General features: G+C 74.7%; 119 protein-coding genes and 3 riboswitches (2 of these 122 only partly in view). Of the genes, 54 read left to right on the forward strand and 65 right to left on the reverse strand.

Features of this window, described 5'->3' with window-relative positions:
• The 7 genes from F1C76_08770 to mftA form a co-directional block, all read right to left on the reverse strand.
• A protein-coding gene (locus tag F1C76_08770) for a mycofactocin-coupled SDR family oxidoreductase (protein ID QNG36672.1) crosses the window boundary here: on the reverse strand, positions 1-189 show its start. It extends 648 nt beyond the left edge of the window; 189 of the gene's 837 nt are visible here — the first part of the coding sequence; it begins with the start codon at positions 187-189; its stop codon lies beyond the left edge, outside the window.
• 40 nt (positions 190-229) lie between these two features.
• Entirely contained in the window at positions 230-1,069 is an 840-nt protein-coding gene (locus F1C76_08775) for a mycofactocin-coupled SDR family oxidoreductase (protein QNG36673.1), read from the reverse strand.
• Positions 1,066-1,887, reverse strand: coding sequence for a mycofactocin-coupled SDR family oxidoreductase (locus F1C76_08780; GenBank protein ID QNG36674.1), 822 nt, complete (start codon positions 1,885-1,887; stop codon positions 1,066-1,068). The genes F1C76_08775 and F1C76_08780 overlap by 4 nt, the downstream gene beginning before the upstream one ends.
• 186 nt (positions 1,888-2,073) lie before the next feature.
• Complete coding sequence (locus F1C76_08785) at positions 2,074-3,933, reverse strand: mycofactocin system FadH/OYE family oxidoreductase 1 (protein ID QNG36675.1); 1,860 nt, start codon at positions 3,931-3,933, stop codon at positions 2,074-2,076.
• Positions 3,934-3,946: 13 nt separating this feature from the next.
• Positions 3,947-5,179 carry a mycofactocin radical SAM maturase gene (gene mftC, locus F1C76_08790; GenBank protein ID QNG36676.1) on the reverse strand — a complete coding sequence of 411 codons (1,233 nt, stop codon included), beginning with the start codon at positions 5,177-5,179 and terminating at the stop codon, positions 3,947-3,949.
• A complete protein-coding gene (gene mftB, locus F1C76_08795; GenBank protein QNG39115.1) occupies positions 5,176-5,469 on the reverse strand; it encodes a mycofactocin biosynthesis chaperone MftB in 294 nt (97 codons plus the stop codon). Before mftB ends, mftC begins: the two co-directional genes overlap by 4 nt.
• A gap of 56 nt (positions 5,470-5,525) precedes the next feature.
• Positions 5,526-5,645: a mycofactocin precursor gene (gene mftA / locus F1C76_08800; protein ID QNG36677.1), complete on the reverse strand. Its 120-nt coding sequence runs from the start codon at positions 5,643-5,645 to the stop codon at positions 5,526-5,528.
• A gap of 106 nt (positions 5,646-5,751) precedes the next feature.
• Between mftA and mftR the strand changes: the two genes are divergently transcribed.
• Entirely contained in the window at positions 5,752-6,336 is a 585-nt protein-coding gene (mftR, locus tag F1C76_08805; protein QNG36678.1) for a mycofactocin system transcriptional regulator, read from the forward strand.
• Positions 6,337-6,341: 5 nt separating this feature from the next.
• On the opposite strand, the gene F1C76_08810 is transcribed toward mftR, so the two are convergent.
• The 18 genes from F1C76_08810 to F1C76_08895 form a co-directional block, all read right to left on the reverse strand.
• Positions 6,342-6,971, reverse strand: a complete 630-nt coding sequence (locus F1C76_08810) for a TetR/AcrR family transcriptional regulator (protein QNG36679.1) — start codon at positions 6,969-6,971, stop codon at positions 6,342-6,344.
• Between the two features lie 107 nt (positions 6,972-7,078).
• The gene (locus F1C76_08815; GenBank protein QNG39116.1) at positions 7,079-8,284 is read right to left on the reverse strand and encodes a cysteine desulfurase-like protein; all 1,206 of its coding nucleotides are present in this window, start codon (positions 8,282-8,284) and stop codon (positions 7,079-7,081) included.
• A gap of 8 nt (positions 8,285-8,292) precedes the next feature.
• Positions 8,293-9,723, reverse strand: a complete 1,431-nt coding sequence (locus F1C76_08820; protein QNG36680.1) for an FAD-dependent oxidoreductase — start codon at positions 9,721-9,723, stop codon at positions 8,293-8,295.
• Entirely contained in the window at positions 9,720-11,528 is a 1,809-nt protein-coding gene (locus tag F1C76_08825) for a SpoIIE family protein phosphatase (protein QNG36681.1), read from the reverse strand. The genes F1C76_08820 and F1C76_08825 overlap by 4 nt, the downstream gene beginning before the upstream one ends.
• A gap of 118 nt (positions 11,529-11,646) precedes the next feature.
• On the reverse strand, positions 11,647-12,249 hold the full coding sequence (gene amaP, locus F1C76_08830) for an alkaline shock response membrane anchor protein AmaP (protein ID QNG36682.1): 603 nt from the start codon (positions 12,247-12,249) through the stop codon (positions 11,647-11,649).
• Positions 12,246-12,776, reverse strand: coding sequence for a hypothetical protein (locus F1C76_08835; protein QNG36683.1), 531 nt, complete (start codon positions 12,774-12,776; stop codon positions 12,246-12,248). Before F1C76_08835 ends, amaP begins: the two co-directional genes overlap by 4 nt.
• A complete protein-coding gene (locus tag F1C76_08840; protein QNG36684.1) occupies positions 12,776-13,186 on the reverse strand; it encodes an Asp23/Gls24 family envelope stress response protein in 411 nt (136 codons plus the stop codon). Before F1C76_08840 ends, F1C76_08835 begins: the two co-directional genes overlap by 1 nt.
• Positions 13,183-13,377 (reverse strand): hypothetical protein, encoded by a 195-nt coding sequence (locus tag F1C76_08845; protein QNG36685.1) that lies wholly within the window; start codon positions 13,375-13,377, stop codon positions 13,183-13,185. The genes F1C76_08840 and F1C76_08845 overlap by 4 nt, the downstream gene beginning before the upstream one ends.
• Positions 13,378-13,439: 62 nt before the next feature.
• A complete protein-coding gene (locus F1C76_08850) occupies positions 13,440-13,718 on the reverse strand; it encodes a hypothetical protein (protein QNG36686.1) in 279 nt (92 codons plus the stop codon).
• Positions 13,715-14,074 carry an Asp23/Gls24 family envelope stress response protein gene (locus F1C76_08855; protein QNG36687.1) on the reverse strand — a complete coding sequence of 120 codons (360 nt, stop codon included), beginning with the start codon at positions 14,072-14,074 and terminating at the stop codon, positions 13,715-13,717. The genes F1C76_08850 and F1C76_08855 overlap by 4 nt, the downstream gene beginning before the upstream one ends.
• Positions 14,071-14,538 (reverse strand): Asp23/Gls24 family envelope stress response protein, encoded by a 468-nt coding sequence (locus F1C76_08860; protein QNG36688.1) that lies wholly within the window; start codon positions 14,536-14,538, stop codon positions 14,071-14,073. The genes F1C76_08855 and F1C76_08860 overlap by 4 nt, the downstream gene beginning before the upstream one ends.
• An 80-nt stretch (positions 14,539-14,618) precedes the next feature.
• Positions 14,619-15,275, reverse strand: a complete 657-nt coding sequence (locus tag F1C76_08865; protein ID QNG36689.1) for an Asp23/Gls24 family envelope stress response protein — start codon at positions 15,273-15,275, stop codon at positions 14,619-14,621.
• On the reverse strand, positions 15,272-16,033 hold the full coding sequence (locus F1C76_08870; GenBank protein QNG36690.1) for a sigma-70 family RNA polymerase sigma factor: 762 nt from the start codon (positions 16,031-16,033) through the stop codon (positions 15,272-15,274). Before F1C76_08870 ends, F1C76_08865 begins: the two co-directional genes overlap by 4 nt.
• Entirely contained in the window at positions 15,916-18,135 is a 2,220-nt protein-coding gene (locus F1C76_08875) for an EAL domain-containing protein (GenBank protein QNG36691.1), read from the reverse strand. The genes F1C76_08870 and F1C76_08875 overlap by 118 nt, the downstream gene beginning before the upstream one ends.
• A 109-nt stretch (positions 18,136-18,244) precedes the next feature.
• On the reverse strand, positions 18,245-18,901 hold the full coding sequence (locus F1C76_08880) for a response regulator transcription factor (GenBank protein ID QNG36692.1): 657 nt from the start codon (positions 18,899-18,901) through the stop codon (positions 18,245-18,247).
• Positions 18,898-20,049 carry a sensor histidine kinase gene (locus F1C76_08885; protein ID QNG36693.1) on the reverse strand — a complete coding sequence of 384 codons (1,152 nt, stop codon included), beginning with the start codon at positions 20,047-20,049 and terminating at the stop codon, positions 18,898-18,900. Before F1C76_08885 ends, F1C76_08880 begins: the two co-directional genes overlap by 4 nt.
• Positions 20,050-20,087: 38 nt before the next feature.
• The gene (locus F1C76_08890) at positions 20,088-20,894 is read right to left on the reverse strand and encodes an ABC transporter permease subunit (protein ID QNG36694.1); all 807 of its coding nucleotides are present in this window, start codon (positions 20,892-20,894) and stop codon (positions 20,088-20,090) included.
• Entirely contained in the window at positions 20,891-21,805 is a 915-nt protein-coding gene (locus F1C76_08895) for an ATP-binding cassette domain-containing protein (GenBank protein QNG36695.1), read from the reverse strand. The genes F1C76_08890 and F1C76_08895 overlap by 4 nt, the downstream gene beginning before the upstream one ends.
• Before the next feature lie 185 nt (positions 21,806-21,990).
• Between F1C76_08895 and F1C76_08900 the strand changes: the two genes are divergently transcribed.
• The 7 genes from F1C76_08900 (at position 21,991) to F1C76_08930 (ending at position 26,963) form a co-directional block, all read left to right on the forward strand.
• Positions 21,991-23,604 carry an HNH endonuclease gene (locus F1C76_08900; protein QNG36696.1) on the forward strand — a complete coding sequence of 538 codons (1,614 nt, stop codon included), beginning with the start codon at positions 21,991-21,993 and terminating at the stop codon, positions 23,602-23,604.
• 138 nt (positions 23,605-23,742) lie between these two features.
• Positions 23,743-24,003, forward strand: a complete 261-nt coding sequence (locus F1C76_08905; protein ID QNG39117.1) for a GlsB/YeaQ/YmgE family stress response membrane protein — start codon at positions 23,743-23,745, stop codon at positions 24,001-24,003.
• A gap of 116 nt (positions 24,004-24,119) precedes the next feature.
• On the forward strand, positions 24,120-24,713 hold the full coding sequence (locus F1C76_08910) for a hypothetical protein (protein ID QNG36697.1): 594 nt from the start codon (positions 24,120-24,122) through the stop codon (positions 24,711-24,713).
• A complete protein-coding gene (locus tag F1C76_08915) occupies positions 24,710-25,342 on the forward strand; it encodes a hypothetical protein (protein ID QNG36698.1) in 633 nt (210 codons plus the stop codon). Before F1C76_08910 ends, F1C76_08915 begins: the two co-directional genes overlap by 4 nt.
• Positions 25,339-25,581: a helix-turn-helix transcriptional regulator gene (locus F1C76_08920; GenBank protein QNG36699.1), complete on the forward strand. Its 243-nt coding sequence runs from the start codon at positions 25,339-25,341 to the stop codon at positions 25,579-25,581. The genes F1C76_08915 and F1C76_08920 overlap by 4 nt, the downstream gene beginning before the upstream one ends.
• 59 nt (positions 25,582-25,640) lie before the next feature.
• Positions 25,641-26,183 carry a hypothetical protein gene (locus F1C76_08925; GenBank protein ID QNG36700.1) on the forward strand — a complete coding sequence of 181 codons (543 nt, stop codon included), beginning with the start codon at positions 25,641-25,643 and terminating at the stop codon, positions 26,181-26,183.
• Between the two features lie 102 nt (positions 26,184-26,285).
• The gene (locus tag F1C76_08930) at positions 26,286-26,963 is read left to right on the forward strand and encodes a DUF4232 domain-containing protein (GenBank protein ID QNG36701.1); all 678 of its coding nucleotides are present in this window, start codon (positions 26,286-26,288) and stop codon (positions 26,961-26,963) included.
• Here F1C76_08930 and F1C76_08935 read toward each other — a convergent pair.
• Both F1C76_08935 and F1C76_08940 read right to left on the reverse strand, forming a co-directional pair.
• Positions 26,948-27,802: a HAMP domain-containing histidine kinase gene (locus F1C76_08935; protein QNG36702.1), complete on the reverse strand. Its 855-nt coding sequence runs from the start codon at positions 27,800-27,802 to the stop codon at positions 26,948-26,950. The two genes, F1C76_08930 and F1C76_08935, sit on opposite strands and share 16 nt — an antisense overlap.
• A complete protein-coding gene (locus F1C76_08940; protein ID QNG36703.1) occupies positions 27,802-28,506 on the reverse strand; it encodes a response regulator transcription factor in 705 nt (234 codons plus the stop codon). The genes F1C76_08935 and F1C76_08940 overlap by 1 nt, the downstream gene beginning before the upstream one ends.
• Positions 28,507-28,679: 173 nt before the next feature.
• Here F1C76_08940 and F1C76_08945 point away from each other — a divergent pair, with 173 nt between their 5' ends.
• Both F1C76_08945 and F1C76_08950 read left to right on the forward strand, forming a co-directional pair.
• The gene (locus F1C76_08945) at positions 28,680-29,570 is read left to right on the forward strand and encodes a response regulator transcription factor (protein QNG36704.1); all 891 of its coding nucleotides are present in this window, start codon (positions 28,680-28,682) and stop codon (positions 29,568-29,570) included.
• A 23-nt stretch (positions 29,571-29,593) separates the two neighbouring features.
• Positions 29,594-30,562: an SDR family NAD(P)-dependent oxidoreductase gene (locus tag F1C76_08950; protein QNG36705.1), complete on the forward strand. Its 969-nt coding sequence runs from the start codon at positions 29,594-29,596 to the stop codon at positions 30,560-30,562.
• Here F1C76_08950 and F1C76_08955 read toward each other — a convergent pair.
• The 7 genes from F1C76_08955 to F1C76_08985 all read right to left on the reverse strand — a co-directional run bounded on the left by F1C76_08955 (position 30,559) and on the right by F1C76_08985 (position 37,145).
• Entirely contained in the window at positions 30,559-32,457 is a 1,899-nt protein-coding gene (locus tag F1C76_08955; protein ID QNG36706.1) for a MoxR family ATPase, read from the reverse strand. The two genes, F1C76_08950 and F1C76_08955, sit on opposite strands and share 4 nt — an antisense overlap.
• A gap of 78 nt (positions 32,458-32,535) precedes the next feature.
• Positions 32,536-32,943, reverse strand: a complete 408-nt coding sequence (locus F1C76_08960; GenBank protein QNG36707.1) for a hypothetical protein — start codon at positions 32,941-32,943, stop codon at positions 32,536-32,538.
• Between the two features lie 144 nt (positions 32,944-33,087).
• On the reverse strand, positions 33,088-33,567 hold the full coding sequence (locus F1C76_08965; protein ID QNG39118.1) for a molybdenum cofactor biosysynthesis protein: 480 nt from the start codon (positions 33,565-33,567) through the stop codon (positions 33,088-33,090).
• A gap of 41 nt (positions 33,568-33,608) precedes the next feature.
• The gene (locus F1C76_08970; protein ID QNG36708.1) at positions 33,609-34,730 is read right to left on the reverse strand and encodes an XdhC family protein; all 1,122 of its coding nucleotides are present in this window, start codon (positions 34,728-34,730) and stop codon (positions 33,609-33,611) included.
• Between the two features lie 77 nt (positions 34,731-34,807).
• Positions 34,808-35,932 carry a VWA domain-containing protein gene (locus F1C76_08975; GenBank protein QNG36709.1) on the reverse strand — a complete coding sequence of 375 codons (1,125 nt, stop codon included), beginning with the start codon at positions 35,930-35,932 and terminating at the stop codon, positions 34,808-34,810.
• Entirely contained in the window at positions 35,922-36,890 is a 969-nt protein-coding gene (locus F1C76_08980) for a MoxR family ATPase (protein ID QNG36710.1), read from the reverse strand. Before F1C76_08980 ends, F1C76_08975 begins: the two co-directional genes overlap by 11 nt.
• A gap of 18 nt (positions 36,891-36,908) precedes the next feature.
• A complete protein-coding gene (locus tag F1C76_08985) occupies positions 36,909-37,145 on the reverse strand; it encodes a hypothetical protein (protein ID QNG36711.1) in 237 nt (78 codons plus the stop codon).
• Between the two features lie 160 nt (positions 37,146-37,305).
• Here F1C76_08985 and F1C76_08990 point away from each other — a divergent pair, with 160 nt between their 5' ends.
• Entirely contained in the window at positions 37,306-37,596 is a 291-nt protein-coding gene (locus tag F1C76_08990; GenBank protein QNG36712.1) for a hypothetical protein, read from the forward strand.
• Positions 37,597-37,599: 3 nt separating this feature from the next.
• On the opposite strand, the gene F1C76_08995 is transcribed toward F1C76_08990, so the two are convergent.
• A complete protein-coding gene (locus F1C76_08995) occupies positions 37,600-39,459 on the reverse strand; it encodes an FAD/NAD(P)-binding protein (protein ID QNG36713.1) in 1,860 nt (619 codons plus the stop codon).
• Positions 39,460-39,641: 182 nt separating this feature from the next.
• Positions 39,642-39,753: riboswitch (SAM riboswitch) on the forward strand.
• Positions 39,754-39,995: 242 nt separating this feature from the next.
• Here F1C76_08995 and F1C76_09000 point away from each other — a divergent pair.
• The 3 genes from F1C76_09000 (at position 39,996) to F1C76_09010 (ending at position 42,805) form a co-directional block, all read left to right on the forward strand.
• Positions 39,996-40,976, forward strand: a complete 981-nt coding sequence (locus F1C76_09000; protein ID QNG36714.1) for an amino acid ABC transporter permease — start codon at positions 39,996-39,998, stop codon at positions 40,974-40,976.
• Complete coding sequence (locus F1C76_09005; protein ID QNG36715.1) at positions 40,973-41,752, forward strand: amino acid ABC transporter ATP-binding protein; 780 nt, start codon at positions 40,973-40,975, stop codon at positions 41,750-41,752. Before F1C76_09000 ends, F1C76_09005 begins: the two co-directional genes overlap by 4 nt.
• Before the next feature lie 81 nt (positions 41,753-41,833).
• Positions 41,834-42,805, forward strand: a complete 972-nt coding sequence (locus F1C76_09010; protein ID QNG36716.1) for an ABC transporter substrate-binding protein — start codon at positions 41,834-41,836, stop codon at positions 42,803-42,805.
• Positions 42,806-42,863: 58 nt separating this feature from the next.
• On the opposite strand, the gene F1C76_09015 is transcribed toward F1C76_09010, so the two are convergent.
• Positions 42,864-43,337, reverse strand: coding sequence for an OsmC family protein (locus F1C76_09015; protein QNG36717.1), 474 nt, complete (start codon positions 43,335-43,337; stop codon positions 42,864-42,866).
• Between the two features lie 64 nt (positions 43,338-43,401).
• A complete protein-coding gene (locus F1C76_09020; GenBank protein QNG36718.1) occupies positions 43,402-44,766 on the reverse strand; it encodes an aminotransferase class V-fold PLP-dependent enzyme in 1,365 nt (454 codons plus the stop codon).
• 38 nt (positions 44,767-44,804) lie between these two features.
• A riboswitch (SAM riboswitch) is annotated at positions 44,805-44,917 on the reverse strand.
• Positions 44,918-45,012: 95 nt separating this feature from the next.
• Positions 45,013-45,122: riboswitch (SAM riboswitch) on the forward strand.
• Between the two features lie 101 nt (positions 45,123-45,223).
• On the opposite strand from F1C76_09020, the gene F1C76_09025 reads away from it, so the two are divergent.
• From F1C76_09025 to F1C76_09055, 7 genes are read left to right on the forward strand one after another with little or no spacing between them, the layout of a single operon-like run.
• Positions 45,224-46,414, forward strand: coding sequence for an LLM class flavin-dependent oxidoreductase (locus tag F1C76_09025; GenBank protein QNG36719.1), 1,191 nt, complete (start codon positions 45,224-45,226; stop codon positions 46,412-46,414).
• Between the two features lie 10 nt (positions 46,415-46,424).
• On the forward strand, positions 46,425-47,801 hold the full coding sequence (locus tag F1C76_09030; GenBank protein ID QNG36720.1) for an NtaA/DmoA family FMN-dependent monooxygenase: 1,377 nt from the start codon (positions 46,425-46,427) through the stop codon (positions 47,799-47,801).
• The gene (locus tag F1C76_09035; protein ID QNG39119.1) at positions 47,798-48,496 is read left to right on the forward strand and encodes a GNAT family N-acetyltransferase; all 699 of its coding nucleotides are present in this window, start codon (positions 47,798-47,800) and stop codon (positions 48,494-48,496) included. Before F1C76_09030 ends, F1C76_09035 begins: the two co-directional genes overlap by 4 nt.
• Positions 48,497-48,498: 2 nt before the next feature.
• Positions 48,499-49,596, forward strand: coding sequence for an LLM class flavin-dependent oxidoreductase (locus tag F1C76_09040; GenBank protein QNG36721.1), 1,098 nt, complete (start codon positions 48,499-48,501; stop codon positions 49,594-49,596).
• Complete coding sequence (locus F1C76_09045) at positions 49,593-50,567, forward strand: sulfotransferase domain-containing protein (GenBank protein ID QNG36722.1); 975 nt, start codon at positions 49,593-49,595, stop codon at positions 50,565-50,567. The genes F1C76_09040 and F1C76_09045 overlap by 4 nt, the downstream gene beginning before the upstream one ends.
• Before the next feature lie 44 nt (positions 50,568-50,611).
• On the forward strand, positions 50,612-51,490 hold the full coding sequence (locus F1C76_09050) for a hypothetical protein (GenBank protein QNG39120.1): 879 nt from the start codon (positions 50,612-50,614) through the stop codon (positions 51,488-51,490).
• Between the two features lie 21 nt (positions 51,491-51,511).
• Entirely contained in the window at positions 51,512-52,063 is a 552-nt protein-coding gene (locus F1C76_09055) for a hypothetical protein (protein ID QNG36723.1), read from the forward strand.
• Between the two features lie 6 nt (positions 52,064-52,069).
• Here the strand turns inward: F1C76_09055 and mftD are convergent, their stop codons facing one another.
• Positions 52,070-53,266 (reverse strand): mycofactocin biosynthesis FMN-dependent deaminase MftD, encoded by a 1,197-nt coding sequence (mftD, locus tag F1C76_09060; protein ID QNG36724.1) that lies wholly within the window; start codon positions 53,264-53,266, stop codon positions 52,070-52,072.
• A gap of 127 nt (positions 53,267-53,393) precedes the next feature.
• On the opposite strand from mftD, the gene F1C76_09065 reads away from it, so the two are divergent.
• Positions 53,394-54,038, forward strand: a complete 645-nt coding sequence (locus tag F1C76_09065) for an FMN-dependent NADH-azoreductase (GenBank protein QNG36725.1) — start codon at positions 53,394-53,396, stop codon at positions 54,036-54,038.
• Positions 54,039-54,347: 309 nt separating this feature from the next.
• On the opposite strand, the gene F1C76_09070 is transcribed toward F1C76_09065, so the two are convergent.
• Positions 54,348-55,292 (reverse strand): DUF2382 domain-containing protein, encoded by a 945-nt coding sequence (locus tag F1C76_09070; GenBank protein QNG36726.1) that lies wholly within the window; start codon positions 55,290-55,292, stop codon positions 54,348-54,350.
• Between the two features lie 165 nt (positions 55,293-55,457).
• Between F1C76_09070 and F1C76_09075 the strand changes: the two genes are divergently transcribed.
• On the forward strand, positions 55,458-56,267 hold the full coding sequence (locus tag F1C76_09075) for a DUF3097 domain-containing protein (protein QNG36727.1): 810 nt from the start codon (positions 55,458-55,460) through the stop codon (positions 56,265-56,267).
• A 75-nt stretch (positions 56,268-56,342) separates the two neighbouring features.
• Here F1C76_09075 and F1C76_09080 read toward each other — a convergent pair whose 3' ends face one another.
• The 3 genes from F1C76_09080 to F1C76_09090 all read right to left on the reverse strand — a co-directional run bounded on the left by F1C76_09080 (position 56,343) and on the right by F1C76_09090 (position 59,603).
• Positions 56,343-57,179, reverse strand: a complete 837-nt coding sequence (locus F1C76_09080) for an aldo/keto reductase (protein ID QNG36728.1) — start codon at positions 57,177-57,179, stop codon at positions 56,343-56,345.
• Between the two features lie 98 nt (positions 57,180-57,277).
• Positions 57,278-58,462: a GNAT family N-acetyltransferase gene (locus F1C76_09085; protein QNG36729.1), complete on the reverse strand. Its 1,185-nt coding sequence runs from the start codon at positions 58,460-58,462 to the stop codon at positions 57,278-57,280.
• A 13-nt stretch (positions 58,463-58,475) separates the two neighbouring features.
• On the reverse strand, positions 58,476-59,603 hold the full coding sequence (locus F1C76_09090; GenBank protein QNG39121.1) for an MFS transporter: 1,128 nt from the start codon (positions 59,601-59,603) through the stop codon (positions 58,476-58,478).
• A 188-nt stretch (positions 59,604-59,791) separates the two neighbouring features.
• Here F1C76_09090 and F1C76_09095 point away from each other — a divergent pair, with 188 nt between their 5' ends.
• The 7 genes from F1C76_09095 (at position 59,792) to F1C76_09125 (ending at position 64,914) form a co-directional block, all read left to right on the forward strand.
• Entirely contained in the window at positions 59,792-60,316 is a 525-nt protein-coding gene (locus F1C76_09095; protein QNG36730.1) for a hypothetical protein, read from the forward strand.
• A gap of 178 nt (positions 60,317-60,494) precedes the next feature.
• Positions 60,495-61,505 carry a GTP 3',8-cyclase MoaA gene (gene moaA / locus F1C76_09100; protein QNG39122.1) on the forward strand — a complete coding sequence of 337 codons (1,011 nt, stop codon included), beginning with the start codon at positions 60,495-60,497 and terminating at the stop codon, positions 61,503-61,505.
• 1 nt (position 61,506) lies between these two features.
• A complete protein-coding gene (locus F1C76_09105; protein ID QNG36731.1) occupies positions 61,507-61,749 on the forward strand; it encodes a MoaD/ThiS family protein in 243 nt (80 codons plus the stop codon).
• Between the two features lie 71 nt (positions 61,750-61,820).
• Positions 61,821-63,224 carry an HlyC/CorC family transporter gene (locus F1C76_09110; GenBank protein ID QNG36732.1) on the forward strand — a complete coding sequence of 468 codons (1,404 nt, stop codon included), beginning with the start codon at positions 61,821-61,823 and terminating at the stop codon, positions 63,222-63,224.
• Positions 63,221-64,246: an HlyC/CorC family transporter gene (locus F1C76_09115; protein QNG36733.1), complete on the forward strand. Its 1,026-nt coding sequence runs from the start codon at positions 63,221-63,223 to the stop codon at positions 64,244-64,246. The genes F1C76_09110 and F1C76_09115 overlap by 4 nt, the downstream gene beginning before the upstream one ends.
• 16 nt (positions 64,247-64,262) lie before the next feature.
• On the forward strand, positions 64,263-64,472 hold the full coding sequence (locus F1C76_09120) for a hypothetical protein (protein QNG36734.1): 210 nt from the start codon (positions 64,263-64,265) through the stop codon (positions 64,470-64,472).
• 124 nt (positions 64,473-64,596) lie between these two features.
• Positions 64,597-64,914: a hypothetical protein gene (locus F1C76_09125; GenBank protein ID QNG36735.1), complete on the forward strand. Its 318-nt coding sequence runs from the start codon at positions 64,597-64,599 to the stop codon at positions 64,912-64,914.
• Between the two features lie 10 nt (positions 64,915-64,924).
• On the opposite strand, the gene F1C76_09130 is transcribed toward F1C76_09125, so the two are convergent.
• The 4 genes from F1C76_09130 to F1C76_09145 form a co-directional block, all read right to left on the reverse strand.
• On the reverse strand, positions 64,925-66,469 hold the full coding sequence (locus F1C76_09130) for a SpoIIE family protein phosphatase (protein QNG39123.1): 1,545 nt from the start codon (positions 66,467-66,469) through the stop codon (positions 64,925-64,927).
• A 132-nt stretch (positions 66,470-66,601) separates the two neighbouring features.
• The gene (locus F1C76_09135) at positions 66,602-67,009 is read right to left on the reverse strand and encodes a molybdenum cofactor biosynthesis protein MoaE (protein ID QNG39124.1); all 408 of its coding nucleotides are present in this window, start codon (positions 67,007-67,009) and stop codon (positions 66,602-66,604) included.
• A gap of 23 nt (positions 67,010-67,032) precedes the next feature.
• Positions 67,033-67,620: a nucleotidyltransferase family protein gene (locus tag F1C76_09140; protein ID QNG36736.1), complete on the reverse strand. Its 588-nt coding sequence runs from the start codon at positions 67,618-67,620 to the stop codon at positions 67,033-67,035.
• A gap of 4 nt (positions 67,621-67,624) precedes the next feature.
• Positions 67,625-68,275, reverse strand: a complete 651-nt coding sequence (locus tag F1C76_09145; GenBank protein ID QNG36737.1) for a pyridoxamine 5'-phosphate oxidase family protein — start codon at positions 68,273-68,275, stop codon at positions 67,625-67,627.
• A 101-nt stretch (positions 68,276-68,376) separates the two neighbouring features.
• Between F1C76_09145 and F1C76_09150 the strand changes: the two genes are divergently transcribed.
• Positions 68,377-68,835, forward strand: coding sequence for a DUF2382 domain-containing protein (locus F1C76_09150; protein ID QNG36738.1), 459 nt, complete (start codon positions 68,377-68,379; stop codon positions 68,833-68,835).
• Here F1C76_09150 and F1C76_09155 read toward each other — a convergent pair.
• Genes F1C76_09155 through F1C76_09175 form a run of 5 tightly spaced genes read right to left on the reverse strand, consistent with a single transcriptional unit; the run spans position 68,823 to position 72,803 of the window.
• Positions 68,823-69,881 carry an ABC transporter ATP-binding protein gene (locus tag F1C76_09155; GenBank protein ID QNG36739.1) on the reverse strand — a complete coding sequence of 353 codons (1,059 nt, stop codon included), beginning with the start codon at positions 69,879-69,881 and terminating at the stop codon, positions 68,823-68,825. The two genes, F1C76_09150 and F1C76_09155, sit on opposite strands and share 13 nt — an antisense overlap.
• On the reverse strand, positions 69,878-70,723 hold the full coding sequence (modB, locus tag F1C76_09160) for a molybdate ABC transporter permease subunit (protein ID QNG36740.1): 846 nt from the start codon (positions 70,721-70,723) through the stop codon (positions 69,878-69,880). The genes F1C76_09155 and modB overlap by 4 nt, the downstream gene beginning before the upstream one ends.
• Positions 70,720-71,523 carry a molybdate ABC transporter substrate-binding protein gene (gene modA, locus F1C76_09165; protein QNG36741.1) on the reverse strand — a complete coding sequence of 268 codons (804 nt, stop codon included), beginning with the start codon at positions 71,521-71,523 and terminating at the stop codon, positions 70,720-70,722. Before modA ends, modB begins: the two co-directional genes overlap by 4 nt.
• A gap of 28 nt (positions 71,524-71,551) precedes the next feature.
• On the reverse strand, positions 71,552-71,947 hold the full coding sequence (locus F1C76_09170) for a helix-turn-helix domain-containing protein (protein ID QNG36742.1): 396 nt from the start codon (positions 71,945-71,947) through the stop codon (positions 71,552-71,554).
• A gap of 58 nt (positions 71,948-72,005) precedes the next feature.
• Positions 72,006-72,803 carry a GlcNAc-PI de-N-acetylase gene (locus F1C76_09175; GenBank protein QNG39125.1) on the reverse strand — a complete coding sequence of 266 codons (798 nt, stop codon included), beginning with the start codon at positions 72,801-72,803 and terminating at the stop codon, positions 72,006-72,008.
• 102 nt (positions 72,804-72,905) lie between these two features.
• Here F1C76_09175 and F1C76_09180 point away from each other — a divergent pair, with 102 nt between their 5' ends.
• From F1C76_09180 to F1C76_09195, 4 genes are all read left to right on the forward strand, one after another.
• Complete coding sequence (locus F1C76_09180) at positions 72,906-74,624, forward strand: ATP-dependent DNA helicase RecQ (protein QNG36743.1); 1,719 nt, start codon at positions 72,906-72,908, stop codon at positions 74,622-74,624.
• A 362-nt stretch (positions 74,625-74,986) separates the two neighbouring features.
• Positions 74,987-75,799 (forward strand): hypothetical protein, encoded by an 813-nt coding sequence (locus tag F1C76_09185; protein ID QNG36744.1) that lies wholly within the window; start codon positions 74,987-74,989, stop codon positions 75,797-75,799.
• A 142-nt stretch (positions 75,800-75,941) separates the two neighbouring features.
• Positions 75,942-76,619: a response regulator transcription factor gene (locus F1C76_09190; GenBank protein QNG36745.1), complete on the forward strand. Its 678-nt coding sequence runs from the start codon at positions 75,942-75,944 to the stop codon at positions 76,617-76,619.
• A gap of 48 nt (positions 76,620-76,667) precedes the next feature.
• Positions 76,668-77,879, forward strand: coding sequence for an acyl-CoA dehydrogenase (locus F1C76_09195; protein ID QNG36746.1), 1,212 nt, complete (start codon positions 76,668-76,670; stop codon positions 77,877-77,879).
• A 100-nt stretch (positions 77,880-77,979) separates the two neighbouring features.
• Here F1C76_09195 and F1C76_09200 read toward each other — a convergent pair whose 3' ends face one another.
• The 4 genes from F1C76_09200 to F1C76_09215 form a co-directional block, all read right to left on the reverse strand.
• A complete protein-coding gene (locus tag F1C76_09200; GenBank protein QNG36747.1) occupies positions 77,980-78,183 on the reverse strand; it encodes a hypothetical protein in 204 nt (67 codons plus the stop codon).
• A gap of 96 nt (positions 78,184-78,279) precedes the next feature.
• A complete protein-coding gene (locus F1C76_09205) occupies positions 78,280-78,480 on the reverse strand; it encodes a hypothetical protein (protein ID QNG36748.1) in 201 nt (66 codons plus the stop codon).
• A 60-nt stretch (positions 78,481-78,540) separates the two neighbouring features.
• Entirely contained in the window at positions 78,541-79,686 is a 1,146-nt protein-coding gene (locus tag F1C76_09210) for a xylose isomerase (GenBank protein ID QNG36749.1), read from the reverse strand.
• On the reverse strand, positions 79,683-80,918 hold the full coding sequence (locus F1C76_09215) for an ROK family transcriptional regulator (GenBank protein ID QNG36750.1): 1,236 nt from the start codon (positions 80,916-80,918) through the stop codon (positions 79,683-79,685). Before F1C76_09215 ends, F1C76_09210 begins: the two co-directional genes overlap by 4 nt.
• Before the next feature lie 59 nt (positions 80,919-80,977).
• On the opposite strand from F1C76_09215, the gene xylB reads away from it, so the two are divergent.
• On the forward strand, positions 80,978-82,363 hold the full coding sequence (gene xylB, locus F1C76_09220; GenBank protein ID QNG36751.1) for a xylulokinase: 1,386 nt from the start codon (positions 80,978-80,980) through the stop codon (positions 82,361-82,363).
• An 18-nt stretch (positions 82,364-82,381) separates the two neighbouring features.
• Here the strand turns inward: xylB and F1C76_09225 are convergent, their stop codons facing one another.
• Positions 82,382-83,950: an aldehyde dehydrogenase gene (locus F1C76_09225; protein ID QNG36752.1), complete on the reverse strand. Its 1,569-nt coding sequence runs from the start codon at positions 83,948-83,950 to the stop codon at positions 82,382-82,384.
• On the opposite strand from F1C76_09225, the gene F1C76_09230 reads away from it, so the two are divergent.
• Both F1C76_09230 and F1C76_09235 read left to right on the forward strand, forming a co-directional pair.
• Positions 83,949-85,247, forward strand: coding sequence for an FAD-binding protein (locus F1C76_09230; GenBank protein QNG36753.1), 1,299 nt, complete (start codon positions 83,949-83,951; stop codon positions 85,245-85,247). The genes F1C76_09225 and F1C76_09230 overlap by 2 nt on opposite strands.
• Positions 85,248-85,302: 55 nt before the next feature.
• A complete protein-coding gene (locus F1C76_09235; GenBank protein ID QNG39126.1) occupies positions 85,303-85,608 on the forward strand; it encodes a PTS lactose transporter subunit IIB in 306 nt (101 codons plus the stop codon).
• A gap of 7 nt (positions 85,609-85,615) precedes the next feature.
• Here the strand turns inward: F1C76_09235 and F1C76_09240 are convergent, their stop codons facing one another.
• The 3 genes from F1C76_09240 to F1C76_09250 all read right to left on the reverse strand — a co-directional run bounded on the left by F1C76_09240 (position 85,616) and on the right by F1C76_09250 (position 88,511).
• Positions 85,616-85,927, reverse strand: coding sequence for a hypothetical protein (locus tag F1C76_09240; GenBank protein QNG36754.1), 312 nt, complete (start codon positions 85,925-85,927; stop codon positions 85,616-85,618).
• Between the two features lie 130 nt (positions 85,928-86,057).
• Positions 86,058-87,608 (reverse strand): LytR family transcriptional regulator, encoded by a 1,551-nt coding sequence (locus tag F1C76_09245; protein QNG39127.1) that lies wholly within the window; start codon positions 87,606-87,608, stop codon positions 86,058-86,060.
• Positions 87,609-88,031: 423 nt separating this feature from the next.
• Entirely contained in the window at positions 88,032-88,511 is a 480-nt protein-coding gene (locus F1C76_09250; protein QNG39128.1) for a GNAT family N-acetyltransferase, read from the reverse strand.
• A 187-nt stretch (positions 88,512-88,698) separates the two neighbouring features.
• On the opposite strand from F1C76_09250, the gene F1C76_09255 reads away from it, so the two are divergent.
• The 7 genes from F1C76_09255 (at position 88,699) to yaaA (ending at position 96,300) form a co-directional block, all read left to right on the forward strand.
• Positions 88,699-89,661: an acyl-ACP desaturase gene (locus F1C76_09255; protein QNG36755.1), complete on the forward strand. Its 963-nt coding sequence runs from the start codon at positions 88,699-88,701 to the stop codon at positions 89,659-89,661.
• Between the two features lie 77 nt (positions 89,662-89,738).
• Positions 89,739-90,536: an exodeoxyribonuclease III gene (xth, locus tag F1C76_09260; GenBank protein ID QNG36756.1), complete on the forward strand. Its 798-nt coding sequence runs from the start codon at positions 89,739-89,741 to the stop codon at positions 90,534-90,536.
• 68 nt (positions 90,537-90,604) lie between these two features.
• The gene (locus F1C76_09265; protein ID QNG36757.1) at positions 90,605-91,372 is read left to right on the forward strand and encodes an SDR family oxidoreductase; all 768 of its coding nucleotides are present in this window, start codon (positions 90,605-90,607) and stop codon (positions 91,370-91,372) included.
• A 167-nt stretch (positions 91,373-91,539) separates the two neighbouring features.
• Entirely contained in the window at positions 91,540-92,757 is a 1,218-nt protein-coding gene (locus tag F1C76_09270) for a DUF222 domain-containing protein (protein QNG36758.1), read from the forward strand.
• 237 nt (positions 92,758-92,994) lie between these two features.
• Positions 92,995-94,077, forward strand: coding sequence for a radical SAM protein (locus F1C76_09275; GenBank protein QNG36759.1), 1,083 nt, complete (start codon positions 92,995-92,997; stop codon positions 94,075-94,077).
• A 52-nt stretch (positions 94,078-94,129) separates the two neighbouring features.
• Entirely contained in the window at positions 94,130-95,545 is a 1,416-nt protein-coding gene (locus F1C76_09280) for an ATP-binding protein (protein ID QNG36760.1), read from the forward strand.
• An 11-nt stretch (positions 95,546-95,556) separates the two neighbouring features.
• Positions 95,557-96,300, forward strand: coding sequence for a peroxide stress protein YaaA (gene yaaA / locus F1C76_09285; protein QNG36761.1), 744 nt, complete (start codon positions 95,557-95,559; stop codon positions 96,298-96,300).
• A gap of 4 nt (positions 96,301-96,304) precedes the next feature.
• Here the strand turns inward: yaaA and F1C76_09290 are convergent, their stop codons facing one another.
• On the reverse strand, positions 96,305-97,345 hold the full coding sequence (locus tag F1C76_09290; protein ID QNG36762.1) for an NAD(P)-dependent alcohol dehydrogenase: 1,041 nt from the start codon (positions 97,343-97,345) through the stop codon (positions 96,305-96,307).
• A 114-nt stretch (positions 97,346-97,459) separates the two neighbouring features.
• Entirely contained in the window at positions 97,460-97,948 is a 489-nt protein-coding gene (locus tag F1C76_09295; protein ID QNG36763.1) for an N-acetyltransferase family protein, read from the reverse strand.
• A 48-nt stretch (positions 97,949-97,996) separates the two neighbouring features.
• Between F1C76_09295 and F1C76_09300 the strand changes: the two genes are divergently transcribed.
• The 5 genes from F1C76_09300 (at position 97,997) to F1C76_09320 (ending at position 102,796) form a co-directional block, all read left to right on the forward strand.
• Positions 97,997-99,430 carry an amidase gene (locus F1C76_09300; protein ID QNG36764.1) on the forward strand — a complete coding sequence of 478 codons (1,434 nt, stop codon included), beginning with the start codon at positions 97,997-97,999 and terminating at the stop codon, positions 99,428-99,430.
• A gap of 117 nt (positions 99,431-99,547) precedes the next feature.
• Positions 99,548-99,901: a response regulator gene (locus F1C76_09305; protein QNG39129.1), complete on the forward strand. Its 354-nt coding sequence runs from the start codon at positions 99,548-99,550 to the stop codon at positions 99,899-99,901.
• Positions 99,898-100,275, forward strand: coding sequence for a response regulator transcription factor (locus tag F1C76_09310; GenBank protein QNG36765.1), 378 nt, complete (start codon positions 99,898-99,900; stop codon positions 100,273-100,275). The genes F1C76_09305 and F1C76_09310 overlap by 4 nt, the downstream gene beginning before the upstream one ends.
• The gene (locus F1C76_09315) at positions 100,272-102,050 is read left to right on the forward strand and encodes a PAS domain S-box protein (protein QNG36766.1); all 1,779 of its coding nucleotides are present in this window, start codon (positions 100,272-100,274) and stop codon (positions 102,048-102,050) included. Before F1C76_09310 ends, F1C76_09315 begins: the two co-directional genes overlap by 4 nt.
• Positions 102,047-102,796, forward strand: a complete 750-nt coding sequence (locus tag F1C76_09320) for a response regulator transcription factor (GenBank protein QNG36767.1) — start codon at positions 102,047-102,049, stop codon at positions 102,794-102,796. The genes F1C76_09315 and F1C76_09320 overlap by 4 nt, the downstream gene beginning before the upstream one ends.
• Positions 102,797-102,803: 7 nt before the next feature.
• Here F1C76_09320 and F1C76_09325 read toward each other — a convergent pair whose 3' ends face one another.
• The 3 genes from F1C76_09325 to F1C76_09335 form a co-directional block, all read right to left on the reverse strand.
• Positions 102,804-103,208 carry a hypothetical protein gene (locus tag F1C76_09325; GenBank protein ID QNG36768.1) on the reverse strand — a complete coding sequence of 135 codons (405 nt, stop codon included), beginning with the start codon at positions 103,206-103,208 and terminating at the stop codon, positions 102,804-102,806.
• The gene (locus F1C76_09330) at positions 103,205-103,849 is read right to left on the reverse strand and encodes a signal peptidase I (protein ID QNG36769.1); all 645 of its coding nucleotides are present in this window, start codon (positions 103,847-103,849) and stop codon (positions 103,205-103,207) included. The genes F1C76_09325 and F1C76_09330 overlap by 4 nt, the downstream gene beginning before the upstream one ends.
• 69 nt (positions 103,850-103,918) lie before the next feature.
• Complete coding sequence (locus F1C76_09335; protein ID QNG36770.1) at positions 103,919-104,551, reverse strand: hypothetical protein; 633 nt, start codon at positions 104,549-104,551, stop codon at positions 103,919-103,921.
• A gap of 195 nt (positions 104,552-104,746) precedes the next feature.
• On the opposite strand from F1C76_09335, the gene F1C76_09340 reads away from it, so the two are divergent.
• Genes F1C76_09340 through F1C76_09355 form a run of 4 tightly spaced genes read left to right on the forward strand, consistent with a single transcriptional unit; the run spans position 104,747 to position 108,417 of the window.
• Positions 104,747-106,420 carry an alpha-glucosidase gene (locus tag F1C76_09340; protein ID QNG36771.1) on the forward strand — a complete coding sequence of 558 codons (1,674 nt, stop codon included), beginning with the start codon at positions 104,747-104,749 and terminating at the stop codon, positions 106,418-106,420.
• Between the two features lie 48 nt (positions 106,421-106,468).
• Complete coding sequence (locus F1C76_09345) at positions 106,469-106,957, forward strand: hypothetical protein (protein QNG36772.1); 489 nt, start codon at positions 106,469-106,471, stop codon at positions 106,955-106,957.
• Between the two features lie 36 nt (positions 106,958-106,993).
• A complete protein-coding gene (locus F1C76_09350) occupies positions 106,994-107,530 on the forward strand; it encodes a hypothetical protein (GenBank protein QNG36773.1) in 537 nt (178 codons plus the stop codon).
• A gap of 8 nt (positions 107,531-107,538) precedes the next feature.
• Positions 107,539-108,417, forward strand: a complete 879-nt coding sequence (locus F1C76_09355) for a polysaccharide deacetylase family protein (GenBank protein QNG36774.1) — start codon at positions 107,539-107,541, stop codon at positions 108,415-108,417.
• A gap of 4 nt (positions 108,418-108,421) precedes the next feature.
• Here the strand turns inward: F1C76_09355 and F1C76_09360 are convergent, their stop codons facing one another.
• Positions 108,422-113,183, reverse strand: the 3' portion of a protein-coding gene (locus tag F1C76_09360) for an NAD-glutamate dehydrogenase (GenBank protein ID QNG36775.1). The gene runs 161 nt beyond the window's last position; 4,762 of the gene's 4,923 nt are visible here — the last part of the coding sequence; its start codon lies off the right edge, out of view; its stop codon occupies positions 108,422-108,424.

Genomic DNA, 113,183 nt, shown 5'->3' on the forward strand with positions numbered 1-113,183 from the left:
CACCTGCCGCACCGTCTCGGCCAGGTCCTCGGGTGTGGCCATGCCGTAGGGCACCGTGCCGATCTGGGCGCAGAGGTCGACGGCGATGACGTCGGCGCCCTCCTCGGCCATCCGGACGGCGTGACTGCGGCCCTGGCCGCGGGCGGCCCCGGTGATGAACGCGACCTTGCCCTCGAGCAGACCCGTCACGTGACCAGGACCCCGGCGTCGGCACCCGCCACCGGGTGGGTCACTTGATCACCGAGCCGGCGTCGACGGGGAGCTGGACGCCGGTGACGTACCGGCCGTCGTCACTGACCAGGAAGAGGATCGCGTTGGAGATGTCGACCGTCTCGACCCACTCGACGGGCAACGCGTTGAGCGTCTTGAACGACTCGGCAGCCTCCTCCCGGGTCACCTCCGACCCTGGCTTGTCCGGCCGGAAGGTCCCGTAGGTCTGCTCGTTGTGGATCATGTCGGTGCTGACCGAGGTCGGGTGCACCGAGTTGACCCGGATCATGTCCGGGGCGAACTCGTTGGCGAAGGTCTTCATGAGGCCGACCACGCCGTGCTTGGCCGCCACGTAGTGCGCCAGGTTGCCCAGGCCCTTGATGCCGGCCGTGGAGCTGGTGAGCACGATCGCCCCGCCTCGGCCACCGGCCTTGATGTGCGGCACCGCCGCCCGGACGGTCTTGAAGACGCCGGTGAGGTTGACCCCGATCATCTCGTCCCACATCTCGTCGGTCAGGTCCTCGACCGGCGCGAAGCTGGCGATCCCGGCGTTGGCCAGCACGATGTCCAGCCGGCCCAGTTGAGCCACCCCGTCGTCGACGGCCGCCGTCAACGCCGCGGTGTCCCGGACGTCGGCCCTGCTGGCGATGATGCGGCGGTCCAGTGCCTCGACCTGACGGACGGTCTCGTCCATGTCGGCCTGGGTGGCCTGGGGGTAGCCGACCGTCGCCATGTCCTGGAGGTGGTCGACGGCGATGACGTCGGCCCCCTCCTGCGCCAATCGGAGAGCGTGGCTGCGGCCCTGCCCCCGGGCCGCACCGGTGATGAAGGCGACCTTGCCCTCCAGCCGGCCGGTCACTTGACCACGAACCCGGCGTCGACGGGCACGGTGATGCCGGTGACGTAGCGGGCCTCGTCGGAGACCAGCCAGGCGATGGCGTTGGAGATGTCCGCGGCCTGGATCAGCTCCACCGGCATCAGGTTGGCCACCATCGCCGCCGCGTCCGGGTTCTCCGCGATCCAGGTGCCGATGACCTCGTTCATCACCATCGGGGTCTCCACCCCGGTCGGGTGCACCGTGTTCACCCGGATGCTGTGCGGCGCCAGCCAGTTCGCGAAGCTGCGCATCAGGCCGACGACGCCGTGCTTGCTGGCCGCGTAGGCGGTGGTCGCGCCGCTGCCGTCCCCGCCCCGGCCGGTGAGGCCCTGGGTGGAGCTGGTCAGCACGATCGCCCCGCCGTCGCCCTGCTCGATCATCCGCGGGGCGGCGACGTGCACGGAGTTCCACACCCCGGTGAGGTTGACCCCGATGACCTCGTCCCAGGTGACCTGGGTGTCGCGCTCCGGCCCGCCCTGCGGGGCGATGCCGGCGTTGGCCAGCACGATGTCCACGCGGCCCAGCTCGGCCACGCCGGCGTCGAGCGCGGCCTGCATCGCGACGACGTCGCGGACGTCGGCCTGCCGGGCGACGATGCGCCGGTCCAGCGCCTCGACCTGGCGGACGGTCTCCGCCAGGTCCTCCGGTGTGGCCATGGGGTAGCTGACGCTGCTCATCTGCTCGCACAGGTCCACCGCGATGACGTCGGCCCCCTCCTGCGCCAACCGGAGTGCGTGGCTGCGGCCCTGACCTCGGGCCGCACCGGTGATGAAGGCGACCTTGCCCTCGAGCTTGCCCATCTGTGGTTCCTCCTCGTCGAGTCCCCCGCTGTGTGTGGTGCACGACCCGACGCGTCGGTGCGTCGGGTCGTCAGGGCCCCGAGGGGGCCGCGGCCACCGGCCGCCCGGTTCGCGGCTTCCACGCCGCCGGGCCCCGCAGGTACCAGGGCTTGCTGACCGACAGGGACTCCAGTGCCGGGGTCGGGCTCACGCGGGCACCGCCGTCCGCGCGGACGCCGCGAGCGCCGCCCGCCGGCCCTCGAGCACGGCGTCCAGGACGGTGCGCGGGGCGACGACGTCGCCGGCGAACCGCTCCCGGCCCTCGTCGGGCAGCACCCGCCCGGGCAGCCGGTGCCCGGCGTCGACGACGGCGGTACAGGGCACCTCGACGACGGCCCCGCTCCACCGGTGCTCCAGCACCGCGACCCCGTCGGCCCACGAGCGCAGCAGCACCGCGGTCTCCCGGCGCACCCCCGCCCGGGCCAGCCGGCCGTTGGCCGCGGCCAGGTCACCGGACGGGCCGAGCATCGAGCCGACCACGTCGTCCGGGGTGGCCAGCACGACGTCCCGGCCGTCGGCGGCCAGCAGCTCGGCGACCCCCACCCCGACCGGGCCGCCCACCGGGTCGTGCACCAGCACCGGCCCGTCCGGCAGCACGGCCCCGGACAGCACGTCGGCGACGGACACCGCGCCGGGCACGACGGGCACCCCGGGCAGCCCGCCGGTGGCGACCACGTCGGCGTCGTCGACCCGGCCCACGGTGAACCGCACCCCGAGCCGGACGCACTCACCGGCCAGCCAGTCGGCGAACCGCCGGAATCGTTCCCGCCCGGGGGCAGCCGCGACCACGGGCAGCAACCCACCGACCGCGGGCGCCACGACCTCGACGGCGTGCCCACGCAGCGCCAGCACCCGCGCGGCCTCCAGCCCGGCCGGCCCGGCACCGGCGACCACGACGGGGCGGCCGTCCGAGGGCGTGGGCAGGTCGACGTCGGGTTCGGTGGTCTCGTGGCCCGACCGCGGGTCGAGCACGCAGCTGACCGGGGGGTTGCGGGTGTCCAGCACCTGACAGGCCTGGTTGCAGAGCACACAGGGCCGTGGTGTCCGGCCGGCCCGCAGGGTCGCGACGTAGGAGGCGTCGGCGATCAACGCCCGGGTCATCTCGACCGCGGTGCACCCGGCCGCCAGCAGCTCCTCGGCTCGGCCGGCGTCCACGATCGAGCCCTGGGCGACCACCGGGGTGTCCCCCGCGGCGGCCAGCAGTTCCCCGTGGAACGCGGGCCGACGGTGCGCAGTGGGCCGGTACGCCGCGAGGTCCAGCGCGCTGCCGCGCACCAGGGTGAGCAGGTCGACCAGCGGCGCGAGCTCGCCCACCAGGGCGACCGAGGAGGTCGGGGTGAGACCGGCCCAGGGGGCGCCCTCGTCCGCCGACAACCGCAGCGCCAGCACCCGGTCGGGGCCCTGCGCAGCCCGGACGGCGGCCAGCACCTCGCGCAGCAGCCGCGACCGGTCGGTGCCGTGGGCGTCGGTGCGGGTGTTGGTCAGCCCGGAGAGGAACTGGCGGAGCAGTGAGCGGGGGCCGGCATCGACCTCCACGCCATCCAGCCCGGCCGCCACCGCGGTGGCCGCGGCACCGGCGAACCCGGCGACCAGGGCGGTCAGCTCGTCCTCCCCCATCGGCGCCGGCACCTCACGGGTGACCACGTCGGGCACCCGGGAGGGACCCCAGAGGGCGGCCTGCGTCCAGGCCGAGGAGCCCTGCCCGCCGGTGTGGGTGAGCCCGGCGAGCACCAGCGTGCCGTGCGGGCGGCAGGCATCGCCCACGGCAGCCCACCCGGGGCCGCAGTCGGCAGCCAGCGGGGCCCGTTCGTAGGGGTGGTCCGAGGGGTGCACGGACGCCGCCTCGGTGACCAGGACGCCGGCACCCCCGGCCGCACGTCGCGCGTAGTAGGCGATGTGCCGGGGGGAGAACGACCGACCCGCTCCCAGGTTGGTCTCGTGCGGGCCGAACAGCACCCGGGAGGGCGCCGTCCGGCCCGCCACCGGGAGCGGGTCGGTCAGTCGCATGGAGGGAGCGGCCTCAGCGGAGGTCGAGGCCCGCCAGCGGCGACTCGTCACAGATCTTCGCCGGCGGGATCGCCGGCATGCCCAGCAGCGTGGGCTGACCACGGACCGGGCCCTTGTGCGAGTGGTCGACGTGCGACTTGGGGGTGACGAGGTCCAGGTCACGGGCGGCCAGCGCGTTCTCGCCGTAGCCCTGCACGCACTCGGGGTCGGGTCCGTCCAGCGGCAGGCCGGTGAAGAACTTGGCCGCCATGCAGCCACCGCGACAGGAGTCGAAGTGCTGGCACTTGGTGCAGGCGCCACCGGTCTGCGGGTTGCGCAGGTCGGCGAACAGCTCGCTCTGCTGCCACACGGTCTGGAAGCCGCCGGGGCTGCGCACGTTGCCGGCCAGGAAGTTCTCGTGGATGGCGAACGGGCAGGCGTAGACGTCCCCGACCGGGTCGATCAGGCAGACCACGCGGCCGGCGCCGCACAGGTTCAGCCCGGGCAGGGCCTCGCCGAACGCGGACAGGTGGAAGAACGAGTCGCCGGTGAGCACGTTGTCGCCGTTGGCCAGCAGCCAGTTGTAGAGGTCCCGCTGCTGGGCCATCGTCGGGTGCAGGTCGTCCCACACGTCGGCCCCGCGGCCCGAGGGTCGCAGCCGGGTGATGCGCAGGGCAGCACCGAAGGAGTCGGTGAGGGCCTTGAACTCGTCGAGCTGCCCGGCGTTCTCCCGGGTGACGACGACGGAGACCTTGAAGTCCTTCATCCCGGCCTCGGCCAGGTTCTCCAGGGCCTTGATCGCCATGTCGAAGGACCCGGTGCCGCGGACCCGGTCGTTGACCGCCGCGGTGGCACCGTCGAGGGAGATCTGCACGTCGACGTAGTCGGTGCGGGCCAGCTGGGCGGCGCGCTGCTTGTCCAGCTTCACGCCGTTGGTGGAGAACTTGACCCCGACGTCGTGGCCGATCGCGTAGTCGAGCAGGTGCCAGAAGTCGGGCCGCACGGTGGGCTCGCCGCCGCCGACGTTGACGTAGAAGACCTGCATGCGCTGCAGCTCGTCGATGACGCCCTCGGCCTCGGCGGTGGTCAGCTCGCGCGGGTCGCGACGGCCCGAGGAGGACAGGCAGTGCGCACACGCCAGGTTGCAGGCGTAGGTGAGCTCCCAGGTCAGGCAGATGGGGGCGTCCAGGCCGTACTCGAACTGGTCGATCAGCTTGCCGCCCGTGGGGCGTTGGACCGGGGCGCGCGTGGGGAGAACGGCGGTCACGGTGTCCTCTTCTCGATCATCTGGGAACGCGAGAGCGTGGCCAGCGCGGTGACGTAGGCCGGGTGCTGGGCCGCGGGCACGTCGCAGGCGACCAGCGTGCTGGGGACGTCGGGGTGGTCCCCGAGGGCCTTGACGACGGCGACCAGCGGCTGGGACTTCAGGAACGACAGCTTGCGGTTGCCGAAGTGGTAGACCAGCGCGCCGAAGGGCTCGGGCCGCAACGCCACCGACGCCGACTTCTGCCAGGGCAGGGACGGGTCGAAGGGCAGCTCGTCAGCAGGGACGACCACCGCATCCGCGGCCGGCTCGGTGCCGGCCGCGGAGTCGGTGACCAGTGCGGTGTCGATCAGTACACCCCGCACATGCCGTCGATGGAGACCTCCTCCACCAGGGAGTCCTCGACGAGGGCCTCCTCGGCGGCGGGAGCGGTGGTCTCGACGGTCTCGGCCTGCGTCTGCTCGGGCACGGGTGCCTCCTGGTGAGCTGGGTCACGGAACCCCCCGCACGCTAGTGGCACCCAGTGCCACCGGGCAAGGGGACCACCCGGTCGCCCCTCGGGGCATGATCGGGTGGTGACCGAGACCGGGGGCGACGCCCGCGAGGCGACCCGTGCCCGCATCGAGGCCGCCGCCCTGGAGCTGTTCACCCGGCGTGACTTCGAGACCGTCACTGCCGACGAGGTCGCCGACGCCGCGGGGATCAGCCGACGGACGTTCTTCCGGCACTTCGCCACCAAGGCCGACGCCGTGTGGGGGGACTTCCACGCCCACGTGGTCCGGCTCGACCAGCTCCTGGCCGGCACCGATCCCGACCAGCCGGTGCTCGCCTCGATCTGCGCCGCCTACGTCGAGGTCAACGACTACGACGCCGCCGACCTGCCCCTGCTGCGGCACCGGATGCGGCTGATCCTCACCGAGCCGGCCCTGCAGGCGCACTCCCAGGTGCGGTACGCCGACGTCGACCTGGTGGTCGCCGAGCACGTCGCCCGGCGCACCGGCGCCGACCCGCACTCGCTCGTGCCGCGGCTGGTGGCCACCGCGACCCGGGCGGCGGCGACGACGGCGTTCGAGACCTGGCTGATCGGCGAGGGCTCGCTGGCCGAGGACCTGCACGCGGCGTTCGACGAGCTGGCCGGGGGCTTCCCCGGCCTGCGCTGAGCCCCTCAGACCAGCTGGGCGCGCGCCTCCCGGTCGCTCAGCTCGAGCACCGCCCGCAGGTGCTGCGGCAGGTCGGCCTCGAGACGGGCCGCCGACTCCTGGGTCTCGGTGCCGGCGAGGACCCGCTCGCGGTGCTCGCTGCCGAAGACCCGGACGGTGGCCAGGAGCATGGCGGCGGTCCACCGGGGCTGCTCCGAGATGCCGGCGGCGGCCAGGTTGGCTGCGAGCTGGGCCTCGGCCCGGTCGTGGAGGGTGCGCTCGTACCGGGCGAGCGCGGGGACGGCCTGCGCCTGCTCGGCCATGTCCCGCAGCTCCGGGTCCTCCAGGGAGGCGAGGTAGCCCGTGGTCGCCGCGGTGAGCATCCGGACCACGGCCGCGGCACAGGTCTCCCCCGGCCGCGGTTGCGGGACCAGGCTCAACGCCTGGGCGAAGGGCACCCGGTCGGCGAAGAAGAGCTCCTCCTTGCTGGCGACGTGGTTGAAGACCGTCTGCACGGCGACGTCGGCCGCGCGGGCCACGTCCTCGACGGTGGTGCGGTCGAAGCCCTGCTCGTGGAACAACCGCTGGGCGGCGGTGACCACCTGTTCCCGCGTCCGGGCACGCTTGCGCTCACGTCGTGACTGCTCGAGACCCACGTTCTCTCCGTCGTTCCACCGTCGGAGCGAGCCCCCGTTTTGAGCTCAACGAGACGGTGCAGTTCCTGGGCAGCCTAACCACTGCCCAGGGGATCGCCCGCCGACGCTCAGGTCGTGGCGAGGAACTCGCGCAGTCCCTGGAGCAGCCGGTCGACGTCCGCGTCGTCGCTGTAGGGCGCCAGGCCGACGCGCAGCCCGCCGGTGTCCCCCAGGCCCAACCACCGGGAGGCCTCCAGGGCGTAGAACGAGCCGGCCGGGGCGTTGACACCCCGCTCGGCCAGGAAGCGGTACGCGTCGCCGGCGTCCCGGCCCTCGAACGTGACGAGCAGCGTCGGCGTCCGGTGGCCGGCCCGCGACCACAGGGTGGCCCCGGGGAGCTCGGCGAGCCCGGTCTCCAGCCGGTCGCGCAGCACGTCCTCGTGCTCCTCGAGGGCGGCCATCGCGGCCAGCAGGCGGGGCCGGCGGGGGCCCTCCGCGCCGAGCACCCCCGCGAGGAAGTCCACCGCGGCCGTGGTGCCGGCCAGCAGCTCGTAGGGCAGGGTGCCGGTCTCGAACCGCTCGGGGACGGCGTCGGTGGAGGGCAGGAGCTTGTCCGGGTGCAGCGTCCCCAGGAACGCCGGGGCGGCCACCAGCACCCCGCAGTGCGGCCCGAGGAACTTGTACGGCGAGCAGACGAAGGTGTCGCAGCCCAGCTCGGCGAGGTCGACCGGGGCGTGCGCGGTCAGGTGCACCCCGTCGACGTGGAAGAGCGCACCGGCGGCGTGCACCACCCCGGCGATCTCGGCCAGCGGCGGGCGGGTGCCGATGAGGTTCGAGGCGCCGGTGACGGCGACGAGCACCGTGGCGTCGGTGACCTGGCCGGCCACGTCGGCGGCGGTGAGCTCGCCGGTGGCCGGGTCGAAGGGCACCCAGCGGACGGTGGCCCCGGCGCGCTCGGCGGCCTGCACCCAGGGCCGGACGTTGGCGTCGTGGTCCAGCCGGGTCACCACGACCTCGTCGCCCGGGCCCCACCCCGCGGACAGCGTGCGGGCCAGGTCGTAGGTGAGCGCGGTGGCGCTGCGCCCGAAGACGACGCCCCCGGGGTCGCCCCCGACCAGGTCCGCGATCGCCTGGCGGGCGGCCAGCACGACGGCGTCGGCGGTGCGCTCGGCAGCGGTGACCCGGCCCCGGTTGGCGGTCGGGGCGACCATCGCGGCGTGCACGGCGTCGGCCACCGGGGTGGGCACCTGGGTGCCGCCGGGCCCGTCGAAGTGCGCGGCCCCGCCCTGCAGGGCGGGGAAGGCGGACCGGACGGCGGCGACGTCGTAGCGCACGGGGAGGCTCACCGGGCCGATCCTGCCCGCGGCCCCACCGCCGCCACCACCCGGTCGGGCCGGACCAGCACCCAGCGCCCCCGGAGCCCCGGCCCGAGGTCGGGGAGCGCGGCCAGCGGCAGCACCCGCGGACGGACCCCGGCGGGCAGCGCAGGGGCCGGCCCGTGGGCCAGCAGCGCCCAGCCCCCACCCAGCAGGTCGTCGAGCCGGGCGCCCCCGACCGTGGGCTGGGGCAGCAGCACCCCGACCGGCCCGGCCGGTCCCCACCGCGGTCGTCGGACCAGCGGCCCCCGGGGGAGCGCGGGGGTCCGGCTGGCGAGCACCCGGGCCGAGACCCCGGGCACCCGGCGCAGCCCGGTGAGCACCGCGCGCCGCAGCACCGCCGTCCGGGTGCCGCCGGCGCTCATCAGCCACCCGAGGAGGGCGGCCAGCCGGATCAGCGCGCGGGCGTGCGCGGCCCGCTCGCGCCCGTGGGTGTCCAGCAGCGCGTCGTCGGCGCCGTCGAGCACCGCGTCGAGCTTCCAGACCAGCTGGTGGACGTCGCGCAGCCCGAGCCCCAGGCCCTGGCCGATGAAGGGCGGGGTGAGGTGCGCGGCGTCCCCGCAGAGCAGCACCCGGCCGACCCGCCACCGGTCGGCGACCGCGGCGCCGTAGACGTACTCGGCGACGCGGACCTGCTCGGCGCCGTCGGCCCCGAAGGGGACGAGCAGCGCGCGCAGGTCGACGTCCCGGGCGGTCTCGCCGGCGGCCAGCCGGAACTCGGCGCGGTAGCGGTCACCGGCGACCGGCATGAAGGTCGCCGGCCGGGAGGGGTCGCAGACCTGGTGGACACCGGGCCACACCGGGAGCGGGACGTCGGACCGGAGGTCGGCGACCAGCCACCGGGCGGTGCGGGCCAGCGGCACCGGCCGCGCCCCGATCAGCCGGGCGACCGTGCTGTCGGCTCCGTCGCAGCCCAGCAGGGCGGCGCCGGCGAGCTCCTCGACCCCGCCGGACCGGTCCGTCACGGCGGCCCGTACGCCGTCGGGTCGGTGCTCCAGTCCGGTCAGCTCCAGCCCGCGGCGCAGCTGCACCAGCGGCTCCCGGCCCACCGCGTCGAGCAGCACCCGTTCCAGGTCGGGCTGGTCGAACATCGAGGCCTGCGGCCAGCCGTGCACGCCCACACCCGGGGCCCGGGCGAACTCCACGAGCACCCGGTGCCCGGCGTCGAGCAGCCGCAGCCCGGCCATCGGCCGGCTCACCGCCGCGAAGGACTCGGCCACCCCGGCCGCCTGCAGCACCCGCAGCGCCTCGTCGTCCAGGTGCACCGCGCGCGGCAGCGGCCACGCGTCGGGGTGCCGGTCGACGACCACGACCGCGCGGCCCCGGCGGGCCAGCAGCAGCGCGGCGGTCAGCCCGACCGGCCCGGCACCGACCACCAGCACCGGGCGACCGGTCACCCAGGGGCCGCCACGGCGTCCGGACCGGGGTCGGGGACGGGGACCGGGACGAGTGCGGGCTGGCGGTACAGCATCAGGGCCACGTCGTCGTCGTGCGCCCCGCCGAGGAGCTGGTCGACCAGGACGCCGGCCAGCAGCTCGGGGTGCAGGGCGCGGCCGGCGTCGAGCACGCCCAGCGCGCGGGCGATGCCCTCGTCGAGGGCCTCGTCGCGGCGTTCGACCAGCCCGTCGGTGTACAGCAGCAGGCTGGCGCCGGGCGAGAGCGTCGTCTCGGCCTCCGGGCGGACCCGGTCGGGGAGCACGGCCAACGGCAACGCCTGGGCGTCCAGCAGCAGCCGGGGCGCCGCGTCGCCGTCGACGACGAGGGCCGGCAGGTGCCCGGCACTGCTGTAGCGGACCACGCCGGTCCGGCGGTCGACCACCGCGCAGAACACCGTGCTGCAAGTGGCGCCCCGCACCAGGCCGGCGAAGCGGTCGAGTGCGGACAGCACCTGGGCGGGTCCGTTGGCCTCCAGCAGCAGGGCACGGCCGGCGCTGCGCAGCTGGCCCATCACCGCGGCCGCGGCCAGGCCGCGGCCGACCACGTCCCCGACGACGACGCCGAAGACGCCGTCGGCGAGCTCCACCACGTCGTACCAGTCACCGCCCACCTCGAGGGCGCTGGTGGCCGGCTCGTAGCGCACCGCGAAGCCCGGCGGCAGCTCGACCGGGCCGAGGATCGACCGCTGCAGGGTCTCCGACACCTCGGTGGAGAACCGGGCCGCGGCCCGCTCGGCCTCGGCCAGCTCGATCGCCCGGCGTCGCTCCACCGCGTAGGCCTGCGCGTCGGCCACCACCGCGGCGACCTGGGCGGCGACCAACTGCAGGAAGGTGCGGTACTCGGCGTCCAGTGGCAGCTGCGGGTTGGTGCCGAGCACCAGCACGCCCATCGGGGTGGTCTGGCCGGGCACCGTGAGCGGCAGCGCGACGACGGTCTCGACCTCGGAGCGCTCCCCGGCCTCGGGCAGCACGACGCCGCGGGCGACGTCGGCCAGGCCCCGCCGCACCGTCACGGTGTCGGTGACCAGCGCCTGCCACACCCAGTCGTCGTCCGAGGCCGGGAGCGGGGTCGCAGCAGCAGCCGCTGCCGGGCCGCTCAGCCCGACCGCGGCGGCCGCTCGCGCCCCCGACCGGTCGGCGTCGAGCAGGTAGAGCACCCCGAACCGGCAGTCCTCCTGGGCCGTGGCGACGGCCGAGAGGGCCTCGGTGGCCGCCAGGTCGACGTCCCCGTGCCGGCCGGACCCGGCCGCCGACAGCTGCTGGAGCACGGTCAGCCGGCGGGCACCCAGCACCCGACCCGTGGTGTCGGTCGTCGTGTTCAGCACCCCGCCCACGCGGCCGTCGGGCTCCAGCACCGGGGAGTAGGAGAACGTGAACCAGGTGTCCTCGTCGTACCCGTGCCGGTGCATCACCAGCGGCAGGTCGACGTCGTAGGTCGCCGCGCCGTCGAGCACGGCGTGCAGGCGCCCGCGCAGGGTGGGCCAGAGCTCGGCCCAGACGTCCTCGCAGCGCTGCCCGAGCGCGGCCGGGTGCTTGTCGCCCAGCATCGGGGCGTACGCGGCGTTGTAGACCATCACCAGGTCCGGGCCCCACATCACCAGCATGGGGAAGGGGCAGTTCAGGACGGTGGTGGCGGCCGTCCGCAGGGTGTCCGGCCAGCCGTTGGGCGGGCCCAGCGGGCTGGCCGACCAGTCGGTGGAGAGCACCAGCTCACGGTGTTCGGAGTCGGTGCCTGCCACGAAGAACGGGTCGGTGCGTCCTGGCACAGCCCCTCCTCCGTCGTCGGACCGTCGCGCTGATCATGCAACACGGCACCGACACCCGTGGCCCGCCGACGCGACGACCCCCGGTCCGTGGGGGACCGGGGGTCGTCGGGGGCCGGACTCAGCCCAGCGAGCGGGCGTTCTCCCGGGGGATGTCCAGCTCGACCCGGGTGGGCAGCCGGTCCAGCTCCAGGGCCTGTCGCAGGTGCGGGAGCGTCGTCCCGGTGACCGCGCGGTGCACCTGTGCCGGGTCCACCCGGCCGTCGAGCTTCACCCGCAGGTGCAGCGAGGGTGCCGACGGGCTGCCGGACAGGTGCGCCGAGGCCCGGGTCACCCCGGGCAGGTCGCCGACCTCGTCCTCGACGGCGTGCGTGATCGCCGACCCGTCGATCAGCGTGCGCCCGGACTGCTGGTCGTCGTCGAGCCGGATCCGGCTCAACCGGTCGGTCTTGGCCTGGGCGACCAGCCAGCGGGCCGAGAGGACGGCGATCAGCAGCGCGACGACCCCGACGACCGGCCAGAACCAGCCCATCCGGGCGACGTCGTCGACGGCGGCGTCGACGACCGTGCGGTCGGCCTGCGCCGAGCCGAGGACGCCCAGGCCCAGCAGCGTCCCGAGGACGCCGAGGGCCAGCAGCAGGAGGCCGAGCACGATCAGCACCGCGCGGTTGGTGCGCACCGCGCCGGGGGTGCGGGTGACCGGTGCGAGGGCGGAGGCGCTCATGCCGACACCTCCTGGAGGTCGATCGAGAGGGACGGGGCCGACGCCAGGCCGAGACCGGCCAGGGCCGAGCCGGCCCGCTCGCGGACCTGCGCGTCCAGCTCGGCGCTCTGCCGCAGCGGGGTGCGGACGACGAGCGTGGCCTTGCGGGAGGTGACGGTGGAGCGGGTCGAGTCGACCCCGGCCAGCCCGGAGACCGACTGCTCGAGGGCGCGGCCGACACCGGTGCGGGAGATGGCGGTGACGACGTCGTCGTCCTCGCCCTGCACCACCAGCAGCGTCTTGCGGCGGGGCTTGAGCTCGAGCACGAGCAGCAGCAGCCCGACGACGCCGACGACGATCGAGATCGTCAGCACGGCGCCGCTGGCCCAGGTGTGCTCGCGCAGCCAGGTGGCGACGCCCTCGTAGGGCACCAGCAGGTGCCCGGGACGGCCGAGCAGGCCCTGCACGACCTCGGCGACGACGACGATGCCCAGGGCGAGGCCGGCCAGGCCCAGGACCAGGGCGAGCACGCGGTCCACGGTGCGCATCAGCGGACCCTCTTCTGTTCGGGGGTGTGTTCGACGGTCAGCGCGGCCACCCGGACGTCGACCCGCGCGCTGCGCAGCCCGACCAGGGTGGTGAGCCGCTCGCCGACGTGCTCGCGGACGCGGCGGGTGACCTGCCGGACGGGGGCGGGCCAGGCGACGGACATGGTGATGTCGACGGTGGCCTCCTCGCCGTGCACCCGGGCGCTGACCCGGGGCTTGTCGGCGCCGCTCACCGCGACACCGAGGACGCGGCGGGGGCTGCCGGTGGCGGCGTCCACCTCGGCGGCGGCGGCGGAGGCGATCCGCTCGACGACGCGGTCGGCGATGGTCGTCCGCCCGCGCTCACCGGGCTCGGCGAGCTCGGGGCGGTCGCCCGCCGGTGCGGGGTCCGCCGTGGTCGGCGTGCTCACCGGTCTCGGCGGGCGCGGTCGCTCGCCGAGTTCATCAGCGAGGACAGGTCGAGCTGGCCCTCGAGGACCTTGCCGGCGGCGAAGCCGATCGCGGCGAGGACGGCGACGAGGACGAAGGCACCGAAGCCGCCGAAGGCGCCGGCGAGGCCGAGCACCATCCCGACGACGAGGCCGACTGTGCTGGGACGCATGGTCTGACTCCTTGGACGAGGGTCGTACCGGGACTCCGGTGCGACGGGGGTGGTGGGGGCTCTCAGCGCAGGCGGGTCGAGCGCCGGGCGCTCGTGCGTGCCTTGCGCCAGCGGCGGAGTGCCCGCAGCGGCGCGGTGCGCAGCCGGCGGGTCACCACGACGGTCACCGGGCCGCGGGGGGCGGAGGCGGTGCCGCCGGCGTGCCGGGCCCGGAGGGCGGCGAGCCCGGTGGCGAAGGCCTCCGGGTCGCCGCCGACGTCGGGGTGGTGCGCCCGGACGAACGCCCGCTCGGCCGCCCGCTGGGCGCGGTCGGTGCCGGGCGTGCGTCCGGGGGTGGTCACGGCGTGTCGTCCGCGGGGTCGTCCTCGGGCTCCGGGTCACCGGGCAGCGCGACGTCGTCGACGTGCACGTCGGTGCGTGCGCCCGGCGCGGCCGCCGCGACGGCGGCCCGGACCTGACCGGCGACCTCGGTCATCGGCGTCCCGTAGTGGGCGACGACGTGCACGGCCAGGTCGGCGAGACCGCCGGCGGCGTCCTCACGGACGACGACGCCGGTCACCCGCCGGCCCGGCAGGTACGTCGCGGCGGCACCGAAGGCGCCCCCGGACAGCCGGGCGACCGCCGGGCACGCGAGCACTGCCGCCGCGACGACCTCGGGGTCGACTCCGGCGACGAGCGTGCGGCCCGGGGAGGTCACTGGACCCGGCTGGGTGCGGGCTGCTCGTCCTCGGAGGAGGACTCGTCGGAGGGCAGGTGGATGTCGTCGACGGAGATGTTGACCTCGACGACCTCCAGGCCGGTCATCTGCTGCAGGCTCTGGATGACGTTGCGGCGGATGCCGGCGGCGAGGTCGGCGATCGCGACGCCGTACTCGACGACCACGTCGATGTCGATCGCGGCCTGGGTCTCCCCGACCTCGACCGAGACGCCCTGGGAGACGTTGGTGCCACCGGAGCCCGGGATGCGCTCACGGATGGCGCCGAAGGCGCGGGCAGCGCCGCCGCCGAGGCGGTACACGCCGTTGACCTCACGCGCGGCCATGCCGGCGATCTTGGAGACCACGGTGTCGGCGATGGTGGTCTTGCCCTGGCTCGACACCAGTTCGGTGGAGCTGCTGCTCGTGGTGCTCTTGCTGCTGGTGCTGGCGGTCGACTCGGTCATCGTCGTCCTCTCGCTGGGGGCCCTGAGCACGGGCCGCTGGAAGTGCGCTCGGGAACTAGGAGTCCCCTCGTGGGGGATCCTCACGCGCCGTCCCCGGTGATCTGGTTCACACCGTCCTCCTCGAGGTCGGCGACGTGCACGTCGACCTCGACGACGTCCAGCCCGGTCAGCTCCCCGACACCGGCCACGACCGAGCGCCGGACGTCCTCGGCCAGCTGCGGCAGGGGGTGGCCGGGGGCGACGGTCAGCTGCACGGTGACCACGACCCGTCGTCCGGCCACCCCGATGCCCATGGCCCCGGCCCGCTGCGCCGCCGTCGGGCCGGTGGTCCACTCGGCCCGCACGGCGGCGACCGCCGCCGGCGGCGGGGCGGCCTGCCCGCGCACCGACCGCACGCCCTCGACCCGCTGGGCGGCGCGGCGGGCGACGACGGCGACCACCCAGGCGGCCACCCGGGTGACGCCGTCCCGCTCGGGGACGACGGCGTGCCAGGCGTGCGTGGCCATCGCGCTGACCCGTTCCATCACCTTCACGTCCAGGCCGACCGGCGTGGCGGGGGGCTCCTCCTCCAGCGCGCGCACCGGGGCCCACAGCTCGGCGAGCTCGGCCAGCGCGGCACGGCAGTGCGGGCAGGCCCGCTGGTGCTCGGGGTCGACGGGGTCGGCGCCGTCGGCGACCTGGTCGAGCAGGTCGTCCAGGCTGCAGCCGCAGGCCAGCTCGCGCGCCGGGCCGGTCACTGCCAGCCCCGCATGGTGTCGAGCAGACTGCGCCGGGCCCGGGCGATGCGGCCCCGGAGGGTGGGTTCGGACACCTCGAGCACGCGGGCAGCCTCCAGGTAGGACAGGCCTTCGAACTGGACCAGCACCAGGGCGGCACGCTGGTCGAAGGGCAGGGCACGGACGGCGGCCCGCAGGGCGCGGGTGCGCTCGGCGTCGACCACCTGGGCGTCGGGGTGCTCGGACGGCGGCACGGGTTCCTCGCCGGTGAGCGGGTCGACGGGCCGGCGGCGGGTGAGCAGCTGGCGGGCGGCGTTGGTGGTGATCCGGTGCAGCCAGGTGCTGAACGCGGCGTCCCCCCGGAAGGAGGGCAGCGCCCGCCAGGCGGACACCAGCGCGTCCTGCGCGACGTCCTCGGCGGCCGCGGACTCCCCGACCAGCCGGTGGGCGACCCGGTAGACCTGGTCGCGGTGCCGGGCCACGAGCACCTCGAAGGCGTCCGGGCTGCCCTGTTGGGCGCGTCGCACGAGGTAGGCGTCGTCGAGGTGCCGACCGTCGAGGAAGGCGGCGTCGAGGTCGCCGGGCACCGGCGTCGTCACCAGTCCCTCGTCCACGCCGGGAGGGTGCCCGGTGGACGCGCCCGCGAACCCCCGGCGGGCGGTCAGCCGCGGAGGCGGGCCCCCACGGGGTCCTCGAGCAGCCGGGCCGCCTGGTCCAGCGGGACCGGACGCGACCACAGGTACCCCTGCCCGGAGCCGGCCCCGGCGGCGGTCAGCCAGGCCGCCTGCCCGGCGTCCTCGACGCCCTCGGCGACGGTGGACAGGTGCAGGGAGTGGCCCATCGCGATGATCGCCTCGGCCAGCGAGGCGCCCTGCTCGGAGGACACCACGTGGTCGACGAAGGACTTGTCCACCTTGAGCACGTCGACGGGCAGGTCGCGCAGGTGGGCCAGGGAGCTGTAGCCGGTGCCGAAGTCGTCGATGGCGATCCGCACGCCGACGGCGCGCAGCCGGGCCAGCAGCGGGGCGACCACGTCGGCCCCGGCGAGCACGGCGGTCTCGGTGATCTCCAGGACCAGCCGGTCCGGGGAGAGACCGGTGCGGGCCAGCGTGCCGGTGACCAGCTCGACGAAGCCCGGTTCGGTCAGCTGGGGGACGGCGACGTTGACCGACATGCTGATCGGCCGGCGGTCGGGGTGCTGGAGGGTGACCGCGGCCCGGCAGGCCTCGCCGAGGACCCAGGTGCCCAGCGCGACGATCAGCCCGGACTCCTCGGCCAGCGGCACGAAGGCCCCGGGCGGGAGCAGCCCGCGCACCGGGTGCTGCCAGCGGACCAGGGCCTCGAACCCCTGCACCGTGGGGGTGCCGGGGGTGGTGAGGTCGACGGTGGGCTGGAAGTGCAGCACCAGCTCGTCGGCCTTCAGCGCTCGTTCCAGGTCCGCCCGCAGCTGCAGCCGCTCCAGGGCCGCGGAGTGCAGGCCGGGCTCGTAGGTCGCGGTACCCCGCTTGCCGCCGTCCTTGGCCAGGTACATGGCGACGTCGGCGTTGCGCAGCAGGTCGGCCCCGGTGGCGCCCTCGGGGGGTGCGTCGGCCAGGCCGATGCTCGCCCGCACGACGAGGTGGTGGCCGGCGGCCACCGCCGGGACGGCCAGCGCCTCGTGGATCCGGGCAGCGACCAGGTGGGCCTCGTCGAGGTCGGTGTCCTCCAGCAGGAGCGCGAACTCGTCGCCGCCGAGCCGGGCGACGGTGTCCCCGTCGCGGGCCAGCCCGGCGAGCCGCGCGCCGACCTCGCTCAGCAGGGCGTCGCCCACCTCGTGGCCGAAGCGGTCGTTGACCTCCTTGAAGTCGTCGAGGTCGATGAACAGCAGCGAGAGCCGGCGGGTGGACCCGACTCGACGGCGCAGGGCGTGCTCGAGCCGGTCACCGAACAGCCGGCGGTTGGACAACCCGGTGAGCGGGTCGTGCAGTGCCTGGTGGGTGAGCTGGCGCTCCAGCTCGACCCGGGCGGTGACGTCCCGGACGGTGAGCACCAGACCCTCGACGGCGGGGTCGGCCAGCTGGTTGCTCAGCACGCCCTCGACGTGCGCCACCCGGCCGTCGGCCCGGGTGAGCCGGAAGCCGACCGGGTGGTCCCCGTCGGGACGGGCGTCCAGCAGGGCCACCAGCGGCTCGACGTCGGCGGGGTGCACCCGCTGGTGCACCGGCGTGCCCAGCAGCTCCTCGACCGGGGCGTCGAAGAGCCGGGCGGCCGACCCGGTGGCGTAGCCGAACCGGCCGTCGGTGGTGAGGACGACGATGACGTCGACGCTGCTGCGCACCAGGCTGGCCAGCCGGCTCTCGGAGGCGACCAGGGTCTGCTGGGCGGTGACCTCGGCCTGCAGCCGGCGGTGCCGGGCGACCAGCCGGCGGAACCAGGCCATCCAGCCGACCGAGGCGACGACCAGCATCACGGCGTAGGCGATCCAGGCCTGCAGGTCGAGGGTGGCGGCGCGGTCGTCGAGCTCGGCGGCCAGCACGTCGAGCTCGCTCCGGACGCCGGTCAACGCCTCCGGCCCGCCACGGACGGCGTCCGCGGCGGCGCTGAGGACGGCGACCCGGTCGGCAGGTGCGTCCAGGGCCTGCAGCTCCGCGGCGGCACGGTCGAGGTCGGTGGCGAACAGGGGGAGGTCGACGGGCATCGCGGCGGCGGCCTCACCGACCAGCTGGGCGACCACGACCCGCTGGTCGGCGACCGGGGTGGCCCGGGTGTACACGCCGTCCAGCAGCAGGAACTCGGCGCCGATGACGGCCAGGGTGCCGAGCACGGTGGCCAGCACCCGCCAGCGGGAGGCCCGGGCGCGCTCCTGGAGCGGCACCGCCACCTCGTCGTCCAGCGTCGACATCGATCTCCCCGCCCGGTGCCCCCGTGGCACGCATCACCGGGACCTTCGGCCCTGTCGCGCCGGTCGTGCAGCCGTCCCGGCGGGGTTCATCCGCGCGGGTGAGCCGGTCTCACCCCGGGGTGACCAGCCGCGCCTCGTAGGCGAGCACCGCGGCCTGGGTGCGGTCCCGCAACCCGGTCTTGGCCAGGATCCGGCCGACGTGGGTCTTCACCGTCAGCTCCGAGAGCACCAGGTGGGCGGCGATCTCGGCGTTGGACAGCCCGCGGGCGACGTGCCCGAGCACCTCCCGCTCGCGGTCGGTGAGCACGTCGAGCCGGGTGTCCCGCCCGGTCGCCCCGGACGGGAGCCCGGCGGCGAAGGTCTCCAGCAGCCGGCGGGTGACCCGCGGGGAGACCACGGCGTCCCCGCGGGCGACGGTGCGGATCGCGGCGAGCAGGTCGGCGGGCTCGGTGTTCTTGAGCAGGAAGCCGCTCGCCCCGGCGCGCAGCGCGGCGAAGGCGTGCTCGTCGAGGTCGAAGGTGGTGAGCACGAGCACCCGGCTGGGCAGCCCGGCGGCGACGATCTGCGCGGTGGCCTGGACGCCGTCCAGCACCGGCATCCGCACGTCCATCAGGACGACGTCGGGCCGCAGGTCGCGGGCCAGGGTCACGGCGGCGGCGCCGTCCCCGGCCTGGCCGACGACCTCGAGGTCGGGCTGGGCGTCGAGCACCATGCCGAACCCGACCCGGACCAGCGGCTCGTCGTCGACGAGCAGGACGGTGGTCACGCAGCACCCGCCGGCGTCAGCGGGAGGGCGGCCCGCACGCGCCAGCCGCCGTGCTCGCCCGGCCCGGTCTCGACCGAGCCGCCCCACGCGCCGAACCGCTCCCGCATGCCGACCAGGCCGTGCCCGGACGCGCGGTCGGGGTCCGGGCGGGGCGTCGTCCCCCGGCCGTCGTCGCGCACCTCGACCTCCAGCGACCCGGGCGTCCAGGTGAGCCCGACCCGCGCGGTGCGGGCGTCCCGGGCGTGGGTGAGCGTGTTCGTCAGGGCCTCCTGGACCAACCGGTGGACGGCGAGCTGCGCGGTGGCCGGCAGCTGCGACGGGCTGCCGGTGACGGTCACGGTGACGGCGAGCCCCGCCGCCCGGACCTGCTCGACGAGCCGGTCGAGCTGGTCCAGGCCGGGGGTGGGGGCGTCGGCGACCGCCGCCCCGTCCGCGCGCAGCACGCCCAGCAGCCGGTGCATCTCCGCGATCGCCTCCCGGCCGGTGCTGGCCACCTGTCCCACCGCCTGCCGGGCCGGGCCGGTGGCACCGGCGTCCATCGCGTAGCCGGCGCCGTCGGCCAGCGCGGTCATCACCGAGATGTTGTGCGCCACGACGTCGTGCACCTCGCGGGCGATCCGGGCGCGCTCGTCGGCGACGGCCACCCTGTCCCGGGCGTCGCGTTCGCGTTCGGCGCGGTGGGCCCGGTCCTCCAGCGCCTGCATCAGCGAGGTCCGGGTGCGCCGGTTCCGGCCGACGACGAGGGCCAGCACCGTCAGCGCGGTCAACGGCACGACGCTCTGCCCGCCGGGCTGGCCGGCGAGCGCCACGACCGCGACGGTCACCGGCAGAGCCGCGACGAGCACCGCGCCGGCGACCACCTCCCGGGTGGGCCGGTGCTCGGCCACCAAGGCGAGCAGCCAGAACAGCACCAGCCCGGCCGGGAGCAGCGCCTCCGGGGCGAGGCCCCGGGAGACCCAGAAGGCCCCGAGCAGCGCAGCTGCGGCGGCGAGCCCGGCCAGCGGCGCGCGGCGGCGGGCCAGTGCGGGCAGCCACAGCAGCAGCGAGACGACCACCTCGGTGGGTCCGGCGCCCAGCCGGACCAGCGGCCCCAGGCTCAGCAGCGCCAGCCCGAGGACCGGGACGACGAGGCGCAGGCGCGGGGACACGACGTCGATCGTGCCGTGCCGCCGCGCCTGCGCCCCGGTCACACGTCCCGGCTGCGCAGCCGGACGACCGAGGCGGCCAGTCCGACCACCACGTAGCCGACCAGGACGGCGAACCCGACCCACGGCGCGAACTCGCCCGGGACCGGCGTCAGCTGCAGCAGCTGCCCGCCGGCCTGGCCGGGGAGCCAGCGGACGAGGTCCGGACCCCAGCTGGCGGGCAGGAGCTGACCCAGGATCGGCAGCAGGAACACCAGGCCGAACAGCACGGCGACCGCGCCGGCGGTGGAGCGGAGCAGCCAGCCCAGCGCCGTCCCCAGCACGGCGATGGCGGTCAGGTAGAGCGCCGTCCCCACGACGACCCGCAGCACGCCGTCCTCACCGAGTCCGGGCATGCCGTCGGTGACCGCGGCGCCCACGGCGTAGGAGGCGAAGGCCGCGACCAGCGAGGCGACGAGCACGAGCGCGCCGAGCACGGCGGCCTTGCCGAGCACGACCGGCCAGCGCTTCGGGGTGGCGGCGAAGGTGCTGCGGATGGTGCCGGAGGTGTACTCCCCGGTGACCAGCAGGACGCCGAGCACACCGAGGGCCAGCTGGGCGAGGTTGTAGCCGGCCAGGCTGAGGGTCAGCGGCAGGGAGAAGTCGACGCTGGGTGGGCCGCCGCCGTCGCCGCCGGGACCGCCGGTGTCGGCGGTGCTGGTGAACAGCAGACCGAGCAGCACCATCGCGACCAGGGCGCCCATCAGCACGTTCCACGTGGAACGCAGGGAGCGGGTCTTCACCCACTCGCCGCGGAGCAGGCCCGCGGCGCCGCCCGTCGTCGTCTTGTCGGGGGCGGTGATGGTCATGCCGGCTGCTCCTGGGTGCGGTACTCGCGGTCGTCGTGGGTGAGGGCCATGAAGGCCTCCTCGAGCGAGGCCTGGACCGGCGCGAGCTCGTGGAGGGCGATCCCGGACTCGGCGGCCCGGTCGCCGACGGTCTCGGCGGTCAGGCCGGTGACCAGCAGCAGGCCGCGTTCGGGGGACTCGACGGTGACGTCGGCGCCGGCCAGCAGGCCCGCGAGCTCGGTGGCGCGGGGGCTGCGCACCCGGACGGCGTCCCCGCCGGCCCGGCGGATGAACTCCGCGGTGGACACGTCGGCGACGAGCCGGCCGCGGCCCATCACGACCAGGTGCTCGGCGGTCACCGACATCTCGGCCATGAGGTGGGAGGAGAAGAAGACGGTGCGACCCTCGGCGGCCAGCCCCCGGGCGAGGGTGCGGATCCACAGCACGCCGTCGGGGTCCAGGCCGTTCACCGGCTCGTCGAGCACCACGGTGGCCGGGTCGCCCAGCAGCGCGGTGGCGACGCCGAGCCGCTGGCCCATGCCGAGGGAGAAGCCGCCGACCCGCTTGCCGGCGACGCTGGTCAGGCCGGCCAGCTCGAGCACGGTCTCCACCCGCTGCTTCGGGATGCCGGCCGTCGCGGCCAGGGCCTGCAGGTGGGCGCGGGCGGTGCGGCCGGGGTGCAGGGCCCGGGCCTCCAGCAGTGCCCCGACCTGCCGTAGCGGGTCGCGGTGCTCGGCGTAGTGCTTGCCGTTGACCAGCGCGGTGCCGGCGGTGGGGCGGTCCAGCCCGAGCACCATGCGCATGGTCGTGGACTTCCCGGCCCCGTTCGGTCCCAGGAACCCGGTCACCACCCCCGGTCGCACCGTCACGGTCAGGTCGTCGACAGCCGTCTTCGCGCCGTAGCGCTTGGTCAACCCGCGGAGTTCGATCACGGTCTCCATGGTGCTCGGCTGCGGCGTCGCCGGCGTCAGCCCGGGGGACGGTCTTCGGGTACTCCTGCAGGACTACGGACGGCGGGCTCCCGTGACGGGATGCGAGCGCTCGGTGACGAAGAAAGTCCAGCTGGGGGGCCTGTCCGGGCCCCGTTTCTGTCAGACCCCACCGCTAGCTTCGTGGCATGGAGACGGGGCTGCGGTGGGAGGTCGGGGTGTCGGCGTCCCTGGCTTCGCCCGACCCGTGGCCTGATGAGGAGCTGCCTGCTGGGGTGACCCGTCGGCGGACGCGGTTGTCGGAGATCGTGGACGTGTCGCACTGGGACGACGCCGCGTGCGCTCAGGCCCTGCAGGCCCTTGCCGACGCGGATTCCCAGCTGGCGGCGTTCCGGGCCGATGTGGTGAAGCGGTTCGCCGACGTGCGCCCGGACCTGTGGGACCTCAACCCCGACGACCCGGCCGCCAAGGTCGAGGGCTGGGGGTCGGGGCGGACGTTCAACGGGGTGACGGAGTTCTTCACCGACGAGCTCGCGACGGTGTTGGGCACGTCGCGGATGCGGGCGGACACCCTGGCCAACCTCTCCCTGGTGCTGCGCGAGCAGCTCATCGACACCTGGCACGCCCTCGCCGAGGGCCGCATCGACGAGCCGCGGGCACACGCCCTGGTGAAGGCGCTGGGGTGGCAGGCACCGGCGGTGGACGCCGAGATCGTGGCCGCGGTCGAGCGGGAGGCGTTGCAGTGGGCGGTCGCCGGGGAGGGCCCGTACCGGCTGCGGGAGCGGGCTGCCGCCTTGTTGCTGCAGTACGACGCCGAGGCCTCCGACCGGCGGCGCAAGGCCGCGAAGAAGCTCACCGACGTGGTGGTCCGCAACCCGGCAGACGGGTTCGCCGACTTCGTGGTGCGGATGCCCACCGAGGTCGCGGCCGCGTCGTGGGACACCTGCGACACCTACGCCCGCCTGCGCAAAGCGGCTGGGGACACCCGCCCGATCGGGGAACTCCGGGCGCTGGTTGCGACCGATCTGATCCTGCGACCGTGGGACACCTCCCGGGAGCCGGTCACGGCGCACCTGACCCTGTTCGCCCCGTTGCCCAGCCTGGTCGAGGACCCCAGCGCTGATCCTCCAGGCCCCGATGCGCCACCGGAGTGCGGCCGGGTCGGCAACCAGCCCATCACCGCAGCCCACCTCCGGGAACTCCTCACCCAACTCGGGTTCTGCACCGCCACCGGCCTGGACGTCCCACCGGGCAGCACCGTCGACATCGCGCTCACCGCCCCAGGGACCGGGGCGCTGCGAGCAGTGGTCACTCCGCACCAGCTCAGACACCTGGCCCGCAGGGGGTGCCCTGAGCACCAGGGGACAGGTCTGCCCTGCGACTGCCCCGTGCTCGACGCACCACCGCCAACGGACGCCTACCGGCCGACCACTGAGCAGAACCGGTTCATCGACGCCCGCGACCGCACCTGCCGCCACCCCGGCTGCCAGAGACCGGCCCGGTTCACCGACGCCGACCACGTCGTCGCCTTCCACGAGGGCGGCCGCACCGAGTGCGCCAACCTCTGCAACCTCTGTCGACGACACCACCGGCTCAAGACCCACGCACCCGGCTGGCACTACTCCATGACCCCGGACGGACGGCTGTCGGTCACCACACCGAGCGGGGTGACCAGGACCAGCGCACCCCCGGGCACCCACCACCGGCTCCGACCCGACGACCTCCTCCACCCCCTGGAGACCGCAGTCCCCGAGCTTCCCGCACCCGCCGCGGACCCCGCGGCCGACCCACCGCCCTTCTGAGCGGACGCGCGACCCAGGGGTGCACGACGGGATCGGTGCAGGCGGGTGGGGTTATGCGGGGTCCGGCCGGGGTACCGGGTGCCCGTCCGGCGGCAGACCGTCGGGTGATCACCTCACACCTGGAGCACCACCATGGGCATCATCGGCTTCCTCGTCTTCGGCCTCGTCGTCGGCGCTGTCGCCCGGCTGATCAAGCCCGGCAAGCAGAACCTCTCGATCCTCGCCACCCTCGGCCTGGGCATCGTGGGCTCGCTGATCGGTGGCGTCGTCGCCACCCTGCTGGGCACCGGCCGGTTCACCGAGCTCAACATCCTCGGCGCGCTCGTGGCCATCGCCGCAGCCGTCCTGCTCATCGGTGTCGCCGAGAGCGTGACCGGCAAGCGCTCCGTGCGCAGCTGACCACCTGACCCGACGACCCCGGACGCGGTGCTGGCGTCCGGGGTCGTCGCACGTCCGGACCCGGTCGCATCGGCACAACGATTGTCGATGCCATCGACTGTCGTTATGGTGCCTCCATGCGACGACACCTCACCGGCCCACGGTCGGCCGGCATCGCGGGCACCCTGCTCCTCGTCGCGGCCTCGGTGGCCACGGTCGTCGGCCTGGCCGTCGTCCTCGGCGCTGCGCTGGGGGACGACGGGGAGGCCCGAGTGCCCGTGGTCGGCGCGGTCGACGTCGCCGTCCCGGCCGGTGTCACCACGTTCTCCGGCGAGGCCAGCACGGTCGTCCAGGTCGCCGGCCTGCCGCTGGGCCTGCGACTGCTCTCCGTCCTCGGGGTCGCACTCCTGTGCGCGTCGCTGGTCGTCGGCGCCCTCGCCCTGCGGTCGGTGATGACCGGCATCCACGCCGGCACCCCGTTCGTCGGCCGCCCCGGCGCACGGCTGACCCTCGTCGCCGGCACCGTGTTCGTCGGTGCCGTCGTCGCCCCGCTGGTCGAGGACGCGACCGCCTGGGTGCTGCTCGACCGGGTCGACCTGCTCGACGGCCCGTTCCGCCCTGGCCTCGAGGTGCCGTGGACCGCACTGCTGCTGACCCTGCTGGTGTTGGCCGTCGCCGCTGCGTTCGCCCAGGGCAGCCGGCAGACCCGCGAGCTGGCGGGGCTGGTGTGAGCGCCGACCGACAGGCGGCGCGGCCGCTCCTGGGTCCGCGGTCCTCCCGCGCCCTCAGCATCCTGCTGATCCTGATCGGCACCCTGGCCTGCGCCGCCACGGCCATCCTGCTCGTCCGAGCGGTCACGACCGACTCCGCGAACACCGTGGTCACCCTGTCCAACGAGACACGGCTCGCGCTGGACGACAGCCTGCAGCTGCCCGACGACCTGAGCCTCGCCGGATACCAGATCGCCGTACAGCTGACCACCGAGGACCTGCCCGTCGGCACCCGCCTGCTGATCAACCTGGGGGTCGGCATGCCCTTCCTTCGTGGCGGGCTCGCTGCCCTGGCGCTCAGCCGCGTGCTGTGGACCCTGCACACCGAGCGCCCCTTCCAGCGCAGCAACGCCCGGCTGCTGGTCGTCGTCGCCGTCCTGTGGGCGGTGTACTCGTGGATCACCCCCCAGGTCGTGCGCACCGCCTCCATGGACGCCCTGCAGCTCTCCGGCTCCCCCGCCGGGCTCGAGCCCGCCGTCGACAGCAGCTCCCTGCCGGTCACCTGGTTCGGCCTGCTGCTGCTCCTCGCCGTCGCCGAGGTCTTCCGCCGCGGTGCCCGCCAGGCCCGCGACGTCGACGGCCTGGTGTGAGCCGCACCCAGCCCGAGGACGAGGACGCCGGCCACCGCGTCCGCTGCCACCTCGACCGGCTGCTCGCCGCCCGCGGCATGACGCTGGTCGAGCTCTCCCAGCGCGCCGGGGTGTCTGTCGTGAACCTGTCGGTGCTCAAGAACGACCGGGCCCGCGCCGTGCGGTTCAGCACCCTGACCGCGGTGTGTGACGCACTCGGCTGCCAACCCGGCGAACTCCTGTCGGTGGATCCGGTCTGAACCTGGGGGCCACCGGGGTAAGCGGCATTTACACACTCGCCACACCGTCTGGAGCCACCATGGCCCGCAACACCCTGTCCCGCTCGCTCCACGACGTCGGCCTGGCCGCCTGGTTCGGCGGCACGCTCGCCAACGCCGTCGCACTCAACGCCGCGGCCGCCGAGGCCGGCGACGCCCAGTCCGTCGGCGACGTCGCCAACGCCGGCTGGGACCGCTGGACCCCGGTCAACGCCGTCGCCATCGGCGCCCACCTGATCGGCAGCGTCGGCCAGCTGCGCGGCAACCGCGACCGGCTCAAGAACCAGCGGGGCGTCGCCACCATGTCCACCGTCAAGTCGGTGCTGACCATCGCCGCGCTCGGTGTCACCGGCTACAGCCGGGTGCTCGGCCAGAAGACCTCCGCCGGCCGCGCGCCGAGTTCCTCGGGCACGAAGCCCTTGAAGAAGACGTCGGCCGACGCCGCGTCCGCACAGCTCCAGCTGGACAAGCTGCAGTGGGTCATCCCCGCCCTGACCGGCGCCCTGGTCGTCGTCAGCTCCTTCGCCGGCGAGCAGCAGCGCCCCGCGTCGGTCCTCGAGGGCCTCACCGCCAAGAAGAGCTGACCTCCGCACCGGCACGGACGTCACCGAACGGTCACACGCCGTTCCCCGATGGTGACGTCCGTGCAGGTGAGAAGCATGGTTGCGCGGGGCAACATGATGGTCATGACCGCACGAACGACACGCCTGGCCCTGCCCGTCCTCCTCGCCGGGGGGCTCGCGCTCAGCGCCTGCTCCTTCCTCGGTGGCACGGACGACGCCGCAGCGGCCGGCACGAGCACCCGTCCCAGCACGAGCACCACCAGCGCGAGCAGCGCCGGCACCGCCACCAGTGCACCCGCGGCCACCGCAGGCACCACCGCGGCCCCCACCGCGACCGCGGCCCCGGAGCCCAGCGGCGCGGACCCGACCACCGCGGGCGGCCCCGACCGTTGCCACACCAGCGAGCTGTCCGGGTCCCTGGTCCAGGGCGACTCCGCCGCCGGCACCCGGGGCGCCACCCTCACGCTGACCAACAGCGGTGGCGAGACCTGCACCGTGTACGGCTACGGCGGGCTCGGCCTGATCGGACAGGACGGCTCGGCGCTGCCCACCACCCAGGTGCGCTCGGACGCCGTCACGCCCCGCACCGTGACCCTGCAGCCCGGGCAGGCGGTGTCGGCGCTGATCACCTGGACGGTCGTCCCCACCGGGAACGAGCCCACCACGGGCGACTGCGAGGCGACCCCCGGCCGGCTGAGCGTCATCCCGCCCGACGAGACCGACGCGCTGTCGGTCTCGTGGCCGGCCGGGCCGGTCTGCGACGCCGGGACCATCACCCAGGACGCCTACGGCGCGGCCTGACCGCTCCCGGGCCCACCGGTGGGCAGCGACACCCGCACCACGGTGCCGCTGCCCAACCGGCTCTCCACCCCGACCCGACCACCGTGCCGCTCGACGACGGCGCGCACGAGCGGGAGCCCCAGCCCACTGCCGGGCACCGTCCGCGCTGCCGGGCTGCGGTAGAGCTCGTCCCACACCTGGGGCAGGTCCTCGGCCGCGATGCCCTGCCCGGTGTCCGCCACCTCGAGCACCACGTGCCCGGTGGTCTCCCGTGCGCGCACCTCCACCCGCCCGCCGGCAGGGGTGTACTTCACCGCGTTGTCCAGCAGGTTCCACACCGCGAGGGCCAGCAGGTCGGCGTCCCCGACGACGACGGGCAGCGGCCAGGGCGCCCGCGGCAGGTCCACCGTCAGCTCGCGCTCGGCCACCCCGGGCAGGTCGCGCGCGGCGTCCACCGTCTCCTCGACGATCTCGGTCAGGTCGACCGGTCGACGGTCCAGCCGACTGCCCTCGACGTCGGCGATCTTGCGCAGGTCGGCGGTGAGCCGGCTCAGCCGCAGCACCTGGTCCTCGATGGTGCGCACCGCCGCCTCCCGCCCCTCCCCCGGACCGGCACTGACGTTCGCGGTGGCCGCCCGCATCGCGGTCAGCGGGTTCTTCAGCTCGTGGTCCAGCCGGGACAGCAGCAGCCGCCGGTCGCGCGCCGTGGCCTCGGCCTGGGCGGCCAGCTGACGACGGCCCCGCCGGTCCCGGAGCAGGACCACGACCAGCACCAGGACGACGACGGCGAGCACCAGCCCCCCGACCGCCAGCACCCAGTCCCGCGGGTACGCCGACAGGTACCACCGCTCCCCGCCCATCAGCCGGCCACCACGTCGCCGCGGAACAGGTAGCCCTCGCCGGGCACGGTGACCACCAGCTGCGGCCGGGCCGAGTCCCGCTCGAGCGCCCGCCGCAGCTCGGCGACCCGGGTGTCCACCGTGCGGGTGCTGCTGTGGAAGGACCAGCCCCACACCTGCTCCAGCAGGCGTTCCCGGGAGACCGCCTCCTCGGGGTGCGCCATGAGGTAGGCCAGCAGGGTCACCGCCCGCGGGGTCAGCACGACCTCCGCGCCGTCCCGCAGCACCCGCTGCGACACCCGGTCCAGCACCAGCGCGCCGCTGCGCAGCCGCGAGGCACTGGCCAAGGACGGGCCCACCGAGGCGCCGCGTCGCAGCACGGCCCGGATGCGGGCGACCAGCTCGTGCGGGTCGAAGGGCTTGTTGAGGTAGTCGTCGGCGCCCTCCTCCAGGGCCATCGTCCGTTCCCCCGACTCCCCCACCTGGGTCAGCAGGATGATCGGCACCGTCCCGCCGTCCTCGCGCACCCGGCGCAGCACCGCGCGCCCGTCCCGCCCGGGCATGAGGACGTCGAGCACCACGAGGTCCGGCGCGGCGTCGGCCACCCGGGCCAGCGCCTGGTCCCCGTCGGCGGCGACGACCACGTCGAACCCGCTGCGCTGCAGGAACGGCGCCAGGTTGTCGGTGATCGCGGCCTCGTCGTCCACGAGCAGGATGGTCGGCACGTCTGCCGATCCTGGACCTGCGACCGGGGATCCGCTGGTCACGGGGGTTGCAGCGACGTGGCACCCGGTGCCGCCCACCGTTGCCCCACCGTCCCGGACGTGGTCCAGTGGGGTGACGGGGGTCACCCCGCGGCAGGGGGACGGAGGCCGGTGCGCACGAGCTGGGGACGACGATGACCACCCCGGGGGCCGCCGCACTGCGTCCGCCGGACCGGGACGCCCTGCGCGCCGTCCTCCGGGAGGTCGCCGGGACCTCCGGGCTGCCGATCGCCTTCGGCGGCCAGGTGCAGCCCCACCTCGCCGCCAGCGGCCGGGACGCGGTGCGGATCACCGAGCTGCGCGGCACCCGGACCGCACACCTGCGCGGGCTCGCCGTGGTCGCCGGGGCCGGCCTGGGCGGCCGGGTGCTCACCGAGGGCCGGCTGCACGCCGTGGAGGACTACGGCCTGGCCCGGGGCATCACCCACGACTACGACGGCCCGGTGCTCGCCGAGGGCCTGTGCACCGTCGTCGCCACCCCCGTGCTGGTCCGCGGCGCTGCGCGCGCGGTGGTCTACGCCGCCAGCCGGGAGCCGGGTTCGGTGGGGGACCGGGTGCGTGACTCCCTGACCCGGGCCGCCGGCCGGATGGCCGCCGAGCTCGCGGTGCGCGACGAGGTGGACCGGCGGGTGGCCATGCTGGAGGCCTCCGCGGTGGGCCCGCACCCCGGCGGTCACGACGCCGCCTCGCTGGAGGAGGTCCGGGCGGTGCACTCCGACCTGCGCCTGGTCGCCGCGGCCCTCACCGACGACGCGCTGCGCGAGCGGGTGCACGCTGCGTGCTCCCGGCTCGCCGCCCTGGGCGGCGGCGGGCGCCTGCCTGCCCCGGCGGTGGCGCTGTCGGCGCGGGAGACCGACGTGCTCGCCCAGGTGGCGCTGGGATGCTCCAACGCCGAGAGCGCCCGCCGGCTCTCGGTGCGCCCGGAGACGGTCAAGAGCTACCTCGCCGCGGCGATGGCCAAGCTGGACGCGCACACCCGCCACGAGGCCGTCGTCCGCGCCCGCTCCCTCGGGCTGCTGCCCTGACCTGACGCTGGGACCCTGGCCGGGTGCGTCGACCCCCCGCCCCCGCCCGCCTGCTGGACGCCGTCCTCGACCGGCTCGTCGTCCCCGGGTACAGCCGGCTCGGCCCGGCGCTGCGCCACCGCTGGTGGCCCGCCGACCCCCCGGCCGGGGCGCTGGCCGGGAAGCGGGTGCTGGTCACCGGGGCCACCTCGGGCATCGGCGAGGCCATGGTCGACGGGTTCCTGGCCCTCGGCGCCGCGGTGCACGTGCTGGGCCGCAACGGGGACAAGACGCAGGCACTGGTCGCGCGGCTGCGCGCCGAGCACGCCGGTGCCGACGTCGAGGCCGAGGTCTGCGACATCGGCGACCTGGACGCCGTCCGCACCTGGGCCGCCGGCTTCACCGGCCGGGTCGGCGCGCTGCACGGGCTGGTGCACAACGCCGGGGCGCTGCCCGCCGAGCGCAGCGAGACCGCCCAGGGCCACGAGACGACCCTGGCCGTCCACGTGCTCGGGCCGCACCTGATGACCTCGCTGCTGGCCGACACCCTGGTCGACGACGCGTCGAGCGTCGTCTGGATGTCCTCGGGCGGCATGTACGGCGCGAGGCTCCGCGACGACGACCTCGAGTTCCGCACCGGGGAGTACAGCGGGGTGCGGGCCTACGCGCGGACCAAGCGGATGCAGGTCGTGCTCGCCGCCCGCTGGGCCGACCGGCTCGCCGGCCGGCGGGTCCGGGTGGAGAGCACCCACCCCGGCTGGGTGGACACCGCGGGGGTGACCAGCTCGCTGCCGGGGTTCGGGAAGGCGGTCGGTCCGCTGCTGCGGACCGCTGCCGAGGGCGCGGACACCACCGTGTGGCTGGTCGCCACCCGACCGCCCTCGACGGGGGAGCACTTCTGGCACGACCGGGCGCAGCGGCCCAGCACGCTGGGGTGGGAACGCGGGCAGGACCCGGCCGCGGTGACCCGGTTCCTCGACCAGGTCGCCGCGGCGACGGGCACCCCGGCCTAACCCAGCAGCCGGGTCAGCGCCGGGCCGATGTCCAGCACGCTGCGCACCATCTCGGCCCGACCGGCCCCGCGGGCGGCCAGCGCCCGGGCCGCGGCCTCGGCCTCCTCGGTGGGCAGCGGGCAGAGCACGTGCAACCGGTCGATGCCGGCCAACGCGGTCTCCGGCGGGGCGCCGGTGGTGTGCAGGCAGTCCGAGAGCAGCACGACCATCCGCTCGTCGGACACCGCCGGGGTGAGCTGGGTCCGGGCAGCCCGCAGGGCGGCCGCCAGGTCGGTCATGCCGTGCCCGCGCAGCGTGACCAGCTGACCGACCAGGTCCTCCGGCGGACGGCGCTGCCCCAGCGCCTGCAGCTCGGTGACCGCGCCGGCGAAGCTGATCACGCTGGTCTCCAGCTTCTCGTCCGCGGCCAGCACCACCCCGGCCGCGGCGATCGCCGCGATCGCCACGCCCAGCCCGTTCATCGACCCGGAGTGGTCCACCACCAGGCAGACCGCCCGGCGGTGCCCCGTCCAGGTGCGGGTGACCAGGTCCTCCGTGGCCGGGGGCCACTGCCCGGTCCAGCGGTCCAGCGTGCGGTCGAGGTCCAGGTCGCCGTCGGCCCGCCGGTTGGGCACCAGCCGCCGGGTGCCCCGGTTGCGCGTGCTGCCCACCCGGCCGACCTGGATGAACACCCGCGAGGCCAGCCGCCGGGCCGCGTCGCGCAGCTCCCGGTCGGTGGCCAGCGCGAGATCGGCCAGCAGCGCCGCCGCGGCGTCGGGGTCCTCGGCCATCAGCGAGGCGAAGGCCTCCTCGTCGAGCTCGCCCACCTCCGGGCTCACGTCGTCGAAGGCCTCGTGCTGCTGCTGCATCTGCTGACGGGGGTTCTGCCGCCGGCTGGCCGAGGACTCCCGACGGGCGGAGCTGGCGGACTCGGGGCCCGCAGGCTGGTCAGCCTGCGGGCCGCCCCCTTTTGGGTCGGCCGCTCCCGGGTCGCCCTGCTGCTGCTCGGACCCCTCGGAGTCCCCCGGGTCCTCCTCCGGCGGTGGCCCCTCGGCCGGCCAGACGTCGTCCAGGATCGCGTCGATCACCGACTCCGGGGTCCGCTCGACGCCGTCGACGACCTTGACCCGGCCCGACAACGCGGCGTGCGCGGCGTCCCGGGCGGTCTCCCGGGCACCGTCGGCACCCAGCCCGCCGCCCCCGCGGATCTCCAGCAGCCCGCCCAGCAGCATCACCAGGTCGATCGCACCGCGCACCGAGGAGCCCATCCGCAGGTCGCGGTGCTCCCGGGTGGCCCGCACCATCCGCACCGAGAAGCCGATGGACGCGGGGTCCCCGCCGGTCACCTGCCCGACGATCGCCCGCTCGGCGTCGGGCCCCTGGTAGCCCAGGACCACCCGGCACATCCGGTCGGCGATGGCCTGACCGACCCGGGCGGTGCCGATCGCGTCGAAGGGGTTCATCGCCGCGATGAGCCGGAACCCGCTGGCCGCGCGCACCCGGCCGAGCCGGGGCACGGCGATCTCGCCCTCGGTGAGCACCGTGATGAGGACGTTCAGCGTCTCCTCGGGGATCCGGTTCAGCTCCTCGAGGTAGAGCAGTCCCGAACCGCGCATCGCGGTCAGCAGCGGCCCGTCGGTGAAGCTGCTGGGCACGTACCCGTCGGTCATCACCGCCGACGGGTCGTACTGGCCCACCAGCCGGGCGGGGGTGAGCTCGGCGTTGCCCTCGACGAAGACCACCTCGGTGCCGACGTCGGCGGCGATCGAGCGCAGCAGCGTCGACTTGCCGGTGCCGGGCGGGCCCTCGAGGACCACGTGCCGGTTGGTCCGCAGCGCGACGGTGAGCACCTCGCGCTCCTTGCGCAGGCCGATGACCGGGCTCGTGGGGGCGGGCGGTGCGGGCAGGGCGGTCACGTCACTCCAGTGGGACTGTCCGGGTGGGTCGTGACGATCATCACCCGGACCACGCCGGGCCCGCAGGCCAGGGGTGGGTCAGACCGGGTGCAGACCGCTGCGCAGCAGGGGCAGCAGCACCCGGTCGACGAGGTCCGGCACGACGGCCGGGTCCAGGGGTCGGCCCAGCAGCCGGCTCACCAGCAACCCGCGCACCGTGCGGACGGCGACCCACGTCGGGCGCAGCGGCACCCCCTCGCCGCGGTCGCGGGCCCGCTGCAGCAGCAGGGCCAGGCCCTCGTCGACGACCCGGTCCGCGCCGCGCAGCAGCTCCTCGTGCGCCCGGGCCGAGGGGTCGGCGGGCAGCGCGCGGAGCTCGGCCGCGTCCGGCGCGGAGGACCACACCCGGGCCAGCTCGTGCAGGTCGGCGGCCAGCGACCCACCGTCGGCGGGCAGCACGAACGGGGCGATCGCGCCCACCGGCAGCGGGCGCACGGACGCGGTCACCGACGCCGCCGGTCGGGGAGGGGGCTCATCGGGGGCACGGCACGCTCCTCGGGGTCGGTACCGGGGAGCGACGCCCCCGTGTCGGTACTGAAAGTATCGGAACGACTACGGACAGACGACTCGACGGTCCCTGCGTGTCGCCCGTCACTCCACGGGCGCGATCCTCAGCACCGCCGGCCCGAGCCTCAGCACCCCGTCGGACAACGGTCGGCACCGCACCCCACCCCGCCCCCGCATCCCGCGGTGGGCCCCCGGCGCCAGCACGACGTCCATCCACCGGCACGGGTTCGCCGCCCGGCCACCGAGCAGCCGCACCTCCCCCGCACCGCAGTCCAGCGCGAACTCCCGCCCGCGGAGCGCCTCGACGTCCGCCCCGCGCAGCACCACGTTCCGGCGGGCGAGCAGCGGGTCGAACGGCGGCACCCCGAGCTCGGCGGCCAGCGCCTCCAACGACTCCACGTCGAGCACGGTCACCGCGGCGTCCCGGTGCGCGGGCTTCCCGGCGTACCGGTCACCCACCACGCCGAACCCACCGCGCACCTCCAGCTCGGCCCGCCGGTCGGCCTCCTGCGCGGGTGTCGTGGTCCCCGGCCGGCCGTCGTAACGGTGCGCCGCCGACGCCATCAGCGCGACCACCTCGACGGGGACCTCGACGGGTCGGCCGCTCAGCGGTCCGCGGAGGCGTGGATCGGGCCGTCCGCGCCGGTCAGCCGCTCACCGGAACCGCCCCACCGTCCGGCGATGATCTCCGCGGCGATCGAGATCGCGGTCTCCTCCGGGGTGCGGGCACCCAGGTCCAGCCCGATCGGCGAGGACAGCCTGTCCAGCTGCCCGGGCGTCAGGCCGGCCTCGCGCAGCCGGTCCATCCGCTCGTCGTGCGTGCGCCGGGACCCCATCGCCCCGACGTAGGCCACGTCGAGGTCCAGGGCGACCTCCAGCAGCGGGACGTCGAACTTCGGGTCGTGGGTGAGCACGCAGAGCACCGTGCGCTCGTCGATGCGGCCGGCGTCGACCTCGGTCTGCAGGTAGCTGTGCGGCCACTCGACGACGACCTCGTGGGCGTCGGGGAAGCGGCGGGCGGTGGCGAAGACCGGGCGGGCGTCGCAGACGGTGACCCGGTACCCCAGGAAGGCACCGACCCGGGCGACGGCGGCGGCGAAGTCGATCGCGCCGAAGACGACCATCCGGGCCGGCGGGGCGAACGAGGACACGAACAGGGTCAGCTCGTCGCCGCGCCGCTCCCCGTCGTGGCCGAAGTTCAGCGTCGCGGTGCGGCCGGCGGCGAGCATGCCGCGGATGTCGGAGGCCGCGGCCTCGTCCAGCCGCGGCAGACCCAGGGAGCCCGAGGTGCGGTCGGGCCACACGACCAGCCGGTTGCCCAGCCGGTCCTCGGGGCCCTTGACCACCGTGACGACGGCGACCGGCTCGTGCGCGGCGACCGAGTCGGCCACCTCGCCCAGCTCCGGGAACGTCTCCTGCGAGATCGACTCCACGTAGACGTCGAGGATCCCGCCGCAGGTCAGTCCCACGGCGAAGGCGTCGTCGTCGCTGACGCCGTAGCGCTCCAGGGTGGGGTCACCCGAGGCCACGACGTCCTTGGCCTCCTCGTAGACCGCGCCCTCGACGCAGCCGCCGGACACGCTGCCCACCGCGGTGCCGTCGGGGCCCACGAGCATCGAGGCCCCGGCCGGGCGCGGCGCGGAGCGCCAGGTGGCCACCACGGTGCCCATGCCGACGGTCTCCCCCGCCCGCCACCAACCGACCAGGTCGTCCAGGACATCACGCATCGTCAGATTCCTCTCGTGGTGTGGCGCCGGTCAGGGGCCCGCCGCGAGCCTGCGAGTGGTGGGGGGACCGGGGTCCTTCAGGCATTCTCGATCACTCCTGCCAGTTCCTCGAAGGCCGCGAGGCTGTGCCCGGCGACGAAGTGGTCAACAGCCGGCAGGGCCGCCTGCATCCCGCCGGTGAGCGGCTCGTAGCCGACCCGGCCCTTGTGCGGGTTCACCCACACCACGCTGTGCGCCAGCCGGTGCAGCCGGCGCATCTGCTCGGCGAGCAGCTCGGTGCCCCCGCGTTCCCAGCCGTCGCTGCACAGCACGACGACCGCCCCACGGGCGGTGCCGCGCTGGCCCCAGCGGTCCAGGAAGGCCTTGAGCACCTCGCCGATCCGGGTGCCACCCGACCAGTCCGGGATGGCGTGCCCGCTCGCGGCCAGCGCCTTGTCCGGATCGCGCAGCCGCATCTCCCGGGTCACCCGGGTCAGCCGGGTGCCGATGGTGAACACCTCGGTGGACGCCGGGCGCGCCCGCACCGCGGCGTGCGCGAAGCGCAGCAGCGCGTCGGCGTACGGGCTCATCGAGCCCGACACGTCGACCAGCAGCACCACCCGCCGCGGCCGCGGCCGGGCCCGCCGGTGCTGCAGCCGGGTGATCTCCCCGCCGTCCCGCAACGCCCGCCGGACCGTGCGCCCGGGGTGCACCTGCCCGTGCAGGTCCGGACGCCGCCGCCGCGAGGGCCGCATCGGGGCAGCCGGCACCAGCAGCGCGAACAGCCGGCGCAGCTGGTCGCGCTCGGCGATGCTCAGCTCCGAGACGTCCCGGGTGCGCAGCACCTCGTCCTCGCTGGCCGCGGCCTTGAGGTCGGGGGCCTCCTCGGTGTCCTCACCGCTCCCGGCGTCCGAGGCCGACAGCGGCGCCGACTCGGCCATCCGCTGCTCCTGCTGCGCCGACTTCTGCGGCTTCCGGGGGGCCTCGCCGGCGAAGTAGGCGGCGAACGCGGCGTCGTAGCGGTCCAGGTCGTCCGGGCTCGCGCACAGCGTCAGCCGGCCGGCCCAGTAGACGTCGGTCGCGTCGAGCACGTCGAGGTGCCCGACGGCCTGCAGCATCGCCTCGACCCGGTCCGGGGACGCGCCGCCCCCGGCGTGCCGGAGCGTGCGGGCGAACCCCAGGACGACGTCGACGACGTCCCGGGTGCCGGCGCTAGGAGCCACCGAAGAGCGCTCCCCGGGTGAGCGCCCGCACCCGGTCGGTGTCCTCGCGGTACTTCAGGACGGCGCCGAGGGTGCGTGCCCCGGTCTCGGGGTCCAGCTCGCGGGCGCCCAGGGTGTGCAGCGCGGTGGCCCAGTCCATCGCCTCGGCGATGCCGGGGGGCTTGAGCAGGTCCAGGCTGCGCAGCTTCGCCGTCGCCCGGGCGACCTGGCGGGCCAGGGTCTCGGTGACCTCGGGGAGGCGCTGGCGCAGGATCGCCACCTCGCGCTCGAAGTCCGGGTGCTCCAGCCAGTGGTAGAGGCAGCGGCGCTTGAGGGCGTCGTGCACCTCACGGGTGCGGTTGGAGGTGAGCACCACCAGCGGCGGGCTGGCCGCGCGCACGGTGCCCAGCTCAGGGATCGAGATGGTGAAGTCGCTGAGCAGCTCGAGCAGGAAGGCCTCGAACTCGTCGTCCGCGCGGTCGATCTCGTCGATGAGCAGCACCGACGGGGCGTCCTCGAGGGCCTGCAGCAGCGGGCGGGCCAGCAGGAAGCGCCGGTCGTAGAGCCCGGCCTCGAGCTGCTGCACGTCGCCGGTGGAGCCGGCGGCCTCGGCGGCCCGCAGGTGCAGGAGCTGACGGCCGAAGTCCCAGTCGTAGAGCGCCTGACTGGCCTCGAGGCCCTCGTAGCACTGCAGCCGGTACATCGGCCGGCCGGTGACCTCGGCGAGCGCGTGCGCCAGGGCGGTCTTGCCGACCCCGGCCTCGCCCTCCAGGAACAGCGGCCGGCCCATCGCCAGCGCCAGGTGTGCGGCGGTGGCCAGGCCCTCGTCGGGCAGGTAGCCGGTGGCCTGCAGCGCCGCGGCGAGGGCGTCGGGATCGGCCGGCAGGGTCTCGGCCGGGCGGGACGACGCAGTTGTGGGCTGACTCACCGACCCACCTTCGCACGGGCGTTCCACACCTGCGTTGCAGGTGGGTTGCACACCGTCGCCCGGCCGGGTTCAGCCGGCGGCGCGCACCCGGTGCGGCAGCCCGCGGGAGGCCAGCACGACGTCCAGGGCGCGGACGGCGACCAGCACCTCGTGCTCGTCCAGCCCGGGTTCGCGGTCGGCCAGCCAGCCCACGAACTCGGCCCGGGGTCGGTTGCCGCCGAGGGTCAGGTACTCGACCCAGAGCGCGTCGGCGCCCAGGCCGCTCAGCTCGTGCGCCCGGGCCGGGCTGACGAGGGGTTCGGTCATCGGGGTGGACTCCAGGGCACCGGCGGGTGCCCGGACCGGTTCGCGCCGTGGTTTGACGCGGGGTCTGTGCCCATCCTGCACTCCCCGGGGCCGATGGGGGTGGAGCCGCCCGGGCGGGAGAGGATCGTCAGGCCCTGCCACCGCACCCGAGGAGACCGACGTGATCGTCGCCGTGACCTACCGCTACACCGACGACGTGGCCACCCGTGACGCCGTCCGCGCCGAGCACCGCGAGTTCCTCCGGGGCCTGGCCGAGGCCGGGTCGCTGCTGCTGTCCGGGCCCTTCGGCGCCGACGCCCCGGCCGGCGCGCTGCTGGTGTTCCGGGCCGACGACGAGGCGCAGGTGCGGGGCTGGGTCGACGCCGACCCGTTCAGCGTGCGCGGCGTGGTGGCCTCCTCGACCGTCGCCGAGTGGGACCCGGTGCTGGGCTCCCTGCTGCCCGCCCTCTGACCCTCAGGCGGCGCGCACCGTCGTCACCCGGACCGCCGCCGACCACAGCGCGGCGGCCAGCGCGTCGTTCTGGTGGAAGAAGGGCGCGTTCGTGCCCGGCCGGGCGAAGGCCGCGACCTGCGCCCCCGACGTCCAGAACCCGACTGCGGACACCCGCGCCGAGGGCATGCCCTGCGCGGACACCAGCCGGAACGCGGCGTCCACGTGCAGCCGGCCCGAGCCGGCCTGCTCCGCGGCCACCCCGCGCGCCAGCAGCGCCCGCAGCAGCGGGTCGGTGGTGCGCCCGACGTCGACGGCCGGCACCCGGGCCTCGACCAGCGCGGTCGCCGTCGTCACCGTGTCGGTGCTCGACGAGCGGGCGACCCAGCGGGAGTCCTCCAGACCCACGACGGTGTCGGCGCCGGTGAACCGGACGACACCGGCCTCGGACAGCGCGAGGAGCTCTTCCAGCCGCGGGGACGGCGGGCCGCTGGCCAGGTGGCTGAACAGGTTCATCCACCAGCCGCTGACGTCCTCCCGCTCGGAGCGGGGGGTCAGCCGGCCGGCCCGCACCAGCCCGGCGATGGTCCCGTGGCAGAACAGCAGCGCGGTGAACACCGCCTGGTCGGCGCTGTGTGCGGGGTCGGCGGCCCGGGCGAGGTCGGCGCGGACGTAGCCGCGCACCCACTCCTGGAGCTCCTCGTCGGAGGAGAACCGTGCGCCGGCCAACGGCCGGTCCAGCCGGGCCAGGTCGAACCGGTCGGCGGGGTCGGGGACGGCGGCAGCGACCAGCTCGGTCGGGTCGTCGGTGGCCGCGTACGCCTCGGCGAACTCCGCCCACGGCATCGCGACCCGCTCCGGGTGGGCCCGGAACAGCTCGGTGTGGTGCGCCCAGCCCAGCTCCCGGGCGATCACCGGGGCGAGGTCGGCGCGCAGGTCCAGCGGCCGGTCGCCGAAGCGCGCGGTGAGCGCGTCGGGGGTGAAGAACCGCAGCGGCACCGGCGGCCCGGCCCACGGGTAGCCCAGCTTGGCCTTGTAGGGGGTGCCCCGGCGGGAGCCCACGTGCAGCACCGGCTCCGCGCCCGAGGGGCGGTAGACCAGCCGGCCGTCGGCGTCCCGCTCGTGGACGCCACCGCGCCCACCGGTAAGCAGGGTGACCAGGTCGACGAAGGCCAGCCCGGCACCGCGCACGAGCACGTCCTGCCCGGGGTGCAGCACCGAGAGGTCCAGGTCGGCGGTGTACGCGGTCGGCACGTGTGTGAGCTCGGCCGCCGCCGCGGCTGCGGCGAGCGCGGTCTCCTCGTCGGTGGGCGTGCGGTCCAGGTGCCCCTGGGCGAGCACGACGGTGTCCGCGCGCAGCGTCCCGCCGTCCTCGAGTCGCAGTTCCACGCCGTGCGGGTGCTCGACGAGGTCGACGACCCGGGTGGCGTGCCGGTGCAGGGCCAGGCCCGGGACGGCGGCCAGGGAGTCCAGCACCCAGGACAGGTAGGCGCTGACCAGCGTGCGCGGGGGGAAGGTCGCCGGGGTGAGTCGGCGGGCCAGCTCGCCCACCGGGCCGGGGAGGCCGACCCCGACCTGCTCGGCCCACTCCCACACGGTGGCCGACGTCACCACCCGGTCGGGCACGGTGACCGAGTCGTCGGGGAGCACGGTCACGTCCCGCACCAGCGAGTTGGCCCACAGCAGGTCGGACTGCTCGGTCCGCCAGACCCGTCCCGCGCCGGGCGGGAACGGGTCGACGAGGTGCACGTCGAGACTGCGCCCGTCGGCGTGGGCGAGGAGCCGCTCGAGGACGCCGAGTGCGGTGGGACCGGCCCCGACGAGGGCGACGGTGAGTGCGGACGTGCTGGTCACGGGGGCGCTCCGGAGCTGGAGACGGACGATGGGCGCGGGCTCAGGCCGGGCGACAGAGCGCGCTGCCGGTGCGCCGGAGGTCGACGTGCCGACGGCGGACGAGCGGCTGGTCGGGCACGGGGACCTCCTCTCCGGGGCGGGCGGACGACCTCATTCTCCACCAAGTCGATCGGATTTGACGACTGAGCATCCGAGGTCCTAACTTCTCCTCAGGTCCTGAGTACCAGCTGCAAGCCCCGGCTCGCTGGTCGGCAACCCTCCGCTGCGGTGGGGTGCCCCGGGTGACGACCTGGCGACGGCGCACGACTGTCGCAAGCGCAGCCCCGCTACGGCGGGGGACGAGGAGACCGCCATGACCCACCCCACGACCGCCCAGCGGTCCGCGGTGCGTCCTGCGCTCCTCCTGGTCGGGCGGCCGGTCATCGACCTGGTCCGCACCGACAGCGCGCTCTGTCGCTGACCCGACCGCGCCCCCCTCCCCCGGTCCGACCCGGGGGCCTCCGACGACCCCTCCCCTGGAGTTCCCGCATGTCCCGATCCCCCCTGCTCGACGCCGGAGACCCGCGATGACCGCCCTGCAGACCCGCCCGTCGGAGTCCGCCGTCCCACCCGCGGGCACGCCCTACGACCAGTTCACCGTGGTCAAGGCGAAGAACCCCGGCCGCTGGGCGGCCACCGCGGTGGTCGCGGTGCTGCTGGCGATGGTGCTGAACTCGCTGATCACCAACCCACGGTGGGAGTGGGACGTCGTCGTCGCCTACCTCGGCGAGGTCTCGATCATCCGGGGCGTCTGGACGACCATCCAGCTCACCCTCATCACCGCGGTGCTCGGCTTCGCCCTGGGCACGGTGCTCGCGCTGATGCGGTTGTCCCGCTCGCCGCTGCTGCGCTCGGTCAGCTGGGGCTACACCTGGGTGTTCCGCTCCGTGCCGCTGATCCTGCAGCTGCTGCTCTGGTACAACCTCGCCTACCTGTACCAGACCCTGGAGATCGGGATCCCGTTCGGCCCGGCCTTCGCGAGCGTCGAGACGCTGTCGCTGATCGGCAAGTTCGGCGCCGCCATCCTCGGCCTGGGCCTGCACCAGGCCGCCTACTCCGCCGAGATCGTCCGGGCCGGCATCCTCTCGGTCGACCAGGGCCAGCACGAGGCGGCCGCCAGCCTGGGCATCCCGCGGCGCCGGCAGTCCACGAAGATCGTGCTGCCGCAGGCGATGCGGACCATCGTGCCCACCGCGGTCAACGAGATCATCGGCCTGTTCAAGGGCACCTCGATCGTCTACGTGCTGGCCCTGGGCGAGCTGTTCTACACCGTGAGCGTCATCTACGGCCGCACCCAGCGGGTGCTGCCGATGCTGGTGGTCGCCGCCATCTGGTACGTCGTGCTGACCACCGTCGTCACGGTGGTCCAGTACTACGTGGAGCGGTACTACGCCAAGGGCGCGGTCCGCACGCTGCCACTGACCCCGCTGCAACGACTGCGGGGCAACCTGACCGCGGGCATCTCGCGGGTGCGTTCCACCTCGGGCCAGGACCCGGTGACCCGATGACCGCCCTGGAGACGCCTCCCGGTCGCGTGGAGGTGCACGGGGTGCACAAGTCCTTCGGGACCAACGAGGTGCTGCACGGCGTGGACCTGGTGGTCGAGCCCGGCAGCGTGACCGTCGTCCTCGGGCCCTCGGGGTCGGGCAAGTCGACGCTGCTCAGGTCGATCAACCACCTGGAGACCGTGGACCGCGGCTTCGTGGCACTGGACGGGGAGCTGGTCGGCTACCGCCGCAAGGGCGACAAGCTGCACGAGCTCAAGGAGAAGGACCTGCTCCGCCAGCGCACCCGGTTCGGCTTCGTCTTCCAGTCCTTCAACCTCTTCCCGCACCTGACCGCCCTGGAGAACGTCGTCGAGGCGCCCGTGTCCGCCCAGGGCCGCAACCGGCGCGAGGTGGAGGCCGAGGCCCGCGAGCTGCTGGCCCGGGTGGGCCTCGCCGACAAGGCCGACGCGCACCCCCGTCAGCTGTCCGGAGGACAGCAGCAGCGGGTCGCGATCGCCCGCGCACTGGCCATGAAGCCCGCCGTCCTGCTCTTCGACGAGCCCACCTCGGCGCTGGACCCCGAGCTGGTCGGTGAGGTGCTGGCCGTGATCGCCGACCTGGCCTCCACCGGGACCACGATGATCGTGGTCACCCACGAGATCGGCTTCGCCCGCCAGGCCGCCGACCAGATCGTCTTCATGGACGAGGGCCGTGTGGTCGAGCAGGGCACCCCCGAGCAGGTCCTCGACCACCCGCAGCACGAACGGACCCAGGCCTTCCTGGCCAAGGTCCTCTGACCCCACCCCCCCCCCCAGATCCCGGACGGCGCACCCGCGTCGCCCGCCGTGGAAGCACGCCCAGAAGAGGAAGACCCACCCGTGAAGCTCTCCCACCTGGTCGGCGCCCTGCCGGTCGCCGCCGTCCTGCTGCTGACCGCCTGCACCAGCTCCGCCGAGATCGAGGCCGAGGCCCGTTCGGACGCTGCGGGTGGCACCTCCGCCGAGACCGCCCTGGTGGTGGACACCTCCCCGGAGCAGGCCGACCGGATCCGGACCGAGGAGGACCCCGACGCGGCCGCCCTGGTGCCGGCCGACATCGCCGAGGACGGGGTGCTGCGGGTCGGCGTCAACGGCGCCGGCGACCCCCCGCTGGGCTTCCTGGCCGACGACAACGCCACCGTCGTCGGCAGCGAGGTCGACATCGCCCAGCTGGTCGCCGACGGTCTCGGCCTGGAGCTCGAGATCGTCAACACCACCTGGGAGGCGTGGCCGCTGGGCGTGCAGTCCGGCGACCTGGAGGCCGTCTTCTCCAACGTGGGGGTGAACGCCGAGCGGCTGCAGCTGTTCGACTTCGCCACCTACCGCCAGGGGATCATGGCCTTCATCGCCGCCCCCGACAGCGGGCTGGACATCACCGACGCCGCGGGCATCTCGGGCCTGCGGGTGGGCGTCGGTTCGGGCACCAACCAGGAGCGCATCCTGCTGGACTGGAACGCCGAGCTCGAGGCGGCCGGGGAGGAGCCGGCGACGCTGGACTACTACGTCAGCGCCGCCGACGCCCTGCTGGCCATCCAGTCCGGCCGGCTGGACACCTACATCGGCCCCAACCCCAACGCGGTCTACCAGGAGTCCGTCGGTGACCTGGAGATCGTCGGCTCGGTGAACGCCGGCTGGCCGAACACGACCTACGTGGCGGCCACCGTGCTCAAGGGCAACGGCCTGGCCGAGGCCGTCGAGGCCTCGCTGCAGAACGCCTTCGACGACGGCACGTACGCCGGGACGCTGGAGCGCTGGGGCCTGTCCGACGAGGCCGTCGAGGCCCCGGAGGTGAACCCCACCGTCGCCAGCTGACCTGCGCACGCAGAGGGGCCCGGGACCGTCACGGTCCCGGGCCCCTCGTGCTTGCGCGTCAGGAGAGCGGCTGGGCGACCCAGTCGGCGGTGTACTCCAGGCCGGAACGCACGAAGAGCTGGGTGACCGGGCAGCGGCGCTCGGTCTCGGCCTGCAGCTTCGCGAAGGTCTCCTCGTCGGCGTCGGTGGCCACGGTGGCCCGCACGGTGACGGAGTCGAAGTTGGCGTTGCCGTCCTCGCCACCGACCATGACGGCGGTGTCGAGGTCGCCCTGGACGTCGAAGGTCCAGGCGCCCAGGGTCACCCCGAGCTCCTTGGCGACGATCGAGGCGGTGATCTGGTTGCAGGAGCTCAACGCCGCGAGCACGTAGGACAGCGGGCTCGGCGAGGCGTCCGCGCCGCCGAAGGCCGGGTAGGTGTCGACGTCGAACACGTGGCCGGCGTCGCCGCCCACGGTGATCTGCTGGCCGACGCCGCTGCCCTCCGCGTGGTGGGTGAAGGGAACGACGCTCGCCTTGGGACGGGTGGCCATGCTGGGTGCTCCTCGGGTCGTGGACGTGCTCTCCGCCGGGTTCGGCGGGGGTCTGGGGTGCGGTTCAGCGAGCCGGCGCGGGCCCGCAACCGGCGCCGCGGGCGACGGCCGACAGGTCGGCCCCGGCCAGCCCGGCCAGCGGCCGCGGGTCGGCCACCGGCTGGTACCGACCGTCGACGACCGCGTACTCCACGGCGGGGCCGACGGCGACGAACCGGGCCACCGCGGCGACCAGCCGGTCGACGTCGGCCGAGGACGTGCCGACCCCCACGCTGGCCCTCAGCGCACCGCCGGGCACGCCGAGCCGGGCCAGCAGCGGGTGCGCGCAGAAGCGGCCGTCGCGCACCCCGATGCCGTGCTCGGCGGACAGGAACGCGGCCACCAGCCCGGGGTCGGCGCCCTCCACGGTGAAGCTGACGACGCCGGTGGGGTCGACGGAGTCCGACCAGATGCGCAGCAGCCGGACACCGGGGACGGCCCCCAGTCCGGCGACCAGCCGGGTGCGCAGGGCCCGCTCGTGGTCCTCCAGGGCGCCCGGGGCCAACGCGGCCAACGCGTCGCAGGCCGCGGCCAGGGCGACGGCCCCCAGCACGTTGGGCGAGCCGCCCTCGTGCCGGTGGGGCGCGGGCACCCAGGTCGTCGCCGCCACCTCGACCTGGGCGACGGCCCCGCCACCGGGCAGGTACGGCCGGCCGGAGTCCAGCCAGTCGCGGCGCCCGACCAGGGCGCCGGTGCCGAACGGGGCGTAGGCCTTGTGGCCGGAGAAGGCGACCCAGTCGGCGCCGGAGTCGGCCAGGGAGAACCGGCGGTGCGGGACCAGCTGCGCGCCGTCGACCAGCACGAGCGCCCCCGCGGCGTGGGCCAGCTCGGTGACCCGGCGCAGCGGGAGGGACTCCCCCGTCACGTTCGAGGCGCCGGTGACGGCGACCAGCACGTACCGGCGGGCGGCCAGCGCGTCGGCCAGCAGGTCGAGGGTGCCGGCCACCGTCGGCGCCGCGGTGAGCACGTCGCAGAGCTCGCGGGAGCGCTGCTGCCAGGGCAGCAGGTCGGCGTGGTGCTCGACGTCCAGCACGAGGACGGCGCCGTCGACGGGCAGGCAGCCGGCGAGCACCGACAGCGCGTCGGTGGTGTTGCGGGTCAGCACGCAGACGTCATCGGCGCGGGCGCCGACGAACGCGGCGACGGTGTCCCGGGCCGACTCGTACAGGGCGGTGGAGACCTGGGAGAGGTACCCGGCACCGCGGTGCACGCTGGCGTAGAGCGGCAGCGCCTCGGCGACCCGGGCCGCGACCGCGGCCAGCGCGGGGGCGCTGGCCGCGACGTCGAGGTTGGCGTACGTGGCGGTGTTGCCGTCGACCAGCGGGACGAGGGTGTCCGCGCCCGTGGTGGGCAGCAGCGGGGCGGTGCGGCGGTCGAGTGCGGTGGACATCGAGGAGCTCCTGGCCGTCAGGGGCCCGCGCCTGGCGGGACCCGCGCTTGCGGCTGCACTGCGCAGCCGCCAGGTCGTCACCCGGAGCACCCCATCGCGGTGGAAGGGTTGCCGACCAGCGAGCCGGGGCTTCGCGCTGGCACTCGTGACCTGACGTCAGGGTGCCATGCGCCGGCGATACCCGTCAAACCCGATCGACTGAGTGGGGATTGGACAGCGGGCCCGGGCGTGGTTAGCGTCGGAGCCGGTCGAGAGCGTCAGCGACAAGCCCTGGCTCGCTGACCGGCAACCCTCCTCTACGGCGGGGTGCCCCAGGTGATGACCCGGCGGAGGCCACCCCTCCGCAAGCGTGGACGCCGCACGAGGAGAGCCCTGTGCCACCGAAGACCGTCGCCCGCCCACCGGCCGGGGGACGCCCCCCGCTGCCCGGGGCGCGCCCAGCCGAACCGGAGACGACATGACCCCGACCCCGCTGCACCTGGTCGCCGCTCTCGACGGTGCCGGCTGGCACCCCGCCGCCTGGCGCGAGCCCGACGCCCGACCCCGCGAGCTGCTGCGCGCCGGGTACTGGGTGGACCTCGCCGCCGAGGCAGAGGCCGGCCTGCTCGACGCGGTGACCATCGAGGACGCGCTGAACCTGCAGTCCGACGACCCGTTCACCCCCGACGACCGCACCGACCGGGTGCGGGGCCGGCTGGACGCGGTGCTCGTCGCCTCCCGGGTGGCGCCCACCACCCGGCACCTCGGGTTCCTGCCGACCGCCGTGGTCACCCACACCGAGCCCTTCCACCTGTCCAAGGCCATCGCCACGCTGGACTACGTGAGCACCGGCCGGGCCGGCGTGCGGGTGCAGGTCGCCGCGCGCCCGGACACCGCCACCCACTTCGGTCGGCGGGAGTTCCCGCCGGTCGACCGGGCGAGCGCCGCCACCGGGCCGCTGGTCACCGAGCTGTTCGACGAGGCGGCCGAGTACGTCGAGGTGCTCCGCCGGCTCTGGGACAGCTGGGAGGACGACGCGGAGATCCGGGACGCCGCCACCGGCCGCTTCGTGGACGTGGACAAGCTGCACTACGTCGACTTCGAGGGCCGGTCCTTCTCCGTGCGCGGGCCCTCGATCACCCCGCGCCCACCGCAGGGCCAGCCGGTCGTCGCGGCCCTGGGCCACGCGCAGGTGCCGTGGCGGCTGATCGGCCGGTCCGCCGACCTGGGGTTCGTCACCCCCACCGACGCCGCGGACGCCGCCCGGCTGGTCACCGCCGTCCGCGAGGAGCAGGCCGCGGCCGGCCGCGCGGAGGAGACCGTGCACGTGTTCGGCGACCTCGTGGTGGTGCTGGACGACGAGGAGACCACCGCCCGGGAGCGACTGGCCCGCCTCGACGAGCGCGCCGGCACCGCGTTCACCAGCGACGCGCACGTCTTCACCGGGACGCCGGCCCAGCTGGCCGACCTGCTCGCCGACTGGCAGCAGGCCGGGCTGACCGGGTTCCGACTGCGCCCGGCGACCCTGCCGCACGACCTGCGCCAGGTCACCCGCGGCCTCGTGCCCGAGCTGCAGCGCCGGGGCCTGTTCCGCACCGGGTACGAGGCGGACACCCTGCGCGGGCTGCTCGGCTTGACGCGCCCCGCCAACCGCTACGCCCACGCCTGAGGAGTCCGGGATGACCACGCAGATCCGCAAGCAGATCCACCTGGCCGCGCACTTCCCCGGCGTCAACAACACCACCGTATGGAGCGACCCGGCCTCGGGCAGCCACGTCGAGTTCGCGTCCTTCCGGGAGTTCGCCCAGATCGCCGAGCGGGGCAAGCTGGACTTCCTGTTCCTCGCCGAGGGCCTGCGGCTGCGGGAGCAGAACGACCGCATCTACGACCTGGACGTGGTCGGCCGGCCCGACACCTTCACCGTGCTGGCCGCCCTGGCCGCGGTCACCGAGCGGATCGGGCTCACCGGCACGATCAACTCCACCTTCAACGAGCCCTACGAGGTGGCCCGGCAGTTCGCGAGCCTGGACCACCTCTCCGACGGGCGGGCCGCCTGGAACGTGGTCACCAGCTGGGACGCCTTCACCGGGGAGAACTTCCGCCGCGGCGGCTTCCTGGCCCAGGCCGACCGGTACGACCGGGCCAAGTCCTTCCTGCAGACCGCGCTGGAGCTCTTCGACTCCTGGCGCGGGGACGAGGTGCTGGCCGATGCCGACAGCGGCACCTTCCTCACCGACCCGCACCCCGGCGCCTTCGGCCACCGGGACCGGTTCTTCGACATCAGCGGTCACTTCGACGTCCCCCGCAGCCCGCAGGGCCGGCCGGTGGTCTTCCAGGCCGGGGACTCCGACGAGGGCCGGGACTTCGCGGCGGCGTCCGCGGACGTGATCTTCTCCCGGCACAGCACGCTGGAGGCCGGCCAGGCGTTCTACACCGACGTCAAGGGCCGGCTGCCCCGGTTCGGCCGCACCCGTGAGGAGCTACTGATCATGCCGGCGGCCACCTTCGTGCTCGGGGACACCGAGGCCGAGGCGCGCGACCTGGCGCACGAGGTCCGGATGGCGCAGGTCTCCCCGGCGACGGCGATCGCGTTCCTCGAGCAGCTGTGGAACCGGGACCTCTCCGACCACGACCCGGACGGCCCGCTGCCCTCGGTCGACCCCCTCGTCGGCGAGCACACCATCGCCAAGGGCCGGGCCAGCGTGCGGATGCACCGCGACCCGGTGGCGACGGCGGACGAGTGGCGGGCCAAGGCCGAGGTCGAGGGCCTGACCACCCGCGAGCTGATCGTGGAGGTGACCGGCCGGCAGTCCTTCATCGGCACCCCGGCCGCGGTCGCGGCCACCATCGACGAGTACGTCCAGGCCGACGCCAGCGACGGGTTCGTGCTCGCCCCGCACATCACCCCCGGCGGTCTGGGGCCCTTCGTCGACCAGGTGGTGCCGCTGCTGCAGGAGCGCGGTGTCTTCCGCGCCGACTACGAGGGCACGACGCTGCGCGAGCACCTCGGCCTGCCCCTGCGCCGCACCGACGGGGAGTCGGCGGTGGCGTCCTGACCACGACCACCGCCCACGTGCTGGACGCCCCGGCCTGGGCGTCCCTGCACGGACCGCACGCCGCGTTCGCCGAGCGGGTCGGCCGGGTGGTCCGCTACCCGACCGACGTCTCGCCGTTCCTGGCGCTGCCCTTGGACACCACCGAGCAGGACTGGGCGGACGCCGCGGCCCTGGTCGGCCCGGGCGGCGTCGTCCCCCTGGCCGGCGCCACGAGCCCGCCCCCGGCGGACTGGGAGACGGTGTACTCCGTCCCCGGCGTCCAGCTCGTCGACGACGGGGTGGCCGCAGCCCCGGAGGACGAGGCGGTGCTGCTCGGCGACGACGACGTCCCGGAGATGCTGGCGCTGGTCGAGCGCACCCGGCCCGGGCCCTTCCTGCCCCGCACCCACACCATGGGCGCCTACCTGGGCATCCGCCGGGACGGCGAGCTGGTGGCGATGGCCGGGGAGCGCCTGCACCCGCCGGGCTGGACCGAGATCAGCGCGGTGTGCACCGACCCGGCCCACCGTGGCCAGGGTCTGGGCACCCGGCTGGTCCACGCCGTCGCCCACGGCATCCGGGCGCGGGGGGAGACCCCGTTCCTGCACGCCGCGGCCAGCAACACCGGGGCGATCGGGCTGTACGAGTCCCTGGGCTTCCGGCTCCGGCGGACGACCACCTTCGCCGCCGCACGGCCGCCCGCTGGGGACCGCTGACCGTGGACGTGCACTGGTTCCTGCCCACCCGCGGCGACAGCCGGGACGTCGGACCGGCCACCACCGACCGGGGGCACAACGCCGCGGCGCTCAAGCGTCGGCCGACGCTGGACTACCTGGGCGCGGTCGCCGGGGCCGCCGAGCAGGCCGGGTTCACCGCCGTGCTCACCCCGACCGGGTCGGGCTGCGAGGACGCCTGGGTGACCTGCGCGGCGCTGCTGGACCGCACTCAGACCCTGCACTTCCTGGTCGCCTTCCGCCCCGGGTTCATCCTGCCGACGCTGGCCGCGCAGCAGGCGGCGAGCTTCCAGCGGCTGTCCGGCGGGCGGCTGCGGCTCAACGTCGTCACCGGCGGTGACCCGGTCGAGCAGCGGGCGTACGGCGACTTCCTCGACCACGACGCGCGCTACGCCCGCACCGGGGAGTTCCTCGACGTCTTGCGGCGGTGTCTGGCCGGGGAGCGCTTCGACGTCGACGGCGAGCACCTGCAGGCCGTGGGCACCGGGCTGAGCAACCCGCCCGACGTCGTCCCGCCGGTGTACCTGGGCGGGGCGTCCACCGCGGCCGAGGACGTGTCGGCCCGGTACGTGGACACGTACCTGACCTGGGGAGAGCCGCCGACCATGGTGCGCGAGCGACTGGACCGGGTGCGGCAGAAGGCCGCCGACCGTGGCCGCACCATCCGGTTCGGCATCCGGCTGCACGTGGTCAGCCGGGACACCCCCGAGCTGGCCTGGGCCGAGGCCGACCGGATGCTGGCCGGGATGCCCGCGAGCGCGATCGCGGCCACCCAGGAGCGGTTCGCCCGGATGGACTCCGTCGGACAGGCCCGGATGGCCTCCCTGCACCGCGGTTCGGCCGGCGACGGCGCCCGGTCATTGGAGGTCGCCCCCAACCTGTGGGCCGGGATCGGGCTGGTGCGCGAGGGGGCGGCGACCGCGCTGGTCGGCAGCCACGAGCAGGTCGCCGAGCGGATCACCGAGTACGCCGAGCTGGGGTTCGACGAGTTCGTGCTGTCGGGCTACCCGCACCTGGAGGAGGCGTGGCGGGTGGGCGAGGAGGTCCTGCCGCTGCTGGACCGGACGAGGAGTGCCGCATGAGCGACCGGCTGCCCCAGTTCGTGCTGGCCGGCGCCCCCAAGGCGGGGACGACGGCACTGCACGCGGCGCTGGCCACCCACCCGGGGCTGTACCTCTCCCCGGTCAAGGAGCCGAAGTTCTACCTGACCGACGGCCGCCCGCCGCCGCGCTCGGGGCAGCAGGGCCCGGGCGACGCGCACAGCGCCCGGGAGTGGGTCTGGCGCCGGGACCGCTACGTGCGCCTGTTCGCCGACGCCCCCGAGGGCGCGGTGCGCGGGGAGAGCACGCCGTTCTACCTCTACGACCGGGCCGCCCAGCGCCGGTTGGTCGCCGACGTCCCGGACGTGAAGGTGGTCGCGGTCGTCCGTGACCCGGTCGACCGGGCGCTGTCGAACTGGGTGCACCTGCGCGCCGACGGACTGGAGCCCGAGGCCGACTTCGGCCGGGCGGTGGAGCTCGAGGAGCACCGGATCGAGGCCGGCTGGGCTCCGTTCTGGCACTACACCGGCCTGGGCCGCTACGGCGAGCAGCTGCGCGACCTGCTGACGTTGCTCCCCCGCGAGCAGCTGCTGGTGCTGCGGTTCCGCGAGGTCGTCGCCGAGCCCGCGCGGACGCTGGACCGGGTCAGCGCCTTCCTCGGCGTCGCCCCCGGGGTCGCGCACGCCGTCCCGGCGGAGAACGTGAAGCCCTTCGTCGCCGACACCCCGCGGTACCGGGCGCTGGCCCGTTGCGCGCGGGCCGGCGCACGGGCCGGGGCGTTGCTGCCGCCGCAGGTGTGGCGGCAGGTCTCGAGGCCGCTCCTCGCCGCCCTGCACGCCGGCGCGACGAAGCGGCCGCCGCTGCCGGTGGAGGTGCGCCGGGCCGTGCTGGAGCGGGTGCTGCCCGACATCGCGCTGCTCGAGGAGGTGACCGGCGAGTCCTTCGCGGACTGGCGTGCGGACACCGGACGCGGGGACTACGCCAGCCGGGCCGCCCGCCAGGAGGGCGCGTGACCCGGGCTGGCAGCCTGGCCCCGGTGAGCTGGAGCCGGGCACGGGTGGAGAGCTTCTGGGCCGACGCCGAGGTGGTGGCCGTCCCCGACGACCCCCGCCCGGGCTCCTGGGTCGGCGGGCCGTCGGTGCAGCTGGTGGACGGCGTGTGGTGGCTGGCGCAGCGGCTGCGCCGTCCGGTGGGCGAGGGCCGCGGGTTCGCCAACTCCCTCTCCCGGTCCGACGACGGCGTGCACTTCGAGCCGGTCGCCGCGCTGGGCAAGGACGCGTTCGGCGCCGAGTCGCTGGAGCGCCCCGCCCTGGTGCACACCCCCGACGGCCGCTGGCGGACCTACGTCAGCTGCGCGACCCCGGGCACCAAGCACTGGCGGGTGGACCTGCTGGAGGCCGACACCGTCGCGGGCCTGGCCACCGCGACCCCCCGCACCGTGCTGCCCGGGGACGCGGGCAGTGCGGTCAAGGACCCCGTGGTCCGGCACGACGGCGGGCGGTGGCACCTGTGGGCCTCGGTGCACCCGCTGGACGACCCCGACGCCACCGACCGGATGACGGTCGACCACGCCACCAGCACCGATGGCATCGACTGGACCTGGCAGGGCACCGTGCTCACCGGGACCCCGGGCACCTGGGACGCCCGCGGGGTGCGCCCGGCGACGGTGTGGACCGAGGACGGCGCGACCTGGGCGCTCTACGACGGCCGGGCGACCGCCGAGGAGAACTGGGAGGAGCGCACCGGGCTGGCCCGGGTCGACCCCGACGGCTGGACCCCGGTCGGGGACGGCCCGCTGCTGCAGAGCCCGCACGCCCCGCACGGGCTGCGCTACGCCGAGGTCGTCGCACTGCCCGACGGCGGCCACCGCTGGTTCTACGAGGCCACCCGGGCCGACGGCGCGCACGAGTTGCGCACGGTGCTGCTGCGCGCCTGACCCCACGGCAGACTCTCCGTCGTGGAGTCGTCGCCGGAGGCCGTGCTGACCCGGTTGCGGCCGCTGCTGCGGGCGGTGCACGAGGCGCTGTCGGCCGGGGTCGCGGTCAGCCACGCGATCCACCGTCAGCACGGCTGGCAGCCCGCCGCCGACCCGCACCTGGACAGGCAGCTGGTGCGCCGGCACGCGATGGAGCAGCTGCGCCCCTGGTCGGCCTCGATCGGCGAACAGCTCACCTTCGACGTCGGCGACCAGGGCGGGGAGAACCTCGGGCTGCCGATGTCCGGGCTGATCGTCAGCACCGACGTCGACGTCCTGCGGGTCTGGCACTCCGCGGACGGCGAACTGCCCCCAGGCGACACCCGGGCGCTGCAGTCCTTCTACGACCAGTCGCCGGTGCAGCAGACCCAGCTCGTGCTCGAGGGCGCCCCACCGGCCGGCAACCACCTGGCCCTGCTGTGGGCCGACCGGGCCGGGGTGCTCAGCCGACTGGAGCTGGTGCGCCCGTGGTGGCGCGGGGGCCGGCACCCCGAGGCCGACTGGCGGGTGGACCTGCTCCGCCAGCCGGCCTGAGGTCGCTCAGACCACGTGCTTCTGGTCCGCGGTGCCCAGCACCCGCGGCCAGTTCGCCGGGACGACGACGTCCTCCGGGCGCAGGTCCTTCACGTCGCGGTGGCCCAGCCCGAGGACGGCGGAGTCGATGCCGCTGCGCAGGATGTCCAGCACGTTCTCCACGCCGGCCTGCCCGTTGGCGGCCAGGCCCCACAGGTAGCCCCGGCCGATCATCGCGGCCTTGGCACCCAGCGCCAGGGCCTTGACGACGTCGGAACCGCGGCGGATGCCACCGTCGGTGACCACCTCGACCTGGTCGCCGACGGCCTTGGCGATCGCCGGCAGCGCGCGGATCGAGGCCGGGGTGCCGTCGAGGTTGTTGCCGCCGTGGTTGGAGACCGAGATGGCGGTGACGCCGGCGTCCACGGCGCGGTGCGCGTCGTCGACCCGCATGACGCCCTTGAGCATGAACGGCCCGCCCCACTGCTCACGCAGCCACTGGACGTCCTCCCAGGTCGGGAGGGGGGTGCCCATCCACTCGCCGTAGGCGCCGAAGAACGTCGGTGCGGGGCCGCCGCCGGCCGGGGCCAGGTTCGGGGTGGTCAGGTCGGGGATCGCCCCGGTCTTGAGCCAGGTGTAGAGCCACTGCGGGCGCAGCGCGACCTCGGGGCCGAACTGCAGCGCCGCCTTGAGGTTCACCTTCTCCGGGATCGCCGGGGAGCCCCAGTCGCGGCCGTTGGAGAACGACCAGTCCAGGGTCATGATCAGCCCGACGCAGCCGGCCGCGCGGGCCCGCTCCATCCGCTGCACCAGCACGTCGCGGGAGCCGACCCAGTACATCTGGAAGAAGGTCTGCGGGCTGGCCGCGGCGACCTCCTCGACGCTCTTGGAGGCGAACGAGCTCAGGCCCATCGTGATGCCGCGGGCGGCGGCGGCCCGGGCGACGGCGACCTCGCCGTCGGGGTGCACGGCCTGCACGCCGGTCGGGGAGATCATCACCGGCATCGACAGGGGCTGGCCCATCACCGAGGTGGTGAGGTCGCGCTCGCCCTGCAGCCCGGCCACGTGCGGGGCGAAGCCCAGCTCGGAGTAGGCGCGGGTGTTGTCCTCGATCGTGTTGCCGCGCTCGGAACCCGCGATCAGGGCCCCGTAGACGGACTTGGGGAGTCGCTTCTTGGCGCGACGCTGCGCCTCGGCGACGGTCTCGAACCACTGGTTGGCCATGGGGTGTCCTCCTCGGGCGGCCGCGGTGCCGCACTGTGCTGTGCGTCTCAGGATGCCCTGTGACACTCAGTGCCACCACCCCCGGGCAGATCCGGTCCGCTCCGGGGCCGATGAGAAGGAGCGCCCCGTGCCCCACCTGCTGCACCTCGACGCCTCGGTCGACCCGCGCACGTCGTCCTCACGCCCGGTCACCGCGGCCTTCGCCGAGGCGTGGCGCGGGCTGGGTGCCGACCACACGGTCACCCACCGCGACCTGCAGGCCGACCCGCCGCCGCACCTGCCCGACGCCGCCCTGCACTGGGCCCCGGCCCTGCGCACCCCGGCCGAGACCGGTGCCGAGGTGGACGACGTGGTGCAGCGCGAGCTGCTGGCCGAGCTGCTGGCCGCCGACGTCGTCCTGGTCGGCGCGCCGATGTACAACTGGTCGCTGCCCTCCACGCTCAAGGCGTGGGTGGACCACGTGCACGTGCTCGGGACGACGGTGCCCTTCGGCGAGCTGACCGACCAGCCGCTGGCCGGGCGCACCGCCGTGGTGGTCTCCAGCCGGGGCGCGGGCTACGCGCCGGGCAGCCCGACCGCGGGCATGGACCACACGGTGCCGCCGCTGGCGCTGGTGCTCGGCCAGTCCTTCGGGATGACCGTCGAGGTGGTCACCCTGGAGCTGACCCTGGCCGGGCGGGTGCCGGCGATGACCGACCTGCAGGCGACGGCGACCGCCCAGCGGGAGGCCGCCGTCACCCGCGTGCAGGAACTGGCCCGCACGCTGGGGTGACCCGGGTCAGCGGGCCTTCTGCTTGATCGCGTCGACGGCGCCCTTGAGGCTGGGCTGGGAGGCGTTGGTCTTCGCCTTCTCGACCTTGGGCTTCTTGGTCTCGCGACCGCCCTTGTTCTTGCCGGCCATGGTGACTCCTCGCCACCGGCGGACCGGCGGTCGGTTGCGGAGCTCGGTCCGAGGTGGCGTGCGCCTGCGGCTGGACCGACGACGCTACGCGCCCACGACGCAGCGCAGCCCGCCCCGGTCGGACCGGGACGGGCTGCGCGGGCGTGCTGGTGGTGCTGGCGTTCGGGGGGGGGTGCTGGGTCAGCGGGTGGTGCCGCGACCGTCGGTGCCACGGGTCGTGTCGACACCGTCCTGCACCTGCTCGATCTCCTCGTGCGCGACGTCGGCCTGCACGCGCTGCTCCTCGGTGACGGTCTCGGTGCCCAGGCGGACCCGCTCGACCGGCACGGTCTCCTTCTCCACGACGGGACGCTCGGCGTGCAGCGTCACCTCGTGCTCCTCCTCGGTGAGGTTGCCACCGGAGAGGGCGGAGTCGCGGTTGGCGTCGGTGATCGGCTCGCGCTCGACCCGGACCTCCTCGTGCGTGACCGGGACGGTGCGGGTGACGTTCTCGGTGACGACGTGCTTGCGCAGACGCGCCCGACCGGTCTCCACGGCCTCGGTGCCGACGGACAGCCGCTCCTCGGAGCGGGTCATCGCGTCGTCGGTGGTCGGGCCGGAGGTGTCGCGGCCCACGGTGCCGGCGTCGTTGCGGGTACCGGTGAGGGTGCTGTCGTGGTCCTCGGTGGACCGGGCGGCGTGCTGGCCGCGGTCGTCGAGGTCGTCACCGAGGCGGGCGGTGCCACCGTCGGTGCGGGTGCCACGGTCGTCGAGGTCGTTGCCCACGCGGGTGGTGTCCGTGGTGGTGGTCGTCGTGTTCGACGAGGTGTTGTTGTCGGCGAAGCCGTAGTGGCGGTACAGCTCCTGCTCCTCCTCGGGGGAGAGGTGCTGGTCGGCGTCGACCTTGGGGGCGTCCTTGACGGCGGCCTTGCTCACGGGGACGCGGACGCCACCGTCGGCGAGGTCGGCGTCACGCAGCGGGACGAAGGTGGACTTCGTGCCGAAGAGGCCGGTCTTGACGGTGACCCACTCGGGGTTGCCGCTCTGGTCGTCGAGGAAGACCTCGGACGCGGTGCCGATCTTGTCGCCGTCGGCGTCGTAGACGTCGCTGCCGATGACCTGGTCGATGCTGTTGGTGTCGATCACAGTGGAGCTCCTCGTGTCGGTGCGTGGGGGGTGTTGTGCAAGCTCTCTCCACCACTGCCCGACGAGCCGGGAGGTGGAAACGGCCGGTTCCGGTCCACGTTTCCCAAACACCGTCCGGGCGTGTCGTTCCGCCGGCTCCCTGCGCCCGCTGCGGAGACTCGGTCGGTGCCTCCTCGCTCCCCGTACGACTCGCTCGTGCACCCGCGCACCCAGAAGAAGCCGCTCCCCCAGGTGGAGGCGGAGAAGGACCTGGTGGTCGAGGACCCCAGCTCGGGGTTCGTCGGTGCCGTGGTCCGCTGCGAGAAGGACGTCGTCCACCTCGAGGACCGCTTCGGCCGGGTGAAGGGCTACCCGCTGGGCCCGGGGTTCTGGGTGGAGGGACGCCCGGTGGTGCTGGTGCGCCCGAAGAACCCGGCCGCGGCCGGGTCGGCCCGCAGCGCCTCGGGGTCGACCTACGTCGCCGGCGCCCGGGCCCGGGTGGCCCGCGAGGGCCGGATCTACGTCGAGGGCAAGCACGACGCCGAACTGGTGGAGAAGGTCTGGGGCCACGACCTGCGCATCGAGGGCGTGGTGGTCGAGCCGCTGCACGGCGTGGACGACCTGCCCGGCATCGTGAAGGAGTTCCGCCCCTCGTCGGGTCGCCGACTCGGGGTGCTGGTGGACCACCTGGTCACCGGCTCCAAGGAGACCCGGATCGCCGCCCAGGTCACCGGCGCGCACGCCCTCGTCGTGGGCCACCCGTTCATCGACGTCTGGGAGGCGGTCAAGCCCTCGGTCGTCGGCATCCGCGCCTGGCCGACCGTCCCGAGGGGCGAGGACTGGAAGGGCGGGGTCTGTCGCCGGCTGGGCTGGGAGGACGACACCGGCTACGTCTGGGCCCAGCGCATCCTCGCCCGCGTGCAGACCTGGACAGACCTCGAGCCGGCACTGATCGGCCGGGTCGAGGAGCTCATCGACTTCGTCACCACGGACTGACCCGGACGCACGAGAGCCCGCCCCCGGGTCGGGGACGGGCTCCGTGTCACGCATGGCGGCCTCGGCCGCCGGTGATCAGCTCGGGATCATGTTGAACGTGTCCGGGTCGGGGCCGGTCCGCTCGTCCCGGTTGAGCGCGGAGATTGAGGTCATGTCGTCCTGCGACAGCTCGAAGTCGAAGAGCGCGAAGTTCTCCTCGACGCGGCTGCGGGTGACCGACTTGGGGAACACGATGTCGCCGCGCTGGATCGCCCAGCGGAGGGTGACCTGCGCGGGGGTGCGGTGTACGCGCTCGGCGACGCGGACGATCGCCGGGTCGTCGAGGACCTTGCCCTGGGCGATGGGCGACCAGGCCTCGGTCAGGATGCCGCGCTCGGCGTTGTAGCCGCGCAGCTCCTCCTGGGACAGGTAGGGGTGCACCTCGATCTGGTTGACCGCCGGGGTGACGTCGGCCTGGTCGCGCAGCTTGTTGAGGTGGTTGCTCTGGAAGTTCGAGACGCCGATCGCGCGGGCCTTGCCGTCGCGGTAGAGCTGCTCCATGCCCTTCCAGGTCTCGACGAAGTCGATGTCGATGCCCGGCAGCGGCCAGTGGATCAGGAACAGGTCGACCCGGTCCATCTGCAGGTCGGCCAGGGTCTGGTCGATCGCCTTCGCCACGTCGGCCTCGGCGTGGAAGCCGTTGTTCAGCTTCGAGGTGATGAAGACGTCGTCGCGGGAGAGACCGGAGTCGCGGAAGCCCTCGCCGACCTCCTTCTCGTTGCCGTACATCTCGGCGGTGTCGATGTGCCGGTAGCCGACCTCGAGGGCGGTCTTCACGGCCTCACGGGTGTTCTCGGGCTCGATCTGGTAGGTGCCGAAGCCCAGCTGGGGGATCTCGACGCCGTTGTTCAGGGTGATCATGGGGATGGCCATGGGTCTCCTCCTCGTGGTGGTGCGGATGCGGGTGGGGCACGACGCCACAGGCGCGGCCACTCTCTCTCGCACTACCCGGTCGTGCAGCGCTCAACCGGTCAGAAGTAGTCGAGCAGCTCGGCGCGGGGTCCGCAGGCGAGCAGGTCCAGCGCCGCCGGGTCGCCGCTGCCGCCGGCCAGCCCGGTCTGGGCGAGCGCGCGGCCACCGGTCGCCGCGCAGTACAGGACGGCGAAGCCCCGCACGTCGAGCCACAGGTCGGGTTCGGTCGCGGCACGCCGGAGGGTGGCCGCCCCGTCGGCGACCTCGAGCTCCCAGTCCCCCGCGTTCCAGGGGGCGACGTCGTCCCGCAGCCGGAAGGCGACGCGACCGGTCGCGTGCGCCGGCCAGCCCCGGTCGGCCACGGCGCGGACGACGTCGACCGGGCGGTGCATCCACGCCCTGGCCGAGCCGGCCGACGCCCGCTCCAGCGGCAGCACCGTGGAGAACACGTCGCCGGCCAGCAGCGGGACCCGCACCGCGCGCGTCACCGTGGTCCAGCCGGCGAGCACGCCGACCAGGGCACGGGCGGCGTCCGGGGTGGTGGCCAGCAGGTGGTGCACGTCGAGCTTGGACTCGACGCCGTACCCGGTGCCCCGGCCGAACACGAGCGCGCCGACCAGCAGGTCGCCGTCGAACACCAGGGACAGCGCGTCGACGCCCTCGGGCAACGGGGTGTCCGGGGCCTCGTCGAAGTGCCCGCCGCGGCGGGTGAGCAGCCCCTGCCGCTGCCGGGCGACCCGCTCGTACAGCTCGGTGACCAGCGGCAGCTCGTCGGGCTCCCCCGGCCGCACGGTCAGCCCGTCGACGGCCCGGGTGCGCGGCAGGGCGGCGGTGTCCAGCTCGGTCGCACCGAGGGACCCGGCAACCTCCCAGCCCAGGGACCGGTAGACCGCCGACACGGTCGGGTAGAGCGCGCTGACCGCGGCGCCCCGCTCCCGGGCGCGCACCAGCAGCTCGGTGAGCAGCTGCCGGGCCACCCCGCCGCCGCGGGTCTCGGGCCGGACGGCGACCCCGCTGACGTCCGCAGCGACCACCCGCCGGCCGCCCCACCACTGCTCGTGGGCGACGTCGACGACCTTGCCGACCAACGTGCCGCGCTCGTCGAAGGCGCCCAGCCGGGTCATCCCGGGCACCACCCGCAGCGCCCGGGCCGGCGCCTCGGCGGGGCCGCCGAAGGCCATCCGGCCCAGCGCCCAGGAGGCGGGCAGCTCGTCGGCGGTCAGCTCGCGGAGGGTGAGAGGCACGTGCCCGACCCTCTCAGGCCGCCACGCGCTCCCGGTCGGGACGTCGCAGCACGACCGCGCCCACCAGTGCCAGCACCCCCGCAGCAGCGGCGCCCAGGGCCGGCACGAGGAAGGCGTCCTGGGCGCCCCAGGCGTCCACCGCGGCACCGGCCAGCGCCGCGCCGCCGGTGACGCCGAGGGTGAGTCCGGTCGACGTCCAGGTCAGGCCCTCGTTGAGCGCCCGGCGGTCGACCCGGCTCTCCACCAGCGACATCCCGGCGACCAGCACCGGGGCGATGGCCAGCCCGGCGAGGAACGCCGCGGCCACCAACCAGGGCAGGGAACCGACCAGTAGCAGACCCTGCGCGGCGACGCCGAAGAAGACCGCGCACGCCACGAACCGGGTGACCAGCGTGCCGGGCAGCCGGACCACGCCGTAGGCCAGCCCGGAGACCAGGCTGCCCCCGGCGTAGGCGGCCAGCGCCACGCCGGCCAGCACCGGGGCGCCCTGCACCTCGGCGAACCCGACGACCACGACGTCCATCGCGCCGAACACGGTGCCCACCGCGAGGTAGGCGGTGGCGACGACGACCAGGGTCGGGCTGAGCACCGACGTGCGGGAGCGGCGCTCGCCGGGCGCGGTCTCGGCGACCGGGGGCTGGGTGGCCTCCTGGCGGGCCAGCCAGAACGCCCCGGACACCCCCACCAGCAGCCCGACCACGAAACCGGCCGGCGGGGCCACCAGCGCAGCCAGGAAGGTGATCGAGGGCGGTCCGACGACGAAGACGACCTCGTCGACGACGGACTCGAAGGCGAACGCGGTCTGCCGGTCGTCGGCGTCCTCCAGGGCGTGGGACCAGCGGGCCCGGACGGCGGCGCCCACGTTGGCCCCGCACGCCCCGGCCAGGGCGGCGAGCACGAACCAGGACCAGCGCGGGGCGTCGAGCACCACCGCGGAGGCGAAGGAGAGCCCGAGCACCAGGTAGGCGATCGAGGCCCAGACCAGCACCCGGCCCTGGCCGAGCCGGTCCATGCCGCGGGCCCACTGCGGGCTGCCGACGGCGAAGGCCAGCGACAGCGTGCCGGCCACGGCCCCGGCCAGGCCGTAGCTGCCGGTCTCGCCGGCGACGAGGAGCACCGAGCCCAGGCCGACGGTGGACATCGGCACCCGGGCCAACCAGCCGGCGAAGGAGAAGGCCCTCGAGCCGGGGACGGTGAAGATGCGGGCGTACGGGGAGAACGGGTTGAGCACGGGATCGATCTCGACTTCCTGGCCACAGGCGGAGACAAGGGGGCTTGCCGGACTCCCGGGTGGCAGCCCGATCGTAGGGGGCGGGGCAGGATGCCGGCGTGGCCACGTCGACCGTGTTGCGTCCCCTCACCCGCCGCCGTGAGGACGTCGACCCGCACCGCGCGGAGAGCAGGGTGGCCGCCTACGTCTACGGCAACGTGCTGGTGCTGGCCGCCGTCGTCGGCACCTCCCCGGCGACGGTGGACTCCGGGACCGCCGCGGTGCTCGTCGTGGGCACCGTGCTGTCCACCTACGTGGCGCACGTACTGGCGCACTCGATCGGTGCGCTGTTCACCGGGGGCGACCGGCGCCGGGTCGCCCAGGCGCTGCGGGACGCGACCCCGATCCTGAGCTCGGGCGTGCTCCCGGCCGCGCTGCTGCTGGGCACCGCGCTCGGCTGGCCGTCGGAGCTGGTCGGGCAGTCGCTGGCCTCGGCCGTCGGTGTCGTCCGGATCGCCGGGGTGGGCCTGGTCTACCGGCGGCTGCAGGCCGACGTCCCGCTGGGCCGCGCGGTGCTCGTCGGGGTCACGGCCTCCGCGGTCGCCCTGCTCGCCGTCGTCCTCAAGCTGACCCTGACCCACTGAGGGTGCAACCCTGCGCAACCCGCCGGTGCGGCTCCCCGGTGCCGGCACGTCCGCACCTGCGGAACCCGTGGTGACGGCGCCCACAGTGCCCGGTGCAGGTGACGGAGGCCGCTCTACAGTCGGGCGGGTGACGACGCCGAGCCCGCTGCCCGACCCCCAGGTCCGCGTGCCCGACCCGGTGCTCGGCGCCCCCGGAACCGGCGGTCTGGTCGACCGGCACGGCCGGACGGCGACCGACCTGCGGGTCTCCCTCACCGACCGCTGCAACCTGCGCTGCAGCTACTGCATGCCCCCCGAGGGCCTGGACTGGCTGCCCAAGGTCGAGCAGCTCACCGACGACGAGGTCGTCCGGCTGGTGCGGATCGGCGTGGAGCACCTGGGCATCGAGGAGGTCCGGTTCACCGGCGGCGAGCCGCTGCTGCGCCCGGGTCTGCCCGGCATCGTCGCGGCCACCACCGCGCTGCTCCCCCGCCCCGAGGTCAGCCTGACCACCAACGCCGTCGGGCTCTCCCGGATGGCACCGGCGCTGGCCGCGGCCGGTCTCGACCGGCTCAACGTCAGCCTGGACACCCTGGACCGCGCCCGGTTCAAGGAGCTCACCTTCCGCGACCGGCTGCCCGACGTGCTGGCCGGGCTCAAGGCCGCCAAGGACGCCGGGCTCACCCCGGTCAAGGTCAACACCGTGCTGCTCAAGGGGATCAACGAGGACGACGCCGTCCCCCTGCTGGAGTACTGCCTGGAGCACGGCTACGAGCTGCGCTTCATCGAGCAGATGCCGCTGGACGCCCACCACGCGTGGACCCGCAGCGAGATGGTGACCGCCGAGGACATCCTGGCCAAGCTCACCGCCACGCACACGCTGGTGCCCGACGTCCAGGAGCGCGGCGCCGCCCCGGCCGAGCGCTGGCTGGTCGACGGCACCGACCTCACCGTCGGCGTCATCGCCTCGGTCACCCGCAGCTTCTGCGGGGCCTGCGACCGCACCCGGCTCACCGCCGACGGCCAGATCCGCAACTGCCTGTTCGCCCGCGAGGAGTCCGACCTGCGCACCGCGATGCGGGACGGCGCGACCGACCAGGAGCTGGCCGACCGCTGGCGGATCGCCACCCTCACCAAGCTGCCCGGGCACGGCATCGACGACCCGTCCTTCCTGCAGCCCTCCCGGCCGATGTCCGCGATCGGCGGCTGAGATGGCCGTGACCGTGCGGTACTTCGCCGGGGCCCGCGCCGCGGTCGGCGTGGACACCGAGACCCGGGACGCCGGCTCCCTCGACGAGCTGGTCGGCCAGATCGTCGACCAGCACGGCGAGAAGCTCGAGCGGGTGCTGACCGCCTGCTCGTTCCTCGTGGATGGAACGTCCACGCGGGACCGTGCGTTGAGGCTGGGACCCGGGGCAGTCGTCGACGTGCTGCCCCCCTTCGCCGGAGGCTGATCCACCCCGCTCGTGAGCTCGCTGCCTCACCTACCCGAGACACCTGCCCGTCCCCCCGTGGGGAGCCAGCCGTGATCGAGTGGCTGCTGGTCCTGGTCGGGATCCTGCTGATCGCGGCCTGCGCCGCCTTCGTCGCCTTCGAGTTCGCCCTGGTCACCGTCGACCGGTCGACCGTCGAGCGCCGGGCCGCCGACGGCGAGCGCGGGGCCGACGGCGTGCTGGCCGCCATGCGCACGCTGTCCACCCAGCTCTCCGGCGCCCAGCTCGGCATCACCGTCACCAACCTGGCGATCGGCTTCGTCGCCGAGCCCTCGATCGCGGCCCTGCTCGCCGGGCCACTGGAGTCGGTCGGGCTCTCCGGTGGGGCCGCCCGCTCGGTGTCGATCACCCTGGCGCTGGTGCTGGCCACCGTGCTGACGATGGTGTTCGGCGAACTGGTGCCCAAGAACCTCGCGATCGCCAAGCCCTTCGAGGTGGCCAAGGCCGTCTCGGGCTTCCAGCGCGGCTTCACCCGGGGCACCTCTCTGGTCATCCGGCTGCTCAACGGCTGGGCCAACGCGATCCTGCGCCGGCTCTTCAAGGTCGAGCCCCAGGAGGAGCTGGCCTCGGCCCGCTCCCCCGAGGAGCTCACCTCCCTGGTCCGCCGCTCGGGCACCACCGGCACGCTGGGCGCGGAGACCGCCGCCCTGCTCGAGCGCGGACTGGCCTTCGGCGAGCTGCGGGCCAGCGACGTCGCCACCCGACGGGTGCAGATGTCCTCCGTCCGCGGCGACGACCCGGTCGCCGTCGTGCTGGCCACCGCCCGGGACTCCGGGCACTCCCGCTTCCCGGTGCTGTCCGCCGACGGCGTGGACGACGTCATCGGGTTGGTCCACGTGAAACACGCGCTGTCGGTCCCCCGCGACCGCCGCACCGGGGTGTCCGTGGCCGACGTGATGGTCGAGGCGCTCTTCGTGCCCACCTCCCGCCAGCTCGACGACCTGCTGGTCGACCTCCGGCGGGGCTCGCTGCAGATGGCCGTGGTGGTCGACGAGTACGGCGGCACCGACGGCGTGGTCACCATCGAGGACCTGGTGGAGGAGCTCGTCGGTGACCTCACCGACGAGCACGACGACGACGCCGACGACTCCGACGTCGACGACCGCGGCGACGGCACCTGGTCGGTGTCGGGCCTGCTGCGTCCCGACGAGGTGGCCGCGGCCACCGGTCTCACCGTCCCCGGCGACCGGCACTACGACACGATCGGCGGGCTCGTGCTCCATCACCTGGGTCGCATCCCCGAGGTCGGCGACCGGGTGGAGGCGCTTCGCCAGCTCCCGCCCGAGCTCGCCGAGGAGGCCGAGGGCCACCCCGGTGGCGTCTGGGTCGAGGTGACCGTCGTCGACGGCACCCGGGTGGAGCGGGCCGTGGTCGGCGAGCTCCTCCCCGAGGTCGACGCGGCGAACGACGACGAGCAGAGCGGGGTGCCGGCGTGAGCGACTGGATCGGCGTGCTCGTCGCCGTCGTGCTGCTGGGTGCCAACGCGTTCTTCGTCGGCGCGGAGTTCGCGCTGATCTCCGCGCGCCGCTCCTCCATCGAGCCGATGGCCGAGGCCGGCAGCCGCCGGGCCCGCACCACGCTGCACGCCATGGAGCGGGTGTCGATGATGATGGCCGGCGCGCAGCTGGGCATCACCGTGTGCTCGCTGGGCCTGGGCGCGATCGGCGAGCCGGCCGTGGCGCACCTGCTCGAGCCGGTCTTCGACGCCGTCGGGGTCCCCGAGGGCGCGGTCTACCCGATCTCCTTCGTGATCGCGCTGACCGTCGTCGTCGCCCTGCACGTGGTGATCGGCGAGATGGTGCCGAAGAACCTGGCCCTGGCCGGCCCGGACAAGGCCGCGCTGCTGCTGGCCCCGCCGCTGGCCGCCGTCGTCACCGTGCTCAAGCCGGTGATCTGGACGATGAACGCGCTGGCCAACGCCGTGCTCCGGCTGCTGAAGGTCGACCCCAAGGACGAGGTGACCAGCTCCTTCACCCGCGACGAGGTCGCCGGGCTGCTGGACGAGTCGCGGGCCGGCGGGCTGCTCGACGCCGCCGATCACGACCTGCTCACCGGGGCGCTGACCCTGGAGGACCGGGAGACGCGCACCGTGCTCATCCCGCGCGCCGAGCTCACCGTGCTCTCCCCCACCGACGACGCCCTCGCCGTCGAGCGGGTCGCGGCGGTCACCGGGTTCTCCCGCTTCCCGGTGGTCACCGACGGCGAGCTGAGCGGCTACGTGCACGTCAAGGACGTGCTGGTCGCCGACGGCGAGCCCGACGTGCAGGTCGCCGACATCACCCGCCCGCTCCCGCGGGTGGACGCCGCCGCGGACCTGCGGAGCACGCTGCAGACCATGCAGGCCGACCGGGCGCAGCTGGCCGCGGTGCTCGACGACGGCGTCGTGGTCGGTGTCGTGGCCCTGGAGGACATCCTCGAGGAGCTCGTGGGCGAGATCCGGGACAGTGTGCACAGATGACCAGGGAGGAACGGACATGAGCGTGTTCGACAGGGCGAAGGCCAAGGCCGAGGAGCTGCTGGGCAGGGCGACCGAGGTCTACGGGGAGTCGCACGGCGACGCCGCGGCCGAGGCGGCCGGCGAGGCCCGTCGACTGGAGGGCGAGGCCGAGGAGGAGGCGTTGGAGGCCCGCGAGGCCGCCGAGCGCCGGCACCCCGACGACGACGGGCTCGCCGGCGCCCGCTGAGCGCCCCCCGGGAGTCGCGCGCGACGCGCCGGTGCCGGGTTGCCGTCCGGGTCGACCGGGCGGGACCCTGGCGCCGGTGCAGCGTCGCGCCGCCCCCGTGTCCCCCAGCACCGAGGAGCAGGTCATGACCGCACCCGAGGACGTCCAGCACGTCGAGGTCACCGAGGGCGGTCGGCTGCTCGCCTCCGCCGACGTGGTCGGTGACGAGCACGCCGCCGTCGCCGCTCTGCACGTCGAGGCCGGTCAGCTCCCGGCGGGGACCCGCACCCGGCTGGTCGACGCGGTGCTCGACGCCCCGACCGTCGCGGGCGCCGAGAAGCTCACGACCGCCGGCCCGGCGGGCGACGCCGAGGTGGCCGACCGGCTGCGGGAGCGGCTGGACGACGTCGAGCTGCGCGCCGCCGGCTCCACCACGTTCACCGACGGCACCGTCCCGCACTGAGCGCGGGCGGTCAGGCCAGCCGGACGGCGACCAGCGCCACGTCGTCCTCCGGCCGGCCGTGCACGAGCTGTTCGACGAGCTCGTCGCACAGCTCGGTGAGCGGGCGGGTGGCGAGGGTCCCCACCAGGGTGCGCAGCCGCTCGAGGCCGGCGTCGAGGTCCTCGCTGCGCCGCTCCACCAGCCCGTCGGTGAACAGCAGCACCGTCGAACCGGGCTCCAGGTCGACGGTGTGCTCGCGGCGGCCGGTGGTGCTGTCCACGCCGAGCAGCAGGTCGCCGTCCCAGCCACGGGCATCCAGCAGGGTCCCGTCGGGCCGCAGCACCACCGGCTCGAGGTGCCCGGCGTTCGCCCAGACCAGCCTGGCCGTGCCGTCGGCCGCGGGCGGCTCCAGGCGGGCGACGGCGGCGGTGGCGAGCACCTGCAGGTCCAGCAGGGCCATGGCCGCGTCCAGCCCGCGCAGCACCTCGGCCGGCCCGGCACCGGAGTAGGCGGCCACCCCGCGGAGCAGCCCGCGCAGCTGGCCCATCGCGGCCGCCGCGGCGGTGTCGTGGCCGACCACGTCCCCGATCACCAGGGTCATCGCCCCGTCGGGCTGGCGGAAGGCGTCGTACCAGTCACCACCCACCCGGGCGGCCTCGACCGCCGGGATGTACCGGACGGCGACCTCGGCGTGCTCGGGCTGGACCGGCTGGGTGAGCATGCTGCGCTGCAGCTCCTCGGCCAGCTGGGCCTGCTGCCGGTAGAGCCGGCCGTTGTCCAGCGCCAGCCCGATCCGGTCGGCGACCTCGCGGGCGGTGGCCAGCTCGTCCCCGACCAGCGGCCGCCCGTGCTCGCACCAGAGCGTGATGACCCCCAGGGTCCGGCCGCGGCCCAGCAGCGGCAGGTAGACCCCGCTCCCGTCGGCGAGCTGGGCCTGCAGGTCCCGGGCCTCGCCCGGGGGCAGCGACCCGGCGATCTCGGCGTGGGTGGTGGTGACCGGCTCCTGGGTGCCCAGCGCCCGGATCAGCGGGGTGTCGGCGGGCAGCGCCCCCAGCCGCAGCTGCACGTACCGGGCGAGCACCCCGCGCAGCCGGGCGTCGGCGTGCCAGCTGCCCACATCGTGCGGGCGGCCGTCGTCCTCGATCACGGTGACCACGGCCCAGTCGGCCAGGGCCGGCACCAGCAACCGGGGCAGGCGGGCCATCGACTGCACCGGGTCCGGGGAACCGGCGAGCTCGCTGCTGACCCGGGCGAGCACGGCCAGCCGCTCCTGCGCCCGGCGCCGGTCGCTGACCTCGGTGAAGAACAGGTGCAGCCCCGGTCCGGCGGGGACGGCGCGGACCTCGAACCAGGTCTCCAGCGGCTCGGGGTACCAGGCCTCGACGGCCTCGCTGACCCCGGTGGCCCGGACCCGCTCGTAGGTCTCGCCGAAGGCGTTGTGCCGGTTGTCCGGGAACACCTCCCAGTAGTCCCGCCCCAGCAGCTCCTCGCGGGGGCGGCTCACCGCGTGTTCGGCGGCGGCGTTGACCTGGGTGATCGTCCAGTCGGCGTCCAGGGCGAGGAAGCCCACGGGCATGCCCTCGACGACCTGCTCCGCGCCCTCCACGGTCAGCTGCTCCCTGTCGTCGTCCACCGGTGCCCCGTTGTGCCACACCGGACCCGTCCGCGGCAAGCAGCCACCCCCGGTCGTGACCGCGACGTCACCTGCTCAGGGGCAGGCCACCCACTCCTCGGCGCCGTCGCCGAACACCTGGCGCTTCCAGATCGGCAGCCGGGCCTTGACCTCGTCGACCAGCTCGGCGCAGGCGGTGAACGCCTGACCGCGGTGGCTGGTGGACACCGCGCAGGCCAGCGCGACGTCGCCGATGCCGAGCAGGCCCACCCGGTGGCTGACGGCGACGCTGTGCACCTCGGGCCGGGCGGCGAACTCCGCGGCGATCTCCTCGATGAGGGCCTGCGCGGTGGGGTGCCCGACGTACTCGAGCTCCGTGACGGTCTTGCCACCGTCGTGGTCGCGGACCACGCCGGCGAAGGAGACGGTCGCCCCGGCCGCCGGGTGCGCGACGGCGTCCTCGTGCGCGGCGACGCTCAGGGGCTCCTCGGAGATCACGGCGATGGCAGGCAGGACCCCAGGCTGGCTCACGGTTCGACGCTACCCGGCGGGGTGTCCCAGTCGGTGGGGTCGGCGAGCCCGGTGCAGTCGACCTCGACCACCTCGGCGGCGTGCGCGGCCAGGTAGCTGCGCGCGCCCTCGTCCCCGGTCGCTGCCTCGGCCACCCCCGCCCAGTGGTCGCGGCCCAGCAGCACCGGGTGCCCCCGGACGCCGTCGTAGGTGGGGACGACGAGCGTCCCCGGGGCGGCGTGCCCGGCCAGCCGGTGCAGCGCCTCGGCGGTCATGCCGGGGACGTCGACGAGCAGCACCAGGACCGCGTCGATCCCGCTGCCCAGCGCCTGCAGCCCCTGGATCCCGGTGCGCAGCGAGGACGCCATCCCCGACTCCCAGTCGCGGTTGCCGACCACGGTGGCGCCGTCGAGATCGGCCCGCTGCCACACCTCGAGCATCGAGGCGCCGAGCACGACGAGCACCGGGTCGCAGGCCGCGCGCGCCGTCCGCACCGCGCGCTCGACGAACAGCGACCCCTCGTGCTCCACGAGCGCCTTGGGCATCCCGTAGCGACGGCCGCCCCCGGCGGCCAGGACCAGCGCGGCGACGGACACGACCGCCACCCTCTCAGGAGGTGCCGGTCTGCACCTTGCCCACGTACTCCTCGAAGGTGATGGTGCCGCCCTCGTCGGCGGTCCGGCCCGCGTCGGGCAGCACGTCCTGCACGACGTCCAGGCGCTTCCACGAGGGCCGCGGCGCCTGCCCCTCGTCGTCGGGCACGTACTCGCTGGCCCGGACACGCTCGTGCACGTGCACGTAGCGGCCGCAGTTGGGGAAGACCTCGTCCACCGTGGCCCGGGTGACCAGCGAGGCGCCGGGCCAGCGGGCGAGCAGCTCGTCGTCGGCGCTGACGCTGGCGGTGGCCTGCACGCGCACCCGGTTCGGGGTCTCCAGGTCGATGAACAGCAGCCCGATCCGGCCGGTCTCGCTGGCGTTGCCCATCGACAGGAACATGCCGTTGCCGTCGTAGTGCGGGAAGGCCAGCGTGCGCTCGTCGAGCACGGCCACCACGCCCTGCGGCCCGCCCTTGTAGGAGACCGTCGGGCGGCCCTCGCCGTCGACGGTGGACAGGAAGAAGAAGTCCCGGGAGGCGATGAACGCCGCGGACCCCTCGTCGAGGGTGTCGGCGACGATCGCGGCCTCGAGCCGGTCGGCCAGCGGGCGGGACTCGAAGTGGTCCTGCCACTCGCGCTGGGAGTCGGTGAAGAACGTGGTCACGGTGTCTCCTCGTCCCCGGCCGCGACGCTGCGGACCGGTGTCGCCCCACCCTCCCCCGGTCGCCCGTCGCACGCCCCTCGGGGACCGGGCGTCGGCGGGTCGTGTGTCGGACCCCCGGCGCGGTGGGCAGGGACCCGGTGTCGTGCTCACCGGCCCGGCCCCACCTGCTGCCGACCGGAGTCCCCGTGACCGTCGAACCGACCGAGATCGTCCGCTCCGAGGAACGGCTCACCGTGACCACCGAGGTCGTGCCCTACGCCCGCGCGCGGCTGCGGGTGGAGACCACCACCGAGGAGGTGCTGGTGCCGGTGACGATCACCCGCCAGCACGCCCGGGTCGAGTACGTCGACGCGCAGGGCGCCCCGGTCGGCGCGCGGCCTGTCGAGCAGGCGGGCGACTGGGTGACCCTGCACGTGGACGAGCCGGTGGTCAGCACCCGAGCCGTCCCGGTCGAGCGGGTCCGGCTGGTGACCGGGTGGGTGGCCGGCACCGCGCAGGTGCAGGCGCAGGTCGCCCACGAGGTCGTCACCGAGGAGCTCGGCCCCGCTCAGCGCGGGTAGACCGCCACCTCCGAGGCCTTCACCGACGCCCAGAGCGCGGCCCCGGGCACCAGCCCCATCTCCGCGAACGCGGTGGCGGTGACGTCGGCGGTCAGCGGCACCTCGCCGTCCAGGTCGCAGCGCACCGTGGAGCCGTGCGGGGTGGCGGCGACCAGCGTCGCCGGCCACACGTTGCGCGGGCTGCCCTCGGGGCGGGCCAGGTACAGCGACACCGTCTCCGGGCGGACGGCGACGAACACCGGCCCGTCCGCGGCCTCGCCGGTGGCGACCCGTCCACCGCCCTCGAGGTCGACCGTCGTCCCCACCGCCGTGCCGGGCAGCAGCGACAGCCCGACCAGCCGGGCCACGTAGTCGGTGCGCGGCATCCGGGCGACCTCGGTGGGGCTGCCCTCCTGCACCACCACGCCGTCCTCGACGACCACCACCCGGTCGGCCAGTGCCATCGCGTCCACCGGGTCGTGGCTGACCAGCACCGTGCAGCCGCCGAACGCGGCCAGGTGCCGGCGCAGCTCGGCCCGCACGGTCAGCCGGGTGCGGGCGTCCAGCGCGCTCAGCGGCTCGTCGAGCAGCAGCAGCCGGGGCTCCCCCACCAGCGCCCGGGCCAGGGCCGCCCGCTGGGCCTGCCCGCCCGAGAGCTGGGTGGGCCGCCGGTCGCCGAACCCCTCCAGCCCGACCCGGGCCAGCCACTCCTGCGCGGTCGCCCGGGACCGGGCCTTGCGCACACCGCGGGTGCGCAGCCCGAAGGCGACGTTGTCGGTGACGCTCAGGTGCGGGAAGAGCAGGTGGTCCTGGAAGACCATGCCCAGGGGCCGCTCGTGGGCGGGCACGTGCCGGGTGTCGTCGTCCCAGACCAGCTCACCGCCGGGGACGTCGATCGCCACCCGCCCGCCGTCGGGGGCCAGCAGCCCCGCCAGCACCCGCAGCACGGTGGACTTGCCCGCGCCGTTGGGCCCCAGCACGGCCAGCACCTCGCCGTCGGCGACGGTCAGGTCGACGTCGACCAGCAGGGCCCCCCGCCGGACGACGACGTGCGCGCGCAGGCTCATGCCGCCGGGGTCCCCGAACGGCCCAGCCACCGGTCGCGCAGCAGCAGCAGGGTGGCCAGCGAGACCCCCAGCAGCACCAGGGACAGCACGATCGCGGCCTCCGGGTCGCTCTGCAGGGCCAGGTAGACCGCCAGCGGCATGGTCTGCGTCGTCCCCGGGAAGTTGCCGGCGAAGGTGATCGTGGCGCCGAACTCACCCAGGGCCCGCGCCCAGCAGAGCACCGCGCCGGCGGCGACCCCGGGCAGCACCAGCGGCAGGGTGACCCGGCGGAACGTCGTCCACCGGTCGGCGCCCAGCGTGGCCGCGGCGTCCTCGAAGCGGGCGTCGGCGGCCCGCAGCGCGCCCTCGACGCTGATCACCAGGAACGGCATGGCCACGAAGGTCTCGGCGATGACGACGGCCGTGGTGGTGAACGGGATCGTGTAGTCGAAGGTCTCGAAGAGCCAGCGCCCGACCAGGCCCTGCCGGCCCAGCACCAGGAACAGCGCGACGCCGCCGACCACCGGCGGGAGCACCAGCGGCACCGTGACCAGCGCCCGCAGCACCGAGCGGCCGCGGATCGTGGAGCGGGCCAGCACCCAGGCCAGCGGGACGCCGAGCACCAGCGAGAGCAGGGTCGCCAGCGTCGCCGACACCAGCGAGAGCCGGAGCGCCTGGCCGATCTGCGGCTCGGCCAGCGAGCTGAGCAGCTGCGACCAGGGCGCCCGGACGACCAGCCCGACCAGCGGCAGGACGAGGAAGAGGACCCCGAGCAGCGCCGGCACCAGGAGCGGCGCGGGCACGCCGGTGCCCCGGGGCCGTCGTCGGCGCCGGGGCGGGGCGGTGGTGCTGCTCAGGCTCAGGCGCCGGGGCTGCGGAAGCCGGCGTCGGTGAGCGCCTGCTGGCCGGCGTCGGACTCCACCAGGTCGAGGAACGCCTGGGCCGCCTCGGGGTTCGGTGCCGCGGCGAGGGTGGCGATCGGGTACTCGTTCACGGCGTCCTCGGCCTCGGGGAACGTGATGCCCTCGACGCTGTCCCCGGCCGACTGCACGTCGGAGGCGTAGACCAGCGCGGCGTCGACCTCGCCCAGCTCGACCTTGGTCAGCGCGGCCCGGACGTCCTCCTCGAGGGTGTCGGGCTGTGCGGTGACCCCGGCGGCCTCGAAGACCTGCTCGGCAGCCGCGCCGCAGGGCACGTCGGGGGCGCAGACCGCGAGCGTCAGGTCGGGGTCGCCGAAGTCGTCGATGCCGGTGACGTCGGCCGGGTTGCCCTGGGGGACGGCGATCTCCAGCACGTTCTCGGTGAACACCGTCGGGTCGCCCCCCGCCAGGCCGGCGTCGGTGACCACGGTCATCTGGGTCTGGTTGGCGCTGGCGAACACGTCGGCCGGGGCGCCCTGGCCGATCTGGGTGGCCAGCGCCGAGCTGCCGGCGAAGTTGAACTCGACCGTCAGGTCGGGGTTGTCGGCCATCAGCTGGTCACCGAGGTCGGTGAACACGTCGGTGAGCGAGGCCGCGGCGAACACGGTGAGCGTGCCGCTGAGCCCGGCGTCCTCCGTTCCCGCCGTCGACCCGGCAGCGGCGTCGGAGGACGACGAGCCGCCGCAGGCGGTCAGGCTCAGCAGTCCGGCGGTGGCCAGGACCAGGGGGGCACGCAGTCGCACGGTGGGACCTCTCTCGACGGTGAGGGGATCAGGGGACGTCGACGCTGACCTGCGTCGCCTTCACGGTGGCGACGGCGCGGACACCGGTCTCCAGACCGAGCTCGTCGGCGGCCTCGCGGCTCATCAGCGAGACCATCCGGTAGGGCCCGCACTGGATCTCGACCTGCGCCATGACGGTGTCCCGGACGACCCGGGTGACGATGCCGGTCAGCCGGTTGCGGGCGCTGGAGGAGCGGGTGAGGCCGGGCTCGGGCGCCTCGTGCAGGGCGGCGGCCACCCGGGCGAGGTCGGTGCCGTCGACCTGCGCGGGACCACTGCCGCCCCGGTGGGCCGTCAGCCGGTCGCTGTCGATCCAGCGGCGCACGGTGTCGTCGCTGACGCCGAGCAGCTCGGCCGCCTCGGCGATCCGGTAGGTGGCGGTCACAGGCGCACCTTAGACACGCAGATGCGGAACGAGCAACCAGTGCCCGCCGCAGCTGCGGCTAGCGGAGCCCGGCGAAGAGGTCGTCCTCGACCGGGTCGCCGACGGCGCGGGGCGGTCGGACCCGCACGAAGGCCTCCGTGCCCATCAGGGCGGCGAACGTCTCGACCGGGAACTTCAGGAAGACGATGTTCTCCGCCTGGCTGGCGTGGGCGGCCAGCGAGTCGCGCTTGTGCCCGGCGAAGGCGGTGGCGTCCACCTCGGCGCCGACCTCGTCGTCCTCGACGCCCCACACCGGCTGGTCGCCCTCGGGCTCGGGGAACTCCACCCCGGCCTCACGCACCAGCTCGCCGAACCGGGCGAACGAGCTGCGCCGGATCGTCGAGAAGTAGAGCTTGGCCGGGGACCCGGTCAGCTCCAGGGCCGCCAGCGTGATGCGGTGGGCCTGGATGTGGTCGGGGTGGCCGTAGAAGCCGTTCTCGTCGTAGGTGACGACGACGTCGGGGCGGTGCTGCTCGATCAGCTCGGCCAGCCGGGCCGCCGCCTCGTCCACCGGGGTGGTCCAGAACGAGCCCGGGGCGTCGTTGGACTCCCAGCCCATCATCCCGGAGTCCAGGTAGCCCAGCTGATGGGCGTGCGTGATGCCGAGGACCTCGACACTGGCGGCCAGCTCGGCCTCCCGGAGGGCCACCACCTCCTCGGTGCTGTGCCCCTCCTCCCCCGGCTTGACCGTCCCGCTGTCGCCCAGCGCGCCGTTCGTGCAGGTCACCAGCACGGTCGTCACGCCCTCGGCGGCGTACTTCGCCAGCACGCCGCCGGTCGACGTCGCCTCGTCGTCGGGGTGGGCGTGCACGGCCATCAAGGTCAGGGGTCGGGCCACGGGCTCCAGTGTGGCGTCCCGCGACACGCCCCCCACCAGGCACCTGTTTGACGATCTCGCCGAGCAGGGCAGCAGGGTCGGGTGACCAGCGCCAGCGTCGTTTCCTCCAGCCGGACCGCCGACCGCCCCACCGCCGGGGCCACCGCCTCGGTCCGTACCCGGCGGATCCGGCAGAGCGCCCGTGAACTGCTCGCCGTCGACCCCCTCGCCTTCCGGCCGGGTCAGGAGGAGGCCCTGCAGGCGGTCTGCGCCGGCCGGGACACCCTGGCCGTGCTGCCCAGCGGGGCGGGCAAGTCGCTGGTCTACACGGTGGCCGGCGAGCTGCTGGACGGGCCGGTGGTCGTCGTCTCGCCGCTGATCGCCCTCCAGCGCGACCAGGTCCAGCGCCTGCAGGCCCTCGGGCTCACCGCTGCCCTGCTGAACTCCGCCGAGTCGGCGGCCGACCAGCAGGCCGCCCTGGACGGTCTGCGTGACGGGACGGTCCGCTTCCTCTTCCTCGCCCCCGAGCAGCTCTCCCGGGCCCAGGTCGTGGCGGCGTTGGCGGCCACCGCGCCGGCGCTGCTCGTCGTCGACGAGGCGCACTGCGTGTCGGCGTGGGGCCACGACTTCCGGCCGGACTACCTGCGGGTGGGAGCCGTGGTCGAGCAGCTGGGCTCCCCCACCGTGCTGGCGTTGACCGCCACCGCCTCTCCCCCGGTGCGCAGCGAGATCGTCGAGCGGCTGCGGATGAGCGACCCGGACGTCGTGGTGGCCGGGTTCGACCGTCCCGAGATCGCCATCGAGGTCGAGCACCACGCCGACGCCGACCGCAAGACCGCCGCGCTGCTCGACCGGGCGGTCGTCGAGGCCGGGCGCGGGGTCGGCATCGTCTACAGCGCCACCCGGGCCGGCACCGTCGAGCTCGCCGAGGCCCTGGTCGAGCGTGGTCTGCGGTGCCGGAGCTACCACGCGGGGCTGCGCAAGGCCGAGCGCGAGGACGTGCAGCGGGCGTTCATGGCCGACGAGCTGGACGTCGTCGTGGCCACCACGGCGTTCGGGATGGGCATCGACAAGCCCGACGTCCGGTTCGTGCTGCACGCCGAGCCCGCCGACTCGGTGGACAGCTGGTACCAGGAGATCGGCCGGGCCGGCCGGGACGGCGAGCCCGCCGTCGCCGTGCTGTTCTTCCGCCAGGAGGACCTCGGGCTGCGCCGGTTCTTCGCCGCCGGCGTGCCCGCCGAGGAGGACCTGCAGCACGTGGCCGGCCTGGTGCGGGCCGGTGCCGCCGCCGGGGTGCAGGTCGACGTCGCGGCCCTGCGCGAGGAGACCCACCGGGGAGCCAGCCCGGTCACCCGCGACCTGAACCTGCTCGAGCAGGTGGGCGCGGTCGTGCTCGCCGACGACGGCACGGTCACCCCGGCCCCCGACGGCCCGGCACCCGGCGCCGCGGCCACCGCGGCCCGGCAGGCCGCCGAGCACCACCAGCGGGTGGACGCCTCCCGGGTGGAGATGATGCGCGGGCTGGCCGACACCACCGGCTGCCGCCGCCAGCACCTGCTGGGCTACTTCGGCGAGGAGCTCGCCGAGCCGTGCGGGAACTGCGACACCTGCCGGTCGGGCTCGGCGGCCGCCGTCCCGCCCCCGGCCCGGGACGGCGACTTCCCCGTGGACAGCGCGGTGGAGCACAGCGAGTGGGGTCCCGGCGTGGTGATGCGCGAGGAGGGCGACCGGATCGTCGTCCTGTTCGAGCAGGCCGGGTACCGCACCCTGGCGACCGCCGCGGTGCGCGACCACCAGCTGCTGCGGCTGCGCGCGGCCTGAACCCCCGGGCAGCCGGACCCGGCGCGCACCGCGGTGCCGCGCCGGATCCGGGCCCGTCCCGGGGCGGTCCCCCGACCCTCCCGGGACGACGGCCGACCAGGTCCCCCGACCCACGGTCGTCCGCCGGCGCTGAGCGTCCGCGAGACCGTCGGACTCCGGTAGTCCCCCGCAGGTGGTACAGCCCCGGTCGTCACCCTGCGTGCCGGGCGGGGCGTGGGAACGGTCCCGACCTCACGGTCCGTGGCCACCCGGACACGCCATGGGGCACCGGCACCGACCCGCGCCGGAAAGGGCCCCGCGCGGCCCGGGCGTGGGCCACCATCTGCGCACCGGCGCAGGGGGCGCCGACGGGGCGGGGTGGCATGACGCGCGGGGAGCAGCAGGTCGACACGGGGGACGGCGGCGACCCGTTCGTCCGGCAGGTGGTGTGGCTGGTCGACCGCGCCGGCGGCAAGGAGTCCCTCGCCCGCGCCACCGGCAACCGGGTCAGCGTGCGCACCCTGGACAACTGGGTGCGGGGCACCTATCCGCGGGCCGCCGTGACCGGGGCCGTGCGGGACCTCGACGCGTGGGCCCGGGCCCACGCCGAGGGCTACCCCGCTGCGGCCGGCGCGCCCCGGCTCGTGGAGTCCTGCGGCCCGGACCGCACCCCGGCCGCCATCCCGCCCGCCCCGGAGCAGCCACCGGTCCCCTCGCGGTCCCGCTGGACACCCCTGGCCCTGGTCGGCGGTGCCGCCGCGATCGTGGTGCTCACCGCGGCCGTGACCGTGCCCGTGACGCTGGCCGTCGCCACCGGCGACCCGGCGGTCGACCCGGTGCAGGCCGCCCAGGTCGAACCGGCCCCGACCGCGGTCCCCGTCGTCGGCGTGCTGCCCAGCCAGGGCGACGGCCGGCTCTACGAGGAGACCACCGGGAGCATCGGCGCGAACACCTTCTCCGACCCCCGCGCGCTCACCGACAACGCCCTGGGCATCCCGGCCGACACCACGGTGGTCGTCCGCTGCCGGTACTACTCCCCGGTCCTGCCCAGCGTGGTGCCCGACGGGTTCTGGTACCTGGTCGACAGCGAGGAGTGGGCCGGTCGGTGGTCGCCGTCCAACTCGTTCATGAACGGCGACGTGCCGGGCGGGGAGACCCTGCACAACACCGACTTCGACGTCCCGGTCTGTCGCTGACCGGCCGCGCGCAGAACGGCGCAGAACCGCGAATGCGCTGCTCAGCAGCATGGCCGGTGGAGGCGGCGCCGCGACGCTGTACCCCTGCCAGGTGACCGGTCCTGGGCAGGGACGGCCCACGGGCCGGACGGGGGTGGGACGGGTGCAGCCAGCACGGCAGACGACGGAGGACGTCCGGGTGGCGGTGGTCAGCGACCACGGCGTGGTCGCAGCCGGGATGACCGCCTGGCTGGAGGACGGCCCCGGCTCGGGTGGGACGACCGTGGTCGCCGAGGCGACCACGGTGGCGCAGCTGCTGACCGCCCGGCCGGAGGGGCCGCCCGTCGACGTCGTCCTGCTGGACCTGCTGCTCGCCGACCGGTCGCGCCCCGCGGACAACGTCGCCGCGCTGGTCGCCACCGGCGTCGGAGTGCTGGTGTTCAGCCTCGACGGCGACCTGCGGCGGGTCACCGAGGCGGTGCGGGCCGGGGCGGCCGGGCACCTGCCACCCGGGGTGGGGCCCGCCGTGGTCCGGGAGGCCGTCACCGCGGTCGCGGCCGGCGGGCACGTCCTCGACGACGAGCTGCGCCGGGCGGTGGCCGAGCTGGCCGGCCGCCGGCCCGACCTCTCCCCCCGCCAGCAGGACGTGCTGGTCGGCTACACCAGCAGCGCCACCAAGCTGCCCACCGTCGCCCGTGGACTGGACATGCGACCGGAGACGCTGAAGACGCACCTGCGGCGGATCAAGGAGAAGTACGCCGCCGTCGGGCGGCCGGCGCACACCCGGCTGGACCTCTACCGGCGCGCCCGGGAGGACGGCTACCTGGATCCGTCGGCCTGAGGACCGACCCGGCTGCGACCCCCGTCACCGTGCGGATACCGTCCGACCATGGACTTCGCTCTCTCCGCCACCGCCGAGGACGTCACCGGCCGGATGTGGGACTTCATGCGCGAGCACGTCTTCCCCGCCGAGGCGACCTACCACGCCTGGCGCCGCGAGCGCGGCCACGACGACCACGCCCTGCCCCCGGTGATCGAGGAGCTCAAGGCCGAGGCGAAGAGGCGCGGGCTGTGGAACCTCTTCCACCACGAGCTCGCCGGGCTGACCAACCTGGAGTACGCCTCGGTCGCCGAGATCACCGGCTGGTCGCCGGTGCTGGCCCCCGAGGCGATCAACTGCGGGGCGCCGGACACCGGCAACATGGAGACCCTGATGCTGTTCGGCACCCCCGAGCACAAGCAGCAGTGGCTCGAGCCGCTGCTGGCCGGGGAGATCCGCTCGGGCTTCGCGATGACCGAGCCCGACGTCGCGTCCTCCGACGCCCGCAACATCCAGACCTCGATCGTCCGCGACGGCGACGAGTACGTGATCAACGGCCGCAAGTGGTGGATCACCGGCTCGGCCGACGAGCGCTGTGCCGTGTTCATCGTGATGGGCAAGACCGACCCCGACGGCCCCCCGCACCAGCAGCAGTCGATGATCCTGGTGCCCCGCGACACCCCGGGGCTGGAGATCGTCCGGCACCTGCCGGTCTTCGGCTACCAGGACCAGCACGGGCACTCGGAGCTGCAGTTCACCGACGTCCGGGTGCCGGTGTCCAACATCCTCTCCGGCGAGGGCGATGGCTTCATGATCGCCCAGGCGCGCCTGGGCCCCGGCCGCATCCACCACTGCATGCGCGCGATCGGCATGGCCGAGCGGGCGCTGGCGCTGATGGTGAAGCGGGCCAACGAGCGGGTCGCGTTCGGCAAGCCGCTGGCCGAGCAGGGCACCGTGCGCGCCGACATCGCCCGCTCCCGCATCGAGATCGACCAGGCCCGGCTGCTGGTCCTGAAGACCGCCGATCTCATCGACAAGTTCGGGGCCAAGGGCGCCCGCACCGAGATCGCGGCGATCAAGGTCAGCGCCCCCGAGGTGTGCCTGGCCGTCATCGACCGGGCCATCCAGCTGCACGGCGGCGCCGGCGTCAGCGACGACACCCCGCTCGCGGAGTTCTACGCCCACGCCCGCACGCTGCGCATCGTCGACGGCCCCGACGCGGTGCACATCCGCTCGGTCGCCCGCGAGGAGCTCGCCCGGGAACGCCCCTACGCGGGCTGACCCACCCCGCTCCCGGCGTCGATCAGCTCCGACGACCGGCGTGCGTCCTGCGCCACCGACGTCGGTGGCGCAGGACGCACGTCGGTGGCGGAGGACGGGCCTACATCGCCAGGTTGCCGCCGATGGCGCCGCCGGCGAGGTGGCCCAGCAGGGTCTGCTGGTCGAGTCCGATCCCGGCGAGGGCGTCGCCGTCCCGGTCGGTGTCCAGCGTGTCGGGGAGCCCGGCGGCGTCCAGCCGGTCGGCGGTGTCGTTGTCGCCCTGGGTGTGCAGCAGCTGGCTGAGCTTGGTGCGGTCGATCTCCACGGGAGCCCCCCTCGTCACGCGGCGACGACCGGTCGGCCGGCGTCCACGGCCGAGGTGGTGCCCGTCACACCCGGGGGTAAACGGGGTTGTCGCTGATCACGCCACCCGGGAGCGCTTGACCAGGAAGCCGCCGACGCCGGCGGCGATGAGCGCGACGACGAGCTGGGCGATGCCGACGGCGCTGCGGTCGCTGCCGAACCAGGTGGGGCTGGAGAGCGCCAGCACGACTGCGACCCCGAGCAGGAAGTACCCGATCAGGCGCTCACGACGGGCGTTCCGGGTGGGTGGGGTCGTCATGGCCCCACCTTATGGAGTGCCACGGACGCGGGGACCGCGCCGTGGCACTCCACAAGACGGTCAGCGGACGCCGAGGAGGTGGTCCATGGCGAGCTGGTCCAGGCGCTCGAAGTGGCAGCCGCGGGCGGCCATCGCCTCGACGTCGAAGGACTCCGCGCGGACGGTCGCCAGGGTCTCCCCCGCGGCCAGCGTGGACTGCGACAGCTCGGCGACGCGGGAGGCGGCCAGTGCCTCCTGCACCTCGGGGTCGGCCCGGAACGCCGCGGCCTTCTCCTTCAGCGCGAGGTAGTTGGCCATGCAGCCGCGGGCGGACTCCCAGACGCCGTCGGCGTCCTCGGTGCGCGGGGGCTTGAAGTCGAAGTGCAGGTAGCCGTCGTAGCCACCCTGCTCCAGGGCGTCGACGGTCCAGAACGCCCCGCGCAGGTTGCCCGCGCCGAAGCGCAGGTCCTGGTCGTAGCGCGGGCCGTGCTGGCCGTTGAGGTCGACGTGGAAGAGCTTGCCGTGCCACATGGCCTGGCTGATGCCGGCAGCGAAGTTCAGCCCGGCCATCTCCTCGTGCCCGACCTCGGGGTTGAGCCCGACCATCTCGCTGTGGTCCAGCTCGTTGATCAGCGCCAGGGCGTGGCCGATCGTGGGCAGCAGGATGTCCCCGCGGGGCTCGTTCGGCTTGGGCTCGATCGCGAAGCGCATGTCGTAGCCCTGCTCGATCGCGTACGCGCAGAGGGTGTCCATGCCCTCCTTGTAGCGCTCGAGGGCGGCGCCGATGTCCTTGGCGGCTCCGGACTCGGCGCCCTCGCGGCCACCCCAGAACACGTAGGTGGTGGCACCCAGCTCGGCGGCCAGGTCGATGTTGCGGGCGGCCTTGGCCAGGGCGTAGCGACGGACCTCTCGGTCGTTGCTGGTGAAGGCGCCGTCCTTGAACACGGCGTGCCCGAACAGGTTCGTGGTGGCCATCTCCACGCCCATGCCGGTCTCGGTCAGGGCGTCCTTGAAGCGGGCCAGCACCGCGTCGCGGGTCGCGTCGTCGGGCACCAGGTCGTCGTCGTGGAAGGTGACGGCGGCGGCGCCGAGCTCGGCGAGGCGGTGCACGGCCTCGACCGGGTCCATCGGCGGGCGGACGGCGCCACCGAAGACGTCGACGCCCTGCCAGCCGACGGTCCACAGACCGAAGGAGAAGCGGTCGGCGGGGGTGGGGGTGCGGGTCATGCGTGGGCCTCCTGGGCTGTGCGGACGGGGACGGTCGTGGGATCGGAGAACACCGGCTGCAGCGCGACGTGCGCGCCACCCCGGACGGCGGCGGTGAAGCCGAGCGTGGACAGCGCCACCCGGGAGGGCCCGGGCACGCGCTGGGCCAGCGCGGCGGTCAGGGGCTCGAGCAGGAACTCGCCGAGGACGGCGAAGTACCCCCCGAGGACGACGACGGCCGGGTCGAGCAGGGCGACCAGCACGGCCGCGCCCACCCCGAGCCCGGTGCCGATGTCGGCCAGCGCCGCGAGCGTGCGGGCGTCGCCGGCCCGGGCGCGGGCGAGCAGCTCGGCGAGGCGGTCCTCGAGGTCGCGGCCGGCGTCGCGCAGCGGGTCGCCGGGGTCGGCGGCGGCGCGCAGCAGCGCGGCCAGGCCGACGACGGTCTCCCAGCACCCGGTCCGGCCGCAGCCGCAGGGCGCGTCGCCGGGGGTGAGCGCGAGGTGGCCGACCTCGCCGGCCAGTCCGGTGGACCCGCGCAGCAGCCGCCCGCCGGTCACCACGCCACCGCCGACGCCGACCTCACCGGTCAGGTAGACCAGGTCGGGCACCCCGGCGTGCGGGCCGACGGCGGTCTCGGCCAGTGCGGACAGGTCGGCGTCGTTGGCGACGGTGACCGGCAGCTCCCACGCAGCGAACCCGGCGGCGACGTCCACGCCGACCCACCGGGGCAGGTTGGGGGCCGCCGCCACGACGGTGCCCTGCACCTGGCCGGGGACGGCGACGGTGATCCCGACCGCGGTCGCGTCCTGGTCCGCCTGTGCCTCGGCCACCATCGCCGAGGCCCGGGCCAGCACGTCGGCGGGGTCCAGGGCCGGGACGTCGAGGGCCAGCCGGCTCTGCCAGCGGACGGCGCCGGTCGGGTCGAGGGCCAGGACGGCGAGGTAGTCCACGTTGACCTCGACGCCGAGGCCGCAGACCCCGCGCCCGTCGAGCTCCACGAGCATGCCGGGCCGCCCGACCGAGCCCGGACGCTGCAGCTCGCCCTCCGCGGCCAGCCCGCGCTCGACCAGCTCGCCGACCAGGCTGGAGACGGTGGCCTTGGTCAGCCCGGTCTCGGTGGCCAGCCGGGCACGGCTGCGCGGGCCGTCGGCGCGCAGGCGGTCGAGCACGGCGGCGAGGTTGGCGCGGCGCACCTGTCCCTGCGTCTGCACCACACCCCCTGGCCCAGGAACCGCGGTTCCCGGGATCGCCATTCGTTCGGTCGCTGCACTATTGTCTGCGTCACGCTCGTCCGTCAACCCAGGAGGTCCCCGTGCCGCTCGTCGCCGGCGTCGACAGCTCGACCCAGGCCTGCAAGGTCGTCGTCCGCGACGCCGACACCGGGGACCTGGTGCGCGAGGGCCGGGCGGCCCACCCCGCCGGCACCGAGGTCGACCCGCGGGCCTGGGAGACGGCGCTGCACGAGGCGCTGGCCGCAGCGGGCGGACTGGACGACGTCGAGGCGCTGAGCGTGGGCGGGCAGCAGCACGGGATGGTCTGCCTGGACGAGACCGGTGAGGTGGTCCGCCCGGCCCTGCTGTGGAACGACGTCCGCTCCGCCGACGCCGCGGCCGACCTGGTCACCGAGCTGGACGGCGGCCAGGCCTGGGCCGACGCCGTCGGCGTGGTCCCGGTGGCCTCGTTCACGGTGAGCAAGCTGCGCTGGCTGGCCGACGCCGAGCCCGCGAACGCCGACCGCACGGCCGCCGTCTGCCTGCCCCACGACTGGCTGACCTGGCGGCTGGCCGGCGCGGCCGGGCTGGAGACGCTCACCACCGACCGCTCGGACGCCAGCGGCACCGGGTACTGGTCGGCGGCGACGGGGGAGTACCGCACCGACCTGCTGGCCCGGGCGCTGCGCGGGCGGACGCCGGTGCTGCCGCGGGTGGCCGGCCCGGCCGAGGTGGTCGGCCGGCACGGGGGAGTGGCCCTGGGCGCCGGGGCCGGGGACAACGCGGCCGCGGCGCTGGGCCTGGGCGCCCGCGCGGGCGACGTCGTCGTCTCGATCGGGACGTCGGGGGTGGTCTCGGCGGTGTCCGACGCCGCGGCGGCCGACCCCAGCGGCATCGTGGCCGGGTTCGCCGACGCGACCGGCCGGCACTTGCCGCTGGTCTGCACGCTGAACGCGGCCCGGGTGCTGGACGCTGCGGCCGCGATGCTGCGCGTGTCGCTGGACGAGCTCGCCGAGCTGGCGCTGCAGGCCCCGGCCGGCGCCGATGGCCTGGTGCTGGTGCCCTACCTGGAGGGGGAGCGGACGCCGGACCTGCCGCACGCCACCGGCTCGGTGCACGGTCTGACGCTGCGCACCTCGACCCCGGCGCACTGGGCGCGGGCCGCCGTGGAGGGCCTGCTCTGCGGACTCGCCGACGGGATCGAGGCACTGGCCGGTCAGGGCGCGGCGGTGGAGCGGGTGCTGCTGGTCGGTGGGGGAGCGCGCTCCCGGGCGGTGCAGGAGATCGCCCCCGCGGTGTTCGGCCGGCCGGTGCTCGTGCCCGAGCCGGGGGAGGCCGTCGCCGACGGCGCCGCCCGGCAGGCCGCGTGGGCGCTGACCGGGCAGCTCCCCGACTGGGCCGCCGCCGGGACCCGGCTGGTCGAGGCCGAGCCGACGCCGGCGGTGCGGGAGCGCTACGCGCAGGTGCGGGGCCGCACCGACCGGTGAGCGCCCCCCGCCGGGCGCTCAGATCGAGGCGGGGTACCGGGAGTGCTCCGGGAAGTTGCCGTAGAGGAGCTCGTTCTCCGGGCCCTGGGTGACGGCCTGGACCAGCAGCTCGCCGCCGACGAAGCAACCCAGCCAGGAGGCACCGCGGCCGCCGAACGCCTCCTGGCGGTCGCCGCGGGAGCGGGGCTTGTTGATGCCGATCTTGAACGCCTGCACCTCGCGGGCCAGGCGGCGGGCGAGGGTCTCGTCGTCGCAGGCGATCGAGGCGACCAGCGCACCGTTGGAGGCGTTCATCTGGGCCAGCAGCTCGGCCTCGCTGTCGACCACGACGATGGTGTCCACCGGCCCGAAGGGCTCGGAGTGCATCAGCGCGCTCGCGCCGCCGGGGGACAGCAGCGCCGCGGGAGCCACGTAGGCCGAGGTGTCCTGGCCGGTGATGAACCGGCCGTCGGCCAGGGACCCTCGCCAGAGCGGGACGGCGCCCCGGTGCAGGCTGTCTGCGACCCGGTCGCGCAGCTCGGTGGCCTTGCCGGCGCTGATCACCGGGCCGAAGTCCAGCACCGGCAGCTCGTCGTCGTCGTGCTCCACGGCCAGCGGGTGCCCGAACCGCAGCGACTGCACGACCGGCAGGTAGGTGGCCAGGAACCGGTCGACGAGCTCGCGCTGGACGACGTAGCGCGGGTAGGCGGTGCAGCGCTGCTTGCCGTACTCGAAGCCCTTCTTCAGGTGCGCGGCGAGGCCGTCCCAGTCGGAGAACTCCCAGATGCCCCAGGCGTTGAGCCCCTCCTGCTCGAGCATGTGCCGCTTGCCGGTGTCCAACAGCCCCGCGGCCACCTTGCCGCCGTTCGACCGGCCGCCGACGAAGGCCAGCGCACCGATCTCCGGGGAGCGCACGAGCACGCTGGACAGCTCGGCGCCGCCGCCGGACAGCAGCGTGACCGGCAGGCCCTCGCGGGCCATCAGCGCGTGGGCGAGGGTCAGGCAGGTCGCCCCGCCCTGGGACGGGGTCTTCGCGATGACCGCGTTGCCCGCCAGCAGCTGCACCAGCTCCGCGTGCACCAGCACCGACATCGGGTAGTTCCAGCTCGCGATGTTGGAGACCGGGCCGTCCAGCGGGGTGCGGTCGCCGAGCATCGCGTCGATCTCCTCGACGTACCAGCGGACGCCGTCCAGGGCCCGGTCGACGTCGGCGCAGGCCAGCTTCCACGGCTTGCCGATCTCCCAGGCCAGCAGCAGCGCCAGGTCGTCCCGGGCGTCGGCCATCGCCTCCACCGCCGCGGTGACCCGCGCCTTCCGCTCCGCCACGGGGGTCTGCGCCCACTCCCGGTGCGCGGCGGCCGAGGCGAGCACCGCGTGCTGGGCCTCACCGGCCGACACCCGGGGCAACCCGGTCAGCCGCGACCCGTCGACCGGGGACAGCAGCGGCTCGGGGTCCCCGATCGGCCGCCACGTGCCGTCCACCAGGTTGTGCAGCCGGTCGGCACCGAAGGCCTCGGGCGTGCGGGCGGCGGCGCGGCCCAGGACCGAGGACCACTCCGTCCCGGGCTTGACGTGCAGGGAGGTGGGCCGCGACGTCGGGGCTGTCATGGGCGCACCCTGCCAGTCCGACGCCGTCGGACACCAGGGCGACCCCTCGCCTACCGTCGGTGCCGTGGAGACCGACTGGGCAGGCACGTACGTCTTCCGGGCCCCGGTGGTCCGGCCCACCGACGTCGAGGCGGTGCGGACGGCGGTCCGGGAGGCCACCCACGTGCGCGCGCTGGGCACCCGGCACACGTTCAACGGCCTGGCCGAGAGCCCGGGCGTCCTGCTGGACCTGACGGCGCTGCCCGACGACGTGCAGGTCCGTGACGACGGCACCGTCTCGGTCACCGCCGAAACGACGTACGGCGCGCTGGCCCGCGAGCTGCACAGGCACGGCCGGGGCCTGCACAACCTGGGCTCGCTGCCGCACATCTCGGTGGGCGGGGCGGTGGCCACCGGCACGCACGGGTCGGGGGACGCCCTCGGCGTGCTGGCCACCGCCGTGCGGGAGGTCGAGCTGGTGGACGCCGACGGCGAGCTGCGCACGGTCCGCCGGGACGACGCCGACGGCGCCGGCCTGCTGGTCGCGCTGGGCTCGGTGGGCGTCGTCGTCCGGCTCGTGCTGGAGACCCAGCCGACCTACGAGGTGCGCCAGGACGTCTACCGCGACCTGTCGCTGGCCGCGGTGGTCGAGGACCCGGCGGCGGTGACCGGTGCGGGCACCAGCGTCAGCGTCTTCACCCGCTGGGACGGCCGGGCCGACGCGTGGGTGAAGACCCGGCTGCCCGCGGACGTCCCCGACACCCTGCTCGGCGCCCGGCGCGACCCGGTCTCCCGGGACGGCATCACCGACGAGATCCAGGGCAACGTGACCGAGCAGGGCGGTGCACCGGGGCCGTGGCACGAGCGGCTGCCGCACTTCCGGCACGACGCCACGCCCAGCAACGGCGACGAGATCCAGTCCGAGTTCTTCGTCGACCGGGCCGACGCGGGCGCCGCGATCGCCGCCGTCGCCGCGCTCGGCGACCGGATCCGCGAGCACCTGGTGGTCAGCGAGCTGCGCACCGTCGCCGGCGACGAGCTGTGGCTGTCCGCCGCGCACGGCCGGGACTCCCTGGCGGTGCACTTCACCTGGCGCAAGACGGCGGCCGCCCGGGACGACGCGCTGCCGCTGGTCGAAGACGCGCTGCGCGAGTTCCGGGCCCGCCCGCACTGGGGCAAGGCGCACCACCTGGGCGCGGCCGAGCTGGAGCGGGTGGTGCCGCGGCTGGCCGAGGCCCGTGCGCTGTTCGACCGGTGGGACCCCCGCGGGGTGTTCAGCTCACCCGGACTGGTCGGGCTGGGCGTCAGGTCGTCATGACGACCGGGTAGTGTGAGCGTTAACACTTTCTTTGATCTTGGAGTTCGCACCCCTCATGCCGAGCATCGACGGCGCCGCCGTCCGCAAGCTGGTCATCGCCTGTGACGCCGGGATGGCGAGCAGCGTGCTGATGAGCTCCCAGCTGCGCAAGCACCTGTCCCCCCGCGTGGTCGTCTCGCACAGCCCGGTCGATGCCCTGCCGGCCGACGCCGACGTCGTCCTGACCCACGGCAAGCTCGCCGAGCGCGTCCGGCTGGCCGCCGGCGACCGCCCCGTCGTCGCCTACGACCTGCTCGTCGGCGACCCCGCGGTCGACGGCCTGGTCCGGGCCATCCGCGAGGGCCAGCAGATCGAGGCCTGAGCCCCGCTCAGTCCGTCCGGTGCCGCCCTGCGGGAGCGGCAGCGGTGTCCGCCGACCGCGGGGCGGGCACGGCCGGTCGTCCGGCCTGCGCCTCGCGCTGGAGCCAGCGCCACCGGCCGGTGGTGGTCAGGTGCGCGGTCAGTCCCGCGGCGTCCCGCGCGGCCAGTGCCGCGTCGGTGAGCGCGAACTCCCCGGTCCGTGGCCCCCGGGCGTCCACCCGTCCCGCGGCGCGTGCGGCCAGCCGCCGCTCCCGGCGGGTGGGCAGGTCGGCCGGGTCGATCGGCCTGGGCAGTCCTGCGTGGTCCTGGTCGGCGGTCATCGCGGTCGGTCCTCACGGCTCGGCACCGGGACGGTGGGGCGTCCCGTCGCGACCGTGGCACAGGTCCCTGCACGGTGCGTGACCGTCCCGGGGGGCCGTCACCAGTGGTGATCGGCCGGCGACGCCGGGTTCAGCCGTTGCGGGTCGGAGGCTCGCCGGCGTCCAGCGCGGCCTGCGCGGCCGCCGGGTCGTAGGCGCACGCGTCGCTGACGTCGTCCACCGGCGCCTCCTCGGTCGGCGCGGCCGACGTCGGCGGCGCAGAGGTCGTCGTCCCCGGTGCCGTCGTCGGCGCGGGGCTGGGTGCCGGTGCGGTGCCCAGGGCCTGCTGGACGAGCAGCCGGATGGCGTCGTAGTCCGGGTAGGCCGGGCTGATCACGGTGTCGTCGAAGACCACCGACCGGATGCCGGCGTCCTTGACCAGGAAGGCCAGGTCGACGAAGTCGTCGAGCACGCTCTGCGGGATGTCGGTGCTGACGATGTCGGAGGTCGTCGCCGCCAGCTGTTGGTAGCGGGTGAGCAGGGTGACCGGGTCGGCCCGGGCCACGATCGCGTCCAGCACGCAGCGCTGGCGGTCCATCCGCTGGTAGTCCGAGAGACCGAACCGTCCGCGGGCGTAGTCCAGGGCGCGCGGACCGCTCATCGTCTGGTCCGGCCCGGGGGCGATGTAGCTGTCGGGGAGGATGCCCAGGCTCGGTTCGCCGCCGACCGGCACGTAGTAGTTGACGTTGACGGTGATGCCGCCCAGGGCGTCGACCAGCTGGCTGAACCCGTCGAGGTTGACCAGCACGTAGAAGTCGATGGGCAGGCCCAGGGCCTCGCCGACGCCCAGCTTGAGCCAGTCGGCGCCGGGATTGTCGCTGGGGACGCCGAGCGCGTCGGGGTAGAGCGCGGGGCCGTTGCGGTAGACGGCGTTGAGCAGGCTCTCGCTCTCGCTGCCGGCGTCGAAGCCGTCGGGGAACAGCTCACCCAGCGGGCTGTCGGCCGGGAAGGGCAGGTCCTCGAGGTTGCGCGGCAGGCTGAACAGCGTCGTCGCGCCGGTGGCCGTCTCGATGCTGGCCACGATCACGGTGTCGGTGCGCACGCCCTCCCGGCCGTCCCCGCCGTCCCCGCCGAGCAGCAGGACGTTGACCCGCTCCTGGTCGCCGAACGGGTTCACCGGGTCCGCCGGCTCGACCACCGTGGCGCTCTCGCCGTCGGCGAAGACGGTGTCGACCAGGTCGCGCTGGGCACCGGCGAGCTGGACGACGGTCACCGCGGGCACCGCGACGGCCGCGGCCAGCAGCAGGACCAGGGCCGCGCCGACGCCCTGCCGGACCCCGTCGGTGCGCCGGGGGAGCAGCAGCCGGTAGCCCAGCACCACGACGGTGATCCAGAGCGCGGCCAGCACCCCGACGCCGATCATCACCCCCAGCAGCAGGCCCGGGTCTACGGCGGCCCGGACGGCGGTGCGCTGCCCGGCGGTGGCCAGCCACAGCAGCCCGGCGAGCAGCAGCACGAACACGGTGAGGACGACGGCGCCGGACTTCTTCCACCCGGCGGCGAGCAGTGCGCTGCCCGGCACCAGGGCGCCCAGGACGGTCAGGCCGGCGGCCCGGCCGAAGGTGGAGGCGGTGCGGGTGCGCGACCCGCTGCGCTCGTCCCGGTCGTGGTGGTCGTCCGGCTCGTCGCCGAGCTCGTCCACGGCGTCCCGGTCACGGGGCTGCGGCGACCAGGAGCCGGCCCGGCCGGTGCGGTCCGTGCGGTCGGCGTCCGGGCTCGGCGGGGGAGGGGCCTGCTCCGCGGGCGGACCGGCCTCGGGGGTCAGGCCGGCGGCGGCGCGGGCGCGGGCGGCGGCCTGCGGGTCGGCGGAGCGGTCGGCCCGGCGGCTGCGTCGTCCGGGCGCGGTGTCGGGGCCCTCGACCGACGGGGTGGACCCGGGAGGTCGGGTGGGCACCGGCGGAGGGGGCCGCATCCGGTCCAGGTCGTCCGGGGAGATGCGCGCGGTCCGGTCGTCGGGCTGGTCGTCGCGGGTGCTCACGCCCGACCCACCCGACTCGTCACGGCGTCATGATCGCATCGACACCTGTGACCTGGGGTGCACCCTGCCGCGCACCACCCTCCCGGGTCAGGCGGGACCGCCGAGCGCCTCGACGTCGAGCTCGAAGTGGACGGTCTGCAGCTCGGCCCCGGCGTGTCGCTCGTCGAGCACCTCGCGCACCGGCATCGACCGCCAGAAGGCCTCCGCCCCGGCGACGGCGGTGTCGGTGTGCAGGCAGACGGTCGACCAGCCACCGTCGGTCACCGCCCAGCGCGCCGCCGCGACGACGAGGGCCCGGGCGGCACCCCGCCGACGGTGTTCGGCGAGCACCCAGACCCGGGCCAGCTGCGCCACGGACCGCCCGGCGTACCGGTCCACGAGCACCTGGGGGGAGCGCGGTCCGCCCGCCTTGACCGCCGTGGTGCCCAGCAGCGTGCCGTCGCCGTCCTCGGCCACGAAGAGCGCGTGACCCGGGGTGTGCAGGTAGGCGGTGGCGGGATCGGCGACGTCGGCGTGCCACTCGGGGCGGAACCCGTAGCCGAGGTCCTCGGCGAGCACCCGGTACATCAGGGTGCGGACGGCGTCGACGTCGGTCGGGACGGCGGCCCGGACCCGGACGGCGGTGGGGGTGCTTGTTGCGAACATCAGGCAACAGAGTGGCACAGGCGTGAGCACGCTCGCTGCGGGGAACCCCCGGACAGGGCCGCCGATCCGCGTAGGTTCGACCCAGACAGCCCCACCCCGGAGGTGCACCGTGCCCGAGACACCCACCACTGCCGCCCTGCTGCAGGAGCTGGAGCCGGTCGTCGAGGAGAACCTCAACCGGCACGAGAAGATGGCCCAGGAGTGGCACCCGCACGACTACGTGCCGTGGTCCGAGGGTCGGGACTTCGCCTTCCTCGGTGGCGAGGACTGGGCGCCGGAGCAGTCGCGACTGGACGAGACCGCCAAGGCCGCGATGATCACCAACCTGCTCACCGAGGACAACCTCCCCAGCTACCACCGCGAGATCGCGACCCGGTTCAGCCGGGACGGCGCCTGGGGCACCTGGGTGGGCCGCTGGACCGCCGAGGAGAACCGGCACGGCATCGCCATCCGCGACTACCTCGTCGTCACCCGCGGGGTCGACCCGGTCGAGCTCGAGCGCGCCCGGATGGACTACATGACCTCCGGCTACGACTCCGGGGACAAGACACCGCTGGAGGCCGTCGCGTACGTGTCCTTCCAGGAGCTGGCGACCCGCGTCAGCCACCGCAACACCGGCAAGGCCACCGGCGACCCGATCGCCGACCAGATGCTCGCCCGGATCGCCAAGGACGAGAACCTGCACATGGTCTTCTACCGGAACATCGTCGGTGCGGCGCTGGACATCGCCCCCGACGAGACCATGCGGGCGATCGCGAACGAGGTGATCAACTTCGAGATGCCCGGTGCCACGATGGCCGGCTTCCGGAAGAACTCCACCATCATCGCCAAGGCCGGCATCTACGACCTGCGCCTGCACCACGACGACGTCGTCGCCCCGATCCTGCGCCACTGGAAGGTCTTCGAGCGCTCCGGCTTCGGCCCCGAGGGCGAGAAGGCCCGCGAGGAGCTGGCGCTGTTCATGAGCGGCCTCGACGCCCAGGCCACCAAGTTCGTGGAGTCCCGGCAGCGGATGCGCGACCGGCTGCAGGCGCGGCAGGACAGCCAGATCGCGCCCCTCGCCCAGGCCTGATGAGGCCTGCCTCCAGGGGCCCCCGGCAGGCGGAGCCTGTCGTGGGGAGGAGGCAGGTCCTTCTCTAAGGTCGGGGGGTGCGCCTGGCGACCTGGAACGTGAACTCGATCCGCACCCGCGTCGACCGGGTGGTGGGGTTCCTCGAGCGCAGCGACGTCGACGTCCTGGCACTGCAGGAGACCAAGTGCCGGGACGACCAGTTCCCCTCGGCGGCGTTCGAGGCGCTGGGCTACGAGGTCGCGCACGTCGGGCTGAACCAGTGGAACGGCGTGGCGCTGCTGTCCCGGGTGGGGCTGGACGACGTGCAGGTCGGGTTCGAGGGTGTGCCGTCCTGGTCGTCGAAGGAGGGTGTGGAGCCCGCCCAGGAGGCCCGCGCGATCGGGGCCACCTGCGGCGGGGTGCGGGTGCTCTCGCTGTACGTGCCCAACGGCCGGCAGCTGGGCGACCCGCACCTGGCCTACAAGCTCGAGTGGCTCGAGGCGCTGCGGGCCGACGCCGCGGGCTGGCTGGTTACCGACCCCGACGCGCAGGTGGCGCTGGTGGGGGACTGGAACATCGCCCCGCAGGACGACGACGTGTGGGACATTGGCGTCTTCGCCCACTCCACCCACGTCTCCCCGCCCGAGCGGGCGGCCTTCGCCGCGATCGTCGACGCCGGGTATGCCGACGTCGTCCGGCCGTACACCCCCGGCGAGTACACGTACTGGGACTACACGCAGCTGCGCTTCCCCCGCCGGGAGGGCATGCGGATCGACTTCGCGCTGTGCTCTCCGGCCCTGGCCGCCCGGGTCACCGGGGCCTCGATCGACCGCCAGGAGCGCAAGGGGAAGGGCGCCAGCGACCACGCCCCGGTGGTCGTCGAACTGGCCGACTGACCAGTCAACAGAGGCGTTGAGCCGGGTGTAGCGTCCGCGGCCTCAGTCGGAACCCCCCGGAGGTCATCGTGGACGTCAACTCCTTCTCCCTCGCCGGTCAGGTCGCTCTCGTGACGGGCGCCGCCGGCGGCATCGGGGCCCGCGTCGCCCTCGGCCTGGCCGAGTTCGGGGCCGCCGTGGGCGTGCTGGACGTCGAGGGCTCGGACCTGCAGGCGACGGCGGACTCGATCGCCGCGGTCGGCGGGCGGGCCCACGTGGTCGCCGCCGACGTGACCGACGGCGACGCCCTCACCGCGGCGGTCGCCGAGGTGGAGTCCACGCTCGGCCCGTTGCAGCTCGCGGTGAACGCGGCCGGCATCAACAACCAGATCCCCGCCGAGGACATGGCCCGCCCGGACTGGCAGCGGCTGCTGAACATCAACCTCAGCGGCGTCTTCCTGTCCTGCCAGGCCGAGGGCCGCGCCATGCTCGCCCGCGGCGGCGGCAGCATCGTCAACATCGGCTCGGTCTCGGCCCACATCGCCAACCGCGGCCTGGACCAGGTGCACTACAACGCCTCCAAGGCCGGCGTGCTGCAGCTGACCAAGTCCCTGGCGCTGGAGTGGGCCACCGAGGGCGTGCGCGTCAACTCCGTCAGCCCCGGCTACACCGCCACCCCGATGGCCCTGAGCCCGCAGGTCTGGCCGCTGGTGGAGGGCCTGCAGAAGGACATCCCGATGCAGCGCCTGGCCCAGACCGAGGAGCTCGTCGGCCCCATCGTGTTCCTGCTCAGCGGTGCCGCCTCCTACGTGACCGGCGTCGACCTGCTCGTGGACGGCGGCGCGGTCGCCTGGTGAGCGCGGCGGCTGCCCTCGAGCCGGCAGGGACACAGGAGCCAAGGACGGCGACCCGTCAAGAGCCGTCGCAGATCTGTGGACAGGCCGCTGAGCTGGGGATACAGGTGTCGTCAGACCGCTCATCGCGGTAGGCTTCGAACACCTGATCGAACAGCCTGGGAGGTGTCGTGAGCGAGCTACAGTCCGCCATCGACGCCCTCTCGGCCGACGACCTGCATGCCCTGGTCGACGGTCAGCTGGTCGACCGGACCGCCGAGCTCGTGCAGTCGATCAACCGGCTGAACGCCGAGCTGGTGCGCACCGTGCGGCACGCCGACGTGGTCGACGCCGCCGAGCACGACGGGCTGAAGACGATGGCGTCGCTGCTGCGCGGCCACCACCACTGGTCGGCTGGTGCCGCCTCGGCGGTCGTGAAGGCGGGCCGCGTGCTGGAGCACCTGCCGCGCCTGGAGGCGGCGTTCGCGGAGGGCTCGGTGACTGCGGCCCAGGTGGGTGTCGTGGCCGACGCGCTGCGGCCGTGTGACATCGCCGCGGCCGCCGAGCAGGACATCGACCTCGACGCCTTCGACAAGGCCTGGACCGAGGTCGCCCGGACGCTGCCGCACGCGAAGCTCGCGACGGCGGTGAACGCGTTCCGCAACGCCCTGGACCCGGACGGCCCGGAGCCGGACCCGACCGAGGAGCGTCGGTTCACGATGACCCGGCATGCCGACGGCTCCGGGTCCGGGCGGTTCGACCTCGATGCCGTGGGGTTCGAGAAGGTCCAGGCCGTCATCGAGTCGATGGTGCAGGCCGACAGGCCTCTCGGGGACCTGCGGAACCGGGCCCATCAGCAGGCCGATGCGCTGGTGCAGTGGGCCGACAACACCCTGGCCGCCGGCGACCTGCCGTTCCTGCGGACGGTCAAGCCGCAGGTGATGGTCACGATCGACCTCGAGGACCTCATGGACCCCGCCACCGGACACGACACCGCCACCACTGGCTTCGGCGCCACGATCAGCGCGGCCCGGGCCCGGTGGATCGCCTGCGACTCCGCGGTCACCCGGATCGTGATGGGCCCCGACGGGGTGCCACTCGACGTGGGCCGCACCAAGCGGGTCGTGCCCCCGAAGATCCGCCGGGCCGTGGAGCAACGCGACGGGCACTGCGTGTTCGCCGGCTGCCACGCCCCCACCCACTGGTGCGACGTCCACCATCTCGCTGAGTGGCTCCGCGACGACGGGGACACCTCGCTGGAGAACTCGGCACTGCTGTGCGAACGCCACCACACCAAGGTCCACCACGGGTTCCGCGTCGACCGTGACGACGGGGCGCCACCCGGTGAGCGCTGGCGCACGTACCGCCCCGATGGCACCGAGATCGTCCTGGACCGCCTGCTCGGCTGAGCCCGCGCTGGGCGTCGCTACGGTCGCGTGATGGACGTCGTCACGTGTCCCGAGGACGGCGACGCGGTCGTGGTCGTCGCCGTCCGACCGCCGAGCGGCCACCCACTGGTCCGGTGTCCGCGGTGCGGACGCCGGTACGAGCTGGTCGGCGGCACGCTGCGGCCCATCGGGCCGACGTGACGGATCGGTCCCCGTAGCAGGGAAGCAGACCCCCACCCAGCGGGGTTTCCGCTGGTGATGACCACAGCTCCGGCACCCACCCGCGCGTGGACGCCCTCCCGTGTGTTCGTGACCCGCTCCCCCGCCGCCCTCCCGTACGGCCGGCAGGTGCTGGAGCGGGTCCGCGCCGCCGGGGTGCCCGACGTCCAGGTGCTCTCCGGGGACCGGCTGCCCAACCTGCGGGGGGACGGCGACCGCGCCGCGTTCATGGCCGCCAAGGACACGATGGCCGTCGTGGTGGGCGCGCCGTCCAAGCGGAAGCTGCAGCCCATCCCGCCGTCCGCGGACTGGCGCTTCGACCTCGCCGAGGGCTGCCCCGCGCACTGCCAGTACTGCTACCTCGCCGGGTCGCTCACCGGCCCGCCCATCACCCGGGTGTTCGCCGACCTGCCCGACGTCCTCGCCTCGCTCGACGGCTACGTCGGCCGCGGCGAGGTCACCTCCGGCACCCTCGAGCGCGGTCACGAGGGGACGACGTTCGAGGCCTCCTGCTACACCGACCCGCTGGCCATCGAGCACCTCACCGGCGGGCTGGCCACGGCCATCGAGCACTTCGGCACGCACGCCTGGAGCGGGCCGACCCAGCTGCGCGCCACCACCAAGTTCGACGACGTAGGCCCACTGCTGGACCTCCCGCACCACGGCCGCACCCGGCTGCGCTTCTCGGTCAACGCCGCCACCGTCGCCCGCCGGTTCGAGGGCGCCACCTCACCGGTGCCCGCCCGGATCGCCGCACTGGGCCGGGTCGCCGAGGCCGGCTACCCGGTGGGCCTCACCGTCGCACCGATCATGCCGGTGGGGGACTGGCGCACCGAGTACGGCGAGCTGTTCGACGCCGTGGCCGCCGTCCTGCCGCGGGGCGCCGACCTGACCGTCGAGTGCATCACCCACCGGTTCACCCCGAACTCCAAGGCCACGCTCACCGACTGGTACCCACGCACCAAGCTCGAGATGGACAAGGACCTGCGCACCCAGAAGCGCGGCAAGTTCGGCGCCGTCAAGCACGTCTACCCCAAGGACGTCATGACCGAGCTGCGCACCTGGTTCACCGACGCCGTGGACGCCCGACTCCCCGGGGCCCGGTTCCTGTACTGGACCTGACCTGCGAGAACTCCGGTGACGGAACGGTCCGGGGCCGCTAGCGTGGCCGGGGATGACCACTGCACCGCTGCCCGACCGTCCGTTCGACGTCCCCGCCTTCGCCCGGCAGGTCCAGGAGTTCCTGACCTGGGTGCACGAGACCGGCAGCAGCCGCCGTGACGGCGCGGTCACCGGACGGCTGCTCGCCCACCTCGGACGCAGCGCCGACGAGGAGACCCGCCCGCCCGTCGTGGCCCGGGAGCTGCCGCCCTTCGAGCAGGTCAACCTGCAGCTGGCCCTGGAGGCCTGGGTGCAGGCCGAGGGCCGCAGCGTCGAGGTCCTCGGCTGGTCGGTGCCGCTGCACCACCAGAGCCCCGACCTCGGTCAGCTGCTCACCGGGGAGAACCTGCCGTACCTGCGCCCCGGGGTGCCCGAGCTCGTCGACCTGCCCTCGGGCCCGGGCCGGACCACCGGCGTCTGGCGCACCGCCGCACTGCTGGTCCGGGACCACCGGGGCGACCACGTGGTCCTGGTCCGCGGACCCGAGCGGCACCAGGAGCCCACGCTGACCGTGGAGGTCGCGGGCCTGCCCGCCGAGACCGCCCAGCAGGTGCTCGGTGAGCTCGACGCCCTGCGCAGCGAGCGCAACGTCTACCGCGGCCAGGTGCTCGAGCTCCGTCCGGCGATGGGCGGGTTCGTCGTCGACTTCCCGGTGCTGCCCCGCACCGAGCGCGCCGACGTCGTGCTGCCCGACGCCGTCCTGGAGCGGGTCGAGCGGCACAGCATCGGCATCGCCACCCAGCGCGAGGCACTGCGGGCCGCCGGCCAGCACCTCAAGCGCGGCCTGCTGCTCTACGGCCCGCCCGGCACCGGCAAGACGCACACCACCCGCTACGTCGTCCAGCACGTGCCGGGTGCCACGGTGCTGCTGCTGTCCGGGCGCTCGCTGCACCTCGTCGGCACCGTGACCCAGCTGGCCCGGGACCTGGAGCCGGCCGTCGTCGTGCTGGAGGACGTCGACCTGGTCGCCGAGGACCGCGGACACCAGATGGGCCCGCAGCCGGTGCTGTTCGAGCTGCTGGACGCCATGGACGGGGCGGCCAGCGACGCCGACCTGCTCTTCCTGCTGACCACCAACCGCGCCGAGGCCCTGGAGCACGCACTGGCCGCCCGGCCCGGCCGGGTCGACGTCGCGGTCGAGATCGGGCTGCCGGACGCCGACGCCCGGCGCCGGTTGCTGGCGGTCTACAGCCGCGGCTCGGGGCTGCAGGCCGGGCCCGCCGACGTCAACGCGGTGGTGGCAGGCACCGAGGGCGTGACAGCCTCCTTCATCAAGGAGCTGGTCCGGCGCACGGTGCTGGAGGCCCTGCTCGAGGGTGCACCCGGCGGCGCGGTCACCGGGGTGCACCTGCGCCGCGCGCTGGCCGACCTGCTGGACAGCACGCAGGGCGTCACCCGGGCGCTGCTGGGGGTGTCCGCCGAGCCGTAACCTGGCTCCTCGTGCTCGTGCTGCTGCCCCCGTCGGAGACCAAGCACCCCGGCGGGGACGGCCCCCCGCTCGACCTGGCCGCGCTGAGCCACCCCGAGTTGGACCCGGTGCGCGAGCAGCTGCTGACCCGGATCGAGACGCTGGCCGCCGACGTCCCGGCGTCGCGGAAGGCGCTGGGGGTGAGCGCGAAGCAGGACGCCGAGATCGCCCGCAACGTCGTCGTCCGCACCGCTCCCACGATGCCGGCGCTGGACCGGTACACCGGGGTGCTCTACGACGCCCTCGACGTCCGGTCGCTGACGCGCGGACAGCGGGCGAGGGCCGACCGGCGGCTGGCGGTGGGCTCGGCGCTGTTCGGGTTGGTGCACGGCGGGGAGCCGATCCCGGCCTACCGGCTCTCGGCCGGGTCGCAGCTGCCCGGGGCGCCCACCCTGCGCGCACTGTGGAAGCCGGTGCTGGGCCCGGTGCTGGCCGGCACCGACGAGCTCGTGGTGGACCTGAGGTCAGGCGGCTACGCCGACCTGGCTCCGGTCGCGGGGGCGGTCACCGTGACCGTGCTGAGCGCGCGGGCCGACGGGACGCGCTCGGTGGTGAGCCACTTCAACAAGGCCCACAAGGGCCGCATCGCCCGGCTCCTGGCGCTCACGAGCGCGGAGCCGGGCGACGTCGTCCGGCTGCGCGCGCTGCTGCGCCGCTCCGGGTTGCACGTGGAACACGACGGCGGGGACGACCTCGTGCTCGTCGTCCCCGCCTAGTCGATCAGAGCCGCGCGGTGTCGATCACGAAGCGGTAGCGGACGTCGGAGCCGACGACGCGCTCGTAGGCCTCGTCGATCTCGTCGCCGCCGATGACCTCGACCTCGGCGCCCAGGTGGTGCTCGGCGCAGAAGTCCAGCATCTCCTGGGTCTCGCGGATGCCACCGATCTTGGAACCGGCGAGCGAGCGGCGGTTGGTGATGAGCGAGAACGCGGCCTCGGTCATCGGCTGCTCGGGGGCGCCGACCTCGACCAGGGTGCCGTTGACCCGGAGCATGCCCAGGTAGGCGTCGAGGTCCAGGGTGGCCGAGACGGTGTTGACGATCAGGTCGAACTGACCGGCCAGCTTCTCGAAGGTCTCCGGCTCGCTGGTGGCGTAGTAGTGCTCGGCCCCGAAGCGCAGCCCGTCCTCCTGCTTCTTCAGCGACTGGGAGAGCACGGTGACCTCGGCGCCCAGGGCTGCCGCGATCTTGACGCCCATGTGGCCGAGGCCGCCGAGGCCGACGATGGCGACCTTCTTGCCCGGGCCCGCACCCCAGTGCTTGAGCGGGGAGTACAGCGTGATGCCGGCGCACAGCAGCGGCGCGGCCTGCTCGAGGGAGATGCCCTCGGGGATGCCGAGCACGTAGTTCTCGTCGACGACGATCTGCTCGGAGTAGCCACCGTCGGTGGGCTTGCCGTCCTGCATGCCGCCGTAGGTGCCGGTCTCGCCCTTGAGGCAGTACTGCTCCTCGCCGGCCTTGCAGTTCTCGCACTCGCGGCAGGAGTCGATGAAGCAGCCGACGCCGACCCGGTCGCCGACCTTGTACTTGGTGACCTCGGCGCCGACCTCGGCCACCGTGCCGGCGATCTCGTGGCCGGGCACCAGCGGGTAGTTCGCGGCACCCCACTCGTCGCGCGCGGTGTGGATGTCGGAGTGGCAGATGCCGGCGAAGGCGATCTCGATGCGGACGTCGTTCGGGCGGACGTCGCGGCGCTCGATGGTGGTGCGCTCGAACGAGCCGTGGGCAGAGGCGGTGGACCGGGCGGTCACGGTGGTGGGCACGTGTGTCTCCTCGGTTCTCAGTACGGGGGAGCGCCGGGATCCGGGGACCCAGCAGCGCTCACCCCACCTACCCGGGGACGGATGGATTGCACACGATGCATGTGGGGAGCTGCGTCACAGTGCCCTCTCGAACCAGGCGATGTCGACGTAGCGGCCGAACTTCCGACCGGTCTCGCTGAACGTGCCGACGTGCTGGAAGCCGAACGACCGGTGCAGCGCCTCCGACGCCGGGTTCGGCTGGGCGACGACGGCCAGCACCCGGTGCACGTCCTCCTCGGCGAGCCGGGTGAACAGCTCGGCGTACAGCGCCCGGCCCAGCCCCCGGCCCACGGCGTCCGGGGCCAGGTAGACGCTGCTCTCCACCGTGGTGTCGTAGGCAGCCCGGGGACGGAACGAGCTGCTGGACGCGAACCCGACGACCGTGCCGTCGACCTCGGCGACCAGCGCCTGGTGGCGGCCCCCGGGGTGCTGGGCCAGCCAGAGCAACCGGTCGGCAGCCGTCGGGGGGACGACGTCGAACGTGGCCACCGAGTGCAGCACGTGGTGGTCGTAGACGGCGCTGATGGCGGTGGCGTCGGCCTCGGTGGCAGGGCGCACGGTCATCGGAGAAGTCTCTCACCGCTGAGGCACTTCAGCCGCTACGGTCGCCGGGTGACCGACGAGCTGTGCACCCGTCCCGCCACCGAGCTGGCCGCGCTGGTCCGGGACCGGGAGGTCAGCGCCCGCGAGCTGCTCGAGGCCCACCTCGCCCGGATCGACCGCTACGACGGCCCGGACGGCGTCAACGCGATCATCACCCGGGACGACGAGGCCGCGCGCGCCGCCGCCGACGAGGCCGATGCCGTGCTGGCCCGCGGCGAGGTGGTCGGCCCGCTGCACGGCGTCCCGGTCGCGCACAAGGACACCCACCAGACCGGCGGCATGCGGACGACGTGGGGCTCCCCGCTGCACCGGGACACCGTGCCGGCCCGGGACGAGCTGGTGGTCGCCCGGCTGAAGGCGGCCGGGGCTATCCGGGTCGGCAAGACCAACGTGCCGGAGTTCGCGGCCGGGTCGCACACCTTCAACACCCTCTTCGGCGCCACCCACAACCCCTACCGGCGGGGACTGTCCGCCGGAGGGTCCTCCGGCGGGGCCGCCGCCGCGCTGGCCGCGGGCTTCGTGCCGCTGGCCGAGGGCAGCGACATGGGCGGCTCGCTGCGCAACCCCGCCGCGTTCGGCAACGTCGTCGGCCTGCGGCCCACCCCGGGCCGGGTGCCCTCGCACCCCACCGCGATCGGCTGGTCGCAGTTGTCGGTGCAGGGCCCGATGGCCCGCACCGTGGGCGACGTCGCGCTGGGGCTGTCGGTGCTGGCCGGCGCCGACCCGCGGGTGCCGATCTCGCTGTCGGACCCCGCCGCGTCCTTCGCCGCCCCGCTGCCCACCGAGCTGACCGGGCTGCGGATCGCCTGGACCCCCGACCTCGGCGGCCGGGTGCCGGTCGACCCGGCGATCACCGAGGTGCTGATGGCCCAGCTGGGCGTCTTCCGCGACCTCGGGGCCACCGTCGAGGAGGACTGCCCCGACCTGACGGGCGCCGACGAGGCGTTCGGGGTGCTGCGGGCCTGGCTGTTCGAGGCCTCCTTCGGCGACGCCGTGCGGCGTGCCCCCGACCAGGTCAAGGACACCATCAAGTGGAACGCCTCGGTCGGGGCCGCCCTCACCGGGGCCGACGTCGGCCGCGCCGAGGTGGCGCACACGAAGCTGTACGAGCGGGTGGTCGAGTTCTTCACCCGCTACGACGTGCTGCTGGCCCCGGTCACCCAGGTGCTGCCCTTCCCGGTCGAGCAGGAGTACCCGACGTCGGTCGCCGGCGTGGAGTTCGAGGACTACCTGGGCTGGATGCGCTCCTGCACGCTGATCAGCGCCACCGGCTGCCCGGCGCTGAGCGTCCCGGGCGGGTTCACCCCCGACGGCCTGCCCGTCGGGCTCCAGGTGATCGCCGCACCGCGCGCCGACCGGCGGGTGCTCGAGGTCGGCCACGCCTTCGAGCAGGCCACCGGGCACGGGCTGCGTCGTCCCGACCTGACCCCGTTCGCCCACTGAGCCCCCCGGGGGGCGCCGGTCACCCGTTCGGGTGAACGCCGGTGGGTCCTCCTCCTCCCGGGGTGCCCGGGTGTCGTTGTCGAGAGGGTGACCACCGCACCCCTGCCCCTCCCACCGGTGCACGTGCTGGTGGTCGACGACGAGGCCGACCAGGGCGAGCTGCTGTGCACCCACCTGCGCCGGGCCGGCTGCACCACCCAGCGGGTGGACAGCGCCGAGCGCGCCCTCCAGCTGCCCGTCGAGCCCGTCCCCGACCTCGTGGTCGTGGACCTGCTGCTGCCCGGCCTCGACGGGTGGGGGCTGAGCCGGGCCCTGGCCGACCGCTGGCCGCACACCCCCGTCGCGGTCTGCTCGGTCGTCGACAGCCAGGACTACCCGGCCGCGACCACCCCGCTGCCCAAGCCGTTCACCGGCTCCGACGTCCGGGACCTGCTCAGCCGGCTGCTGCCGGGCAGGAACGGCGCGGCGTGAGCCCCCGGGTGCTCATCGCCGACGACGAGAGCGACATCCGGGCCCTGGTGGAGATCGCGGTGCGCCGGGCGGGGGCCCAGGTCATGGACTCCCTCCCCGACGGGACAGCGGCCCTGGCCGCAGCCGGTCGTGACCTGCCGGACCTGGTCGTGCTCGACGTGGGCATGCCCGGACTGGACGGCCTGCAGGTGTGCACCGCCCTGCGCGCCGACACCCGTACCGCCGCCGTCCCCGTGCTGCTCCTGTCGGCCGGCGCCTCACCCGCCGACGTCGAACGCGGACTGGCCGCGGGCGCCGACACCTACCTGCTCAAGCCCTTCCGGGTCAGCGAGCTGGCCGACCGGATCCGCGAGCTCACCGGGGACCCGCGGTGAGCGCCGCGACGGTGACCCCGGTCGAACCCGGTGCCGGCCCGTGGGCCCGCTGGGAGAACGAGCACCGCTCGGTCGCCCTGCGCAACCTGCCCTTCCCGGTGTTGTACGCCTGCGCCCTCCTCGTGCTGGCCACGCCGGCCGCCGACGCCACGGACCCGCGGTTGGTGCTGCTGTCCGCGGCACTGGTGGCCGCTGCCCTCGTGCTGACGGGCGTCGCCTCCACCCGCACGCTGCCCCCGGGTGTGGCGGCTCTGGTGCCACTGATCGAGCTGGCCGCCGTGGGCCCGCTGCGGGCGACCACCGGCGGTGGCGCGTCCCTGTTCACCGCCCTGGTCATCCCGCCGGTGATCGCGCTGGCCGTCGACCGACGCCGGCGCGGCGTGGCAGTCGCGGTGCTGGCCACGGCCGCGGTGCTCGTCGTGCCCCAGTGGCTGGGCGGGATGGTCACCACCGTGCCGGACCTCGTCCGGGCGGTGTTCACCCCCGCTGCGCTGGGGGTCGCTGCGCTGACGGTCAACGAGCTCTACCGCCGGCTCAGCGACAGGCTGGAGACGGTCGGCGAGCTGCAGGATCAGCAGACCGACCTGCTGGCACAGGTCGAGATGCGGGCGGCCGAGCTGGAGCTGCTGTCCCGCCGGCTGGCCGGGGCCAACGAGACGCTGGGCAGCGTCATCGACGCGGTCACCGAGCAGGCGATCGTGTCCTGCGACCTCGCCGGCGTGGTCCGGGTGTGGAACCCGGGCGCGGAGAAGATGCTCGGGGCCCAGCGCGGTGACGTCGTCCGCCGGCGGTCCGTCACCTCGCTGCACCTGCCCGCCGAGCTGGAGGCCGCCCGGACGGCCCACCCCGACGGGGCCCACCTGTCCTCCTTCGACGCCCTCGTCGCCGGGGCCGCCACGCACGGCAGCGAGGTCCGCGACTGGACCTGGGTGCGCGAGGACGGCAGCGAGCTGACCGTCGAAGTGGCCGTCACCCCCCGCCGGGACGGCAGCGGAGCACTGGCCGGCTACACCCTGGTGGCCACCGACATGACCGCGGCCCGCGCGGCGGACCGGTTGCGCGATGAGTTCACCAGCCTGATCTCCCACGAGCTGCGCACCCCGCTGAGCTCGATCCTGGGCTACCTGGAGCTCGTCCTGGACGACCCCGACGAGGTGCTCACCGACGAGCAGCGGCAGTACCTGGCCACCGTGGACCGCAACGCCCACCGCCTGCTGCGGCTGGTCGGAGACCTGCTCTTCACCGCCCAGGTCGAGGCCGGCCGGTTCACCCTGCGCTCGGCCGAGGTCGACCTGAGTGCCGTCGTGCGCGCCGCCGTCGACACCTCCCGGGTCGCCGCCACCGCCGCCGGGGTGACCCTCGAGACCGACGTGCTGCCCGGGCTGGTCATCACCGGCGACGCCGACCGGCTCGGCCAGGTCTGCGACAACCTGCTCTCCAACGCGGTCAAGTTCACCCCCCGTGGCGGGCGGGTCCGCATCGCCCTGGACACCTACCGCCGGGCCGACGGCCCGGTCGCCGCGCTGACCGTCGCCGACACCGGCATCGGGGTGCCCGCCGACGAGCAGGGCGCCCTGTTCACCCGCTTCTTCCGGGCCTCCACGGCCCGCCGGCACGCCGTGTCCGGCGTGGGACTCGGGCTGACCATCACCCAGGCCATCACCACCGCACACGGAGGCACCATGGACCTGCAGAGCGAGCCCGGTCGGGGGACGACGTTCACCGTCGTGCTGCCCGTCGTCGGGACACCCGCCACCGCCGGGACCCGCCGGTGACCGCCGGCTCGGTCCTGGTCGTGGAGGACACCACCGAGATCCGCGACCTGCTGGTCACCGTCCTGGAGCGGGCCGGGCTGCACGTGCGGGCCGTCGGCACCGGGCGGGAGGCCCTGGCCGCGCTGGCCGAGTCGCTGCCCGACGTCGTCGTCCTGGACCTGGGCCTGCCCGACGTCGACGGCGTCGAGCTGTGCCGCCGGATCCGCGCCGAGCACCCCTGCTGGGTGCTCATGCTCACCGCCCGGGTCGAGGAGGTGGACCTCCTGGTCGGGCTCGCCGTGGGTGCCGACGGGTACATGACCAAGCCGTTCTCGCCCCGCGAGCTGGTCGCCCGGGTGCAGGCGTTCCTGCGCCGTCCGGCGACGGTGGCCGGGGCGCTGGCCGGTGCGCCGGCGGTGGCCGCGGGGAGCCGGGTCGACGCCGTGCACGCACCCGTCCCCGAGCGCGGGCCCATCGTGCTGGCCGACCTCGCCCTGGACGAGGACACCCGCGAGGTGTGGGTGGCCGGCAGCGAGGTCGCGCTGACCCGCACCGAGTTCGACCTGCTGATGGCCCTGGTCACCCGGCCGGGCAAGGTGCTGCAGCGCGAGACGCTGCTGCGCGAGGTCTGGCAGAGCGACTGGGAGGGCAGCCTGCGCCTCGTGGAGGCGCACATGTCCAACCTGCGCCGCAAGCTCAGCGGTGCCGGCCTGGTCGAGCCCAGCATCCGCACCGTGCGGGGCGTGGGTTACCGACTCGTCGGCTGACCCCTGCTCAGCAGGTGAAGGACCCCACGGTGACCGAGGCCGTCCAGCCGTAGTCGGTGACGGCGACGATCGCCACCGAGTGGCTGCCGCCGGTCTTGGGGGCGGTGTAGCTCCCCGAGGTGCTGGTCCGTCCGGTGATCGTGGCCCGCGTGGTGCCGTTGTCGACCAACCGGTAGGAGGTCACCCGGGCCGTCGTGCTGGCGGTCCAGGTGAGGGAGACCGTGCTACCGGTCGCCGGGCAGCCGTTGGTCGTGCCCTTCTGGTTCGTGACGCCGGCGACCGTCGCGGTGCCGACCGTGGTGCTCCCGGTCTCGGCGTCGGTGAACGCCGCGCTGGCGGTGCCCCCGGTGCCCACCACGACGGCGGCACAGAGCAACGCGGACAACAGCCCACGCCCCGCCCAGCCGATCACGCGGGCACCCGCTCGCCGTCGTCGCCCTCGGCGTCGTCGGTGGGCTCCTCGTCGGCGGGCCGCCAGATGCCGAGCAACGCCCAGCCGACCAGCACCGCCGGGACGACCCACACCAGCGTCTGGGTGAGCACCGGCGAGCGCAGCAGCGCGATGGCCGAGCCCAGGTGCGGCACGACCGCACGGACCTGCCAGGCGGTGTCGCCGTCGAGGGTGGCCTGCCAGGGGTCCAGGCCGTCGTTCGCGTCGCCCTGGGTCTGGATCGTCGTGGTCCCGTCCACCGCGCGGTCGACGCTGACGACCCGGTGGCTGACCACCCGGCGGTCGCCGATCGGGATCGCGTAGGTGATCACCATCCCGGGCTCCACCTCGGCGACCGGGATGGGCAGTGCGACGACGACGTCGCCGGGCTCGATGCCCGGGGCCATGCTCGCGGTCAGCATCGTCACCGTGCGGTAGCCCAGCAGGTGCGGGCCGGCGGCGAGGAAGCAGAACGCCAAGACCGCGACGAGCACGACCAGGTCGGCCAGACCGCGGCCGGCCGCGCGGGCCACCCGCGGGAGGAGCGGCGCCCCGGCCGGGAGCCCGGTGGACGTCGGGACGGGCTGCGGCAGCAGGGCCGGAGCGGGCAGGACGGCGGTCATCGGGGCTCCTCTCGGGTGGGTGCGGCAGGGGCGGGGCGGACGGCGGTCGGTACCGCCGTCCGCCGGGGGTCAGCGGTTGGTGCCGGCGCGCTGGGTCCCGGTGAAGGCCAGCTGGAGCGTGGAGGACTTGCCCTGGAACGTGTTGTCCGCGGCCTGGGGCAGGGTCATCACCACGAGCAGGTTGTCCGTGGCGCCGGCGGCCAGTGCGCGGGGAGCGGTCAGCGGGACCGCACTGCCCACGACGGCGCGGGAGGCCACCAGGGTGCTCTCGGTCCCGGCGCAGGTGTAGGTGTAGGCGGGGGCGGTGCCGCCCTCGGTGTAGGGGACCGAGCAGGAACGCACCGCCAGCTGCAGGCCGTTCGTGACGTCGGTGTCCAGGATGCTGGAGGTCGTCGCGGTCGTGGTGAGCGCGATCGAGGCCAGCGCCTGGTCGCCGTTGTTGGTCAGCGTCACCGCCCGGGAGATCGTGTCTCCGGGGACGATGTTGGCGGCGGTGACCGAGAGCCGGTTCGCCGCGGAGTTCGCCGTCCCCAGCGCGATGGCCACGGTGCCGGAGTTGACCGTCTCGCTGGCGCTCGTGCTGCTGGTGAACGTGCCGAAGGTGCCCATGCCCGCCACGGCGGCGGCGGCGCCGACCACCCCGGCGGAGACCAGCAGCTTGCGGACGGTGCCCCGGGCGGTCGAGCGGCGGGTGGTGGCCATGGTCGTGGGTCCTCCTGGTGCAGGGCGCCGGGTGGATCCCGGTGCTCGTCGGTGTCAGGAGCGACTCTGCCGACGGTTCCGCAAGCCCACCGCCCTACGAACCTCAAGAGTTCCGCAAGATCGAGTGTGGCCGATCCGGTCGTGCACCACCGATGCCGGGTGTCGCGGCGCCCGGGGTTCCCCGAGGATGTCCCGGTGACCTCACCGAACCCGGCCTGGTGGACCTCCGCTGTCGTCTACCAGGTCTACCCCCGCTCGTTCGCCGACTCCGACGGCGACGGCATCGGGGACCTGCCCGGGGTGCGCTCGAAGCTGGACCACCTCGCCGACCTGGGCGTCGACGTCCTCTGGTTGTCCCCGGTGTACCGCTCGCCGCAGGACGACAACGGCTACGACATCAGCGACTACCGCGACATCGACCCCGCGTTCGGCACCCTGGCGGACATCGACGGGCTGCTGGCCGACGCGCACGCCCGGGGCATCAAGATCGTGATGGACCTGGTGGTCAACCACACCAGCGACGAGCACCCGTGGTTCGTGGAGTCCCGCTCCAGCACGGTGAGCCCCAAGCGCGACTGGTACTGGTGGCGCGACACCCGGGAGGGGCCGGCCGGGCCCGAGCCGACCGACTGGGAGTCCTACTTCTCCGGTCCCACCTGGGAGCACGACCCCACCACCGACCAGTGGTACCTGCACCTGTTCAGCCGCAAGCAGCCCGACCTGAACTGGGAGAACCCCGAGGTCAGGGCGGCGGTGCACGAGATGATGCGCTGGTGGCTGGACCGCGGGGTCGACGGCTTCCGGATGGACGTCATCAACATGATCAGCAAGGACGTCGGCCCGGACGGCGCCCTGCGCGACGGCGCCGACGGGTTTCTCTTCGGGCCGCGGCTGCACGAGTTCCTCGCCGAGATGCACCGCGAGGTGTTCGCCGGCCGGGACGCCGACCTGATCACCGTCGGGGAGATGCCCGGCGTGACCGTCGAGCAGGCCCGGCTGGTCACCGACCCGGCCCGTGCCGAGCTGGACATGGTCTTCCAGTTCGAGCACGTCGGGCTGGACCACGACGGCGACAAGTGGCACGCCCGGCCGCTGCGGCTCACCGACCTCAAGGCCTCGTTCGGCCGCTGGCAGGCCGGGCTGGCCGACGTCGGCTGGAACTCCCTCTACTGGGACAACCACGACCAGCCCCGTGCCGTCAGCCGGTTCGGCGACGACTCCCCGGCCCACCGCCGGGACGCAGCGACCTGCCTGGCCACGCTGCTGCACGGGCACCGCGGGACGCCGTACGTCTACCAGGGCGAGGAGCTGGGGATGGCGAACTCGACGTGGGGGAGCATCCGGGACTTCCGGGACATCGAGACGCTGAACCACTTCGCCGAGGCCACCGCAGCCGGCGCCGACCCCGACGACGTGCTGGCCACCCTGCGGCCGGCCAGCCGGGACAACGCCCGCACCCCGGTGCAGTGGGACGACACCGAGCACGCCGGCTTCACCACCGGGACCCCGTGGATCGCGGTCAACCCCGACCACGTCGAGTGGAACGCCGCCGCCCAGCGCGACGACCCGCACTCGGTGCTGGCCCACCACCGCGCGCTCATCGCGCTGCGGCACACCTCGCGCACCGTGCAGCTGGGCGACTTCAGGATGCTGCTGCCCGACCACGAGGACGTGTACGCCTACACCCGCAGCCTGGACGGCGAGACCCTGCTGGTGGTCTGCAACGTGTCGGGCACCCCGTACGAGCTCGCCGAGCTCCTGCCCGAGGCCGTCGGCGCCGAGCTGGTGCTGGGCAACCGGGAGCACCTCCCCGACCACGACGACGCCGTCCTCGGGCCCTGGGACGCACGGGTGCTGCGGCTCACCTGACCCCGGCCCGCGCGAGCAGCGAGCTGCACCAGGGACCAGGATCAGGAGATGGAGCAGCAGCCGTGGGGTCAGCAGCCGTGGGGTGCGCAGCCCTGGGGCCCGCCGCCGCGCCGTCCCAGCGCCGTGCCCCTGCTGGTGCTGGGCCTGGTGACCGCCGCGTTCGGGCTGCTCGGGACGGTCCTCCCGACCTACCGCTACTCCGACGGCCTGGGCTCGTTCGCCCCGCTCTACCAGGACTTCAACGACCAGACGACGTTCCAGGCCACCGGCCTGGTGCTGTTCGTCGGCGTCGCCGCGCTGCTCACCGGCGCCCTGCTCGTCCGGTCCCGCACGGCCGTCGGGGCCGGTCTGCTGATGCTGGGCGCCGGGGTCTTCGTGGACCGCGGCGGCGGCCAGCTCCTGGCGTTCGCCCAGTCGCTGGTCGACGGCGGCACGGGCACTGCGATCGGCGGGGTGTTCCTGGTGCTGGCCGCGCTCTCGGCAGGAGCCACCGCCGTCCTCTGCCTGGTCACGCTGGGCCGCACCGTCCGCGCCTGAGCCCGGGCCGGCGGTCCGTGGGCCAGGATGTGCCGCGTGAGCCAACCGTCGTACGGGCCGGGACAGCAGCCGTGGGGTCAGCCGCAGCAGCCGTGGGGGCAGCCTGCCTGGGGGCCGCCGCCCACCAGGCCGGGGTCGCCGCTGCAGGTGCCGCTGCTGGTGCTCGGGCTGGTCGCGGGCGTCCTCGGGCTGCTGGGGTCGTTCCTGCCGACCTTCTCCTTCCCCGGGGAGGTCACCTACAGCCCGCTCTCGCAGGGGTTCGGAGAGGGTGACAGCCAGTTCCTGGCCGCCGGCCTGGCGCTCCTGGCCGGCGTGGCGCTGCTGGTGGCCGGCGCGCTCCTGACCCGACCCCGGCCCGCGCTCGGCACCGGTCTCCTGGTCCTCGGGGCGGGCCTGGTCGCCGACCGCGGGGTCGGCCAGCTCCTCACGTTCCTGCAGGCCCTGGTCACCCGCGGCAATGTCGGCACCACCGCGGTGGGCGGCGTGCTGCTGATGCTGGCCGGGGTCGTCGCCGTCGTGGTCGCGGTGCTGGGGGTCCTCGCCCTCACCCGGCTCGCCCGGCCCCAGCGCTGACCGGCCCGGTGCGCCGCCGACAGTTCCTCGCCCTGGGCGGGGCCGCCGTGCTGGCCGGGTGCGGACGCGCCGCGAGCCCGTCGTCCGCATCGGCGACCACGGCGTCGACCACGGCGTCGAACGCGGGCAGCGCGGCGCCCACCACTCCGGCGCCCACCACCCCGCCGCCCACCCCGGGCACCGCGGCCGAGGTGTTGGCCCGGTCGACGGTCGCGGCGCTGTGCTTCCACCAGATCCGGGAGCACACCGCCGAGGACGGCGAGTACGCCCGCTCGATCACCACCCCACCGGCGGTGCTCACCGCGCAGCTGCAGGCACTGCGGGACGGCGGCCGCACGCCGGTCACCGCGCAGGCCGTGGTCGACCACCTCGAGTTCGGCACGCCACTGCCGGAGAAGCCGGTGCTGCTCTCCTTCGACGACGGGTCCGAGACCCACCACTCGGTGGCCCTGCCCGCGCTGCAGGCCCTGGGGTTCCCGGCGGTGTTCTTCCCGATGACGGTCGTGCTGGACAAGCCCGGGTGGATGTCGGCCGACCAGCTGCGCGACCTGGAGGCCGCCGGGATGACGGTCGGCGGGCACACCTGGGACCACCAGCGGCTCGACCAGCTCCCACCGGACCAGTGGGCCGTCGAGCTGGCCGAGCCCAAGGCGACGCTGGAGACGATCCTGGGCCACCCGGTCGACCTGATGGCCTACCCGTACGGCGCATGGAACGCCGAGGCCGCGGCCCAGGTGGCCGCAGCCGGGTTCCGGGCGGCCTGGCAGCTGTCCGACGACACCGACCCGACCACCCCGCTGCTCACCGTCCGCCGGCTGATGCCGCCGCCCACCTGGGACGGACCCACCCTGCTGGCGAAGCTGGACAGCGAGTTCGTCACCCCCTGACCCCTCAGCCGCGCCGCAGCCCCCGCAGGGTCCGGACGGCGACGACGAGCTCGGCCAGCTCGTGCGCGTCCCCGGCGGCCAGCTCGGCCAGCTGGGTGGCCGCCCGGCGCTGACCGGTGTCCCAGCGGTCCACCCACCGGGCCACCAGCACGTCCGCGCCGTCGTCGTCGGCCGACCGGGTCCGCAGCACCTCCGCGGTGAGCGCGGTCTGCTCGGCGGTGAGGTCGTCGCGCAGCGAGGCCCGGGCCATCGCCGGCCAGCGCCGGTCGCGGGGGAGCGCGGTCACCAGCTCGCGCAGCGGGACCAGGTCCAGCCGCTCGGCCAGGCACTGCCAGACCCGCCCGGCCAGCGCGATCGGAGCCCCGGTGTCCTCGGCGACGACCGCGAGGTCCAGCGCGGCGGGCAGCAGCCCGGCCGCGGCGACCTCGGCGGCCAACTCCGGGGGCACCCCGGCCGACCGCAGCTCGGCGGCCCGGTCGGCGTAGGCGCCGGCGTCGGCGCCCAGCAGCCACTCCGGCAGGTCCCGGGCCACCGCGGCCACGGCGTCGGTGAACCGGGCGGTGACGGTGCCGATCGAGGGCGCGGGCTCGGCGGCGAGCTCGGGCACCCGCAGCAGCCAGCGGCTGGCCCGCTCGGCCAGCCGGGTGGCCTCGGTGCGCAGCTGCACCTGGGTGGCGGCCGGCACCCGGTTGTCCAGGGCGCGGGCGGCGTCCCACAGCCGGTCGACACCGAACACCCGGCGGGCCACGGTGTGCGCGCGGACGACGGCGACCAGCGGGGCACCGGTCTCCTCGGCCAGCCGGAACAGCCCGGTCACCCCGGCGGTGTTGACCGCCCGGTTCGTCAGCGCGGTCGCGGTGATCTCCCGGCGCAGCGGGTGCGCGGCGACGGCCTCGGGGAAGCGACGCTGCAGCTCGCCCGGCACGTAGTCGGTGAGCAGGTCGGCCAACGCGGGGTCGTCGGGCAGCGTGGAGTGCAGCACTGCGTCGTCCACCTCGAGCTTGGCGTAGGCCAGCAGCACCGAGAGCTCCGGTGAGGTGAGGGCCGCGCCGTCCCGCCGTCGTTCGCTCAGGGCCCGCTCGTCGGGCAGCGCCTCGACCGCCCGGTCCAGCCGGCCCGAGCGCTCCAGCGCGCGGAGGAACCGGCTGTGCGCGTCGAGCAGGCTGCGCGCGGCGCTGGACTCACCGGCCAGGGTGGAGTTCTGGTCGTGGTTGTCGGTGAGCACCTGCGCGGCGACCTCGTCGGTCATCGAGGCGAGCAGCGCGGCGCGGCCCGCGGGGTCGAGCCGGCCGTCGTCCACCACGCGGTTGAGCGCGATCTTGATGTTGACCTCGTGGTCGGAGGTGTCCACGCCGGCGGAGTTGTCGATCGCGTCGGTGTTCACCCGGCCGCCGGACAGCGCGTACTCCACCCGTCCGCGCTGGGTCAGGCCCAGGTTGCCGCCCTCGCCCACCACCCGGACCCGCAGCTCCCGGCCGTCCACCCGCACCGCGTCGTTGGCCTTGTCCCCGACGTCGAGGTGGCTCTCGGTCTCGGCCTTGACGTAGGTGCCGATGCCGCCGTTGAACAGCAGGTCCACCGGGGCCAGCAGCACCGCGCGCACCAGCTCGGCGGGGGTCAGGTGCTCCACCTCGGCGTCGAGGCCCAGCGCCTCGCGCATCGGCTCGCTGACCGGCACGGACTTCGCCGTCCGCGGCCAGATGCCGCCCCCGGCGCTGATCAGCGAGCGCTCGTAGTCCGCCCACGACGAGCGGGGCAGCTCGAAGAGCCGCTTCCGCTCCGCGAAGGACGTCGCGGCGTCCGGGGTGGGGTCGACGAACACGTGCCGGTGGTCGAAGGCGGCCACCAGCCGCAGCTGCTCGCTGAGCAGCATGCCGTTGCCGAAGACGTCACCGCTCATGTCGCCGACGCCCACGACGGTGACCTCCTGGCTCTGCACGTCGATGCCGAGCTCGCGGAAGTGCCGGGCCACGGACTCCCAGGCGCCGCGGGCGGTGATGCCCATCGCCTTGTGGTCGTAGCCGACCGAGCCGCCCGAGGCGAACGCGTCGCCCAGCCAGAAGCCGCGCTCCAGGCTGATCGAGTTGGCCAGGTCGGAGAACGTCGCCGTCCCCTTGTCGGCCGCGACCACCAGGTAGGTGTCCTCGGCGTCGTGCCGCACCACCCGGTCCGGGTGCACCACGGCGCCGTCCACCAAGTCGTCGGTGAGGGTGAGCAGCGCGCCGATGAAGAGCCGGTAGCAGGCCTGGCCCTCGGTCAGCACGGCCTCGCGGGAGCCGTCGGCCGGGGGCCGCAGGACGACGAAGCCGCCCTTGGCGCCGGTCGGCACGATCACGGTGTTCTTCACCGTCTGCGCCTTGACCAGGCCGAGCACCTCGGTGCGCAGGTCCTCCCGGCGGTCGGACCACCGCAGCCCGCCGCGGGCCACCGCGCCGAAGCGCAGGTGGACGCCCAGCACCCGCGGGCTGGACACCCACACCTCGCGGGCCGGACGCGGCTCGGGCAGGTCCGGGACGGCGTGCGGGTCGAGCTTGACCGCCAGCGGGGTGCCGTCGGTGAACGCCCCGTCGACGTAGGCCGTGGTCCGCGTCGTGGCCCGGACGGCGGCGACCAGCGAGGTGAGCACCCGGTCGGCGTCGAGGGACTCGACCTCGCCGATCCGCGCGGTCAGCCGCTCGACCAGCGCCCGTTCGTCGGCGGCCCGGTCGCCGGTGTGGTCGGGGTCGAAGCGCAGCGCGAACAGGTCGACCACCCCGGACACCACGTCGGGGTGCGCGGCCAGCGCCGTCTCCACGTAGCGGGAGCCGAACGGCAGCCCGCCCTGGCGCAGCCACTGCACGTACGCCCGGACGACGGCGACCTGCTGCCAGGTCAGCCCGGCGACCAGCACCAGCGCGCCCAGCCCGTCGTCCTCGGCGTCCCCGCGCCAGACCGCGGACACCGCGTCGGTGAACCGGCGGGGGAGGGAGTCCAGCGCGGGCAGCGGGCCGGTGGGGGTGCTGAGGCCGAAGTCGTAGACCCAGGCCAGCGGGGCCCCGATCCGGTCGATCTCGTAGGGGCGCTCGTCGACCACGCTGACGCCCAGGTGCTGCAGCACCGGCAGCACGTCGGACAGCAGCAGCCTCTCCCCGACCCGGAAGACGGTCAGCCGGCGCTCGCCGGGCGCCGCGTCGCGGGGGGTCCACAGCCGCAGCGACAGCTCACCCGCGGCGAGGGAGTCCAGCCGGTCGAGGTCGGCGACGGCCGTGGAGGCCGGGAAGTCCTCCTGGTAGGCGGCCGGGAAGGCATCGGCGACCTGGGCCAGCCGGCGTTCGGCGTCGGCGCCGTGCTCGGCGACCAGCACGTCGGCCAGGTCGTCGGTCCAGCTGCGGGCGACCGCGGCCAGGGCCCGCTCGAGCTCCCCGGCGTCCACCGACGGCAGCCCGGTCGCCCCGCGCTTGCCCACCGGCACCCGGACGACGAAGTGCAGCCGGGTGAGCACCGACTCCGTGGAGCGGGCGGTGTACTCGACGCTCGTACCGCCCAGGTGCTCCAGCAGCAGCTTCTGCATCGCCAGCCGCACCTCCGTCGTGTACCGGTCGCGCGGCAGGTAGACCAGCGCGGAGAAGAACCGCCCGAGCGGGTCGCGGCGCAGGAAGAGCCGGGTCTGCCGGCGCTCGCGCAGGTGCAGCACGGCCAGCGCGACGGGCAGCAGCTGGTCCACGTCGACCTGCAGCAGCTCGTCGCGCGGGTAGGTCTCCAGGACGTCGAGCAGCTCCTTGCCGGTGTGGCTGTCGGCCTCCACCCCGGAGCGGGCCAGCACCGCGGCGGCGGTCTGCCGGACCAGCGGCACCTCGGTGACGCTCGCGGTGTAGGCACCGGTGGGGAAGAGCCCGACCACCCGGTGCTGCCGACCGCTGGTGCCCTGCGGGCCGGGCAGGGTGACGGCGACGACGTCCAGCCAGGCCGGCCGGTGCACGGTGGAGCGGACGTCGGCCTTGGTGACGACCACCCGCCGGCCCACCGCGTCACGGGCCGCGGCGGCCACCGGGACGACGGGGGTGGACATGTCGGTGTCGCTGCGCAGCACGCCCAGGCCCGAGCCGGGGACGGCGGCCGTCGCGAGGGCGCCGTCCCCGCCGGTGACGAGGTCGACGTCGCGGGCACCGAGGAAGACGAAGTTGCCGTCGGTCATCCAGCGGAGCAGCGCGGCGGCCTCGCGGGCGTCGTCGTCGCCGTCCTCCTCGAGGAAGTGGGCGAGGTCCAGGGCGCGGTCGCGCAGCTTGCCGGTGTCCTCGTGCACCCCGCGCACGTCGGCGAGCACGGTGCGCAGGCCGGCGACCAGGTCCTCGGCCGCCTCGTCGTCCACCGAGCCGGCCAGCACCACGGCCATCCAGGACTCGGCGAGGGCGTCGGTGCCGCAGCTGGCGACGTCGCCGCTGTCGCAGAAGGCGAGCAGCCCCCCGGTCACGTCGCGGCGGACGACGACCACCGGGTGCACCACGTGCTCGAGGCCGACCTTCTGCCGGACCACCTCGGCGGTGACCGAGTCGACCAGGTACGGCATGTCGTCGGTGACCACCCGGAGCACCGCGGGCCCGTCGGCCGGGCGGTCCAGGGCGACGGTGGCCGACCCCTGCGGGCGCACCTCGGCCAACCGCAGGTGGTCCAGGGCGAGCGCGACGAGCTCGGCGGGGTCGTGCCCGACCACCTCGGCGGCCGGCTCACCCCGGTAGTAGCGGTGCACCAGGGCCGGGACGTCGGCCACGGTCAGCCCGGCGGGCAGC

The sequence above is a fragment of the Geodermatophilaceae bacterium NBWT11 genome (assembly GCA_014218215.1).
Classification (GTDB): Bacteria; Actinomycetota; Actinomycetes; order Mycobacteriales; family Geodermatophilaceae; genus Klenkia.

What these genes read in the sequence shown, in the direction of transcription:
- F1C76_08780 (QNG36674.1), bottom strand. Translation starts at nt 1,887, where the DNA reads ATGGGCAAGCTCGAGGGCAAGGTCGCCTTCATCACCGGTGCGGCCCGA.
- F1C76_08785 (QNG36675.1), bottom strand. Translation starts at nt 3,933, where the DNA reads ATGCGACTGACCGACCCGCTCCCGGTGGCGGGCCGGACGGCGCCCTCC.
- amaP (QNG36682.1), bottom strand. Translation starts at nt 12,249, where the DNA reads ATGAGCGCCTCCGCCCTCGCACCGGTCACCCGCACCCCCGGCGCGGTG.
- F1C76_08835 (QNG36683.1), bottom strand. Translation starts at nt 12,776, where the DNA reads ATGCGCACCGTGGACCGCGTGCTCGCCCTGGTCCTGGGCCTGGCCGGC.
- F1C76_08845 (QNG36685.1), bottom strand. Translation starts at nt 13,377, where the DNA reads ATGCGTCCCAGCACAGTCGGCCTCGTCGTCGGGATGGTGCTCGGCCTC.
- F1C76_08860 (QNG36688.1), bottom strand. Translation starts at nt 14,538, where the DNA reads ATGACCGAGTCGACCGCCAGCACCAGCAGCAAGAGCACCACGAGCAGC.
- F1C76_08875 (QNG36691.1), bottom strand. Translation starts at nt 18,135, where the DNA reads ATGTCGACGCTGGACGACGAGGTGGCGGTGCCGCTCCAGGAGCGCGCC.
- F1C76_08890 (QNG36694.1), bottom strand. Translation starts at nt 20,894, where the DNA reads ATGACCATCACCGCCCCCGACAAGACGACGACGGGCGGCGCCGCGGGC.
- F1C76_08900 (QNG36696.1), top strand. Translation starts at nt 21,991, where the DNA reads ATGGAGACGGGGCTGCGGTGGGAGGTCGGGGTGTCGGCGTCCCTGGCT.
- F1C76_08910 (QNG36697.1), top strand. Translation starts at nt 24,120, where the DNA reads ATGCGACGACACCTCACCGGCCCACGGTCGGCCGGCATCGCGGGCACC.
- F1C76_08925 (QNG36700.1), top strand. Translation starts at nt 25,641, where the DNA reads ATGGCCCGCAACACCCTGTCCCGCTCGCTCCACGACGTCGGCCTGGCC.
- F1C76_08930 (QNG36701.1), top strand. Translation starts at nt 26,286, where the DNA reads ATGACCGCACGAACGACACGCCTGGCCCTGCCCGTCCTCCTCGCCGGG.
- F1C76_08935 (QNG36702.1), bottom strand. Translation starts at nt 27,802, where the DNA reads ATGGGCGGGGAGCGGTGGTACCTGTCGGCGTACCCGCGGGACTGGGTG.
- F1C76_08945 (QNG36704.1), top strand. Translation starts at nt 28,680, where the DNA reads ATGACCACCCCGGGGGCCGCCGCACTGCGTCCGCCGGACCGGGACGCC.
- F1C76_08965 (QNG39118.1), bottom strand. Translation starts at nt 33,567, where the DNA reads ATGGCGTCGGCGGCGCACCGTTACGACGGCCGGCCGGGGACCACGACA.
- F1C76_08970 (QNG36708.1), bottom strand. Translation starts at nt 34,730, where the DNA reads ATGCGTGATGTCCTGGACGACCTGGTCGGTTGGTGGCGGGCGGGGGAG.
- F1C76_08985 (QNG36711.1), bottom strand. Translation starts at nt 37,145, where the DNA reads ATGACCGAACCCCTCGTCAGCCCGGCCCGGGCGCACGAGCTGAGCGGC.
- F1C76_09000 (QNG36714.1), top strand. Translation starts at nt 39,996, where the DNA reads ATGACCGCCCTGCAGACCCGCCCGTCGGAGTCCGCCGTCCCACCCGCG.
- F1C76_09005 (QNG36715.1), top strand. Translation starts at nt 40,973, where the DNA reads ATGACCGCCCTGGAGACGCCTCCCGGTCGCGTGGAGGTGCACGGGGTG.
- F1C76_09015 (QNG36717.1), bottom strand. Translation starts at nt 43,337, where the DNA reads ATGGCCACCCGTCCCAAGGCGAGCGTCGTTCCCTTCACCCACCACGCG.
- F1C76_09020 (QNG36718.1), bottom strand. Translation starts at nt 44,766, where the DNA reads ATGTCCACCGCACTCGACCGCCGCACCGCCCCGCTGCTGCCCACCACG.
- F1C76_09025 (QNG36719.1), top strand. Translation starts at nt 45,224, where the DNA reads ATGACCCCGACCCCGCTGCACCTGGTCGCCGCTCTCGACGGTGCCGGC.
- F1C76_09030 (QNG36720.1), top strand. Translation starts at nt 46,425, where the DNA reads ATGACCACGCAGATCCGCAAGCAGATCCACCTGGCCGCGCACTTCCCC.
- F1C76_09045 (QNG36722.1), top strand. Translation starts at nt 49,593, where the DNA reads ATGAGCGACCGGCTGCCCCAGTTCGTGCTGGCCGGCGCCCCCAAGGCG.
- mftD (QNG36724.1), bottom strand. Translation starts at nt 53,266, where the DNA reads ATGGCCAACCAGTGGTTCGAGACCGTCGCCGAGGCGCAGCGTCGCGCC.
- F1C76_09080 (QNG36728.1), bottom strand. Translation starts at nt 57,179, where the DNA reads ATGGCCATCCCCATGATCACCCTGAACAACGGCGTCGAGATCCCCCAG.
- F1C76_09090 (QNG39121.1), bottom strand. Translation starts at nt 59,603, where the DNA reads ATGTCCACCGTCGGCCTGGGCTCGGTGCTCCTCGTCGCCGGCGAGACC.
- F1C76_09105 (QNG36731.1), top strand. Translation starts at nt 61,507, where the DNA reads ATGGCCGTGACCGTGCGGTACTTCGCCGGGGCCCGCGCCGCGGTCGGC.
- F1C76_09120 (QNG36734.1), top strand. Translation starts at nt 64,263, where the DNA reads ATGAGCGTGTTCGACAGGGCGAAGGCCAAGGCCGAGGAGCTGCTGGGC.
- F1C76_09125 (QNG36735.1), top strand. Translation starts at nt 64,597, where the DNA reads ATGACCGCACCCGAGGACGTCCAGCACGTCGAGGTCACCGAGGGCGGT.
- F1C76_09130 (QNG39123.1), bottom strand. Translation starts at nt 66,469, where the DNA reads ATGCCCGTGGGCTTCCTCGCCCTGGACGCCGACTGGACGATCACCCAG.
- F1C76_09155 (QNG36739.1), bottom strand. Translation starts at nt 69,881, where the DNA reads ATGAGCCTGCGCGCGCACGTCGTCGTCCGGCGGGGGGCCCTGCTGGTC.
- F1C76_09175 (QNG39125.1), bottom strand. Translation starts at nt 72,803, where the DNA reads ATGGCCGTGCACGCCCACCCCGACGACGAGGCGACGTCGACCGGCGGC.
- F1C76_09185 (QNG36744.1), top strand. Translation starts at nt 74,987, where the DNA reads ATGACGCGCGGGGAGCAGCAGGTCGACACGGGGGACGGCGGCGACCCG.
- F1C76_09195 (QNG36746.1), top strand. Translation starts at nt 76,668, where the DNA reads ATGGACTTCGCTCTCTCCGCCACCGCCGAGGACGTCACCGGCCGGATG.
- F1C76_09205 (QNG36748.1), bottom strand. Translation starts at nt 78,480, where the DNA reads ATGACGACCCCACCCACCCGGAACGCCCGTCGTGAGCGCCTGATCGGG.
- F1C76_09210 (QNG36749.1), bottom strand. Translation starts at nt 79,686, where the DNA reads ATGACCCGCACCCCCACCCCCGCCGACCGCTTCTCCTTCGGTCTGTGG.
- F1C76_09215 (QNG36750.1), bottom strand. Translation starts at nt 80,918, where the DNA reads ATGGCGATCCCGGGAACCGCGGTTCCTGGGCCAGGGGGTGTGGTGCAG.
- F1C76_09230 (QNG36753.1), top strand. Translation starts at nt 83,949, where the DNA reads ATGGGCGCACCCTGCCAGTCCGACGCCGTCGGACACCAGGGCGACCCC.
- F1C76_09225 (QNG36752.1), bottom strand. Translation starts at nt 83,950, where the DNA reads ATGACAGCCCCGACGTCGCGGCCCACCTCCCTGCACGTCAAGCCCGGG.
- F1C76_09235 (QNG39126.1), top strand. Translation starts at nt 85,303, where the DNA reads ATGCCGAGCATCGACGGCGCCGCCGTCCGCAAGCTGGTCATCGCCTGT.
- F1C76_09240 (QNG36754.1), bottom strand. Translation starts at nt 85,927, where the DNA reads ATGACCGCCGACCAGGACCACGCAGGACTGCCCAGGCCGATCGACCCG.
- F1C76_09250 (QNG39128.1), bottom strand. Translation starts at nt 88,511, where the DNA reads ATGTACCGGGTGCTCGCCGAGGACCTCGGCTACGGGTTCCGCCCCGAG.
- F1C76_09275 (QNG36759.1), top strand. Translation starts at nt 92,995, where the DNA reads ATGACCACAGCTCCGGCACCCACCCGCGCGTGGACGCCCTCCCGTGTG.
- F1C76_09280 (QNG36760.1), top strand. Translation starts at nt 94,130, where the DNA reads ATGACCACTGCACCGCTGCCCGACCGTCCGTTCGACGTCCCCGCCTTC.
- F1C76_09295 (QNG36763.1), bottom strand. Translation starts at nt 97,948, where the DNA reads ATGACCGTGCGCCCTGCCACCGAGGCCGACGCCACCGCCATCAGCGCC.
- F1C76_09330 (QNG36769.1), bottom strand. Translation starts at nt 103,849, where the DNA reads ATGACCGCCGTCCTGCCCGCTCCGGCCCTGCTGCCGCAGCCCGTCCCG.
- F1C76_09335 (QNG36770.1), bottom strand. Translation starts at nt 104,551, where the DNA reads ATGGCCACCACCCGCCGCTCGACCGCCCGGGGCACCGTCCGCAAGCTG.
- F1C76_09345 (QNG36772.1), top strand. Translation starts at nt 106,469, where the DNA reads ATGGAGCAGCAGCCGTGGGGTCAGCAGCCGTGGGGTGCGCAGCCCTGG.